This is a genomic window from Paenibacillus hemerocallicola, from assembly GCF_006265175.1.
Classification (GTDB): Bacteria; Bacillota; Bacilli; order Paenibacillales; family NBRC-103111; genus Paenibacillus_AB; species Paenibacillus_AB hemerocallicola.
Window position 1 is genome coordinate 1 of record NZ_VDCQ01000033.1, and the last position, 96,025, is coordinate 96,025.

The 96,025-nt window shown below is 55.5% G+C and carries 80 protein-coding genes, 1 other RNA gene and 1 pseudogene; 72 read left to right on the forward strand and 10 right to left on the reverse strand.

From position 1 onward, the window contains the following. Window positions 1-422: 422 nt before the first annotated feature. The 13 genes from FE784_RS21725 (at window position 423) to FE784_RS21780 (ending at window position 18,473) form a co-directional block, all read left to right on the forward strand. Complete coding sequence (locus FE784_RS21725) at window positions 423-1,790, forward strand: hypothetical protein (protein WP_139604339.1); 1,368 nt, start codon at window positions 423-425, stop codon at window positions 1,788-1,790. Then, the gene (locus FE784_RS41045; protein ID WP_176706417.1) at window positions 1,787-1,927 is read left to right on the forward strand and encodes a hypothetical protein; all 141 of its coding nucleotides are present in this window, start codon (window positions 1,787-1,789) and stop codon (window positions 1,925-1,927) included. The genes FE784_RS21725 and FE784_RS41045 overlap by 4 nt, the downstream gene beginning before the upstream one ends. A 324-nt stretch (window positions 1,928-2,251) precedes the next feature. Then, a complete protein-coding gene (locus FE784_RS21730; RefSeq protein ID WP_139604340.1) occupies window positions 2,252-4,321 on the forward strand; it encodes a bifunctional aldolase/short-chain dehydrogenase in 2,070 nt (689 codons plus the stop codon). A gap of 16 nt (window positions 4,322-4,337) precedes the next feature. Continuing rightward, window positions 4,338-4,709 carry a sensory rhodopsin transducer gene (locus FE784_RS21735; RefSeq protein WP_139604341.1) on the forward strand — a complete coding sequence of 124 codons (372 nt, stop codon included), beginning with the start codon at window positions 4,338-4,340 and terminating at the stop codon, window positions 4,707-4,709. Between the two features lie 49 nt (window positions 4,710-4,758). Then, window positions 4,759-6,021: an L-rhamnose isomerase gene (gene rhaA, locus FE784_RS21740; RefSeq protein WP_139604342.1), complete on the forward strand. Its 1,263-nt coding sequence runs from the start codon at window positions 4,759-4,761 to the stop codon at window positions 6,019-6,021. 26 nt (window positions 6,022-6,047) lie between these two features. Beyond that, complete coding sequence (locus tag FE784_RS21745; protein ID WP_139604343.1) at window positions 6,048-7,520, forward strand: rhamnulokinase; 1,473 nt, start codon at window positions 6,048-6,050, stop codon at window positions 7,518-7,520. A 23-nt stretch (window positions 7,521-7,543) separates the two neighbouring features. Next, a complete protein-coding gene (locus tag FE784_RS21750) occupies window positions 7,544-8,302 on the forward strand; it encodes a DeoR/GlpR family DNA-binding transcription regulator (protein ID WP_139604344.1) in 759 nt (252 codons plus the stop codon). A gap of 200 nt (window positions 8,303-8,502) precedes the next feature. Beyond that, window positions 8,503-9,894: an MFS transporter gene (locus tag FE784_RS21755; protein WP_139604345.1), complete on the forward strand. Its 1,392-nt coding sequence runs from the start codon at window positions 8,503-8,505 to the stop codon at window positions 9,892-9,894. 938 nt (window positions 9,895-10,832) lie between these two features. Beyond that, a complete protein-coding gene (locus tag FE784_RS21760; RefSeq protein WP_139604346.1) occupies window positions 10,833-11,810 on the forward strand; it encodes an ABC transporter permease in 978 nt (325 codons plus the stop codon). A gap of 1 nt (window position 11,811) precedes the next feature. After that, window positions 11,812-12,684, forward strand: coding sequence for a carbohydrate ABC transporter permease (locus FE784_RS21765; RefSeq protein ID WP_139604347.1), 873 nt, complete (start codon window positions 11,812-11,814; stop codon window positions 12,682-12,684). A gap of 89 nt (window positions 12,685-12,773) precedes the next feature. Beyond that, on the forward strand, window positions 12,774-14,360 hold the full coding sequence (locus FE784_RS21770) for an extracellular solute-binding protein (protein WP_139604348.1): 1,587 nt from the start codon (window positions 12,774-12,776) through the stop codon (window positions 14,358-14,360). A 30-nt stretch (window positions 14,361-14,390) separates the two neighbouring features. Continuing rightward, window positions 14,391-16,739: a helix-turn-helix domain-containing protein gene (locus FE784_RS21775; protein WP_139604349.1), complete on the forward strand. Its 2,349-nt coding sequence runs from the start codon at window positions 14,391-14,393 to the stop codon at window positions 16,737-16,739. A 39-nt stretch (window positions 16,740-16,778) separates the two neighbouring features. Next, on the forward strand, window positions 16,779-18,473 hold the full coding sequence (locus tag FE784_RS21780) for a hypothetical protein (RefSeq protein WP_139604350.1): 1,695 nt from the start codon (window positions 16,779-16,781) through the stop codon (window positions 18,471-18,473). 89 nt (window positions 18,474-18,562) lie between these two features. Here FE784_RS21780 and FE784_RS21785 read toward each other — a convergent pair whose 3' ends face one another. Further along, window positions 18,563-19,609 carry a YheC/YheD family protein gene (locus tag FE784_RS21785; RefSeq protein ID WP_139604351.1) on the reverse strand — a complete coding sequence of 349 codons (1,047 nt, stop codon included), beginning with the start codon at window positions 19,607-19,609 and terminating at the stop codon, window positions 18,563-18,565. 242 nt (window positions 19,610-19,851) lie between these two features. Here FE784_RS21785 and FE784_RS21790 point away from each other — a divergent pair, with 242 nt between their 5' ends. The 4 genes and pseudogenes from FE784_RS21790 (at window position 19,852) to cls (ending at window position 26,233) form a co-directional block, all read left to right on the forward strand. Beyond that, window positions 19,852-21,309 carry a DHA2 family efflux MFS transporter permease subunit gene (locus FE784_RS21790; RefSeq protein WP_246132121.1) on the forward strand — a complete coding sequence of 486 codons (1,458 nt, stop codon included), beginning with the start codon at window positions 19,852-19,854 and terminating at the stop codon, window positions 21,307-21,309. Window positions 21,310-21,732: 423 nt separating this feature from the next. Beyond that, window positions 21,733-23,121 (forward strand): annotated as a pseudogene (locus FE784_RS21795) (FMN-binding glutamate synthase family protein); the annotation flags it as partial. A gap of 494 nt (window positions 23,122-23,615) precedes the next feature. After that, complete coding sequence (locus tag FE784_RS21800) at window positions 23,616-24,713, forward strand: AI-2E family transporter (RefSeq protein WP_176706418.1); 1,098 nt, start codon at window positions 23,616-23,618, stop codon at window positions 24,711-24,713. 80 nt (window positions 24,714-24,793) lie between these two features. Then, window positions 24,794-26,233, forward strand: a complete 1,440-nt coding sequence (gene cls / locus FE784_RS21805) for a cardiolipin synthase (RefSeq protein WP_139604354.1) — start codon at window positions 24,794-24,796, stop codon at window positions 26,231-26,233. A 97-nt stretch (window positions 26,234-26,330) separates the two neighbouring features. Here cls and FE784_RS21810 read toward each other — a convergent pair whose 3' ends face one another. Together FE784_RS21810 and FE784_RS21815 are read right to left on the reverse strand one after the other, a co-directional pair. After that, window positions 26,331-26,918 carry a guanylate kinase gene (locus tag FE784_RS21810; protein WP_139604355.1) on the reverse strand — a complete coding sequence of 196 codons (588 nt, stop codon included), beginning with the start codon at window positions 26,916-26,918 and terminating at the stop codon, window positions 26,331-26,333. 124 nt (window positions 26,919-27,042) lie between these two features. Next, a complete protein-coding gene (locus FE784_RS21815; RefSeq protein ID WP_139604356.1) occupies window positions 27,043-27,261 on the reverse strand; it encodes a hypothetical protein in 219 nt (72 codons plus the stop codon). Window positions 27,262-27,447: 186 nt separating this feature from the next. Here FE784_RS21815 and prmA point away from each other — a divergent pair, with 186 nt between their 5' ends. The 6 genes from prmA to deoC all read left to right on the forward strand — a co-directional run bounded on the left by prmA (window position 27,448) and on the right by deoC (window position 32,621). Further along, window positions 27,448-28,467, forward strand: coding sequence for a 50S ribosomal protein L11 methyltransferase (gene prmA / locus FE784_RS21820; protein WP_139604357.1), 1,020 nt, complete (start codon window positions 27,448-27,450; stop codon window positions 28,465-28,467). A 12-nt stretch (window positions 28,468-28,479) separates the two neighbouring features. Next, a complete protein-coding gene (locus FE784_RS21825) occupies window positions 28,480-29,154 on the forward strand; it encodes a site-2 protease family protein (protein ID WP_139604358.1) in 675 nt (224 codons plus the stop codon). A 132-nt stretch (window positions 29,155-29,286) separates the two neighbouring features. Next, on the forward strand, window positions 29,287-30,048 hold the full coding sequence (locus tag FE784_RS21830; protein WP_139604359.1) for a 16S rRNA (uracil(1498)-N(3))-methyltransferase: 762 nt from the start codon (window positions 29,287-29,289) through the stop codon (window positions 30,046-30,048). Window positions 30,049-30,053: 5 nt separating this feature from the next. After that, window positions 30,054-31,403, forward strand: a complete 1,350-nt coding sequence (gene mtaB / locus FE784_RS21835) for a tRNA (N(6)-L-threonylcarbamoyladenosine(37)-C(2))-methylthiotransferase MtaB (RefSeq protein ID WP_139604360.1) — start codon at window positions 30,054-30,056, stop codon at window positions 31,401-31,403. A gap of 97 nt (window positions 31,404-31,500) precedes the next feature. After that, a complete protein-coding gene (locus FE784_RS21840; protein WP_139604361.1) occupies window positions 31,501-31,932 on the forward strand; it encodes an NUDIX hydrolase in 432 nt (143 codons plus the stop codon). Then, the gene (gene deoC / locus FE784_RS21845) at window positions 31,929-32,621 is read left to right on the forward strand and encodes a deoxyribose-phosphate aldolase (protein ID WP_139604362.1); all 693 of its coding nucleotides are present in this window, start codon (window positions 31,929-31,931) and stop codon (window positions 32,619-32,621) included. The genes FE784_RS21840 and deoC overlap by 4 nt, the downstream gene beginning before the upstream one ends. A gap of 32 nt (window positions 32,622-32,653) precedes the next feature. Here the strand turns inward: deoC and FE784_RS21850 are convergent, their stop codons facing one another. After that, complete coding sequence (locus FE784_RS21850; protein ID WP_139604363.1) at window positions 32,654-33,628, reverse strand: Na/Pi cotransporter family protein; 975 nt, start codon at window positions 33,626-33,628, stop codon at window positions 32,654-32,656. 129 nt (window positions 33,629-33,757) lie between these two features. On the opposite strand from FE784_RS21850, the gene FE784_RS21855 reads away from it, so the two are divergent. The 7 genes from FE784_RS21855 (at window position 33,758) to FE784_RS21885 (ending at window position 41,185) form a co-directional block, all read left to right on the forward strand. Further along, a complete protein-coding gene (locus FE784_RS21855; protein WP_139604364.1) occupies window positions 33,758-35,125 on the forward strand; it encodes a class I SAM-dependent rRNA methyltransferase in 1,368 nt (455 codons plus the stop codon). Window positions 35,126-35,184: 59 nt separating this feature from the next. Beyond that, window positions 35,185-35,532: a YojF family protein gene (locus FE784_RS21860; RefSeq protein ID WP_139604365.1), complete on the forward strand. Its 348-nt coding sequence runs from the start codon at window positions 35,185-35,187 to the stop codon at window positions 35,530-35,532. Between the two features lie 34 nt (window positions 35,533-35,566). Next, a complete protein-coding gene (gene bshB2, locus FE784_RS21865; protein WP_139604366.1) occupies window positions 35,567-36,220 on the forward strand; it encodes a bacillithiol biosynthesis deacetylase BshB2 in 654 nt (217 codons plus the stop codon). Window positions 36,221-36,538: 318 nt separating this feature from the next. Beyond that, complete coding sequence (locus FE784_RS21870; RefSeq protein WP_139604367.1) at window positions 36,539-37,549, forward strand: LacI family DNA-binding transcriptional regulator; 1,011 nt, start codon at window positions 36,539-36,541, stop codon at window positions 37,547-37,549. Between the two features lie 229 nt (window positions 37,550-37,778). Then, entirely contained in the window at window positions 37,779-38,828 is a 1,050-nt protein-coding gene (locus tag FE784_RS21875) for a DUF4432 family protein (protein WP_139604368.1), read from the forward strand. Between the two features lie 219 nt (window positions 38,829-39,047). Further along, complete coding sequence (locus tag FE784_RS21880; protein WP_139604369.1) at window positions 39,048-39,497, forward strand: MarR family winged helix-turn-helix transcriptional regulator; 450 nt, start codon at window positions 39,048-39,050, stop codon at window positions 39,495-39,497. A gap of 50 nt (window positions 39,498-39,547) precedes the next feature. Further along, window positions 39,548-41,185 (forward strand): MDR family MFS transporter, encoded by a 1,638-nt coding sequence (locus tag FE784_RS21885; protein ID WP_139604370.1) that lies wholly within the window; start codon window positions 39,548-39,550, stop codon window positions 41,183-41,185. Window positions 41,186-41,282: 97 nt separating this feature from the next. On the opposite strand, the gene FE784_RS21890 is transcribed toward FE784_RS21885, so the two are convergent. Next, window positions 41,283-41,747 (reverse strand): YdeI/OmpD-associated family protein, encoded by a 465-nt coding sequence (locus FE784_RS21890; RefSeq protein ID WP_139604371.1) that lies wholly within the window; start codon window positions 41,745-41,747, stop codon window positions 41,283-41,285. A 179-nt stretch (window positions 41,748-41,926) separates the two neighbouring features. On the opposite strand from FE784_RS21890, the gene addB reads away from it, so the two are divergent. Then, a complete protein-coding gene (gene addB, locus FE784_RS21895; protein ID WP_139604372.1) occupies window positions 41,927-45,487 on the forward strand; it encodes a helicase-exonuclease AddAB subunit AddB in 3,561 nt (1,186 codons plus the stop codon). A gap of 32 nt (window positions 45,488-45,519) precedes the next feature. Continuing rightward, a complete protein-coding gene (gene addA / locus FE784_RS21900) occupies window positions 45,520-49,518 on the forward strand; it encodes a helicase-exonuclease AddAB subunit AddA (protein WP_139604413.1) in 3,999 nt (1,332 codons plus the stop codon). Between the two features lie 92 nt (window positions 49,519-49,610). Here addA and FE784_RS21905 read toward each other — a convergent pair whose 3' ends face one another. The 3 genes from FE784_RS21905 to FE784_RS21915 all read right to left on the reverse strand — a co-directional run bounded on the left by FE784_RS21905 (window position 49,611) and on the right by FE784_RS21915 (window position 54,646). Then, window positions 49,611-51,416, reverse strand: a complete 1,806-nt coding sequence (locus tag FE784_RS21905) for a putative bifunctional diguanylate cyclase/phosphodiesterase (protein WP_139604373.1) — start codon at window positions 51,414-51,416, stop codon at window positions 49,611-49,613. 301 nt (window positions 51,417-51,717) lie between these two features. Beyond that, entirely contained in the window at window positions 51,718-53,640 is a 1,923-nt protein-coding gene (locus FE784_RS21910; RefSeq protein ID WP_139604374.1) for an FAD-dependent oxidoreductase, read from the reverse strand. Between the two features lie 106 nt (window positions 53,641-53,746). Then, entirely contained in the window at window positions 53,747-54,646 is a 900-nt protein-coding gene (locus FE784_RS21915) for a helix-turn-helix domain-containing protein (RefSeq protein WP_139604375.1), read from the reverse strand. 171 nt (window positions 54,647-54,817) lie between these two features. Between FE784_RS21915 and FE784_RS21920 the strand changes: the two genes are divergently transcribed. The 29 genes from FE784_RS21920 to rnpB all read left to right on the forward strand — a co-directional run bounded on the left by FE784_RS21920 (window position 54,818) and on the right by rnpB (window position 81,739). Beyond that, complete coding sequence (locus FE784_RS21920) at window positions 54,818-56,587, forward strand: glycoside hydrolase family 35 protein (RefSeq protein ID WP_139604376.1); 1,770 nt, start codon at window positions 54,818-54,820, stop codon at window positions 56,585-56,587. 279 nt (window positions 56,588-56,866) lie between these two features. After that, window positions 56,867-57,640, forward strand: coding sequence for a class I SAM-dependent methyltransferase (locus tag FE784_RS21925; RefSeq protein ID WP_139604377.1), 774 nt, complete (start codon window positions 56,867-56,869; stop codon window positions 57,638-57,640). 106 nt (window positions 57,641-57,746) lie between these two features. Beyond that, complete coding sequence (locus tag FE784_RS21930; RefSeq protein WP_176706419.1) at window positions 57,747-58,841, forward strand: M24 family metallopeptidase; 1,095 nt, start codon at window positions 57,747-57,749, stop codon at window positions 58,839-58,841. 122 nt (window positions 58,842-58,963) lie between these two features. Beyond that, window positions 58,964-59,731, forward strand: a complete 768-nt coding sequence (locus FE784_RS21935; protein ID WP_139604379.1) for a hypothetical protein — start codon at window positions 58,964-58,966, stop codon at window positions 59,729-59,731. 22 nt (window positions 59,732-59,753) lie between these two features. Beyond that, the gene (locus FE784_RS21940; protein WP_139604380.1) at window positions 59,754-60,101 is read left to right on the forward strand and encodes a histidine triad nucleotide-binding protein; all 348 of its coding nucleotides are present in this window, start codon (window positions 59,754-59,756) and stop codon (window positions 60,099-60,101) included. Between the two features lie 119 nt (window positions 60,102-60,220). Continuing rightward, window positions 60,221-60,394: a 30S ribosomal protein S21 gene (rpsU, locus tag FE784_RS21945; protein ID WP_010491812.1), complete on the forward strand. Its 174-nt coding sequence runs from the start codon at window positions 60,221-60,223 to the stop codon at window positions 60,392-60,394. Window positions 60,395-60,409: 15 nt separating this feature from the next. Beyond that, window positions 60,410-60,853 carry a GatB/YqeY domain-containing protein gene (locus FE784_RS21950; RefSeq protein WP_139604381.1) on the forward strand — a complete coding sequence of 148 codons (444 nt, stop codon included), beginning with the start codon at window positions 60,410-60,412 and terminating at the stop codon, window positions 60,851-60,853. Window positions 60,854-61,040: 187 nt separating this feature from the next. Beyond that, window positions 61,041-62,411 (forward strand): NfeD family protein, encoded by a 1,371-nt coding sequence (locus tag FE784_RS21955; protein ID WP_246132122.1) that lies wholly within the window; start codon window positions 61,041-61,043, stop codon window positions 62,409-62,411. Window positions 62,412-62,461: 50 nt separating this feature from the next. Continuing rightward, complete coding sequence (gene floA, locus FE784_RS21960) at window positions 62,462-63,457, forward strand: flotillin-like protein FloA (RefSeq protein ID WP_139604414.1); 996 nt, start codon at window positions 62,462-62,464, stop codon at window positions 63,455-63,457. A 36-nt stretch (window positions 63,458-63,493) separates the two neighbouring features. Continuing rightward, window positions 63,494-63,964 carry a hypothetical protein gene (locus FE784_RS21965; protein ID WP_139604383.1) on the forward strand — a complete coding sequence of 157 codons (471 nt, stop codon included), beginning with the start codon at window positions 63,494-63,496 and terminating at the stop codon, window positions 63,962-63,964. A gap of 13 nt (window positions 63,965-63,977) precedes the next feature. Then, window positions 63,978-65,141, forward strand: coding sequence for a PQQ-dependent sugar dehydrogenase (locus FE784_RS21970; RefSeq protein WP_139604384.1), 1,164 nt, complete (start codon window positions 63,978-63,980; stop codon window positions 65,139-65,141). Window positions 65,142-65,256: 115 nt separating this feature from the next. Beyond that, window positions 65,257-65,538 (forward strand): sporulation protein YqfC, encoded by a 282-nt coding sequence (yqfC, locus tag FE784_RS21975; protein WP_139604385.1) that lies wholly within the window; start codon window positions 65,257-65,259, stop codon window positions 65,536-65,538. A gap of 43 nt (window positions 65,539-65,581) precedes the next feature. Beyond that, the gene (gene yqfD, locus FE784_RS21980) at window positions 65,582-66,766 is read left to right on the forward strand and encodes a sporulation protein YqfD (RefSeq protein WP_139604386.1); all 1,185 of its coding nucleotides are present in this window, start codon (window positions 65,582-65,584) and stop codon (window positions 66,764-66,766) included. A 65-nt stretch (window positions 66,767-66,831) separates the two neighbouring features. Continuing rightward, window positions 66,832-67,800 carry a PhoH family protein gene (locus FE784_RS21985; RefSeq protein ID WP_139604387.1) on the forward strand — a complete coding sequence of 323 codons (969 nt, stop codon included), beginning with the start codon at window positions 66,832-66,834 and terminating at the stop codon, window positions 67,798-67,800. Window positions 67,801-67,834: 34 nt separating this feature from the next. Then, a complete protein-coding gene (locus FE784_RS21990; RefSeq protein WP_139604388.1) occupies window positions 67,835-70,078 on the forward strand; it encodes an HD family phosphohydrolase in 2,244 nt (747 codons plus the stop codon). Window positions 70,079-70,092: 14 nt separating this feature from the next. Next, window positions 70,093-70,656 (forward strand): rRNA maturation RNase YbeY, encoded by a 564-nt coding sequence (gene ybeY / locus FE784_RS21995; protein ID WP_139604389.1) that lies wholly within the window; start codon window positions 70,093-70,095, stop codon window positions 70,654-70,656. Next, on the forward strand, window positions 70,653-71,351 hold the full coding sequence (locus FE784_RS22000) for a diacylglycerol kinase family protein (protein ID WP_139604390.1): 699 nt from the start codon (window positions 70,653-70,655) through the stop codon (window positions 71,349-71,351). Before ybeY ends, FE784_RS22000 begins: the two co-directional genes overlap by 4 nt. A 14-nt stretch (window positions 71,352-71,365) precedes the next feature. Continuing rightward, window positions 71,366-71,788 (forward strand): cytidine deaminase, encoded by a 423-nt coding sequence (locus FE784_RS22005; RefSeq protein WP_425465557.1) that lies wholly within the window; start codon window positions 71,366-71,368, stop codon window positions 71,786-71,788. Window positions 71,789-71,816: 28 nt separating this feature from the next. Then, the gene (gene era, locus FE784_RS22010; protein WP_139604391.1) at window positions 71,817-72,710 is read left to right on the forward strand and encodes a GTPase Era; all 894 of its coding nucleotides are present in this window, start codon (window positions 71,817-71,819) and stop codon (window positions 72,708-72,710) included. A 134-nt stretch (window positions 72,711-72,844) separates the two neighbouring features. Beyond that, entirely contained in the window at window positions 72,845-72,988 is a 144-nt protein-coding gene (locus FE784_RS22015) for a YqzL family protein (RefSeq protein WP_139604392.1), read from the forward strand. A gap of 53 nt (window positions 72,989-73,041) precedes the next feature. Continuing rightward, window positions 73,042-73,788, forward strand: coding sequence for a DNA repair protein RecO (gene recO, locus FE784_RS22020; protein ID WP_139604393.1), 747 nt, complete (start codon window positions 73,042-73,044; stop codon window positions 73,786-73,788). 115 nt (window positions 73,789-73,903) lie between these two features. Further along, entirely contained in the window at window positions 73,904-74,716 is an 813-nt protein-coding gene (locus tag FE784_RS22025) for a pyruvate, water dikinase regulatory protein (RefSeq protein ID WP_139604394.1), read from the forward strand. A gap of 93 nt (window positions 74,717-74,809) precedes the next feature. Beyond that, on the forward strand, window positions 74,810-75,271 hold the full coding sequence (locus FE784_RS22030; protein ID WP_139604416.1) for a YaiI/YqxD family protein: 462 nt from the start codon (window positions 74,810-74,812) through the stop codon (window positions 75,269-75,271). Window positions 75,272-75,309: 38 nt separating this feature from the next. After that, the gene (gene dnaG, locus FE784_RS22035; RefSeq protein WP_139604395.1) at window positions 75,310-77,148 is read left to right on the forward strand and encodes a DNA primase; all 1,839 of its coding nucleotides are present in this window, start codon (window positions 75,310-75,312) and stop codon (window positions 77,146-77,148) included. Window positions 77,149-77,242: 94 nt separating this feature from the next. Next, window positions 77,243-78,358: an RNA polymerase sigma factor RpoD gene (gene rpoD / locus FE784_RS22040; RefSeq protein WP_139604396.1), complete on the forward strand. Its 1,116-nt coding sequence runs from the start codon at window positions 77,243-77,245 to the stop codon at window positions 78,356-78,358. 179 nt (window positions 78,359-78,537) lie between these two features. Further along, window positions 78,538-79,362 (forward strand): hypothetical protein, encoded by an 825-nt coding sequence (locus FE784_RS22045; protein WP_139604397.1) that lies wholly within the window; start codon window positions 78,538-78,540, stop codon window positions 79,360-79,362. 1 nt (window position 79,363) lies between these two features. Beyond that, window positions 79,364-80,125: a tRNA (adenine(22)-N(1))-methyltransferase gene (locus FE784_RS22050; RefSeq protein ID WP_139604398.1), complete on the forward strand. Its 762-nt coding sequence runs from the start codon at window positions 79,364-79,366 to the stop codon at window positions 80,123-80,125. Further along, window positions 80,101-81,216, forward strand: coding sequence for a Nif3-like dinuclear metal center hexameric protein (locus FE784_RS22055; protein WP_139604399.1), 1,116 nt, complete (start codon window positions 80,101-80,103; stop codon window positions 81,214-81,216). Before FE784_RS22050 ends, FE784_RS22055 begins: the two co-directional genes overlap by 25 nt. 110 nt (window positions 81,217-81,326) lie before the next feature. Beyond that, window positions 81,327-81,739, forward strand: an RNA gene (rnpB, locus tag FE784_RS22060) — RNase P RNA component class A. 173 nt (window positions 81,740-81,912) lie between these two features. Here the strand turns inward: rnpB and FE784_RS22065 are convergent. Next, the gene (locus tag FE784_RS22065; protein ID WP_139604400.1) at window positions 81,913-83,739 is read right to left on the reverse strand and encodes a S8 family peptidase; all 1,827 of its coding nucleotides are present in this window, start codon (window positions 83,737-83,739) and stop codon (window positions 81,913-81,915) included. A 283-nt stretch (window positions 83,740-84,022) separates the two neighbouring features. On the opposite strand from FE784_RS22065, the gene FE784_RS22070 reads away from it, so the two are divergent. The 3 genes from FE784_RS22070 to FE784_RS22080 all read left to right on the forward strand — a co-directional run bounded on the left by FE784_RS22070 (window position 84,023) and on the right by FE784_RS22080 (window position 85,335). Continuing rightward, a complete protein-coding gene (locus FE784_RS22070; protein ID WP_139604401.1) occupies window positions 84,023-84,523 on the forward strand; it encodes a YpuI family protein in 501 nt (166 codons plus the stop codon). 156 nt (window positions 84,524-84,679) lie between these two features. Continuing rightward, on the forward strand, window positions 84,680-84,892 hold the full coding sequence (locus tag FE784_RS22075) for a DUF1540 domain-containing protein (RefSeq protein ID WP_139604402.1): 213 nt from the start codon (window positions 84,680-84,682) through the stop codon (window positions 84,890-84,892). A gap of 41 nt (window positions 84,893-84,933) precedes the next feature. Beyond that, window positions 84,934-85,335 (forward strand): hypothetical protein, encoded by a 402-nt coding sequence (locus tag FE784_RS22080; protein WP_139604403.1) that lies wholly within the window; start codon window positions 84,934-84,936, stop codon window positions 85,333-85,335. Window positions 85,336-85,431: 96 nt separating this feature from the next. Here FE784_RS22080 and FE784_RS22085 read toward each other — a convergent pair whose 3' ends face one another. Continuing rightward, window positions 85,432-85,629 carry a hypothetical protein gene (locus FE784_RS22085; RefSeq protein ID WP_139604404.1) on the reverse strand — a complete coding sequence of 66 codons (198 nt, stop codon included), beginning with the start codon at window positions 85,627-85,629 and terminating at the stop codon, window positions 85,432-85,434. Window positions 85,630-85,806: 177 nt separating this feature from the next. On the opposite strand from FE784_RS22085, the gene FE784_RS22090 reads away from it, so the two are divergent. The 8 genes from FE784_RS22090 to FE784_RS41050 all read left to right on the forward strand — a co-directional run bounded on the left by FE784_RS22090 (window position 85,807) and on the right by FE784_RS41050 (window position 95,920). Then, window positions 85,807-86,490 (forward strand): lytic transglycosylase domain-containing protein, encoded by a 684-nt coding sequence (locus FE784_RS22090; protein ID WP_139604405.1) that lies wholly within the window; start codon window positions 85,807-85,809, stop codon window positions 86,488-86,490. Window positions 86,491-86,657: 167 nt separating this feature from the next. Continuing rightward, window positions 86,658-87,803: a cysteine desulfurase family protein gene (locus FE784_RS22095; protein ID WP_139604406.1), complete on the forward strand. Its 1,146-nt coding sequence runs from the start codon at window positions 86,658-86,660 to the stop codon at window positions 87,801-87,803. Continuing rightward, a complete protein-coding gene (thiI, locus tag FE784_RS22100; protein ID WP_139604407.1) occupies window positions 87,800-89,008 on the forward strand; it encodes a tRNA uracil 4-sulfurtransferase ThiI in 1,209 nt (402 codons plus the stop codon). Before FE784_RS22095 ends, thiI begins: the two co-directional genes overlap by 4 nt. 173 nt (window positions 89,009-89,181) lie before the next feature. Further along, the gene (locus tag FE784_RS22105; protein WP_139604408.1) at window positions 89,182-89,853 is read left to right on the forward strand and encodes a TerC family protein; all 672 of its coding nucleotides are present in this window, start codon (window positions 89,182-89,184) and stop codon (window positions 89,851-89,853) included. 111 nt (window positions 89,854-89,964) lie between these two features. Further along, complete coding sequence (locus FE784_RS22110; protein WP_139604409.1) at window positions 89,965-92,400, forward strand: DUF7408 domain-containing protein; 2,436 nt, start codon at window positions 89,965-89,967, stop codon at window positions 92,398-92,400. Continuing rightward, the gene (locus FE784_RS22115; RefSeq protein WP_139604410.1) at window positions 92,397-93,323 is read left to right on the forward strand and encodes an ABC transporter ATP-binding protein; all 927 of its coding nucleotides are present in this window, start codon (window positions 92,397-92,399) and stop codon (window positions 93,321-93,323) included. The genes FE784_RS22110 and FE784_RS22115 overlap by 4 nt, the downstream gene beginning before the upstream one ends. After that, a complete protein-coding gene (locus FE784_RS22120) occupies window positions 93,320-94,150 on the forward strand; it encodes an ABC transporter permease (RefSeq protein WP_139604411.1) in 831 nt (276 codons plus the stop codon). The genes FE784_RS22115 and FE784_RS22120 overlap by 4 nt, the downstream gene beginning before the upstream one ends. Window positions 94,151-94,195: 45 nt before the next feature. Beyond that, a complete protein-coding gene (locus FE784_RS41050; RefSeq protein ID WP_176706420.1) occupies window positions 94,196-95,920 on the forward strand; it encodes a phage tail tape measure protein in 1,725 nt (574 codons plus the stop codon). Window positions 95,921-96,025 lie beyond the last annotated feature (105 nt).

Below are 96,025 nucleotides of genomic sequence, written 5' to 3' on the forward strand. Positions count from 1 at the left end.
CATTGGGCTACTCTTAGTTGGTTCTTTAGTTCATCTTATATGAGTTCATTTAATAGTGATCCGCATTGCACCAATTTGCCGATTTTAAGAGGAATTGAGTCTATAGTAACCGTTGGGTTCACTAATCGGATTTTCGATCGGGAGACGAGCACTTCAAGGGCCGTATGAGCGAAAGAGCGCCGAAGGAGCAATTAAAAAGTACGGCAATAATACCGGAGCCGGCACCAGGTGCGTCGTCTACAACTTTTCCCGGCTTAGCGGAGTCTAATTAATGAAGCTTCTGACCGAAGTTTTTTCGATAGTCCGACAATCGTAATGATGGGCCCGATTTACTTGACCGCACATTTCACATTATTGCATCGTTCCAAGCACGGCCAGCCATATAGCCATCAGGGGAAACCCGCATAGGGAGAGTCATGTCCATGAGACGCACGCTTATCGTGCTTGTGCTTAGCGGCCTTGTATACGGATCCGGCTGCGGCGGGAAGATGAACCCGCCGGTTGCCGGGAGCGTCTCCGCAACTGACACGGGGAGCGCTTCCGCTACAGCAACGGAGCAGCTACATATTCCGCAAAATGACGAGCGGGACTGGCCGACAGCTTACGCCGCCGCAAATGATCCGCTAAATCGTCCGCATGGAAGCTTGTCGGTCGCCGGATTGCTGGGCGAAATCAAATGGACGCTCGGCATTGAGCAGTCCCCGATCGGGGGACCTTCCGGTAAACCGAATGACATTTCAGCCTGGTTGAACAGCCTTGCGGCAGTATACGATTCGAAGCGGGAACCGATCGACGTCACACGGTTTGAGCTGACGGATGACGCCGGCGGAATTCTGGTATGGTCTGCCGTATTATTCGTCGAGGAGGCGCGAACGGAAGTAGCTTCAAACAATAACAGTTATACGATCCGTCGTCCGGTGAGCATCACGATAACGAAAGCGGGTGATGCATACCTGCTGAATTCGGCCGAGCTGCCCGAAGACGCGACGGGGATCCCGCGCGTGGAGGCGGTGGGGGACTTGGACGGAGACGGGGCGAAAGAAATCGTATGGCGGTGGGGGACGATTGGCGCGCATACGACCGCTTTCAGCTACTCGGTCTCCAAATGGAACGAAGAAGGATGGACTTCCGTGCCGGGTACGATTACGATGCCGTCCGTAAGTTCCTTTACGCTCGAGGACAGCGCTATCGTGCTGAGTGGCGGATTGATCGGTTCCGCCGGGGCCGGGCCTTGGCAGCGGGAATCGACGGATAGGTACAAATATGTGGATGGGGGGATGAAGCTGGTCGACTCCACGATGGCCGACGCCACGACGGCTTATCACCGTCTGAATGAGGCTGCGGTCGGCGAAGCTTTGGGATATTGGGATCGTGCTGCAGAGCAATATGCGGAAGCTGCCCGCCAAACCGATGCTACTTATGAAGGACTGCTGTTTCAATTCGAACAGCAAATCGTCGAGGGAGGCCGGCAGCCGGAGCTGGAGAAGCGTTTCGGGGAGGCGGTTCAAGCGCTCGCCAGGCTGAGGCTCGGTCTGTTGGAGCTGGACGGTAATTTGAGCGGCGCATATAGCTCGAAGCTCGCTCCGGACGCAGGGGCTTTCGCCGGTTTATCCACGGCGCTACACGAGGCGAATAATCGGAGAGAGGGCGCCAAAGCCGCGAAGCGCTGGGCGGAAGACAACCCGGAATGGCTGGAGCTGTTGAATGCGCCGTTCGGCTACGCGAACAGAAGATGGGATGCTGAATCGGTGAGCGCGAACGTCATCGGTATAAAGGAGTTGGGCGAATGATAAGCGGAATTTTGGCGAAATCGGGAAAATGGATCGGAATCGCTGTGGCCGGTACGGTCATGGTGCTGTTCGCTCTTCTCTGCGTGCTGCAGCTTGTACTCGTTGTAGGCATTTGGTACAAGGAAAGCTTTATGTAAGAGAGGAGTATGTCTGATGAACCATAGAAGCATCGGGCCGAGGGAGCGCTTCGCAATATTTTCGGGATAACGGCCGATTATCCGAATGCGCTGGCTTATTTCGAGCGATGATGCCGAGCGGAGTGAGCTCGTGAACAGCAGCAGTCCGGACCCTATCGCGCGGTTCGGGCTTTTTTACTGATCGCCCAATCCCCGAGCATGCCCGAATGTGCCGATTTTCACAAGCGAACTATCTTTGTTTTCTTTTGAAAAAAGTATATTCAAAAATAAACAAAGATGATATAGTGGGATCAAACGAAAACAAAAACAAACGGAGGAGACATCATGGTACAAAGCTTGTGGGACAGCACGAAGGCGTCGCAGCTGCAAGGGGGGCTTGACGAGCTCGTTTACCGCTCGAATCTGATAGGCACGGACCGGCGCGTATGCAATTGGGGCGGCGGCAATACATCCAGCAAGGTGGTCATGCAAGATTTTCGCGGCCGCGATGTGGAAGTGATGTTCGTAAAAGGCAGCGGCTCGGACTTGGCGACGATGAAGGCCGGCAATTTCACCGGCTTGAGGATGGACGACATTCGTCCGTTGTTCGAGCGCGCCGAGATGAGCGACGAGGAGATGGTCGCCTATTTGGCTCATTGCATGATCGATGCCAAACATCCCCGTGCCTCGATCGAGACGCTGCTGCATGCGTTTTTACCGTTCAAGCACGTCGACCATACGCATCCGGATGCGATCATCAGCCTGTGCTGCGCGGATAACGGGAAAGCGGTGGCGAGGGAAATTTTCGGCGACCGTTTCGTATGGGTCCCTTATGTGCGGCCGGGCTTTACCTTGTCCAAAATGATTGCCGAAGGCGTACTGGCCAATCCGAAGGCGGAGCTTGTGCTGATGGAGAAGCACGGCCTCGTCACATGGGGAGAAACGTCCGAGGAAAGCTATGCGAAGACGATCGCGATCATCAACGAAGCGGAAGCTTACATCGAAGCTCGCGTCGATGAGGCGAAGCTGTTCGGCGGCACCGAGCATGAGGCGCTCCCGGCCGAAGTGCGGCGGGCTATCGCGTCCAGCGTGATGCCGACGATCCGCGGCGCGGTCAGCGATGCGAAGAAGATGATCCTTTCGTTCGACGACGAGGCCGATGTGCTGCAGTTCGTAGGGGGACGCGACTCCGCCGGGCTATCCCAGATCGGCGCCGCTTGTCCGGATCATCTGGTGCATACGAAGGTTGTACCGCTGTTCGTCGATTGGACACCCGACGCCGACGACGTCGAAGCGTTAAAAGCGAAGCTGAAGGAAGCCATAGCCGCCTACAAGGAGCAGTACAAAGCCTATTTCGAGCGCAACAAGAATGCTGGAGATATCATGTTCGAAGCGGCGCCGCGCGTCATTCTGATCCCGGGAGTCGGCATGGTCAACACCGGCAAGAGCTGGGCGATGTCGAAAGTAAGCGGGGCGCTCTACCATCGCGCGATTGCCGTCATGAGAGGGGCTACGGCGCTAGGACAGTTCGTCTCGCTGACGGAGAACGAGTCCTATAATGTTGAATATTGGCCGCTCGAGCTGTACAAATTGACCCTGGCGCCCGCCGAGGCCGAATTTTCCCGCAAAGTGGCGTTCATTACCGGCGGAGCGGGCGGCATCGGCAGCGAAACGGCTCGCAGACTCGCTTCGGAAGGCGCTCATCTCGTGCTTGCCGATCTCAATCTGGAAGGCGCGCAGAAGGTAGCCGGAGAAATCAATGAAAAGTACGGCGAGAACCGGGCGATTGCGGTTAAAATGGACGTAACGGACGAAGAAGCCGTACTCGCCGCTTATGCCGAGACGGCACTGGCGTACGGCGGTGTCGATATTATCGTCAATAACGCGGGACTGGCCACCTCCAGTCCGTTCGGCGAAACGTCGCTGAAGGAATGGAACTTGAACATGAACGTGCTTGGAACCGGCTACTTTCTCGTCGCCCGCGAAGCGTTCAAGCTGATGAAGGAGCAGAGCGTCGGAGGCAACATGGTGTTTATCGCCTCCAAAAACGCCGTCTATGCCGGCAAGAACGCTTCCGCCTACAGCGCGGCCAAAGCGCTGGAAGCCCATCTGGCGCGCTGCATCGCGGCCGAAGGCGGCGAATTCGGCATTCGCGTCAACACGATATTGCCGGATGCGATTTTGCAAGGCTCCGCGATCTGGAACTCCAACTGGCGCAACGAACGCGCGGCCGCTTACGGAATCGAGCCCGACCAGCTGGAGGAGTATTACCGGAAACGGACGACGCTGCTCGTCAACATTTTTCCGAAGGACATTGCCGAAGGGATCGCCTTCTTCGCTTCTTCCAAATCGGACAAAACGACCGGCTGCATGCTGACGATCGACGGCGGCGTACCGGCGGCATTTACACGATAATAACGAGGTGAACCGTATGCACAAAGGAACGGGAGCAACACATTGGATCATTCCGGACGGCTACATTCCGGAGAAAAGCAGCGGAGAGCTGACCAGCCACGAGTCGATTTGCGTGCTGAACTGCTCGTCCGAGGACGCGCAGCTGATCATTACGATCTTTTTCGAAGACCGGGAGCCGATGGAAGACATATTCGTCATCGTGCCCGCCAGACGCACGAATCATATCCGCACGAGCTCGCTGGCGAAGGACGGGGTGCCGATTCCGGTCGGCGTCCCGTACGCGATCGAAGTGCGGAGCGACATCCCGGTCATCGTCCAGTACAGCAGGCTGGATGCGACGCAGCCGGCCAATGCGCTCATGTCTGTCGTAGCATACCCGGTCTCGTAACTTATATCGTCGAACGAACAATACGGGCTTGTCCGGAAGGAGTAAGCGGATGCAATCATCTGTCCAAAGAAGCTATGAGGATGCCAAACAGCTATATGCGAAGCACGGGATCGACGTCGATGCGGTGCTCGAAAGCTTGGCGAACATCAAAATCTCCATGCATTGCTGGCAGGGGGACGACGTGCGCGGATTTTTGAACCGCGATCAAGATTTGACCGGGGGCATTTCGGTAACCGGCAACTATCCGGGGGCGGCCCGGACGCCGGAGGAATTGCGCGCCGACCTGGAGAAAGCGTTCTCCTTGATCCCGGGTAAGCATAAAGTGAACCTTCACGCCATCTATGCGGACACGGAGGAGAAGGTCGAGCTGGACCGGCTCGAGCCGAAGCATTTCGAGAAATGGGTCGCCTGGGCCAAGGAGCAGGGGCTCGGTCTCGATTTCAACCCGACCTGCTTCTCGCACGAGCTGTCGAAGGACGGATTCACGCTCAGTCACCCGGACCCGAAAATCCGGCGGTTCTGGATCGACCACTGCAAAGCTTCGCGGAAAATCGGGGCCTATTTCGGGGAGCAATTGGGGCAAACGTGCGTGACGAACGTCTGGGTACCGGACGGCTTCAAGGACGTTCCGGCGGACCGGCTCGCTCCGAGGCAACGGCTCAAAAGCGCGCTGGACGAAGTGTTCGCGGAAGAGCTGAACCCTGCCCACAATCTCGACGCGGTCGAGAGCAAGCTGTTCGGACTCGGCTCGGAGGCGTACGTCGTCGGCTCGCACGAATTTTATATGGGCTACGGGCTGCAAAACAACAAGCTGATTTGTCTGGACGCGGGCCATTTCCATCCGACGGAGACGATTTCGGGCAAGCTGTCTTCGTTGTCGCTGTTCACGGACGGCATTCTGCTGCATGTAAGCCGCCCGATGCGTTGGGACAGCGATCATGTCGTCACGATGGACGACGAGCTGCTCGATATCGCCAAAGAGCTGGTGCAGGGCGATTTGCTCGGCAAAACGCATATCGGTCTCGATTTCTTCGACGCGAGCATCAACCGGGTCGCCGCTTGGGTCATCGGCACCCGCAATACGATCAAAGCGCTGATGCGCGCGATGCTCGTACCGGCGGATGCTTTGAAACGAGCGGAGCTGGAGGGCGATTACACGACGCGCCTCGCTTTGACCGAAGAGTTCAAAATGTATCCGTTCGGGGCGGTATGGGACTACTATTGCGAGAAATCCGGCGTTCCGGTCCGCGAAGAATGGCTTGCCGAAGTGAAAGCGTACGAGCGGGAAGTATTGTCCGAGCGCGGCGAATAAGATCAAACAAAAGGTGATGATGCCAGGTGGCGAGCATTCTCGCATATGATCTGGGCGCAAGCAGCGGCAGGGCGCTGCTCGGCCGGCTGACCGACCGCAAAATCGTAACGGAGGAGCTTCATCGGTTCCCGAACGATCCGGTGCAGGCCGGCGGACGTCTGCATTGGGACATTCTCCGGCTGCTGCACGAGATGAAGCAGGCGCTCCTAAAAGCTAAGCATCAAGGGGTGGCGCTGAAAAGCTTGGCCATCGACTCGTGGGCGGTCGACTTCGGTCTCCTCGGCAAAAACGGGGAGCTGCTCGGCAATCCGTACCATTACCGGGATTCCCATACGGACGGGATGATGGAGCGGCTGTTCGCCGACATGCCGGAGAGCTATATTTTCGAGAGAACCGGCATTCAGTTTCTGCCTTTCAATACGATCTACCAGCTGGCCGCGATGAAGCGGGCGGGCAGTCCGCTTTTGCGCGAGGCCGATCGGTTTCTGATGATTCCGGATTTGCTCCGTTACTTTTTGACCGGCGAAAAGCTGAACGAATTTTCCAACGCGACGACGACGCAATTGTTCAATCCGTCGAAGGGAAATTGGGATGCGGACCTGCTGGCGCAAATCGGCATAGCTCCGGGGCTGTTCGGCCGCGTCGTGCAGCCGGGTACGAGAGTCGGGCAGCTGCTGCCGTCGGTCGCCTCGGAGCTCGGCACAGGCTCCATTCCGGTTATAGCCGTCGCGGAGCATGACACGGGCTCGGCCGTGGCGGCCGTTCCGGCAACGGAGCGATCGTTTGCCTATTTAAGCTGCGGCACATGGTCGCTCATGGGGACGGAAGTGGAGCGGCCGGTCATGAACGAGCTGGCGCTCAAGCTGAACTTTACGAATGAAGGCGGCGTGGAAGGGACGTACCGGCTGCTGAAAAACATAATGGGCTTGTGGATATTGCAGGAAACGAAGCGGGAGTGGGAGCGGGAGGGCACCTCTTACTCGTTCCCGGAGCTGATCGCCTTGGCCGAGCGGGCTCCGGCCTTCGCGTCTTGGTTCGATCCAGACGACCAGCGCTTTCTGCATCCCGGCGAGATGAGGGAGCGAATTTCGCAATATTGCCGGGAAACCGGCCAGAAGCCTCCCGAGCAGCCGGGTGCGGTCGTACGTTGTATTTTGGAAAGTTTGGCGTTAAAATACCGCTATGTGCTTGAATTGACCGAGCGGCTGTCGGGCAACCGTTTTAACGGCCTTCATATGGTCGGGGGCGGCATACAGAACACGTTGCTGTGCCAGTGGGCCGCGAACGCCATCGGCAAGCCCGTATGGGCGGGGCCCGCGGAAGGAAGCGCGATCGGCAATCTTGCCGTCCAATGGATCGCCCAAGGCGAATTCGCGAATATCCGCGAAGCGCGCGCGGTTATCCGGGAATCGTTCCCGGTTACGATCTACGAGCCAACGGAGCGCGAGGCTTGGGAAGAAGCTTACGGACGGTTCCGGGCGATAGCCGGACTTAACTAACTACGATTGGAAAGAGGGAGCGCATGCTGGTCGCGGAACGGTACGAGAAAATTGTGCAGCTGGTGGGCGAGAGAGGCAGCATCCGGGTGTCCGAGCTGAGCGAATTGTGCAACGTCACCGAAGAAACGATCCGGCGCGATCTGGACCGGTTGGAGCAGGCCGGACGGCTGCGCCGCTCGCATGGCGGAGCGGTGAGCGTCAAGGAGCAGCAGCCGGAAATCCCTTATTTCGAACGGGAAGTGACCTATGCGGAGGAGAAGCGAAGGATCGCCCGGGAGGCGGTCCAGCTCATCTCGCCGAACGACCGCATTTTGCTGGACGCCAGCTCCACGGCTTGGTATATGGCCGCGAATGTGCCCGATATCCCGCTGACCGTGCTTACGAACTCGATCAAGGTGGCGACCGAACTGGCCGGCAAGGAGAAAATCGAGGTCATTTCCACGGGAGGCATACTCGCTTCCCGTTCGTTGTCCTACGTCGGACCATTGGCGGAGCGTTCGCTCGACGCGTATCATGTGGACAAAGCGTTTCTTTCCTGTAAAGGCGTTCATCTCGATCGGGGGATCAGCGAATCGAACGAGCTGCAAGCCCGCATCAAGCAAAAAATGATCGGCATGGCCGACCGCGTCGTCCTGCTCGCCGATTCGAGCAAATTCGGCATCCAAGCGTTCACGCAAGTAGCCGCTCTTGACGAGGTGGATGCGATCGTAACGGATCGGCGGCTGGAGCGGGATATGCTCGAGCAGCTCGAGGCGCGCGGCATCTCGGTGACGACAGTGTAAAATAGGTAGCGTATGAGCCTCCAAAACCACGCGAAGTGGGATGGAGGTTCTTTTTTATCCGGATCGCAAATCGTTCGAATCGGCCATGCGATTGCGATTGACAATTGCGGAAAGATTGACCATACTATTATTTATACATAAATATATACTAAGTATATAATATTGCAAAATAAAGCAGCCGCGGAAAGAAGGTTATCAGGATGGAAAAGTCTTTGCCCCCGCGCGAGCAGCAGGCCAACAAGCTGCTTCGCGTACTCGTGTTTACGTTGATCATTTCCGTCATGAACGCTTCGATGTTCAATGTGGCGCTGCCGGTAATCCGGGCGGAGTTCGATCTGACGCCGTCTCAAGTGAGCTGGATGCTGACCGGCTATATGATCGTATACGCGATCGGTTCGGTCACGTTCGGCAAGCTGGCCGACAAATACAAGCTGAAGGATCTGCTCACTTACGGCTTGATCGCCTTTGCGCTCGGATCGATCATCGGATTGTCCGCGTCCGAGTTTTGGATGGTTATCGCCGGACGGCTGTTCCAGGCTGCCGGAGCATCCGTCATACCGGCTACGGCGATGATCGTGCCGGTCCGTTATTTCGCTCCGGAGAAGCGGGGCGTGGCGCTCGGAACGACCGCCGTCGGCTTGGCGCTCGGGGCGGCGCTCGGTCCGATCGTGTCGGGTGTCGTCTCGGGGCTCGTCAGCTGGCGTTATTTGTTCGCCTTGTCCATACTGGCGATATTCGTGCTGCCCTTTTTCCGCAAATATTTGGACGACGAGACAGGCACGGCCCGGAATATCGACTACATCGGAGGTCTTACGCTGGCCGGCACGGTCGCATCCCTGTTGCTCGCGATTACGCAAGGAAGCTGGCTGCTTTTCGGGCTGGGAGCCTTGCTGTTCGTACTGTTCCTGATCCGGATCCGCACGGCTGCCGAGCCGTTCGTCCAACCGTCGATTTTCCGGAACAAATCGTATACGCTCGGTCTCGGCATCGCCTTCGTGCTGACCGGACTGAACTTCGGCATTCCGTTCATGGCGCCGCAATTTTTGGCCCAGGTGAACCATTTGTCGCCGCTATCCATCGGTATCGTCCTATTTCCGGCGGCAATATGCGCCGCGCTGCTGGGACGCAGGGGAGGCAAGCTTGCGGACGAGAAAGGCAATCCCCATCTGTTTTCATTGGCGGCCGGTCTCATTTTGCTCAGCTTCATCGCGCTGTCGTCGGTCGTCGGCATGTCGCCGGTATGGATCGGACTTTTCATGATATTCGGGACGGTAGGTCAGTCGTTTATCCAGATCGCGATGTCGAACACGATTTCCCGCACGCTCTCGAAGGAGCAGACCGGCGTAGGCATGGGACTGTTCGCGATGCTCAATTTCATCGCCGGAGCGACGGCGACGACCTTGATCGGCAAAGCGCTGGATGCGGGAACCGCCTCGTTCCGGTTAAATCCGTTCCCGCCGGGAGAAGCGGTTTTGTACAGCAACATTCTCGTGCTGCTCGGCGTATTGATTATCGCCGCCGCCTTCGTCTACTACGCCCAATTCGGCGGTGCCGCGTCCCGGTCGCCCGCACATGGGAAGGCGACGCGGTAACGCGCCATGCAGACCGTGGACCTGTTCCGCTGCCGCTTAAGCTCCGCTCGCATTCCGAAAGCGATCTGCGATGCGAGGATGCGCCCGACTCTCCGGAGCCGGGCTTTTTTCTACTACTGCATCATTCGCGTATAACGCCTGAGCGGCGAACGTCGGCTGCCTTGCCAGCGCCCCGCGGGACGGCAAATCCAACAATTAACGGAACTGGGGTATGCTATTGTCCCGAGCAATCGTGTTGATGGCAAATTAACGGAAAACCGTTCCGCTAATCCCGCTGTTCATAATCAATTTCACCCGGACAAATCGAGATAGCGGAAGCCTGTTCCGTAATTTTCAAGAATGCAACGGAATTCGGGAACATAACGGAATATAGTTCCTCTATTCGCAGGCAATGATCATGTCACGCCCATCAAAACGCCTCCGGATTGGACGCGAATGATACTGCTGTAGTTTTTTGAACCGGTTCGGACAGCTTCCCGCACCGATATCGGACACTTTAGACTGTATTCCTCGCAAATCGCTCATTTCAGAAACTAACGGACGCGCGAGAATCGTTAAACGGGCACGGGAACAGCGTGCGAGTGTCCGTTCGGCGAAATATCGATCCCTCTCTTATCGCCCCATTCATATCCCATAACCTCTCCCAGGCTTCCAAAACCCGCCGCGGACAAAAAAAGAATGGCATCACAAAAAAAGAAGATGGCCCGGAACATAAGTTGCGGCACCGAATAAAAAGTGAAGCTATCCCCGATCCGGCCTCATCTGGTACGTTCGAATCAACGATCCGCCGGGCATCATCCTTTATGACACCGGCCTTTTGGATCCGTTACGCAACATCGTTGCCGGTAGCGTCACGACGAGAAAATCGCGACCCTTCTCAGGCGGGCAATACGTAACGGCTGCTTAGTCAAGCGGATCGTATGCGAAGGAGGGGGGATATGAACCGGATAGCCAAGCACCCGGTCAATCTGCAAGCGGGGGAAGCGGCCCCGAATGCGAGTCCGAACAAAGAAACGGCTTGGCGCAACCGTTGGAGAAGAGATAAAGCGCTTTACTTGCTGCTCGTGCCGGTAGCGATTTATTTCCTTCTGTTCAAGTACGCGCCGTTGTTCGGCGAAGTGATGGCGTTCAAAAACTACCGGCTGGCCGACGGCATATGGAACAGTCCGTGGGTCGGATTCGATCAGTTCCGCAAGCTGTTCACGAGCCGGGACTTTTGGCAAATTTTGCGAAATACGCTGCTGCTCAATCTGTACAACCTCGTGTTCGCTTTTCCGGTACCGATCGTGCTGGCGCTCATGCTGAACGAGCTGCGGAAGGAAGGGTACAAGCGGCTGCTGCAAAATTTGCTGTACCTCCCGCACTTCATGTCCTGGATCGTACTCGGCAGCATCGTCATCGCGATGTTGTCGCCCAGCACCGGTATCGTCAATGCGGGATTGAAGCTGTTCGGGCTGGAGCCGATCTATTTCATGGCGAGTCCGTTCTGGTGGCCGATCGCGTTCGTCGGGTCGAGCATATGGAGGGAAGCGGGGTTCGGCACGATTCTGTACCTCGCGGCGATGTCCTCCATCGATCCTCATCTCTATGAGGCCGCCGCGATCGACGGGGCCAAGAAATGGCGGCAAATCTGGCATGTGACGCTTCCGGGCATCCGGAGCACGGTGGCGATCCTGCTCGTGCTGCAAATGGGCCGGATGATGGACGTCGGCTTCGAGCAAATTTACGCGCTGCAAAACTCCACCGTCGCCAGCGTGTCGGAAGTCATCAGCACCTATGTGTATAAACGCGGGATCGTCGGCCTGCAGTACAGCTATACGACGGCGCTCGGGTTGTTCCAGTCGGTCGTGTCGCTCATCCTGGTCGTAACGGTCAACCGGCTCATCCGGGCGATGGGTGAGAGGGGGCTATGGTAACATGATCCAATCGTCGCGATGGTTCGGCTGGTTAAACGCTATCCTTCTTGCGCTTTTCGCTTGTGCCACACTGCTTCCGTTCATCAACATTTTGGCCGTATCGTTCAGCAGCGGCAGGGCGATCAATGCCGGCGAAGTGTCCGTATGGCCCGTGGATTTCAATCTGGACGCTTATGTCAACCTGATCGCGGACGGACAACTGCTCGTGGCGATGAAAAATACGGTGTTGATCACGGTTGTCGGCACCGCCCTGAATATGCTGTTCACCGTCATAGCGGCTTATCCGTTATCCAAGCGGCGGCTTAAGGGCCGGAACGTCATGCTGATGGGAGTTCTGTTCACGATGCTGTTCGGCGGCGGACTTATTCCGAATTTCCTGCTGATCAACGCGCTGGGCTTGATCGATTCGTATTGGGGGCTTTGGCTGCCTGCCCTCATCAGCGTCTACAACATGTTCGTCATGAAATCGTTTTTCGAAGGATTGCCGGAAGAGCTGGAGGAATCCGCCGCGATCGACGGCGCGAAAGATTTGACGATCCTGTGGAAGATCATCCTTCCGCTGTCGCTGCCGGTCGTCGCCGCACTGACGCTGTTTTACGCCGTAGGCTGGTGGAACTCCTACATGAACGTGCTGATCTACATCAAAAGCACCGACAAGGTGTCGTTGATGGTCAAGCTGTACCAGATGCTCGAGAACGTCAGCTCCCAGATGCTCAACACGACGAACGGGGAAGGCGTCCTGCAGGCGACGATTACGCCGGAGGGCATTCGCTCCGCCTCGATCGTCATCGCGATCGTGCCGATTTTGTGCGTATACCCGTTTTTGCAGAAGCATTTCGTAAAAGGAGTGCTGATGGGCTCGGTCAAAGGATAAAACCGGCTTGTTTTGCCCGGTAGCGGTTTCGAGAGCAATAATATCTGTTATGATAGAATAGCCTGGAATGAGGCTCGGGGAGGAAATGTATGAAAGCGAACGCGAAAAAATGGGCCGTTGCGGCACTGCCGCTCTGTCTCGCGGCGATCGCCGCACTGTCCGGCTGCTCCAAAGATTCGGGACAAGAGTCCGCTGCCGGAGCTTCGGCAAACGGGGATAAATTCGACAAGCTGCCGAAGGAAGTCAGCATCTCCATGTTCGACAGGGGCCAAGTGTCCAGCGACGAAGGGACGTACGAAGAAAACCGCTGGGTGAAATGGATCCGCGAGCAGTCCGGCATCAACCTCAAAGTCGTGCCCGTACCGCGCAATCAGGCGCAGGACAAATTGAACGTGCTGATCGCCTCGAACCAGGCGCCCGATCTCATTTGGGAATACGATCGCAATTATATCGGCAATCTCGTCACGCAAGGCGTCATCCAGCCGATCGACGAGTATATCGAGAAATACAGCACTTCCTACAAAAAATATTTGCAGGAAAATCCGGAATTGAAACCGTATCTTACGTTTGACGGCAAAATGTATGCGGTTACGACGAAACGGGCGGTCAGCGCGGTCGCGAATCACGGCATGTGGATTCGTCAAGATTGGCTCGACAAGCTGAACCTGAAAATGCCGACGACGATCGACGAGCTGATCGCGGTCGCCCAGGCGTTCAAGGATCGGGACCCCGACGGCAACAACAAAGCCGATACGGTGCCGATTATCGGCTATACGACGGGCGACGTATACAACGCCATGCACGGCGTCACCTGGGTCGACTGGTATTTGGAAAACGACAAGATGAAGTACGGGCCGACGATGGACCGCTACGGCGATTCATTGGCAACGGAGAAAAAAATATACGAGCTCGGGCTTGCCGACAAAGAATATTTTACAGACAAGGACAATTCCCGGGCGAAGCAGCTGTGGACGACGGGCAAGGCCGGCATCTGCCTGTGCCAATGGGGCGGAAATACGTCCACCATGGTCAAGGATTTGCTGCTTAACGATCCGAGCGCGAAGGCGGTGCCCCTCGAGCCCGTCTCCACGAAGTACGGCAAATACGGCTTGTATCAGGAAACGCCGGCGAATATTTACGTCACGTTCAACAAAAACATGAAAAATCCGAAAGCGGCCGTCGCCTATTTGGATTGGCTCGTCGACAAAGGCTGGTTTGCGCTGAGCAACGGTCAAGAAGGGGTTCACTACAAGCTGGTGAGCGGCATACCGCAAAAAACGGATGCCGACAAATTCAAGAAGGAAGTGGCTTACGCCGCGGAATACGCCGTATTGAAGCCGCTCGTCGAGAAGCCGGAAGATTTGCCGATCAAAGCGGCGCAGGACGCCCTGTCGCAGCAAATCGTCAAGCTGGAGGTCGAATCCCTGAAGACGGCGCTCAAAAACAAGTTCCGGCGGGACATTCCTTACCAGCCGAACATTATCGAAATCAACGAGCTGAAGGCGTCGTTTCAAAAAACGATCGACGAGATTCGGGCGAAAACGGTTACGCAAAGCAATTATCCGGCCGAGAAAGCGCTTGACGACATCCGCAAGGAATGGAAACGTCTCGGCGGGGACAATGCGGAGAAGCTGGCGCAGGAATGGTACGAGAAAAATAAAGCCGGCTTCAAATAAAGCGCGGCACTGACGGGAGGGGAACGGGGCATGGGCATTTTTCGGTACCGGTCGACCAAAAGAACGGTGTTGGTATTGGTCGCGCTCCTGTTCCTCGTCGTGTCCGTCATCTCCTTCCTGTCGTACCGGGTGACGACGAACCGGCTCAAATTCGAGCTGAACGACACCCATATGGCGCTGCTCGGGCAAATCGAGCACAAAATCGAACTGATGCTGCAAATTATCGACAACGAGACGATTCAGATGCTCGGCACCGATGAAATCAAGACGTTTTTCGATCCCGTTACGAATGAAACGGCGGGCAGGGAGAACGATTACCGGCTGAGCATGTCCTTGAACCGCATCATCAACGGGGGAGAGTACGTATTCTCGATCGACCTGTATTCCTACGTCAGGAAACGGCTGTTCTCGAACAACATGCTGCTCGATTCGGGCATACCGGACGACTATCAATGGATCAGACAGTTCGAGCTGTACGAGGGCTACTCCAATTGGCTGTCGACCCGAAAGCTGTCGATGAACGGCTCTTCGTTCCCGATCTACCGAAATGTGGTCACGCTCGTGCGGACTTATCCGCTCGTCCACTCCCCCGGTTACCGGCGCGGCGCGATCGCGGTCAATATCAAGGAGGAGGCGCTTCACGGGCTGCTCAACGATTCCGGTCACAAGGGCTTGGGAGAGACGTTTATCGTGGACGGACGCGGGACGATCGTGTCCCATGTCGACAAGAACAGGCTCGGGCGGGACATCAGCGAATCCCCCGTCGTGTCGGGCTTGCTGAACGGTTCCGGCGAAGGGCATTTTCGGGCCGAGGCCGACGGTCAGCAAAGCACCGTGTTTTATGTTACTTCGGCTTATACCGGCTGGAAAATCGTCAACGTCGTGCCGGAAATCCAACTGAACAAGCCGCTGATCAACATCCGCAACGTCCTGATCGTCGTCGCCGCTTTATTGTTCGTTGCCGCGGCCCTCTTGGCCGCTCTGGTCGGCTATTGGACGCTGACCCCGTTCAACCGGTTCGCCGCCAGCATGACGAGCAAGCTCGGCGGACATCCGCGCTACTTCGAGGCGGCCGTCAAGCAAGGCAACGAATTCGCCTATTTCGAAACGGTCGTGCAGCATATTTTGTCCGACAGCGAGCAACTGCAGAAGCAGATCAAGGAAACGAAGCCGATCATGAAATGGCGGCTCATGACGGAAATATTGACGCAATATCCGCCCCATAACCGGGATATCCAGCAATACATGGATTTGGTCGGCGTACAGCTGCATCCGAACCATTTCATCGTAATGAGCGCGGAGTTCGACAACAAGACGGAAATCGGCTCGTCCCGCGATCTGCATCTGTACGCCTACGCATTATGCAATGCGGCGGAGGAGCTGATCAACGCGGAGAGCAAGGGCGCGGCCATCGAATGGTCGGACGGCCAGTGCGCGATCATCATCAGCTTCGGGGACGAAGACGCTTCGATGCATACCGTACGGGCGGTCGCGGCGGCGGACGTGCTGAAAAAGTTCGCGGAGCAATATTTCCGCAGGACGATCACGATCGGAATCGGCGGAGAAGTGCATGCGATGCGGGACATCCATCTGTCGCACAAGCAGTCGATGGAGGCGCTCAAATATAAGCTGGTCATGGGCAACAATACGATTATCCCGGCGGACGACATCCAGGATTATCGCGCCGGGGAGTTTCACCGTCTGTTCGCGCAGACGGACAACATGATCGATTCGATCAAGCAGTCGGACGAGGACAAATTGCGCCAGCAAGTGTGGAGCTGGTTCGAGGCGATGGCTTCCACCGGCGTGCCGCCCGATATCATCAAGCAGCTGGTCGTACAGCTGTTCATGAAAGCGGCCGGAGTCGCCGGGGAGATCGATGTGAGCCAGGAGGAGCTCATACCGGCGCAAAGCCTGCAGGAGACGCTGGAGCAGCGCGAAAGTCTGGAGCAAATCCGCGATTTTACGATGCATATGCTGGCCGGCCTGATCGAGCGAATCCGCCTCAAGCGCAGCAGCAAGGAAAAGAACGAGGCGATCGAGAAAATAACGCGGTTCATCCGCGACAATTACATGCACGGCGATTTGTCGCTCAATATGCTGTCCGATCAATTCCGCATGAGCGTTTCCCATCTGAGCAAAATGTTCAAGGACTATACGGGCGGCAACTTTATCGATTATTTGATGGAAATCCGCATCCAAAAATCGAAGGAGCTGCTTGCCGGCGGCACCGGGAAAATCCGCGATATCGCCGAAGCCGTCGGGTATGCGAACGTGAACAGCTTTACGCGCATTTTCAAAAAAATGACCGGCCTTACCCCGAGCGAATACAGGGAGCTGGAATGGGCCAAGCGGGGAGAACGGGACGAATCGTCCTGACGCTTCTCGCCAATTCCGGAGGACAGGAGAGAAGTCCGCATGAACGCGATTTTGCCGATTGACCACGAACGGCTGCTGCTGGAACGGGTGAAGGATTGGGAGGCGCAATACAATCCGGATTTGAAGCTGCTCAGAACGCCCTTCAGCAGTCCCGGATATCACACCACCTTAAAAAATGCCGATTTCGTGCACGGGACATATGTGAATCTGATCTATGCCTTGGCTCTTCTGGACACGGCTTTGCCGGAATACGAGCGGCGCGCGTTCGACATCATCGAAACGATCGTGGAGCTGCAGGATACCGACCGAAGCCGCCATACGTTCGGCATATGGCCCTGGTTTTACGAGGAGCCGCTCGAACGGATGTCGCCGCCGGATTGGAACTGGGCCGACTTCTGCGGCAAGCAGCTGTTGCTGGCGTTATTCCGCCATGGTCCGCGCTTCCCCGCGCCGCTGCGCGAGCGGGTGAAACAGGCGGTATGCCATGCTTGCGACGCCATAATCAAGCGCGACGTAGGCCCGACTTATACGAATATCGCCATAATGGGTGCGCTCGTTACGCTGATCGCCGGGGAGCATCTGGGAATCGGCGCCTATGCGGAATACGGCGAGAACCGGCTCGGGAAGTTCCACGAATTCACGTTCCGTCTGAAAGCATTCCAAGAGTACAATAGTCCGACGTATGCGGTCGTATCGGTACTGGAGCTGTCGCGCATCCGCACGATGACCGTGTCGGAGCGGGCCGAGCGGATGAGCGGGGAGCTGCTCGAGTTGGCGTGGGAAATGATTGCCGCGCATGCTCACGCGCGCACGGGCGAGTGGAGCGGCCCGCATAGCCGTTCGTACCGAACGCTTCTGGGCGCCGAGACCAAGTCCTTCCTGCAAGTATCGACTGGCGGGCAGATCGGATTCGTGCCGCAGGAGAAGCTGCATTATTCCGCCGAATGGTACGGAAGCGGATTGGCTTGCCCGGAACGTTTATTCCAGCGTTTCGTTGAGTCCAGGACGGAGACAGTCCGCCAGCTGTATATGTCCGATCCGCAGCGCGGGCTGGAGAAATGGGCGACGACCTATATGACTCCGCAATACGCGATCGGCACGTTCAGCCAAGAAATATTGTGGAACCAATGCCGCAATCTGGTCGGCTATTTCGATAATGGAGGAAGTCCGGCTTATATCCATTTGCGATTTCTGCACGATGGGTACGACTACAGCTCGGCCGTCTTCTCGAGCGTCCAGAACGGACCGGATATCGCGTTCGGCATCCGGTTCATGACGGACGGAGGCGATACCCACCCGAATCTGGACAAGACGGGCGGGACGATCGAAGCGTCCGACCTCCGTTTGCGGCTGGAAACGGGAGGATGCCTGGAACGGGTCACAGGGAACGCGGAAGGGGAAGCGGCCGAGCTGCAAATCGGGGGCATATCGGTGAAGCTGAAACGTTTGTTCGCCGCTTTCCATGACGGCAAGGAAACTCAGCCGACCCCCGAATGGAGCTTGAAGCAAGAGGACGATCGGTTGTGCCTCGATTTCGTTCTGTACGAAGGAGAGAGGCGGACATTCGATTTCCGGACGATTGAATCGGCGGCGTTTCTGTTTGCCCTTTCCGTCGGAAAGTCGATTCCCGACTATGACGTGGATTTTGGAACGGAATACGCGGCCGTAGGCTTCCCTGGAGACGATGCGTCGCTGCGTCTGGAGCTTCCTTTAAAACCGACCGGGGGCTTGTAATCCAATGGATCAATCGAACCGACGAAGAAACCTCCTTGACCATGTGCACAACGTGGTTTGGGAGGTTTTTATTGTCGAGCGTTTCTTGACTACCGTTTTTTCAGCAAATAGTTGGCATATCGGATCGGATTGGCGTATGTTTCGTAAAACGTATCGGACATGTTCGCCTTCTTGAAGCTGTATCGCTGATCGCGGCAATTCAGCTCGATAAAATACGGCTTGCCGGCCGATGTGACGCCGATATCCAAGCCGACGTCCGCGAGCCGGTCGAGCCGCTTGCCCAAATAACGGGTAATGCTCAAGGACAGCGCTTTGACGGAGCCGGCGACTCTCGACGGATTCATGGCGCCCCCGCCGAATAACGACTCGCACCGTTTCACCGACCCTCCGCGCGCTACATTTGTTACGTGGCTGCCTTTACGGGCGACTTTTCCTACTATGCCGGTCACCTGCCAATGTCCGCCGCTTCCGCGTTGTACGGACACCCGGATATCATAAGGCCTCCCTTTGTATTTGGCGAGCGGAATCGTCTTCTGAATAAGGTAGCGCTTTTTGCGGGCGATGCGATCGACGGCTTGCATGGCCGTTTTCCTTCTGGCCACGATCGTCCCTTTTGGCAGCTGAACCTTCCAGCCGCCGCTACCGGCACGCGACAGCTTCATGATCCCTTTGCCGATGCTGCTGCTTTGCGGCTTGACATAGATGCTGTCGAAACGGTCCATCATGCCGCTCAAATTGGAACTCGAGTAACTCGTGGTGAAGGGAAGATGGGAAGAAAATTTGCCGGCCAGCATCCGGTGTATCGAGTATTTGAGGTACCGGTTTCTCGAGTTGAACACATAGCTTCTTCGTCTCAGCCGCTTCATGCGTGACCGGTCTCGCTCGGAGGTCGGCATTGTCCTGTTGTGGATAACCCGCGGAATCGCGATTTTCCCGTAGCTGTACTTGCTTCCGTTATATTTGTAGCCGAAAGCGTATCCTTCGGACGGATGCAGCCGCTCCAGACATAAGTAGACGGGGGTCAGCCCGTATTTGGCCGCGGCTCTATTGTAATGGCGAATATGCTCGTTGCCGGTTTTGCCGCTCGTGATGTTCCGGAACACTCTGGCATCGACTAGTATTCCAACAATGCTCATCGGTCGTCCCCTTTCGACAAGGTCATACCAACACCATATGTTGCGCCTACATAATCAGCATAGGCGGCAGCGGAATTATCGGGAAAATTAGGCTGTATTTGTTGCTGCGTGAATGTATGTAACAAATACCTGACGCCGCTTGTGCGTGTCGTTGACACCCCCTGCAAAAGGGAGTAAGATAAGGCCTACCGAAATAAATACTTAGATTATATCAGCAAAAACACGGAGTGGAGGATACTTGGGTGAGTGAGGACAAACAGCTGCAAAACGTCCGGTTTTGGCCGGTCATGATCGCCATCTTTTTCGGTTCTTTCATATCGACGCTGGCGACGAGCACGATCAATATCGCGCTGCCGATGCTGCAGCACCATTTCGAGACAAGCCTGAGCACGATCCAGTGGACGATCACCGGCTTCATGCTGGCGATGGGAACGATCGCGCCGATCACGGGCTATCTCGGCGAGAGGTTCAGCTACAAGCGGCTTTACTTATTCGCGCTGCTGGGCTTTACCGTCGCTTCCGGGCTGTGCGCGTTCGCCTGGAATCCGGCATCGCTTATCGTATTCCGCATTCTACAAGGCGCATTCAGCGGTTTGATCGTACCGGCTACGATGACGATCATTTATCAAGTCATCCCCCGCGAGAAGCAGGCGATGGCAGTCGGCTTGTGGGGCGTGTCCGCCATGCTGGCACCGGCTATCGGACCTACATTCGCGGGCTGGCTGCTGGAAAGCTGGAGCTGGAAATGGCTGTTTTGGATCAATTTGCCGGTCGGCGTCCTGTCGCTGCTATGCGTGTTCCGGTTTATTCCTTATTACCGGCTTAATGTGCCGAAGTCGTTCGATTTGGCGGGCTTCTTGACGGTTACCGTCGGCAGCGCCTCTCTGCTCGTTGCGCTTGGCCAAGGCCATGCTTGGGGCTGGGGCTCGACCAAAATCGTAACGCTGTTCATCGTCGGCATCGTATTTCTGCTTTTGTTTATTTGGCGCGAATTGACGGCCGAGACGCCGCTTCTGGATCTTCGCGTTTTGGCCAACGGCCGGTATACGCTGACGCTTATTATCGTCAGTGTGCTGACGATCAGTCTTTATTCCGGGATGCTGCTGATTCCGGTGTTTTTGCAAAACATCCAGCACGTAACGCCGATGGAGACCGGGCTCATCCTGTTGCCGGCGTCCCTCGTCATGGCGCTCATGATGCCGATCGTCGCGAAAATATACGAGAAGACCGGTCCGCGCTGGCTGCTTAGCATCGGCATTTTGCTGCTCGGCGTCGGAACGCTCGCACTCAGCTGGTTGAGCGTAACGGTTTCCCATATGTATATCCTTCTGTGGATGATCGTAAGGAACATGGGTATCGCCATGGTCATGATGCCGGGCAGCAATGCCGGCATGGAGCGGATTCCGCCTCAGCTCGCCGGTCATGCTTCCTCGATGTCGAACTGGACCCGGAACGTGTTCGGCTCGTTCTCGATCGCCATCTTCACCTCGCTGCTCGCTTCGTACACGACGGGGCACGCTACCGATCTGGCGAAGAGCGGCGTGACCGACAAAATGGAAATTCAACTGCTGTCCTTCACGATGAGCGTGAACGACGTCTTCCTTATCGCTACCTTCATCGCGCTCGTAGCGCTGCCGATCAGCTTGACCGTCGGCAAGCTGAAGCCGAAAGTCATTTCGGAAAGCAAAGTGGTGGCCTAGAGCTCCGGATGGAATCTTATATCCTTCATACTGCAGACCTTCCCTTCGGGGAAGGTCTGTGCGGTTGTTGAGAAAGCGTACAAAAAGAGGTAGCCATGAAGGCAAGGGGGTGGGGAATGCACTCCACTTCCGTTAAAATCGTGTTGTCTTCATGAAAAGTAGCGGTTACAACTCGATTATAAAGTCAGACGCTTTGCTTTACGCGCATTTCCCCACCCCCTTTTAGAGGGTTCTATTCTCTTTTTGACTTTCTCAACAACCTGGCAGACCTTCCCTTCGGGGAGGGTCTGTTTTCGTATGCCGCTGCGGGTTTTTCACGAATAGGGCTCGACGATTGATTTTTCGCGGATTAAAGGGAAAGCTATGCTTGGAAAATCGCCCACAATAAGGGCTTGCATTCCAATAACGATCGAGGGGATATGCATGGGTAATCATTGGTTTTGGTTTGCGGCCGGATCTTTTGCCGCCGCGTTTGCGGCCGTCATGCTGGCCGGTTTGATCGCCGTTATATTCGCGAGACCGCTGATCAAGCATGTGCTGGGGAAGTTTATCGCAAGACTGATGTCGGACCGCTATTCGGAAAATATTTGGGAGATGGTTACGGCCATGACCCGCATCAATCCGATCGTAGTCGTGGAAAACAGCTTGCGCGCGGCGACTGGCGCCATTATCGAGAGACCGTTCGGCAGTCCGCGCAAATTTTTGAACTTCGACGGCTTGATGTTTTCGGCCGCCCAGCTGGCCGCGCTTCCGACGCACGAGGGCACGGAGATTGACATATCGGTCAAGATTGGGCCGACCGCCAAGAGACCGCTTAAGCTGGATATTCCGCTAATGGCCGGCGCGATGGGATACGGAATCGGCGTCAGCGAAACGGTCAAGAAGGCGATTGCCCGCGCTACGGCGGCCGTCGGCACGTCCACCAACTCGGGCGAAGGCGGTTTTCTGCCGGAAGAACGGGAGCTGGCCAAACATTTCATATGGCAGTACAGCGCCGGACCGTGGTCGCGCAAGCCGGAGGTGCTGAAGCAGGCCGACGCGATCGAGATTCATCTCGGTCAAGGGGCCACGGCCGGTACCGCAAGCATTATCCCGTCCGAGTTCATTCAAGGCCGGGCCAGCGAAATTATGGGGGTGAAAAACGACGATTTTGTTGTCATTCCCGGCAGACACGAAGAAATCAATCAAGGGGACGACCTGCGCAAGCTGGTCGACCATTTGCGGCTAGTGACCGGAGGCGTCCCGATCGGGGTCAAAATATGCGCCAGCGGACATTTCGAGGAGGATCTCGAAATCGTCATTCAAGCGGGTGTCGATTTTATCAGCATCGACGGCGGACAGGCGGGGACGAAAGGCGGCGCCCCGATCCTCGAGGACGATTTCGGCTTGCCGACCTTATTCGCCCTGTCGCGGGCGATCCGGTATTTGGAGGAGCGCGGCGTCAGGGACCGGATCTCGATTTTGACGGGAGGCGGATATTCTACGCCGGGCCAATGCCTCAAGGCGCTCGCGCTCGGCGCGGATGCCGTCTTCATGGGTACCGCGCTTCTGTGGGCGATGACGCATGATCAGGTGACCAAGACGATTCCGTGGGAGCCTCCTACGGAGCTCGCTTTTTATCCGGGCAAAAGCACGGACCAATTGGACGAGGACAAGTCGGCGGCTTATTTGGAAAACTTTTTCGTCTCCATGGCGGAGGAGATCAAGCTGGGCATTCGCGCACTCGGCAAAAGCAAGCTCTCGGAAGTGAATACCGGCGATTTGATCGCGATGGACGAGTGGACGAGCAAGGTCACCAACATTCGGCTGGCGACGCTGCCTTATGCTCCCGGCAAGGACGGTAGTCCCGAGGCGGCAATCGGCTCCAGAAATCCGGCACGGCCGGAACCCGCCAAAACAGGCGCCGGACAGAGCGTCGGCGGCAATCAGCTGTATAAAAGCGGCAGCGAAGCGAAGAAACAGGCAGGCACCGCGAGCCAAGACGGCGGAATGAAGGCGGGCGACGCAACTAGTCAAACGGACGGAGGCAGCTCAAGCGGAACGGTTCAAACGGACGGAGGCAGCCCAAGCGACAAAGCGGGTCAAGCCGTCGGAGGGGAAACGGGAGCCGATCAGCCGGCCGCCGAAGTCAAGCCTGAAGGCGATACGAAGGCGGAAAAGAAGCCGAAACGCGCGCTGCGCAAGCCGAAAAAGCTGAACGAATGAGACGGTCCGGAGGAGAACGGTGCTGTTATCGCGGCGTTTTACCTGATATAATGAGACCAATGCGGCCTGCGGTCCATATTTTGGGAAACGGTTGGTGTGACATGATGCCTCAAAGCAAATTTTTCCGGATCGGGTACGGCATTCTTCTCGTCTTTCTGATCGTTTGGGTCGGCATGAAAATCAGCTTCGTGTTTTATCCGCTGAAAGTGCTCGTTCAGACGCTGTTCTCGCCCATACTGATATCCGGCGTGTTGTTTTATTTGTTCCGGCCGCTCGTCAATTTGCTGGTCGGCAAGCGGGTGCCGAAGTCGCTGGCGATCTTGATCATTTACTTGGGCTTCGCCTTGCTCGTGACGATCATCGTCATCTTTGTCGCGCCCGTATTGAAAAGGCAGTTTACGGAGCTGATCAACAGCTTGCCGGTGCTGCTGCAGACGGCGGTCAACAAAGGCCAGGAATTTGCCGAGAGCGAGCTGTTCACCCGGTTTATCGACAGCTTCGACGTCGATTTCAACCAATTGTCGGCGAAGGTTTCCGATTATTTGGTCGTCGGGCTGAATTTGCTCAGCTCCAATTTCAAGACGGTCATCGGTTTCGTCGCGAACGTGTTTTTCCTGATCGTGACCGTACCGTTCATTTTATTCTACTTGCTCAGGGACGGGGACAAAATCCGCGACGGCATCCTGAAGCTGCTGCCCAATACGCGCAAGGAAAGCATCAGAGACATTTTGACCAAAATGGATGAGACGGTCAGTCTGTATATTCGCGGTCAAATTATCGTGGCGTTCGTAGTCGGGGTGCTATGTCTGGTCGGCTATTTGATCGTAGGGGTCGATTACGCGTTCCTGCTCGCGCTCGCGGCCATGATTACGAACGTCATCCCGTACGTGGGAGCATTTCTTGCAGCCGTGCCGGCTATCCTCGTCGCCCTTGTCGATTCGCCGTTCATGGTGCTCAAAGTCATCATCGTGGCGGTAATCGCCCAACAAATCGAAGGCAATCTCATCTCGCCGCAAATTATGGGCAAACAGCTGGAAATTCATCCGCTCACGATTTTGCTGCTGCTGCTAGTCGTCGGAAGCCTCGTAGGTCCTCTCGGCATGCTTCTCGCCGTGCCGGTGTATGCGGTCGCGAAAATCATAATCGTACATATTTACGGCCTCATTCAATTGCGGATCAATCCTCCGAGAGACGGTTAAGGAAGCATGGCCGACACCGGAAACGGTTAATGCCGGCTCGGAGACGAATCGTACCTTATACGGAATGAGGAGATGCGCACATGAGTATTACGCAAAATTTGTATTTGCCGCTCTCCTTGATCAATATCCTTCTCGCCGCAACGGTCATTTTTCTGGAACGGCGAAACGTCGGGGCCACGTGGGCTTGGCTTATGGTGCTGTTTTTTTTGCCGGGCGTCGGGTTTATTCTTTATTTGTTTTTGGGGCAAAACCTGAGCCGCCGCAAAATATATAAAATCAAGGAAGAACAGCGCGAATTCGTCCAGCATCTGGTGGAGCGTCAGCAGCGCGACATTCGGCAAATCCATTTCCACGACCCGACGATGATCCATTTTCAGGATATGATCTATATGAACCTGGCCAGCGGGCAAGCGCTGTATACCCAAGACAACGATGTCGAAATTTTTACGGACGGCAACAGCAAGTTCGAATCGCTGCTTCGTGCGATCGGCGAAGCGAAGCATCATATTCATTTGGTCTACTATATCGTCAAAAACGACGGAATCGGCTCCAGACTCGTGGAAGCGCTGGCCGCGAAAGCGAGAGAAGGAGTAAGGGTCCGTTTTCTGTACGATCAGATCGGCAGCTCGGGGCTGACGAGAAGATTTTTCCGTCCTTTGACGGATGCGGGAGGAAAGACCGCCGCCTTTTTTCCTTCGAGGATCCCGTACTTGAACTTCCGTCTGAACTACAGGAATCACCGCAAGCTTGCGATTATTGACGGTACGATCGGTTACATCGGCGGTCTCAATGTCGGCGACGAATATCTCGGACTCGACAAACGGTTCGGGGATTGGCGGGATACGCATCTGAAGGTGCGGGGAGGCGGCGTGTTCCAGATGCAGATGCTGTTCGTGCTCGACTGGAACTTGTCGTCGGACAACAAAATAGGGGACGTGACGCCGTATTTTCCGGCTGCCAGCCATCCGGGCAAGGTAGGGATGCAGATCGTTTCAAGCGGACCGAACAACGATAAGGAGCAGATCAAGAAGGCGTATATCAAGATGATTCATGCCGCGAAGCAGAGCGTCTGGATTCAAACGCCGTATTTCGTGCCCGACGAAAGCTTGATGACCGCCTTGAAGATGGCGGCTTTGTCGGGGGTAGACGTTCGGATGATGCTGCCGGGAAAGCCGGATCACCCCCTGGTTTACTGGGCGTCCACCTCGTACTTGGGCGAATTGCTATCGGTCGGGGTAAAGTGCTATTTGTACGGAAAAGGATTTTTGCATGCCAAAACGATTGTCGTAGACGGACGGGTAGCTTCGGTCGGGACGGCGAATATCGATTTGCGCAGCTTCAAGCTGAATTTCGAAGTCAATGCCGTTTTGTACGATACCGCCACCGCCGCCAAGCTGCAGCATATTTTCGTGGAAGATCAGGAGCACAGCAGGCTCCTGACCGAGGAGGAATATCGGAAGCGTCCGCTGTTCAAACGATTTCTGGAATCGTGCGCCCGGTTGCTTTCTCCGATTTTGTAATGGTTGCGGAAGTCGGTTTTTCAAAAAAAGAGACTGCCCTTCCGGATTTTCCCGGCGGAGCAGTCTCTTTTGGCGTTCGTGGCAGGAGCTGCGGCATTCAATCCAGCTCGAGCAGTCCGCGCTGCAAATAGTTTTCCAGCTCTTTGGCCACGTCATAAATCGTACGGGAGGAATCCAGGTTCTCGTAAGCGTGCTCGCATTCGCCCCTGTACTCCATCTCTTCGTCGTAGTGGGAGACATACCGGTCGATCCGGTCCCGGGAATCGCCCCGCTCCACCAAACGGCTTACGATCGTATCCGGACTGGCGTATATGAAAAACCGTTTCACTTTATCCCCGTACAGCTTCTTTAAAATGTCCGCCCCGTACCGGTTCAATACGAGATAGATGCAGCCGTATTGCCGCAATCCCGCTTCGACGTCGGCGCTTTTGATCCCGTAATGCACGCCGTCGATTTCCACCGTTTCCACGAACTCGTCGTTGCGCATTGCCGATTGGAATTCGTCCGCGCCGATAAAATGATAGTCGCGGCCTTCCGCTTCATTGGCTCTCGGCTCGCGGGTCGTATACGAAATCACCTGCTTCATGGGGATCGTGGCGCCGGCCAGCTCGGCAATCGTTTTGCGCCCCGCTCCGGTCGGTCCGGTAAAGACGAATATCATCTCTTTGTCCTTCAACTCGTACATGCACAGCCTCCTCGGAATGTGATGAAAGTGACGTATGTACAGTATTCGCCATTTCGGCCGACTTCCCTTTATTGTTTGAAAATTCTGTTATCTGCACTTGATACGGAAGCTTGTGCTTCTCGCTTCAGTGCTTCTTCTTCATCTCGAAAAATTCGCACTGCTCCCTCGAATGGTAGGCGAGCTCGCTAACCCCGGATTGGACTACGACGGTCGTGTCGTCGAAACGGATAATAATGCCCCCCGAATCGATCATATGGTCGTCCTTGAACACCCGGATCGCCAGTTCGTTCTCCATCGCTTCCTGCAAATCCTGCTCGGTTATTAAACGTCGGTTGCGGATCATCTGATTGCTCCTTCGGATATACGGATTCGGTAAACCCATTGTACCAGAGAGGACTCGCCGGCGACAGCCGCTCCCGGGCGGGATACATTCCGTTGAACGTTTTACTCCCGGCGCGGGAATGTTGTACAATGAAACAGATTGCACATACGGAACAATCGGGCCGTTGTATACATTAGGGGGAATACGATGCGTTGGCATGAAATAACGATACATACGCGCGAGGAAGTAGCCGAACTGGTCGCGAACGCATTTCACGAGATGGGAGCAGGGGGCGTAACGATCGAGGAGTCAGGTACGCTCGCCAAGGAGCGGGATACGTCGCTCGGCCAGCTGTACGATACGCCGTTGAACGACATTCCGGAAGGGGAAGCGGTCGTACAAGCTTATTTCGCCGATCCCGAGGACGTAGGGGCATTGATCGGTCAGCTCGAGGAGCACGTCCGATTTGTCCGGGACGAGCTGGAATACGATGTAGGCAAGGCTACGATCAAAACGCGCGAGGTCGACGAGGAAGACTGGGCCCATTCTTGGAAGCAGTATTATAAGCCGATGCGCATTTCCGACCGTCTTACAATCAAGCCTACGTGGGAGCGGTACGAGCCGGAAAGCGCGGACGAGATCATACTCGAGCTGGATCCGGGCATGGCTTTCGGCACCGGGACGCATCCGACGACTTCGCTGTGCTTGCAGACGCTGGAAAAAGCGATCGAGCCGGGAACGGACGTCATCGATGTAGGAACCGGCTCGGGCATACTGGCGATTGCCGCCGCGAAGCTCGGCGCGCGCCGCGTGCTGGCGCTGGACCTGGATCCCGTCGCGGTCGAGAGCGCCACGGAAAATGTGCAGTTGAACGGAGTAGGCGGCATTGTCGCGGTCATGGAGAGTGATCTTCTCGGCGTTTTGCGGAGCGCGGGACTTGTAGCCGGCGGGGAGGAAGGAAGCGGTCGGACTCCGGGCGTCGACGTCGGGGCTTTGGGCGTGAAGCTGCCCGTCAAGCTTGTCGTGGCGAACATTTTGGCCGAAATTATATTGTTGTTTATCCAAGACGTATACGATGTGCTGGAATCGGGAGGCACCTACATCACGTCCGGTATATACAAGAACAAGGCGGATGACGTCGAGAAGGGGCTGGTTCAAGCAGGCTTCGCCATCGAACGCAAGGAGCGCGACCAGGATTGGATCGCCTTCGTGGCGAAGAAACCGTAGGAGGGAATCAGGGTGGACGGATTGAACAGCTTTCTGAGGTATCCGTTAGAAGAACTGCCGTTTATTTTTATCGTTCTCGTACTCGCTTTTACGGTGCACGAATTCGCCCACGCCTACGCTGCATACAAGTTCGGGGATCCAACGGCCAAGCAGTTGGGCCGGGTGACGCTGAACCCCAGGGTGCATCTGGACGTGCTCGGCACGATTCTTATTTTCATTGCCGGCTTCGGCTGGGCGAAGCCGGTTCCCGTCAACCGCGGCCGGTTCAAATATCCGAGGCTCATGGGCATTATCGTATCGGCGGTCGGTCCTCTAAGCAACTTGCTGCTCGCCTTTATCGGGGTGCTGATCGTTCATATCATTATGGCCGCCGGACTGTTGGACGGCGCTTCCAAGGGAGTCGCCGATGCGATAGCGCTATTCCTTACCCGGCTGGTCGAGCTTAATCTGGTTTTGTTCATTTTCAACCTGATCCCGCTGCCGCCGCTTGACGGGTATCGGATCATCGAGGATTTGGCGCCGACGCATATTCGGTTGAAAATGGCAAAGAATGAACAATGGGGCATTTTTATTTTCCTCATGCTCATTTTCATTCCGCCGCTTTCACGGGTGACGATCCAGCCTTTGTTTGCTATCGGCAACGATATATTAAGCGGCATGAGCCGGTTTATATCCATTTTTATTTAGCTGCTTTCCTGAATCCAAGGAAAAGATTGCGCGGCCGGGACGGTTCGGGAACGTGTCCGATCAGTAGAAATTCGTCCCGAAACGTTGTATGATGGAAGTTGGTTTCAGGATCCGACAGTAAGAAGGGGTACCATGCAGAGATACTTTATACCGCCTGAGCAAATGACGGAATCGGAAGCGGTCGTGACCGGGGACGATGCTCACCATATCGCGAACGTGATGCGGGCCCGCATCGGCGATTCGATTATCGTAAGCGACGGAGCCAGCCGAGAAGCGCTGGCAGCCATATCCGATATCGGCAAAAACCGCGTCGTCGCCTCCATTGCCGAGATGCTTCCCATGTCGGCGGAGCCGGCCATTCGCGTAACGATCGCCCAAAGCTTGCCGAAAGGCGACAAAATGGAGACGATCATTCAAAAAGGAACCGAAATCGGAGCGGTCCGATTCATCCCGTTCATCTCGGAACGGACCGTCGTCCAGTATGACGCCAAGAAAGAGTCGAAGCGGCTGGAGCGCTGGGCCAAAATCGCCAAGGAGGCGGCGGAGCAGGCGCACCGCAACCGGGTTCCGGCAGTGGAATCCCCGCTGAAGTGGAACGAATTGCTGCAATCGGTCGGGAAGGCCGATGCGGCGTTCTTTTGTTACGAGAAGGAAGCCGGAACGATGCTGAAGCAAGAGCTGCGGCGCGCCATTGCGTCGCGTGGCGGAACGGAAGGAATGAACGTCCTGCTGATTGTCGGTCCGGAAGGCGGTTTTTCCGAGCGGGAGGCGAGTGAGGCGGAAGCGGTCGGGTGCGTGCCGGTGCTGCTCGGTGCGCGGATATTGCGGACGGAAACGGCCGGAATGGTCGGACTGACGTGTATGTTATACGAAGCGGGAGAGATGGGAGGTTGACCCGAATGTCTACAGTGGCGTTTTACACGCTTGGCTGCAAAGTGAATTTCTACGATACGGAAGCGATCTGGCAGCTGTTCAAAAACGAAGGGTACGAGCAGGTGGATTTCGAGCAAACGGCCGACGTATATGTAATCAATACTTGTACCGTAACGAATACGGGCGACAAGAAGAGCCGGCAAATTATACGCCGCGCGGTACGTCGCAATCCGGACGCCATCGTGGCCGTTACCGGGTGCTACGCCCAGACGTCCCCTGCGGAAATCATGGCGATTCCCGGCGTCGATCTGGTTATCGGCACGCAAAGCCGCGACCAAATCATTCCGCTCGTGAAGCAGTTCCATGAGCAGCGTCAGCCGATCAATGCGGTGCGCAATATTATGAAAACGCGCGAGTTCGAGGAGCTGGACGTACCCGATTTTGCCGACCGTACGCGGGCATTTCTGAAAATACAGGAAGGCTGCAACAATTTCTGTACGTTCTGCATCATTCCATGGTCGCGCGGGCTGATGCGCAGCCGTCAGGCGGACAGCGTCATCAAGCAGGCTCACATGCTTGTCGAGGCCGGCTACAAGGAAATCGTTCTGACGGGCATCCATACCGGGGGCTACGGGGAAGACTTCCAAAACTACGATTTGGCCGATTTGCTATGCGATTTGGACAAGGTGGACGGCCTGCAGCGAATCCGGATAAGCTCGATCGAGGCCAGCCAAATTACCGATAAAGTCATCGACGTCCTCAATGCTTCCGATAAAATGTGCCGACATCTGCACGTTCCGCTGCAGGCGGGCGACGATGCCGTATTGGCGCGCATGCGCCGCAAATATACGACGGCCGAGTTTGGCGGCAAAATCGAGAAGCTGCATCGCGCTTTGCCGGGCGTGGCGATTACGACCGATGTTATCGTCGGTTTTCCGGGGGAGACGGAGGAAATGTTCCGGAACGGCTACCGTTTCATGGAGCAAATGCAGTTTGCCGAAATGCATGTATTCCCGTATTCCAAGCGAACCGGCACACCGGCCGCACGCATGGAGGACCAGGTAGACGAGGAAATCAAAAACGAACGCGTCCATGAGCTGATCGATCTGTCCGAGCGGATGCAGCTTGCTTATGCGCAAAAATTCGTCGGGGAAGTGCTCGAGGTCATTCCCGAGCGTACGTACAAAGGAGCGCCCGACAGCGGGCTGCTGATGGGGTATTCGGATAATTACGTCAACCTCGTGTTTCCGGGCACGGAAGACATGCTGGGCCAAATATGCCGCGTGAAGCTTACCGAACCGGGCGTCAACGAAAGCAAGGGCGAGTTTGTCCGCGTATTGGAGCCGGTTATCCGCAAAACGGCGGTCAACAGCTGAATGAGGATGTTGCAATGCGATCGGGGATTTCGCGATCCGGCCTTTGCCGGGTTGCGGAATCTTTCTTGTATAAGCAATGGAGGAGAGGCGGGTTCCCATGAAGGAAATATCGGCCGGCGGTGTCGTATACCGCGTGAGGGAAAGCAAGAAGGAAATTCAGCTGATCATGGATCGTTACGGGAAAATGACGTTGGCGAAGGGCAAAATGGAGCCGGGAGAGACGATCGAACAGACGGCGATCCGCGAAATCCGCGAAGAAACGGGCATCGACGGCACGATCGTTGCTCCGCTGGAACGGATCGGGTACCAATATACGCATGCCGAGTGGGGAGTCGTCGACAAAGAGGTTCATTACTATTTGGTGGAGGCCACCGGCGGCGATTTGCGGGCGCAGGTGGAAGAAATTAGCGGTGTCGAATGGTTCGATCCGTTGGAAGCGTGGAAGCGGCAGCGGCAGTCGGGTTACGCGAACAACGATTCCGTATTGAAAAAAGCGCTTGAAGCTTTGCGGATCGAGGTGGAATCATGAGCGGAATATCCGGTTTTCGGGTGGAAACGTTGCCGTCGTATATCGACCATACGCTTCTGAAAGCGGATGCGACGTCCGAGGCGATTTTGAAGCTGTGCGATGAAGCTCGCAGCTATAATTTCTACAGCGTGTGCGTCAACAGCGGTTGGGTGCCGACCTGCATCCGGGCACTGGATGGAAGCGCGGTGCGAGTCAGTGCCGTAGTCGGTTTTCCGCTGGGCGCCACCCTTAGCGAGGCGAAGGCGTTCGAAGCGGCCAAGGCGGCGGAGTGCGGCGCGACCGATATCGATATGGTTTTGCAGATCGGGGCGCTGCTCGCCGGCGACGAGTCGCTGGTGAGAGAGGATATACGGGCGGTCGTGGAAGCGGTAAAGGGGAAAGCGATCGTAAAGGTCATACTGGAAACCGGCTTTTTGAACGAAGAGCAGAAAAGGACCGCGTGCCGTCTGGCCGAGGAGGCCGGGGCGCATTTCGTCAAAACGTCGACCGGCTTCGGTCCGGGAGGGGCGACCGTTGACGATGTGAAACTGATGCGGGCGGCCGTCTCGCCGGACGTTCAGGTGAAAGCGTCCGGCGGCGTCCGCGATTTGGCGTCCGCACTGGCCATGATCGAGGCGGGGGCGTCGAGACTCGGTACGAGCTCGGGAGTAGCGATCGTAAGCGGCGCCGGCGGAACGGCATCTTACTGATGGCGGGTAATGACCTTTTAGGCCCATGGACTTTATACCGTCTTCGTCCCGATTCTTCTCAATACGGGCAAATAGCAGACAGGCAGCGCTATAATCGAACAGACAACGTTGAATATCGTCTGGGCGTGCGCGATCTGACCGGAAGGATTGGCCGCCAGCAGCGCCGAAGACTCGTGCAGCAGCGGCAGCAGCGGGAGAAATAGCAGCGCGCCGCCTACATTGAGCGCAATGTGCGACCAGGCTACGAATTGGCCGTTTTTGCTGCCGCCGACGGCGGCAAGCAAAGCGGTTGCGCATGTGCCGACGTTCGCGCCCAGCACGATGGCGATGCCGAGCTCGACCGGGATGGCGTCGACTGCGGCAAGTCCCATCGTCATCGCTATCGTGGCGGCGCTGCTGTGGATAATCGCGGTGAGCACCGCTCCCGCGATAACGCCCCACAGGATGCTCCGCTGCGCATGCTCGACGAACCAGCCGAACAATCCGCGGGATTGCAAGGCTGGGACGATCGTCTGCATCACCTCGACGCCGAGCATGACCGAAGCGAAGCCGCTGACGGCGAGCGAAAGGGAACGGATATGGTGCAACATACGATGGAACCTCATCCTGCGCGAAACGATGGGCCAAGGGAACAAGGTAGACAGCCATACGGAGCTTGAGGCGAGCAGCAGCGGAAAGGCCAGCTTGGTCAAATTCAGCCCGATCAATTCGGTCGTAATGCAAGTGCCGATATTCGAGCCGAGAATAATGCCCAGCGTTTTCGGGAACGTCATGATTCGGGCGTTGACCAGTCCGATCGTAATAACCGTTATCGCGCTGCTGCTTTGAAGCGCGGCGGTAACGCCGGTACCGATCAGCATGCCGCGGAGCGGAGTTCGCGTAAACCGTTCTACGAGACCGGTCAAATAGGAGCCGGCCCATTGGTGCAGCGCCAGCTCCATCACTTTCATGCCGGTCAGAAATATGCCGAGCCCGACCAGCATCGGCAATAGGATATGGGTGATCATGCAGGTCTCCTTTTTAACTGGAATCGAACCGTTTGTACCATCTTATGTGTATGGATAGACAAGCATGACAAGCTGCGGATGCGAATAAGCCGTCCAGGCAGCGAAAATGGAGCTGGAGGAAAATAAGTTATGGCATCCGTCATTTTGGACCGCAAAAGGAAAAAGCGGCTGGAGCAAGGGCATCCGTGGATTTACGCCAATGAAATCGCGAGCATGGAAGGAAGCTGCGAGCCGGGAGACCTCGTCTCGGTTATGAGCCATACGGGGCAATATTTGGGATGCGGCTATATGAATCCGAAATCGCAAATCGCCGTCCGGATCGTATCGTACTCGCCTTTGGAGGAGATGGACCGGGAGTTTTTTGCCGACCGCATCCGTCAAGCGATGCAGCTTAGAAGCCGCTTCGTCGGCGAGTCTACCGGTTACCGGCTCGTTTACGGGGAAGCGGATTTTCTGCCCGGCCTGGTCGTCGACCGGTTTGGCGACGTGTTGGTCATCCAGGTGCTGTCGCTCGGCATGGAGCGGCGCAAAAGCGTAATCGTGGAGACGCTCGCGGAGCTGCTCCAGCCGAAGGGCATCTATGAGCGCAGCGATGTGTCGGTGCGCGAGCTTGAAGGGCTCGAGCAGACGAAAGGAACGCTTTACGGCGAATGTCCGCGATTTGTGGACATTTTCGAGAACGGCCTCCGGGTCGAGGTCGATATCGAGCAAGGGCAGAAGACGGGATACTTTTTCGATCAGCGCGAAAACCGCGAGGCCATCGGCAAGCTGATGACCGGGTGGGGGGCGCGAAGCGGGATCCGTCTGTCGGTCGATGAAGACTCGGGCAGGCCGGTTCCCGTCAACGCAAACGGCAAAATTGTCACGTTTCCCTACTGGGACGGCGCGTCCGTGCTGGAGTGCTTCTCCCATACGGGAAGCTTCACGCTGAACGCGTGCCAATCCGGAGCGAAGAGGGTCACCTGTCTCGATATATCCGAGCATGCGATCGAGAATGCGAAACGGAATGTAGAGAAGAACGGCTTTGCCGATCGGGTGGAGTTCGTCGTAGCCGACGCGTTCGATTATTTGCGAGTTCAGGTGAAAGGGCTTGACGAACGGCGAGCGCGGGCCAATGCGGGGCAAGCCGGGGAGAAGGTGGACACCTCCAAGCCGGTCGGGTCGGAAGGCCGGACATGGGACGTGATCATCCTGGATCCTCCGGCGTTCGCCAAAACGAAGAGCGCCGTGGACGGAGCTCTGAGAGGGTACAAGGATATAAACCTGCATGCGATGAAGCTCGTCAACGAGGGCGGTTATCTCGTTACGGCAAGCTGCTCGTATCATGTTCGGCCGGAGGCGTTTCTCGATACGATTTTGGCGGCTGCGGCCGACGCCCGCAAAGTGCTGCGGCTGATCGAATACCGCGGCGCGGGCAAAGACCACCCGCATATACTGGGCGTAGATGAAGGCGATTATTTGAAGTTCGCCATTTTCGAGGTGCGCTCCAGAGCATAGGATTCGGATCCGACTACGGTACTTGTTCTAAAACAGCTTTCCGAAAGGGAGGAGACGGCATGAAGCCGATTGACCCGCATGCGGTACAGCGCGTAATCGATAAGCTGAAAAACCAGGATTTGTTTCTCCATCTCGAAATGACGACGGGCGCCTACGCTTCGCATTTCGACAGCTCGAAATTTACGGCTTCCACTTTTTTGAAGAACGGCGTCGTCCGGTTTGCCGAAGGATCGATTGCCGGCGGCGGCCCCGCATTTCGCGTCGGGCTGAAAACCGATACGGGCTGGGTTTATTCCGAAGGCCTGACCCATTGGGAGGGCGAAGACGAGGACACCCTCCTTATGGCGGGATTTGACGGCGAAGGCAAGCTTGTAGTCGGACTGCAGCTGGGGCGGAAACCGTTTTGAAACGAATTCTCGCATAAGAAAGAGGGGGAAGGCGATGGAACGTCAGCGACACGTTTTGGTGATACTTCCGCATCCGGATGACGAAACCGCGCTATCGGGTACGGTTGCGCTGCATATTCGGCAAGGAACGCCGGTAACCTACGTATGCCTTACTTTGGGCGAAATGGGGCGGAATATGGGGGTGCCGCCGATTGCCAACCGGGTAACCCTTCCAGCCATCCGCAAGCTGGAGCTGGAGGAGTCGTGTCGGGTTATCGGCATTCAAGATTTACGGCAGTGGGGCTTGCACGATAAAACCGTCGAGTTTGAAAACAGGGATGCTTTGATCGGGCGGATCGAAGCTGTCATCGCGGAGCTATCCCCGTCTCTGATTCTCACATTCTACCCTGGCTACAGTGTGCATCCGGACCATGACGCTTGCGGGAGCGCCGTAATCGGCGCGGTGGAGAAAATGCCCGCTTCGGCCAGACCGGAGGTGCACTGCGTCGCTTTCGCCGTAGGCTGCGAGGAAATATTGGGCCAGCCGGATATCGTAAACGATGTAAGCGAGCTGCTCGATCTGAAGCTTCGCTCTCTCGAAGCGCATCAATCCCAGTTCCGGCACATGTCGAGCATTTTATCGTTGGAGGACGAGAAGCTGCGCAGCCGGTGGGGCAAAGAACGATTTTGGACATACCGGTTCGATTGAGAGATCGGGCGTCCGCCGACAAATCCCCGTCCGATCGGGCAGCGCCGAATCGGACGGGGATTTGTTTTGTCCGTCGGATCGAATCGTTCAACCGCCGGTTGGATTCCTGCTTCAAATGATGGCGAAGGCCTTTCCCGGCCTTTTTCGATGAAGGACCATTAGTATCCATATTGTATCAGGATGCATTGAAGCGGACAATCGCAGACGGACCGGGGAAACATTTGCGGAATGACGAAAATATATCCTGCTCGGCCGCAACAAATGATATAATAGAATAAAAAACGACATGACATGGAGTCGGCTGGGAGCGTACGAGTGATGAAAACAACCATTTATGACATCGCAAAAGCGGCGGGCGTATCAATCGCGACCGTCTCCAAGGTCATCAACGGCACGGGCCGGATCAGCACTGAGACTCGTGAGCGCGTAAATGAAATCATGCAGGAGCTCGATTATCAGCCGAGTGTCGTGGCATCGGCGCTGACCGGCAAAAGCACGTTTACGATCGGTTTGCTTATTCCGGATTTGGCGAATCCGCTCTATGCGGAAATTGCCCGGAGCGTGGAGGACCGCGGGCGGGAGCTCGGCTTCAATCTCGTCATGTGCAGCACCGACAACAATCCGCGGAGGGAAGGGGACTATATTACCTTTCTCAAGCAAAAAAGGGTAGACGGCATTATTATCTCTACCGGCGTCAGCAATGAAATAGGCTTGAAAAATTTGGCCAAGCAAAAAATTCCGGTTGCCCTGGTAACGCGGGATATTCCTTCGCTTGGAGCGGACAGCGTCAAGATTGACGACTTCCTCGGCGGCTATCAGGCGGCGTCCCACTTGATCGGCCTCGGCCACAGGCACATCGCGGTCATTACCGAGGATTTGAATCTGAACAGCAGCAAGGAGCGGGTGAGAGGGTACCGGTACGCGCTGGAGGAAGCCGGAATCGACGGCGACAAGCAATTTTGCGTAGAAAGCGTCTCGTCCGTCGAAGAGGGCAAGCGGCATGCTTTGGAGATGCTTCGCTCGGAAGATTCTCCTACGGCCATATTCGCGAGCAACGATTTGCTGGCGATCGGAGCCGTACAAGCCGCCAAGGAGCTGCGGCTGACGATTCCGTGGGACTTGTCGGTCATCGGCTTCGACAATACGTTGTTGGCCGGCATCGTAGATCCTCCGCTGACGACCGTTGCGCAGCCCATCGCGCAAATGGGTCGGCAAGTGATGGATTTGATCATCCAGGAAGTCCGCGGTCAAAAACAGACCAAGCAGCGAATCGTCCTGATGCCTGAGCTGATCGTGCGGCAATCGACCACGTTCCCGCGCAAAGTTTGATCGATTTTCAAGCGGCCGACCTAGACCATGGGTCCCGCGTCCGCAATGAACGGCTGTCCGAGAGGGCAGCTTTTTTAACGGTTAATAATTTATGGATTTCGGGCTCCTCGCAAAGTACCTGGATAAACATCGGAGCAGTAGCCCCGCTTTGCGGGGTTATTTAACGCCGAGGCAAGCCTAGCTTAGCTTCGGCAGCCACGACAAACTGCTGAATAATGGAGGGCCGTCGATGCGGTTATACGGAAAAGAATGGACTCGCCGGGAGCTTGAAGCCCGGGTAGGGAATATGGGTCAAATAGGCGGCATACGGCGATTGAGGCATCAGGAAGGAAAAGAAGCCGGCGTCGAGGTTATCCAGCTGCGCACGGGTGCCGGCCTTGTATTTGAAGTGACGCCCGAGAAAGGGCTCGACGTATCGTTGGCGGAGCTGTTCGGCGCGCCCGTCTCGTGGCAATCCCCCAACGGCAATGTTCATCCCATGCATTACGAGCCGAAAGGGGCGGACTGGCTACGGACCGCTTCCGGAGGACTGTTGATGACGTGCGGTCTCGTTCATGCGGGCTCGCCTAGCGTTGACGATACAGGCAGCTACGGACTTCATGGTAGAGCTCACCATACTCCGGCCAGACTTGTATCGGCTGCGGAGCAATGGGCGGGAGACGAGCTCGAGCTGCGAGTGTCCGGAACCGTCGAAGAGACGTCGATCGCAGGGGATAAGCTAAGGCTTTCGCGCGAGATTTCCGCCAAAATGGGTGAGAACCGCATCGTTATTCGGGACACTGTCGAAAATTTCGGCTTCAAATCGGCCCCGCACCTTATGCTGTATCATTTCAACTTCGGTTTTCCGCTGCTCGGCGAACAAACGACCGTCACCTTCCCTCCGGCCACCTTATCGCCCCGGGATCCTGATTACTCCACCGATCGGCACGAGCATTGGGAGACTCCGGACGGGGAAGCGGTCGAGCGTGTTTATTATCATCGGCTGCTCCGGGACAAGCTCGAAGATTCGGGAATGGCCGAAGTACACATTCGGAATCCGTCTTTTCCGATTGGCGGCCTTTCGCGTCCATTATCCGTCAAGCTGAGGTGGTCGGCACACACTTTGCCGTTGTTGGTGCAGTGGCGTATGCCCGGCGCCGGTGATCATGTTCTCGGGTTGGAGCCATCGAACTGCGTAGTGGGGGGACGAGAGGCAGTGGAGCAAGATCTCGGGAGCTTGCCATGTCTGAAGCCCGGAGAGTCGGTGCATTACATGCTGGAACTGATAATGGAATATTAATCTTTTTGTCTTTAATAGCGGGTACATACGAAAAAGCGAGTATGGTTACTCTAATAGCGACATTTCTTGGCTCATTCGGCGGAATGGGCCTTATTACCGTTTATTTGCCATATTCCCCGGCGTTGACTTGAACATGCGGAATCGTGTAAGCTAACATTTAGTTTAGTACTAAAATATTTATTCATAAACAAATGAGTCGTAAACGAATGGGGGTGCGAAATGCCCGAGATCAGCAGCCAGCTGCTGGAACTTAGTACCATGTTCCGAAGCTTGGTCAAGAAGATGACCAACGAATGGAAACGGCGGATGGGCGACGGATTTTCGATGACGCAATTCCGTACGCTTTACGTGTTAAATTCGCGCGGACCGCAAAAGGCGGCCGATTTGGCCGAAATTTTGTGCGTTACGTCCGGAGCGATTACCGGCCTAGCCGATAAATTGATTTTGAAGCAGCTACTCGAAAGGCAAAGGAGTGAGGATGATCGGAGAGTCGTCTATTTGAGCATTACGGAGCAAGGGAAAGAAATGCTCGACGGCTTGCTGGAGAAGCAGAAGGAGACGATTTCTTTGTTTTTCGAAGGATTGCCGAAGGAAGATATCGATCATCTGAAGCGTATTTTCGAGCTTATGCTCATACGCGTCGATCAGTTGGAACAAGAGAAGGATTAGAGAAGGATTAGAGAAGGATTAGAGAAGGATTAGAGAAGGAGTAGAGAAGCTTGGAGCATTTATCGCATAAGCGCAAAATGACGATTATGGTCGCGATTATCGCCGCCATGTTTTTCGCCGCGATCAACCAAACGATCGTAAGTACGGCGATGCCCCGAATCATCGCAATTCTTGGGGGCATGGATTACTACACCTGGGTCATTACGATCTACATGCTGACCTCGACGATATCGACGGTGCTTGTAGGAAAGCTGTCGGACATTTACGGCCGCAAGCCGTTTATTTTGGCGGGAATCGTGTTTTTCATCATAGGCGCTTTTTTGACCGGATTATCGAAAGATATTTTTCAATTGATCACTTACCGCGGTATTCAAGGGATCGGCGCGGGTATTATTATGGCTTCGGCCTTTACGGCCGTAGGGGACTTGTTCTCGCCGCGCGAGCGCGGGAAATGGACCGGCGTCATGATGGCCGTATTCGGCTTCTCCAGCGTACTCGGCCCGACGCTCGGCGGATGGATCGTCGATCATATGGATTGGGAATGGGTATTCTGGATTTTCCTCCCTGTCGGGATCGTAGCGTTTATTTTGATCATGGCTTTGTTTCCGAAGGTGGATAAGAAGCAGTCGGAATCGATCGACTACTTGGGATCGTTGTTCCTTACTTTAACGATCGTCCCGCTCCTTATCGGCTTTTCTTGGGCAGGCACGAAGTATGCATGGGGATCGACGCAAATTATCGGCTTGTTCGGCGCGGCATTGGTGGCGCTGCTTATCTTTATGTTCGTGGAGACCCGAGTGAAAAGTCCGGTGCTTCCGTTGTCTTTGTTCAAGAACAGCATCGTCACGATCTCGAACTTGACCGGTTTTCTGATGAATGCGGGGATGATGGGCGCCTTGATTTATTTGCCGTTTTTCGTGCAAGGCGTGGAAGGGGTATCGCCTACTTACTCCGGCTACGTAACGATGCCGATGTCGATCAGCATGGTTGTCATCAGCTCCTTTACGGGCAGATGGATAACGAAATCGGGCAAGTACAAGCGTTACGCGCTGCTTGGCATGCCGATCATGATCGTGGGCATGATTATGATGGCGTTTATGAACAGCATTTGGCTGGCCGTGCTCAGCATGATCGTTTTCGGCTTCGGCTTGGGACTCGGCATGCCGGTCTTCTCGCTTACGGTGCAGAACGCCGTCAGGCCGGATCAGCTTGGCGTGGCGACCGCATCCTCGCAGCTGTTCCGCAATATGGGCGGAACGATCGGCATCGCCGTCATGGGAACGATTATGGCGTCCAGCCTGAAAAGCAGCTTGAAGTCCGCGGCCGAATCCGGCCAGGGAGTCGATTTGACGAAGCTGGATCCGAAGGTGGCCGAGCAGCTGGCGGCATTCCATAACCCGGAAATGCTGCTGGACCAGCCCAGACTGGAGCAGCTGCGGCAGACGCTGCCCGAGCAAGTGCAGCCGATTTTCGCCAAGATGATCGATATGCTCCGGGATGCGCTCAGCACCTCTCTGACGACCGTGTTTTTGTCCGGTGCCGCGCTGCTCGTCGTCGCTTTGCTGCTCGTCTTCTTCTTGAAGGAAATTCCGCTGAGGACGTCCAACCGGATGCCGGAGCAAGCGGGCGATCCATCGAAGGGCGAGAAGGAAGACGGCCTGTCCGGCACGGTCGCGAAGCAGGTTTGATTTTTGGATGAAAAAGGTTGAAGCGAAAGAGTCGTCGAGCTGGAATCGGCGGCTCTTTATGTTTGTATAAGCTTTCAATACGAAACACAAATCGGACTTACTTCGCTTTCTTCCCCTGAACGAGCATTTCGATCGCCTGTCCGATCCGCTTCGCGCGGGTTTCTGCTTTTTTGGCGGACAAAATCCATTGGATATATTCTTTGCGGTGGGAATAGGACAGCTTCCCGAAAAAAACGGCCGCTTCTTCGTTCCGGTCCAAGGCCGCCTGAAAATCTTCCGGAACGTCCAAGGTTCGTTCCTCCGTGTCCGGTTCGATCGACACCCGGACGATATCGCCGGTCGTTACGCCGGCTTCGTTTCGGACGGATTGGTTGATCACCAAGTAATGGGTACCGTCTCCGTTCGGCATAAGGGAACCGCGGATCGGCGCTTCGTTGACCGTACCTTTTACTTTCAATTGTCCCCGGACTCCGTATGCTTCGTGCACGCCGAACGGAATTTGCACGTATGTCCATGTACCGGTGCCGGAAGGACGGATAAGAGGCGCTTCGAAATGTTGCATGGTCGACTCTCCTTTCGGATGCTGCGAGTTGCTGCGGATACGGTTAGTATAGCACAGACAACCGCGAATGGCGGCCGCAGGAGGGCGTGCCAATCTGCCCCAGTCGGCGGACAACCGCGCAAAAATATGCTAGAATACTAGAATAGATAAGAACATTTGTTTTCGTACAGGAGGCCCATATGGCGATCCGATACATACTCGGCCGGGCGGGCAGCGGCAAGACGGAGCGCTGTCTCGATGAAATAAGAAGCATTTTGCGGCGTGAGCCGGAAGGTCCGCCTCTCGTTCTGCTGGTACCCGAGCAGGCCACATTTCAGGCGGAGCATGCGCTCGTATCCACGCCCGGGCTTGGCGGGACGATTCGCGCACAAGTGCTCAGCTTCCGGCGCCTTGCCTTCCGGATCATGCAGGAGGCGGGCGGAACGGCCCGAATCCATATCGACGACAGCGGCAAGAAAATGCTGCTGTACGAGCTGCTGCACAAGCATGGCGAGGAGCTCCGGCAATTTCGCGCATCCTCCGAGCAGTCCGGCTTCATCGACAACTTGAACCGGATGTACGGCGAATTCCGCCGGTACTGCATAACGCCGGACCGACTGGAGCAGTTCGTCCTCCAAGCGGAACGGAGGCAAGAACCGGGAGGCGCGTTCGGCTTGCCCACGGACAAGCTGCACGACCTGCTGTTCGTCTATAAACGATTCGAGGAACAGTTGTCCAAACATTATATCGACTCCGAGCATTTGCTGACCAAGATGGCGGAGATGATGCCGGAATCGGCTTATATCCGGGACGCCCTCGTCTGGATTGACGGTTTTTTCGGCTTTACCCCTCAAGAGCTGCAGGCGGTCGGCGAGTTGATGAGCTGCAGCCGTCAGGTGACCGTCAGCCTGTGCGTTGACCGCGATTACGGCTCCGGGGATGCGCCGGACGAATTGAATTTGTTTCATCCGACGGCTCGGACGCTCGTCCGCCTGAAGCAGGTTGCGGAAGAGCGGCAAGCCGGACAGGAGAGCGTCATCATGCTCGAAGGAAGCCCATCCCGTTTCGAGCGCAGTCCGAAGCTCGCTCATTTGGAGCGGTCGTTCGAATACAGGAGCGGCAGACCGTTCGCGGGAGGAGCGGCGGGGGGGAACGATCGCGAGATCGTCTTGGCGTCCGCCTCGAACCGTCGCGCGGAAGCGGAAGGAGCGGCCCGAGAAATCGTCAGGCTCGTGCGGGACGAAGGCTGCCGCTGGCGGGACGTTGCGGTTATGGTGCGCAATCCGGATAGCTACGGGGAGCTGCTGTCCGTCACGTTCACGGATTACGGCATACCGTATTTTCTCGATCAGAAGCGTTCGGTGCTCCATCATCCGGTCGTCGAGCTGATCCGCTCCGGTCTCGAGGTTGCAGCAGGTCGCTGGCGCAACGATGCGGTTTTTCGCTGCGTCAAAACGGACCTGCTGTTTCCGGCCGGTGAAGAAGACGGGGCGGAGGAGGCCAACCGTCTGAGGGACGCGATGTGCCGGCTGGAAAATTATGTGCTGGCGGCGGGCATCCAAGGCTCCCGCTGGACGGAAAAGCGGAAATGGTCGTATCGGGCGGGCTCGATGCTCGATGACGTTCAGGAAGGAGCGGCGCGCGGTCCGGACGAGACGTTTTTTCTGGAAATGGACCGGCTTCGGCAAATGATCGTCAAGCCGCTGGCGGAGCTGGAGACGGGCCTTCGTCAAGCGGACACGGTACGGGGGATGGCGGAATCGCTGTTCCGGTTTCTCGAGGCGATAAAAGTACCGGAAAGGCTGGAACGCTGGAGTCGGGAACGTCTGGATGCCGGGGAGCCGGAGAAAGCTCGCGAGCATATGCAAGTATGGGGGAGTATCGTCGACCTGCTCGACCAGATCGTGGAGATGCTGGGCGACGAGAAAATGGCGCTCGACCGTTTTGCCGGTATTATCGAGGCGGGATTGGAAACGGTCCGGCTCGGGCTCGTACCGCCTTCGCTGGATCAGGTGCTGATCGGTACGATGGACCGTACGCGCTCCGGCGCCGTTCGCCATTGCTTCGTGCTCGGGGCGAACGACGGCGTTATTCCGGCCAAGCCCGACGAGGCCGGCGTTTTGTCGGAGCCCGAGCGGGAACGGCTGATCGAGGCCGGACTCGAGCTTGCGGACGGGAGCCGGCGCAAGCTGCTGGACGAATCGTTTTTGATCTACATAGCGCTTGTTACGCCCGCCGAATCGCTTTGGGTCAGCTATCCTCTCGCCGACGAGGAAGGCAAGTCGCTTCTTCCTTCGGAAATCGTCAAAAGGCTGAAAACGATGTTTCCGGCAATACGGGAAAAGCAGCTGCTTACGGATCCTCCGGCCGGGGAAGCGAATCCGGACGGCGATCCTTATGAATACGCGGTCAATCCGGCCAAGGCGCTTTCCCATCTCGCGGTGCAGCTGCGCGGCTGGATGCGGGGCGTTCCTATCGCCGAGGCTTGGTGGGAAGTCTACAACTGGCTTTGCTCGCGGCCGGAATGGAGAGAACGGCTGCGTCTCACGCTCCGGTCCTTATTTTATACGAATATGGAGCCGCCCTTGCCCCAATCGATCAGCCGCGAGCTGTACGGCGATATGCTGCGGGCCAGCGTGTCGCGGATGGAACGGTTCGTGTCGTGCCCGTTCTCGCAGTTTGCGTCGCATGGGCTGAGGCTGGCCGAGAGACACATATACCGTCTCGACGCTCCGGATATCGGTCAGCTGTTCCATGCCGCTCTTAGCCGGATTGCGCAGGAGCTTCAGCGCGAGGGAGCGGATTGGGGCTCCTTGTCAGCCGAGCAATGCTTCGACCGCGCGGCGAAAGCCGTCGACGAGCTGGCGCCCCGTCTCCAGGGGGAGATTTTGCTCAGCTCGAAAAGATACGGCTACATCGCCCGCAAATTGAAACAAATTATCGGCCGGGCTTCCGTTGTGCTCGGGGTGCACGCACGGAGCGGTCAATTCGTGCCGATCGGGCTGGAGGTCGGGTTCGGACCGGGACAGCCGCTGCCTCCGCTCGAGTTCAAGCTGGATAACGGCTGCCGGATGGAAATCGTCGGAAGAATCGACAGGGTGGACAGGGCGAATAGCGACAAGGGAGTACTGCTGCGCGTGATCGACTACAAGTCGAGCGATACGTCATTGCGGATGGCCGACGTTTATTACGGAATGTCGCTGCAAATGCTCACGTATTTGGATGTTGTCATCACCTACGCGGAGCACTGGATCGGTACTCCGACCTTGCCTGCCGGCGTACTGTACTTTCATGTCCACAATCCGATGCTCGTACGCAAAAATTCGCTATCGCCCGAAGAAGCTGAAGCCCAGCTGCTGAAACGGTTCAAAATGAAGGGACTCGTTCTCGAAGACGAGGAAACGGTCAAGATGATGGACGGTTCGTTCCGCGAACGGAACGGCCATTCGCAGCTTATTCCGGTCGCGCTCAAGGCGGACGGAAGCTTTTACAAAAATTCTTCGGTCGTTTCGGAAGGGCAGTGGGACTCGCTGCGCGGGTACGTCCGGGGAATGATTATGCGCATCGGACAGAACATAACGGACGGACACGTCGATATCCGTCCATCCAGGATGGGGCCGAAGCTGGCTTGCACGTATTGTCCGTACAAGCCGGTGTGCCAATTCGAGCCTATGTTCGAGGGGAACGACTACAACAGGCTGCATCGTATCGATAAGGAACAGGCATGGCAGGCGATGGAGCGCGGGGCCGAGCATTCGTGAGTAACGGAAACGCCGAGGGGGACAAGGATCGCATGACGAACGAAGCGGGAACAGCAGGGGGGCGTCAGGCAAGGGCGGCCAAGCCGGCAGGGAGCACATGGACGGACGAGCAATGGGAGGCGGTCCGCTTGCGCGGATCCGATATTCTCGTAGCTGCGGCGGCGGGCTCCGGCAAAACGGCCGTTCTTGTAGAGAGAATCATACGGCGCATTACGGATGAGCGGGAACCGGTGGACGTGGACCGTCTGCTTGTAGCGACGTTCACGAACGCCGCAGCCGGCGAGATGCGGCAGCGCATTCGCGAGGCGATCGAGAAGCGGCTCGCGGAGCATCCCGAATCCGAGCATTTGCGGCGTCAAATCGCGCTTATTCATCGCGCATCGATTACGACTCTGCACTCGTTTTGCCTTGACGTTATTCGCCGCCACCATCAGCGGATCCGGTTGGATCCGGCTTTTCGCATCGCCAACGAGACGGAAGCGGAGCTGATGCGGCAAGATATTTTAAGCGATCTGCTGGAGGAGCAATACGGGCAAAGCGAAGACGACAGCGCGTTTTGGCGGCTCGCCGACGCCTTCGGAGGCGAACGCGGCGACGATGCCTTGTTTCGGCTCGTCCAGCGTCTATACGACTATTCGAGAAGCCATCCGTGGCCGGATTTTTGGCTGCTGGACACCGCCGGCAAGTTCGAGCCGTCGTCTGACGAAGCGGGGGAGACTTCGGGCGAGTCCGATCCATGGCGTAAGGCATTGATTGCCGATGTCAAGCTGGAGCTGCAAGGCATGGCCAGTCTGTTGGAGGAAGCGCTGCGACTGTGCAGCCAGCCGGGAGGTCCGATGCCGTACACGGACAACATGAAGGACGATCTTGTCCAGATCGAAGGGGCGATTGCCGCTGCGGAACGTTCGTGGGACGGCTTATTCGCCGCGATTCGGGATACGGCTTTCGGCAAGCTGAACGCCTGTCGCGGAAAAGAGTACGACAAAGCGCTGCAGGAACGGGTAAAGCAGCTTCGCGACCGGGCCAAGAAGCAGTTTGCCGATATCCGGGAGGAGCTGTTCGAGCGGACGCCGGAGCAATATGCCGCGGAAATGGCCGAGATGGCACCTGTCGTGCGCAAGCTGGCTGAGCTTGTCATCGAATTCGGAGAACGGTATCGCTTGAAGAAGGCGGAGAAGGGACTGGTCGATTTCTCCGATCTCGAGCATTACAGTCTGGACATTTTGCGGCACCCGGATTCCTCTCCGGGACGTCTGATTCCGTCGGATGCGGCCGAGCAATACCGCGACCAGTTCGTAGAAATTTTGCTGGACGAATATCAGGATACGAACACGGTGCAGGAGGCGATCGTCAGCCTGATCTCCCGGCCGGCGCCCGGCAACAGGTTCATGGTAGGCGACGTTAAGCAGAGCATCTACCGTTTCCGGTTAGCCGAACCGGGCTTGTTTATGGACAAATACAGATCGTTCGAGCCGTCCGGGGAGGATAATCCGTCCGGGGGCCGGAAAATCGACCTTGCGCGCAACTTCCGCAGCCGCACGGAAATCGTCGATGGGGTCAACTATATATTCAAGCAGATCATGACGGAGCGGGTCGGCGAAATGGACTACGACGAAGCGGCAAGACTCGTATGCGGTGCCGTCTACCCGGGTAGTCCGAACGATTTGGCGGTCGAAATGGCCGTGATGGATCGCGGCGGTGCCGCATCCGAGGAAGATGCGGCAGAAGGGAACGGAATCGAAAGCGACGATACGGACGATTCGGACGATATCTCGGATATTGCTGCTGCGGGGACGACTTTGGAGCAGGAAGAGAAGCAGGCCGAAACGGCGCAGCTGGAGGCTCGATATATCGTATCGCGCATACGCCGCATGATGGGGCAGGACGGTCATACGCCGTTTCAGGTACACGACCGCGGCACCGGCGGATTGAGGCCGATCGTATTCCGGGATATCGTCATCCTGCTGCGTGCCACGTCGCAATGGGCTCCCGTATTTATGGACGAGCTGCGTGCGGCTGGAATACCGGGTTATGCCGATTTGAACACCGGTTATTTCACCGCTACCGAAGTCGAGACGATGCTATCGCTGCTGCAAATCATCGATAACCCGTACCAGGACATTCCCGTCGCGGCGGTGCTCCGCTCGCCCATGTTCGGACTGAATGCCGCGGAGCTTGCGCAGATACGTATTCTAGGCAGAAACAAGCCTTACTACGAGGCCGTACTATCGTATGCGGCGGGCGACGCCGAAATGCCGGACGGCACAAACGCCGTACATAACGAAGACGAATACGTTGCCGAGCTCCGATCCAAGCTTTCGCATTTCATCGCCAAGCTGCAAAGCTGGCGGGACGAGGCCCGTCAAGGGTCGCTGTCGCAATTGATTTGGAACGTATACCGGGAAACCGGCTATTACGATTTTGTCGGAGGGATGCCCGGAGGGGGACAGCGTCAAGCGAATCTGCGTGCGCTCTACGACCGGGCCAGACAATATGAAGCGACGTCTCTTCGAGGCTTGTTCCGATTTTTGCGGTTCGTGGAGCGCATGCGGGACAGCGGGGCGGACCTGGGAGCCGCTCGCGCGCTCGGGGAGCAGGAGGACGTCGTCCGGATCATGTCGATCCATAAAAGCAAAGGACTCGAATTTCCCGTCGTATTCGTCGCCGGACTCGGCAAATCGTTCAATCAGACCGATCTGGGCGCTTCCTTTCTGCTGCACAAGGAGCTCGGTTTCGGTCCGATGTTCACGGACCCGGTTCTGCGCGTCGCATGCCCGACTTTGCCGATGCTGGCTATACGCCGACGGATGAAAATGGAGATGATAGCCGAAGAGTTCCGCGTCCTCTATGTGGCGTTGACCCGGCCGAAGGAAAAGATGGTGCTCGTCGGCACGGTCAAATCGGCCGACAAAGCCGCGCAGAAATGGACCCGCATGCAGGATGAAGCCGATTGGCAGCTTCCCGCCCACGAAATGGCCCGAGCCCGGTCTTATCTCGATTGGCTCGGTCCGGCGCTCATCCGCCATCCGGACGCCGGGGTATTCCGCGACCGGGGCGAAAGCGGCGAGTCTTATTTCGTCCCGGCCATTATGACGGCCGAACCGTCCAGGTGGAGTGCGGGAATCGTTTCCTCGCTCGGTTATGCCCAAGCTGCGGCCGCCGTCGAGGTCCGGTTCGCCGACGACCGGATGGAGTCGGTCGCGCAGCTCGAGCCGGTGACCGGTCGGGAAGAGCGGGAGGAAGCGGACATAAGGCTCGACCAACGATTCGATTGGACGTACGGCTACGGACAGGCGACCGAATTTTTCTCCAAAACGTCCGTCTCCGAGTTAAAGCGCCTTAAAGATCGTTCGTTCGGGCGGGAAGACCCGGAAGCGGCGGATTGGGCGGAGCTGCCGCTCGAACCGGATGAAACGGCGGCCGGTAGACAGAACGTTCCCGGAAGCCGCTCCGCCCTGCAGTCGTTGGCGAGAAGGCCCGCCTTTCTTGGGAAACGGGAGATGACGGCAGCGGAGCGGGGGACGATCTATCATGCGGTCATGCAGCACATCCCTCTGGAGAACGGAATTTCGGCGGAGGACGTCCGGATCACGATTGACCGGATGGTTTCGCGCCAATTGCTTGCCCCGGAGCATAGGGATGCGGTGGATGCGGAAGTCGTCGCCTCCTTTTTCCGGGAGGAGATCGGTCGCCGATTGCTGGCCGCCGATAAGGTGTATAGGGAAGTGCCTTTCAGCTACGGCTTGCCCGCCGAGGAGGCATATCCCGGAGCGGAGCAGTCGGTACGGGGCGAAACGGTGCTCGTGCAAGGGATTATCGATTGTTTGTTCGAGGAGAACGGGGGACTGGTGCTGCTCGATTATAAAACGGATGCCGTATACGGCGACCGACTGGATATGCTGAAGGAGCGATATGCGGTCCAGCTCGGGCTGTACGCCAAAGCGATCGAGCATATATGGCGCCGGCCCGTGAAGGAAAAAGTGCTGTATTTTTTTGACGGCCCTCATTTCGTTCGACTCGGTGAAAGGTAAATCCGGGGCTGCGTTGACAAAAAAAATCCCCGCCGGGCCGATGCCCGTGCGGGGATTGTTGTAATGGCGCCGTTTCGCGCACAGTCTATTCCTCAATATTCCGGAGACAGGATCAAGTCCTTCTCCGTCATGTTCAGCTTATACCATTCCTCGAACGTTTCCGGCGGCATCGGCTTGCCGAACAGGTAGCCTTGCGCTTCGTCGCATTTGTGCTGCTGCAGGTAAATGTATTGCTCTTCCGTCTCCACGCCTTCGGCCGTAACTTTCAGCTTCAGCGTCTTGGCCAGCACGATAATGGCGTTAACGATCGCGGCGTCGTCCGGATCCTCGTGAATGCCGCTGATGAACGAACGGTCGACCTTGAGCGCGTCGATCGGGAACTTTTTCAAATAACTAAGGGAAGAATAACCGGTACCGAAGTCGTCGATCGATATTTTGACGCCCATTTCCTTCAGCTCCCGAAGCATGAGAATGTTCCGGTTGACGTTCTGCATCGCCGCGCTTTCCGTTATTTCCAGCTCCAAATATTGAGGCAGCAGTCCGGCCTGGCGCAAAATGCGGCCGATTACTCCCGGCAGATGCTGCTGGCGGAACTGGAGCGGCGACAGGTTGACGCTGACGGACAAGTCCTCCATGCCGGCATCCTGCCATTGTTTGATTTGAACGCACGCTTTGCGCAGCACCTGCTCGCCCAGCTGGACGATCAACCCGGTCTCCTCGGCGAGCGGGATGAAATCTTTCGGCGGGATGACGCCGAGACTCGGATGCTGCCAGCGCACCAGCGCTTCGACGCAGACGACCCGTTCCGATTTGGTGTTGATGCGGGGCTGGTAATAGACGAGCAGCTCGTCCTTTTCCAGCGCTTTGCGCAGCATCGCCTCCATGGCGAAACGTTCGATTTGCGCTTCCGTCTTCTCGGGAGCCAAATAGTACTGAAAGTTGTTGCGGCCTTGCTGCTTGGCCCGGTACATGGCAGCCTCGGCGTTTTTCATCAGCATTTCCGGAGTCGTTCCATGGGTCGGATACAGCGCGATGCCGATACTCGTCGTCGTATATATTTCATGGGGCCCGAGAAGGATGCCTTCCTTCAAGCATTCGAAAACGGCGCTGCATACTTGATTGGCATCGTCCGCATTGGAGACGTTCTGGACGAGCAGGGCAAATTCGTCGCCTCCCAGCCGCGCAAGCATGACGTCTTTATCGATATTCGAGCGGATTCTTTCTGCAACCGTTTTCAGTAATAAATCTCCGGTCTCGTGCCCCATCGTATCGTTAACGTGCTTGAATTGGTCGAGATCGAGAAACAGGACGGCGAGCCCTTTGTTTCTTATGCTCCTCTTATTGAGAGACGACGTTAGTCGATCTTTAAACATTTCCCGGTTCGGCATCCCGGTCAGCGAATCGTAATAGGCCATTTTCACCAGGTTGTCCGACGTGCGTCCGACCAACACGATCATGACGATCATGCCGAGCAAATTCATTACCGTATTGAGCGAAAAAAAATAACCGCCCTGAACGATCGTGAGCAAAAGGATTTCGCCGACGGCCAAGGCGCATATGACCAGTGCGGTCCGCCTCCCCAGCTCGGATGCATACAGCGGAAGCAGGAACAAAAGCAGCCATGTCGGGCTGACCCCGGGGTGCCAATCCGGCAGCACATATACCATCGTAATCATCGCCATGTCGACGAATACGATAACGGCCAAGCTCGGCATGCGCAGAAGCTGGCTCAGATCCCCGACGATATGGGCTCTATGGACGAGAAAGACGGTGAAAGCCAGCGATAAAACGGCGAGCGCAAGCAGCACATACTGCTTTTGGCTTATGAAGAGAAGCAGCAGCACGATAGGGAAAATGAAATGTCCGAGAGCAAACACTTTTGCGTTTTTTTGGTTCATGCTACTTGCTGCACCCCTCGTGAAGGTTGGATTACGTACTCCGGTTCGTACGAAATTATTGGAAAAATGTTCTTTGTCGAATCTTCATTCAGTATACATGATTTCTTTGGGGGATTCTATGAAAATTCGTCTAAATTTGTCGGATTTAAGAGAATGGTCGGAGGGGAAGTGCTGATTTACCCGGTTGGAGCGTTGCTAGAGCGACTCTTTCATTTTCCAGATATGGGATGCAGGGGCTTATGCCTTCACGAGAGAAAAAAACCGTGCCTAGCGATTGGACGCTGCGACACGGGCCGAGAGGTCATACGAATGCAGGTTGCGGAGCTTCTTTCAAAATATGTTTGGCAACGTTCCGTGCACTGGAGAAAGCCCGCTCGGCGAGCTCCCCTTTGCCGGTACAGCCGTCGCCGCAAAAATAAAACGGAACGTTTTCCAGTCGGTTCGGCAGCAGCGAGTTGGAGGCGATATTTTTCACGCTTGCCACCATGGCCTTCTTGGACACCCGTTTGACGGCTATGGCGTCTTTCCAGCCGGGGTAGTGACGGTCGAACAGCTGCTCCATTTGCCCGGTCCGCTGCTCCAAATATTGCTTGCGCTGCTCCTCATTCGCGAAATCGTCGTGCAGGTAGGCAATGCCCTGCAGCAATTGACCGCCTTCCGGAACGAGCGTGTAGTCGGTAGCCGAGACGTCGCTTATGAACAGCTTGTTGTTCATATCGCTGATGTAGGAGAAAGGTCGGGCAACTACGCGGCTTAACCCGACATCGTACACCATCACCTCTGTCGCCGTATTCCCCTCGTAAGGGGCAAGGAACGGCTCCCAAGCCGTTCCTTTGAGCAGCTTGATCACCTGCTGAACCGGCATGGCGAAGACGACGCGGTCAAAGGATAGCTCCCGGCTTTTCGATTTGAGCACAAACTTGCGGTCCTCGTAGCGGATGCCCTCGATCCCTTCCTGCAGAGCGATTTCCCATTGTCCCGACATCTCGATCTTTTCTTTCAGCTGGTTCGTAATGACCGCCCAGCTTCCGAGCACATAATTGACGGGTCGCGAGGAAAGGAACAGATTATGGTAGTAATCGGCGATAACGGTGCCGGGCACCCGGCGCGCGTCCTCGGGAGTGATGAAGAAATTGGAGCAGACCAGATGCTCCCAAAGTTCCTTTACATCCTCGTCCGCATTCGAATCCGCCAAAAAGTCGCCCAACGTCCGGTAATTTTTTATTTGATGAATGTTGGCCATGATGGCCGTAATTTCGCCTACGAATCGGACCTTCTGCATCGTGCTGAGCAGCTCGGTTTTCATCAGATTGACGAAGTCGAGCGGAGCGGGGGTAACTTGGTCGTGCTTCTCGTACATGACTTTGCGTTTGTCGACCTGCTTGCTGCTGAACGATAAGCCAAGCTCCTTCTCGAGCGTCGTCAGCTTGTGCCGATCGATGCCATAGACGGCATGGGCTCCATAGTTCAACGTAAAGCCCGCTTTCTCATAGGTGAATGCGCGGCCTCCCAATTGGGGGCTTCTTTCGAACAGGACGCCTTCGATACCGGGCTCCTCCGATAAATAGGCGGCTGCAGTCAACCCGGCTAATCCGCCTCCGATGACGGCTACTTTCATAGGGGGGTCCTCCTTCTGTTTCGGCGTGACCGAGAGCGGTCCCGCCGGTTCGTTCGTACGCAATCCCGCCCACAGCATGGAAAATTCGGTACGTATCGATTGCTCCAGATCGCCGTCTCCATCTTCGTTCAAGCACCACTTCAAAACGATGCCGTTGTAAACGCTGATCAGAAGCTCCGCCTTGTGCCGATTGGGCAGCCATCGCTGCAGGGCATAGAGAAGGTAATCCGATAAATCGCGCTGCTTCCGGTTCAGTTTGTCGTTTTGCAGGCAAAGCGCATTAAAGCTGCGGATGAGCCGGGGATAGGTGCTTAAATTAGACGCCAAGTCCAAAAACAGTCGGTTGATATGGCTTTCTAGCGATTGCACGTGCGTGGGGGAACGTTTGCTCCACTGCTCGATGATGGCGCGCTGCCGATCGCCGACTTCTGCTACGATGTCTTCTTTGCTTTTGAAATAGTGGTAAAATGTACCCTTCGAAGTGTGCGTAGCTGCGATAATATCGTCTACGGATACGCTTTCGTACCCTTTGTGCATAAACAGGCTCAATGCCGTTTCGATGACCAGATCCCGTTTCTTGCGGGTGGAGGGACGCATCAGATTCATGGACAATCAGCCTCCCGGACCGATTATGGTGATATTGTAACGCATATTAGACCGGTAGTCTATCCGAAAATAGACTACCGGTCTAATTGTTTGTGGATTATCAAGCTTATTCGTGTTTGGGGCGGTATTGAAGAGGGGATACGCCAGTCCAGCGCCGGAATTGGCGGGAGAAATGACTGAGCGAACGAAACCCGAGCTCGAGCGCGATGTCTTCGATAGACATGCTGGTCGTCACAAGCATAAATTTGGCGCGTCCCGCGATCAGGCGGCTGACGTAACGGCGTGGCGAGACGCCGTATACTTTGGTGAACGTCTTCGTGCATTGGCTGCGGCTGATATGCAGCTGCCGGGCGATACCCGCAATCGTTTCCTCGGCGGGCGACAGCGCCATAAGCTGAAGGCGCTCCTCCACCGCATGGGCGAGGTCGGTCTCCAGCGTGGAGATTACCGGCAGCGACGCGTTGGTTGCAAGAGATGTTCGGATGGAGGCGCTGTCGGCTATTTCCTTTACGATAAGAAGAACATATGCTTGCAGTTCGATTTTCGGTCCGGGGCCGATCCGATCCAGCGGAATCGGGTTCGCTGTGCCGTATGTAGACGACATCAGGCTTTCCGTCAAAATACGCTCGATATGCTTCATATAGGACGGGAGGCGCGTTTTTTCGGCGTCGGCGCGCGGCAGCAGGCCGTAGTCGGAGGCGCTTAGCCTTTTGCGGAGCTCGGGGTCGTCGACGTCGAAATGGATATTGAAGAACGAATAGGGAGAGTCGGACCGGTTGTCGGTGCCATGCTTGACCCCCGATTTGACCAGGAGCCAGTCTCCTTCGCGAACGCAAACCGTATTTCCGTTCACGTGCTGGCGCGCCTCGCCGCTGAAGCCGTACGCGAGCTCGAACAGATGGTGATGGTGTATCGGATAAGACCAGCCCGGCGGCTTGACGTTAAAGCCGCAGCCGGTTATTTGCAGCGTGCTGGTCATGTTCGGGAAATATACTTCGATCTCCATGGTTGCCTCATCCGTAACAGTTGTCCAATCTTTCGTTCATTATAAGCGGGAGGCCGATCCGGCGCAAATGGTCAAAAAAACGGACGCTATGAGCATGGTGCCGAAATGTTCGCTTGATTATGATGGAGTCGAGGAATGATAATTGCGTACAGAAAGGTCGGGAAACAAACTATGCGGCTACTGGAAACAAGAGAAGGACAATTTTACTATCAGGATAAACCGTTCCGGATTGTATCCGGCGCGATGCACTACTTCCGCACAGTGCCCGAATATTGGCGCGACCGGTTGTTGAAGCTGAAAGCGTGCGGCTTCAATACGGTTGAAACTTATGTGGCTTGGAACTTGCACGAGCCGAAGCCGGGCGCCTTTTGCTTCGAAGGATTGGCGGATCTCGAGCGATTCATCCGGACCGCCGGCGAGCTCGGCTTGTTCGTGATCGTGCGGCCCAGCCCGTACATTTGCGCGGAATGGGAGTTCGGCGGACTGCCCGCTTGGCTGCTGGCCGATTCGGATATGCGGCTTCGCTGCTTCCACAAGCCTTTTCTGGACCGGGTCGAGGCCTATTACGATGTGCTTATGCCGAAGCTGAAGCCGCTCTTGTCCACGAACGGGGGACCGGTTATCGCCGTACAGATCGAGAACGAGTACGGCAGCTACGGCAACGATAAACGGTATTTGACCTTTTTGCGGCAGGCGATGGCGGACCGCGGCATCGATGTGCTCCTGTTTACCTCGGACGGTCCGACGGATGCGATGCTGCAGGGAGGCACGCTGCCGGGAGTGCTGGCAACGGTCAACTTCGGTTCGCGGGCCGGGGAGGCGTTCGCGAAGCTGCGCGAGTATCAGGCCGACGGGCCGGTGATGTGCATGGAGTTTTGGAACGGCTGGTTCGATCATTGGGGGGAGCACCATCATACTAGAGGCGCAGCCGACGCAGTTGGCGTATTGGAAGACATGCTGAGCGACAACGGATCGGTTAACTTTTACATGTTCCATGGCGGAACGAACTTCGGTTTTTACAACGGCGCCAATTGCCCGGCTCCGAATCGTTATCAGCCGACGATCACGAGCTATGACTACGATGTGCTGCTCTCCGAGGCTGGGGACCCTACGGACAAGTTTTATGCCGTCCGGGAAGTGCTGTCCCGGTACGCCGATGTGCCGGATATCCGGCTGCCGGAGCCATCGCGCAAGCAAGCGTACGGTCGCGTTCGCATGACCGGCCAGGCGAATTTGTTTTCCAATTTCGACGGTTTATCGAAGACGATCGAATCGGTATGTCCCGAGCCGATGGAGAAGCTCGGTCAAAACTACGGGTTTATTTGGTACGAAACGCACATTGCGGGTCCGAGGCCTGCTCACGAGCTGAACATTCAAGACGTGGCGGACAGGGCGCTCATATTTGTGGACGGACGGTATGTCGGCGTTATCGAGCGTTGGAGCCCGGAAGCGAAGGTAAGCTTCGAGGTGCCGAAGGAAGGCGTCAAGCTCGGAATTCTCGTAGAGAATATGGGAAGAATCAATTATGGGTCCTATATGAAGGATCGAAAGGGCATAACGGAAGGAGTCCGTTTCGGGTATCAGTTTCTATTCGATTGGACGATACGCACGCTGCCCCTCGAGCATTTATCGGATTTGAAGTTTGAAGGGCTTTGCCCGCAGGAAACGCCATGCTTTTACAAGGCGGAGCTGCAAATCGAGCAGCCGGCGGATACGTTTCTTTATTTGGACGGATGGACGAAAGGGGTCGTCTGGATCAACGGCTTCAATTTGGGACGGTATTGGAACATCGGACCGCAGAAAAGCTTGTACGTTCCGGCTCCGCTCCTTCGTCCAGGCGGCAACGAGATCGTCATTTTCGAGCTGCATGGCGCGGAATCTGCGGAAGTCGTATTTAAAGCCGAACCTGATTTGGGCGACACGACGCCGCGGCAAAGCTGATTTGCACAATGAAATCGTTGAAGGAGGGGCTGATGCCCCTTCTTTTTTTACATACGAGAATAATTATTTGCCTCACTGCACTAAAGCGAAAGGAGTTACTCTTACTTCGGGTATCTCGCCCTTAGTCTTGATTCGTCTCTTCCGAACGATGCAACGCCATGCTTTCACAGGGGTTATTGTGGATTTACAGAGAACCGTCTTGAACTGTATACTGTTCTTATATTCATCTAACAAAACTCGGTTTTATTAGATGAAACCAAAAGAGCGGGAGTGAAGGGAATGCCAATCGATTTTCATTCCGAACAAAACCGAAATTCGTATACGAGCCGCAATGTCCATGACAGCTGGACTAATAGGGTTAACCGTTTTACGACGGTCAGAGGGAGTCGTGTCGCGGACATCGGGTGCGGCGGCGGGATCTATACGAAGAAGCTTGCGGAAATGGATGCGGCGGAAGTAGTGGGAGTAGACAGCTCGGCAAAGATGCTCGAGGCGGCTCAAGAATCGTGCAGCGGTTATCGTAATGTCAGGTTCGAGACGGGCGACGCAAACGGGACTTCTCTTGCAAGCGGCTACTATGATCTGGTGATCGAGCGGGCGCTCATCCATCATCTTACCGATTTGCGCTCTTGCTTTGACGAGGCGTACCGGGTAATCCGAGAGGGAGGGAAGCTGCTGATACAAGACCGGACGCCGGAAGATTGCCTGCTTCCGGGCGGCGCGGGGCATATCCGGGGAACCTTTTTCGAAATGTATCCTCATCTGGCGGCGATCGAGACGGCACGCAGACATGCGGCGGAAGATGTCATCCGCGCCGTGGAGGAAGCCGGTTTTGCGTTTTCTCGGGAGGATAAGCTGTGGGAAATCCGCAAAACGTATGAAACGTTCGATGAGCTTGCCGAGGAGCTGAAGAGACGGCGAGGCCGTTCGATTCTCCACGAATTGTCCGACGGGGAAATAGACGAATTGATCGCCCGTCTGCGTACGATTGTTCCGGAAGGTCCCATTGTCGAGAAGGATAGATGGACCGTTTGGGTTGCCGTTAAAAAATGAAAGGTGTAATTGCCATCCGACATCGCTTAAAATGAAGGAAAGACCTCTCGGTCAAGCGAATAGTTTTGGTCTGGCGAAAGTCCTTAACAGGAACAGGAGGATTAGGATGAGCGCAAACCGGTATAAGGAGCGGATCACGAAGCTGCAACGGCTTTTGGAGCAAACGGACGTTGAGGCGGTGATCGTCGCATCGGCGGCAAACTTGTTTTATTTCACCGGCGTTTGGATAGAGGCGCATGAGAGACTGCTTGCATTGGCGGTTAGGCGGAACGGGGCGGTGCTGCTGGTCGCTCCCGATCTGCATCGCGGGGAGCTTGATCCGGTGGGGCTGCCGATCGTTTATTGGCGCGATGGGGACGATGCCGCCAAGCTGCTGGGAGATGCGCTCCCCGAGTCGGGAGCCGTTGGCGTGGATGAAGCGTGGCCTAGCGGGCATCTGCTCGGGCTAATGAAATACCGGACCGACGTATCGTGGACGGGCGGCGCCGATTTGCTCGGAAAGCTTCGCAGGGTGAAAGACCGAGACGAATTGGACCTGCTCCGGGAATCGGCGTCCGCGCTCAATCGGGTGATGCAATCATTTGTTCCGCTCATTCGCGAAGGTCGGAGCGAAGCGGAGCTGCTGGAAGAGCTTCAACAGCTGTGGAAGCGGGAAGGGATCCGCGAGCTGTCGTTTGCTCCGACCGTGGCAACCGGACCGAATGGAGCGAACCCGCACCATACTCCGGGGGATGCGGTCGTGCGAAAGGGAGATTTGATCATTATCGACACGGGTGGGAAACTGGACCATTACTGCTCCGATATGACCCGTACGTTCAGCGTGGGAGAGCCTTCCGAGGAGCAGCGGACCGTTTACGAGCTCGTCAAGAAGGCGCACTTGGAAGGCATTCGCGCGGTCCGTCCGGGAGCCGCTTTTTCGGATATAGACCGCATTGTCCGTGGAGTTATCGAGGAGGGCGGGTACGGTCCATATTTCACGCACCGGACGGGACACGGTATCGGCATCGACGTGCACGAGGAACCTGCTGTCCAGGACGGCAACGGACTCGCGATCGAGCCGGGGATGGTATTCAGCATCGAACCGGGCGTTTATTTGCCGGGCAAGTTCGGGGTGCGAATCGAGGATATCGTCATCGTGACGGAGGACGGCTGCGAATCCGTGAACGACGTTGTTAGCAAGGAGTTGAGGGTGCTCGGTTGAACGGCATGATTTCCGGATCGTAATCCCGATCGGCTGGAAGTAAGGAACATTATGCGCCGCAACTGTTTTTCTGTTATCATAGAAGCAGTCTATTAATTCATCGGAGGGAGTTCCCACTTCTCATGTCAATCGTTAAGTATAGTGGTTTGCAAGACCTTGGAGCCGTGGTCGCATTTTTTATGGAGAATGACGAACATTTGATCGGAAACCCCGTCTTCGCGGATATAGCGAACGTTGATATTTTAAACCACAGTCTCTTCAAAATGCTGGACCAAGTGAAGCAAGAAAAAGACTTTCACGATCTGCTTAATTACAAAAATTTGCTGTACAACCAACTGGTTCATTATTGCGACTCGATAGAAAGCATCGAGGGGCTGAAGGACGATTTTCACGAAATCGTCGTTCACCGGATTTATACCGGCACGGAGATCAAAATTTTAAGCTGGATTTATAAGGATCTGTACGGGGACGAGCCGGATTTGAGCAATCCCGAAGCCAATTCCCCCCAAGGGTTTTTGCGTTACCTGAAATTGAACTGCAAGCCGGAAGTAACCGCTCATTTCATCGGGCTGGCCTTGCAGCAATACGTAAGCAGCCAATATCCGGAGGAGGAGTTCTACAAGAACGAATCCATCTTCTCCGGCAGCTACAATTATTTGGCCGAATTTGTCCTGGAAACGGAAGAAATCGAGCAAGTCGTAAAAACGATTCAGGGGCAACAGGAGGAGCTTGTCTGGCTGCGCGACCAACTCATCGCATCCGAAGAAAAGCTGCAAATCACGCCTGATGACGAGGAGACCCAGCAGCAACAGCAAAAGCTGATTGTCGATTTTATGACCGAACGGCTCGAGATGGAATTTCTGTCCCAAGTCATCATCCGTCTATTCTAAAAACTGACAAGGAGCATCGCCGATGGATTGCATTTTTTGCAAAATCGTCAAAGGGGAAATCCCGTCCAAAAAAGTGTTCGAAAACGACAACGTATTGGCTTTTCACGATATTCAGCCCCTTGCCCCCTCGCATGTGCTCGTGATCCCGAAGAAGCATATCGCTTCCATGAATGAAGCGGAAGAGGAAGACAAGGAGCTTCTCGGAGAGGTGCTGTTGACCGCGAAGAAGGTGGCGAACGAGCTTGGCATCGCCGACGGCGGATACCGGTTGATCAACAACGTCGGATCGGACGGCGGACAGGTCGTATACCATATCCACGTTCACGTGATTGGCGGCGAGAAGCTGGGAGGCTTGAACGTCAAGGGATAAGCGGTCGAACAACCGGGCACTCTAGGGCAGGTTGACACCCCCTTTCTGTTTCATTTATAATGTAGTTTGATAAACCGTGTTTTCGTCTTGGACGGTCTGTTCGGAGGGAGGGAAAACTAGTGTCCGAAACTCGAGTTCGCAAAAATGAAACCATTGATGCTGCACTTCGTCGCTTCAAGCGTTCCATCGCCAAAGACGGCGTCTTGGCGGAGGTCAAAAAGCGCAAACACTATGAGAAGCCTAGCGTTAAGCGCAAGAAGAAGTCGGAGGCTGCTCGGAAGAGAAAGTTCTAGGAGGATTTTGTTTTCATGAGCTTAAGCGAACGGTTGAACGATGATATGAAGCAAGCGATGAAGAATCAGGACAAGTTCAAACTCTCCGTCATCCGAATGATTCGATCGGCGATTAAAAACGTTGAGATAGATCAAAAGAAGACGCTGGACGACAACGAAGTGCTGGATATTCTGAATCGTGAGATCAAACAACGCAAAGACTCCCTCCAGGAATTTGAAAAAGCTGATCGGGACGATCTTGCCGAATCGGTCAGGAAAGAAATAGAAGTCATTGCCGTATACATGCCGCAGCAATTAACCGAGGAAGAAATTCATGCTATCGTACAGCAGACCATCCAAGAAACCGGTGCATCTTCCAAAGCGGAAATAGGCAAATTGATGAGCGCGTTGATGCCGAAGGTAAAGGGCCGCGCCGATGGCAGGCTGGTCAACCAACTCGTGCAGCAGCTTCTTTCTTGAGTATCGGACGAGCAAGTCTCATATGGTCGCAAAAACAACACTCCCAAAGGGGTGTTTTTTTGTTTTGAAACATTCGTACCTTCTCTACGTAGAACAACATATGAACTTATACAACAAGGACGGCGGTATCCGTTAGGCCCGGAGCCGCTGTAAAGGAGGAGCCATGCATAACGGAGGTTCAAGGCATATGCTGCGCCTCAAGCTGATCGCGTTCGGCATGCTGGCGCTTGTGCTGGCGGGAGGCGTGCTGCTCGGTATCGGCGTACAGGCGGCTTCTACGACAAGTCCGAAGGCAGGCGCCGAAACGGTATCGCCGGGAAAGCTGGTGTACGTCATTCCGGTTCATCAGACGGTCGAGAGCGGGTTGTACAGCTTCTTGGAACGCGCTTTCGCCGATGCGGAACAAGCGGATGCGGCCGCAATCGTGCTGGACGTCGATACGCTTGGCGGCAGGCTGGATTCCGCGGAAATAATCGGGAAGCTGATCCGCAACAGTCCGGTACCGACAACCGCTTTCGTTCATGGACGAGCCGTCTCCGCCGGCAGCTATATTGCGCTCAATGCCGGCAAAATCGTGATGGAGCCCGGAAGCACGATAGGCTCGGCTTCGGTTGTCGATAGTTCCGGCGATGAAGTGGAGAGCGCCAAGGTCGTGTCGCATTGGTCGAGCGAGATGCGGTCCGCAGCCGAGCTGCGGGGGCGCAACCCCGACATCGCCGAAGGGATGGTAGACAAAAATGCGGTCGTCGATATGCCGCAAATCGGGAGGAAATCGGGACCGGGCGAAATCGTATCTCTGACGGCCGAGGAAGCGATTAAAGTCGGTTATGCCGAAAAAATCGCTTCGACATTGGACGAGATGATTGCCTTTATCGGGCTGAAAGGCGCCACGATTATCCATTTCGAGCCGTCCTTCGCGGAGAAATTGGCGCGTTTTCTCGTCGACCCGGTCATTATGACCGTCTTGCTTATCGTCGGGATCGCCGGCGTCGCGATCGAGCTGCTTGTACCCGGCTTCGGCTTGCCCGGCATATTGGGCGTGATCGGCTTCGGCCTGTACTTTTTCGGACATTACATTGCCGGATTCGCGGGGGTAGAGGATGTCGTACTATTCGTAGCGGGGATCGTTCTGCTCATTGCCGAGATGTTCGTTCCAAGCTTCGGAATATTGGGCATACTTGGTATTGCAGCCATTATTAGCGGTGTCGTGATGGCTGCATTCGATACGGAGAACGCTCTCATATCGCTAGGTATTTCGTTCGTACTGGCCGTGATCGTCGTAGCGGTCGTCGCCAAAGTATTCAAACGCAGAGGCGTTTGGAACAAGTTTATACTGCGTGACTCGCTGAACGACGAGAGCGGATACGTGTCGCACGATTCGAAGGAGCATTTGTTCGGCGCCGTCGGTACGGCGGTGACGCCGCTGCGGCCCGCGGGTACGGCCGAATTTTGGGATGAGAAGATCGACGTCGTGACGGAAGGCGATTTCATCGAGGCCAACTGTCCCGTAAAAGTCGTGAAAGTGGAAGGAAATCGGGTTATCGTCAAACGGATTTAAGTGACATGCCGGCAGTAACGCAAGCCAAATCAAAGGAGGAATGACCCATGATGGAGTCTTCGCTTATTTTCGTTTTGCTGATCGCGGCGCTCGCGATTATCGTATTATCCGTATTTTTCAGCTTTGTGCCGGTTATGCTGTGGATTTCCGCGCTCGCCTCCGGAATCCGGGTCGGCATCTTTACGCTTGTCGCGATGCGGCTGCGCCGCGTTATTCCGAGCCGGATCGTCAATCCGCTGATCAAAGCGCATAAAGCCGGTTTGCCGATTACGGTCAACCAGTTGGAGAGCCATTACTTGGCGGGCGGAAACGTAGACCGTGTTGTCAACGCTCTGATTGCCGCTCAAAGAGCCCAAATTCCTTTATCGTTCGAGAGGGCCGCCGCTATCGATTTGGCCGGGAGAGACGTACTGCAGGCGGTACAGATGAGCGTAAATCCGAAGGTGATCGAAACGCCGATGGTATCGGCGGTGGCGAAGGACGGCATTGAAGTGAAGGTTCGTGCGAGAGTTACGGTGCGCGCGGACATCGACAGGCTGGTAGGGGGTGCGGGAGAGGAAACGGTTATCGCCCGGATCGGGGAAGGAATCGTTACATCGGTCGGCTCCAGCGATACGCATAAGCAAGTATTGGAAAATCCGGACATGATTTCCCGTACGGTACTCGGCAAAGGGCTTGATGCCGGAACGGCGTTTCAAATTTTATCGATCGATATAGCCGATGTCGATATCGGCAAAAATATCGGGGCCCATTTGCAGACGGAGCAGGCGGAGGCGGACAAGCGGATCGCCCAGGCGAAGGCGGAGGAGCGCCGCGCGATGGCCGTAGCGCAGGAACAGGAAATGAAAGCGCGCGTAGTCGAGATGCGGGCGAGAGTGGTCGAATCCGAGTCGCAGGTGCCGCTTGCGATGTCCGAAGCGCTTCGCGAGGGCAAGCTCGGGGTAATGGATTATATGAATATGCGCAACATCGATGCGGATACGCAGATGCGCTCCACGTTCGGGAAGATGGGGCAGCCGGACAAAAATGACAAGGATTCCGAATGAGAAAGCCGGATGTGAGCGGCTACTGGAGGGATCGGCATGAATGAAATCTTCGAATTTTTGATGCGCAATGTGGGTCTGTTCATCGTCATCGGAGGGTTCGTGCTCACTTTTTTGGCCAAGAGGCGTCAGGCAAAAGGAGGCGGGCCGGGAAACACCCAGGGAGGAAAGCCGAATCCGATGATGCCCCCGTTCGGTGGCGGCGTTCCGCGGAATCGCCGGCAAACGTCGCAAAGCTCTTCGCGCGAAGCGGAAGAGCGGCGGGGAGACGAGGGAAATGCCTACCATCCGGGCGAGCCGCGTACCGAGAAGGCTTCCGTTCAGGCCGACCGATATACGCCCCCCGCCCCCGATACTTCCGCTGTGAAAGCAACGACGGTCGGTTCGGCGGCAGATACTAACGATCGGGAAATGATCGTATACGAGAACGATGCGATCCGGGGTATGATCTGGGCGGAAATTATGGGAGCGCCACGCTCCAAGAAGCCGTATAGGCCAAGAAACCGGTAGGGAGGAAGCGGATATGAACCTTTTCGGAGCGATTACAGGGAGCATCGTTGCTGCGGCCGTCGTTTTCGCTATTGCCGCGTGCGAACCGAAACCATCCGCACCGAGCGCCCCGGCGCAATCCGAGGCGACAGACTCGATCCCATATGCCGCCCCCGAAGTGGTGGCGGAACGGCTTAACGTGCCGTGGGATATTGCGTTCGCATCGGACGGCCGTCTATTTTTTACCGAACGGCCCGGAGCGATCCGGGTCATCGAATCGGGCAAGCTGCTCGCGGAGCCGATCTTCGCCTTCACGGACGCCCCCGTCGTAAGCCGCGGGGAGAGCGGCTTGCTCGGTCTTGCGCTGGACCCCGATTTCTCCAAAAACAAATATATGTATACGTACCATACATACGAAGAAAAGGGCTCCATGAAAAATCGGGTTCTCCGCCTTGTTGTCGAAGGCAACAAAGCCAAGCTGGATCGTGTTCTCATTGCCGATCTGCCGGGACAGCAAACCCACGACGGCGGACGAATCCGGTTCGGACCGGACGGTATGCTGTACGTGACGGTCGGAGATGCCCAAATACGGGAACAATCGCAAAATCCGAACAGCCTGGCCGGAAAAATATTGCGTATCCGCCCTGACGGCACGATACCGAACGATAATCCGGATCCGAAATCGCCGGTTTACAGCTCGGGGCACCGCAATCCGCAAGGGCTCGCGTGGCAGCCGGGCACAGGCAAACTGTTCAGCTCGGAGCACGGACAGTCGTCGAAGGACGAAATCAACGTAATCGAGAAAGGGGCCAACTACGGCTGGCCCCTGATCGAGGGCGATCAGACCGAACCGAAGCAGGCCGTGCCGTCCGGTACCGTGCTGCGGAAGCCGCTCATCCATTCCGGAGACAATACGACCTGGGCGCCGTCCGGCATGACTTTCGTTACAAGAGGGCCGTGGAACGGGCAGCTTCTAGTAGCCAACTTGCGCGGCACCCAAGTATTGAAGCTGACTTTATCCGGACAACAGGAAACTAAGGTCGAGAAAATCGAACCGCTGTGGAAAAATGAGTACGGCCGAATCCGCAATGTGACGGAAGGTCCAGACGGCTCCCTTTATTTGTTGACGAACAATAGGGACGGCCGCGGCGATCCGAAGGCGAACGACGACGTCATATTGCGATTCAAGCCGAAGTGAAACTCCGATTGAAAAGACCCGCCTGCGCCAGTCGCGCCAGGCGGGTCTTTTTTGCCCTTTTCCCGCATATGGTGGTAAAAGCTACGGTTATTTCGGCAAGGAGGAAAAGCAGAACATGCGGCAATGGAACCGGCGCTTGAGCAAATTAACGGCCAAACTGCTCGATCTCCCTCAGGACGTCGTGCTGGATCTTCCTCGCTTCACGATGATCGGCAACCGCCAGCTTTATATCGAAAACCATCGCGGCGTGCTCCATTTCTCGAGCGATACGCTCAAGCTCGGCTTGTCGCAGGGGAAGCTGGAAATTCACGGCAAGGAACTGGTCATTCGCGCCATTTTGCCGGAAGAAGTATTTATCGAAGGGGTTATTTCGGATATCCGCTATTCCGACAAATAGGAATGATGCTTGAGCCGAATGGCTTATTAAAGGAGGCTCCACCGTGAAAACGACGATCTTCAACCGGCTGCGCGGCTTCGTCCGCATCGAGCTGCGCGGCCGAAATATGGAAAAGCTGTTGAATGCGCTCATTACGGGCCGGTTTGTCGTCTGGGACATCCGACGCTCCCACGATGAAGCGGTGGAGCTTCATATCCTCATCCGCGATTTTTTCAAGCTGCGCCCGCTTTTGAGAGAGACGGGCTCCAAGCTTCGCGTGCGGGGAAGGTACGGTTTCCCGTTCGTGCTGGACAAGCTCGGACGCCGTAAAATGTTTATTGCCGGCATCGTTTGTTTTTTCGCCGCGATTTACATGCTTTCCATGCTCGTTTGGCAAATCGACGTGGAAGGCAACGAGAAAATTGCCAGAAGCGACGTGCTGCAGGCGGCACGGGAACAGGGCATATATCGCTTCCAATGGAAATTCCGCATGCAAGATTCGGACATGCTGTCCCGGGAGCTCCAAAATAAACTGCCCGGCTCGGCCTGGATAGGCGTGGACGTCCAAGGAACGCGTATTCTGATCAAGATCGTGGAGTCCGCCCGGCCCGATGACAGGCAATTGATGAACCCGCGGCATCTCGTCGCGTCCAAAAACGCGCTCGTAACGCAAATTTTGGCGGAGAAGGGCAAACCCCTCGTAAAGCCCAACGCGAACGTCAGCAAAGGCGATATATTGATTTCGGGCTACATCGGGGACGAGGCGAACCGTCAGACAGTCGTAGCCCAAGGGAAAGTCCGCGGCATCGTATGGGAGGAAGCCACCGTGGAAATTCCGTTGATTCTAAGGCAGAAAGTATATACGGGCGAAACGAAGTCGCGTTCTTTCCTCGTGATCGGAAGCCGGGGACTCCAAGTGGCCGGATACGGGGAGACGCCTTTCGTCCAGTACGAGACCGTGTCCAGGCTGCAAACCGTTCACTGGCGGAAATGGTCGCTTCCCTTCGGCTGGCTGAGCGAGAAGCAGCTCGAGTCGCGCATGGAGGAAATTCCTCTCGATCCCGAAGAAGCGAAAAAGATCGCGCTGGAGCAGGCGAGAGCGGAGCTTGTGGCGGCGGCCGGCCCCGATGCGGTATGGCGCGGCGAAAAGATTATTTTGCATGAAAAGTCGGACAATGGTAAAGTTTATATGAAAGTACTTTTCGAAATCGAACAACCTATCGCCGTCGAGCAGCCGATCATCCCATAACAACTAGCATTCACCGGCGAACGACCGAAGCAACCGACTAAGACGACAAAGGGACTGAGGCTTTTTTGAACAAAACGAACCAGTTGAAAATCAGCTTGAACAACGTAGCGGAAGGCTTGGCGCTATTCGGGCCGCAAGATAAATTTTTGCATTTGATCGAAAGCGCGACCGAAGCGAAAATCAATACGAGAGAAGCGGAGCTGTCGATCCATGGGACGGATGCCGAGCTCCAATGGCTGGAGCAGCTGTTCGACGTGCTCCTGCAGCTCGTCCGCAACCAATATCCGCTGACCGAGCGGGACATTTTATACGCCATGGAGCTGGCCAAGGAAATGAAGGCCGACCAGCTGCTCGACCTGTACAAGGGCGAAATCGCCTCGACGTACCGCGGCAAGCCGATTCGGGCCAAGACGATCGGACAGCGTCATTACATCTCCACGATTCGCAAAAAAGATATCGTGCTCGGCATCGGTCCGGCCGGTACGGGGAAAACGTATTTGGCCGTCGTCTTGGCCGTCGTCGCCCTGAAGGAAGGCAAAGTAAAGCGGATCGTACTGACCCGCCCGGCCGTAGAGGCCGGAGAAAGCCTCGGCTTCTTGCCCGGCGACCTGCAGGAAAAAGTTGACCCCTATTTGCGTCCGTTGTATGATGCACTTAACGATGTGCTCGGACCGGAGCAGGTGGCCAAATCGCTGGAGCGCGGATTGATCGAAATCGCGCCGCTTGCCTATATGCGCGGCCGTACGCTGGACGATTCGTTCATCATACTGGATGAAGCGCAAAATACGACCCCGGAGCAGATGAAAATGTTTTTGACCCGTCTAGGCTTCGGCTCGAAAATGGTCATTACCGGGGACAAAACGCAAATCGATCTCCCGCGCGGCACCCGCTCCGGGCTCGTCGAAGCGGAGCGCATATTAAAGCCGATTACGGAAATCGGCATCGTTCATTTCGCCGAGCAGGATGTCGTCCGGCACTCGCTCGTCCAAAAAATTATTGTCGCATACCAACAAGAAAATGAAAACAAGGGCTGATCGACTTTCGTCCGGATGAAAGCGAGGACTGATCGTGGACCAAAACCAGCGGATTTCCATCGACGGAAAACATTCGTACCGGCTGGGCGGCTGGAAAACAAGCCTCGGGATCCGCTTGCTGTTGTTCGCATTGCTGGGACTTCTGTTTTACTTTGCATTGGCCGGCAGGTTAATCCCCCAAACGTACGATATCGAGCCGGGAGCGGTGAGCGAGAAAACGATCTACGCGACGAAGCAGATCGAGAACGCGATCGAAACTCAAAAAGCGAAGGAAGAAGCGGCCAGGCGGGTTCAGCCCGTCTATTCCATTTTGCCGATGAAAAACGAAAGTCTGATCGAGACGATTTTCGAGAAATTAAGGCAAATCAACGCCGACGAACAGCTTAGCACCAATGATAAAGTCAATGTATTCCGCAATGTCTTCCCGACGATGTACAGCGATTACACGGGGAATCTATATACTTCGATCAGAGCGAGCGACCCGGCGAACGACGGTCTTCTGAACGAGGTCAAAACGGCATTGACGGAACAGCAGTACCGTATCCCGGAAGAAGTGTATTTCAAGTTTCCCAGGCTGACCAAGGAAGATCTGGATGCGATGGAGCCCGTGGCCAAAGACGTCGTCAGCCGTTTGATGAACGACCAGCTTCCGAACGCGCAGTCGGCGCGGACAAGGGTGGCCGAGCTCGTCAACACATCGCCACTGACCAAGAACACGTCCAGGGAAATGGTTCAGGAGCTGGCCAGATTCGTCATTACGCCGAACAAGTTCGCCAACCAGAAGGCGACGGATCAGGAGCGGGCGGAGGCTCGCGAGGGCACGAAGCCGGTCTACATCAACAAAGGCGACATTCTCGTGCATAAAGGCGAAATGGTGTCGGATGAAACGTACGAGCGGCTGAAAACGATGGATTTGCTGAAGGAAAAGGTAAACTATTGGCCGCAGCTGGGGCTGACGCTGCTAAGCGGACTGTTCGTACTCGGGTTGTACATGTTCGTCCGCCAAAGCGAGCATTCGATCCGCAGCAATAACGTACAGCTGCTTATGCTCGTTCTCATTTATGTCTTGAATATTACCGGAATGAAAATAGTTGCGCTCGGACAAAACATGGATTACGCGAATATCGGCTATTTGGCCCCGGTGGCCATGGGAACGATGCTGATCGCGATCCTGATCGGAATGCCGATCGCTTTCGTGTCGTCCATCCTGTTCGCGCTTCTTTCCAGCATTATTTATAACATCAAGGGCGAAGTGCTGTTCGATTTCCGATACGGACTGCTGGCGCTCGTCGTCTGCATTACGTCGGTATTCGCCATCCAGCGGGCGAATCAGCGCGCTTCGATTTTGAGATCGGGCATCATGATCTCTTTGACCGGAGCTGTCGCGATTTTGGCGGTTACCTTTCTCGATAATGTATATACGCGTACGGAGATTATGATGTCATTCGGCTTTACGGTTGCGTCCGGGCTGCTGACGGCTGTTCTGGTCATCGGTCTTATGCCGTTTTTTGAAGTATCGTTCGGCATTTTATCGCCGTTGAAGCTGGTGGAGCTGTCGAACCCGAACCACCCTTTGCTGCGCAAGCTGCTTACGGAGACGCCTGGCACGTACCATCATAGCGTCATGGTCGGCAACTTGTCCGAAGCGGCCGCCGAATCGGTCGGCGCCAACGGGCTGTTGTGCCGGGTCGGATCGTATTACCATGATATCGGCAAGACGAAACGGCCGAGCTACTTTATCGAGAACCAGATGAGCATGGGAAACCCTCACGACCATATCGAGCCGGCTTTGAGCAAATCGATTATCGTGGCCCACGCCCGGGACGGCGTCGAGATGCTCAAGGAACATAACATGCCGAAACCGATTCGCGATATTGCCGAGCAGCACCACGGTACGACCTTATTGAAATTTTTTTACTTCAAAGCGAAAAAGCTGCAGCCGGAAGGCGCGGAGCCGATACCGGAGGAGGAATACCGGTATCCGGGTCCGAATGCTCAATCGAAGGAAGCCGCTATCGTCGGCATAGCGGATGGAGTAGAGGCGGCGGTGCGTTCTTTGCGGAATCCGTCCATCGAGCAAATCGACACGATGGTTCGCAAAATCATTAAGGACCGGCTGGACGACGGCCAGTTCAACGAGTGCGACTTGACGCTTCGCGAGCTGGATACGATTGCCAAAACTTTGAACGAGACGCTGCTCGGCATATTCCATTCCCGGATCGAATATCCTGCCGATACGGCGGCCAAAAGCGACGGCAAGGAAGCCAAACAAGCGTAAGGAGACGGTAACGGATGACCTTGAGTTTAGAATGGAACGACGAACAGGACGCTCTCGATATCGGGGAACCGTTAATTGGTTTGCTGGATACTTTGCTCAAGCTGGCGGCCGAGTCGGAAGGGATCGAATCCGGCGAGGTGGTGGTCAGCTTCGTGAACGACGAGGCGATTCGCGTTTTGAACCGCGATTACCGGAATATCGACAAAGCCACGGATGTCTTGTCCTTCTCGATGCTGGAAAGCGTGGAGGGCGAGCCGGAAATCGTATACGAGGACGAGGAAGAGCTCGATGACGGCTTGTCGGACGAGGAATTCGACGGCGACGAGCGGAACGAAAACGGGGTAGACGACGATGAAGGCGAGGAATATCCGGAGCCGCTCGGAGATATCGTCATTTCCGTAGAGCGAGCCTTGGAGCAAGCGCAAGAATACGGTCATTCCGTCGAACGGGAAATCGGCTTTTTGTTCGTGCACGGGTTTCTCCATTTGATCGGCTACGACCATGGGGACGAGGAAGCGGAGCGGATCATGTTCGAGAAACAGGAAGCGGTGCTGCAAAAGGCGGGACTGCGGCGGTGAGAGACGTCAAAAAGTTTCGCAGAAGCTTTCGCTATGCGTACGAAGGGCTCAAATACGCCCTATCGACTCAGCAAAACATGCAGTTCCATTTTTCGGTAGCCCTGCTTGCCCTTATTATGGCGATAGGGTTCAAGCTCCCGAAAGCGGAAATTTTGTTTATCCTGTCGGCGGTCACGCTTGTAATCGTCTGCGAGCTGATCAATACCGCCGTGGAAAAAGCGGTCGATCTGGCCATGCCCGACCGGCATCCGCTGGCCAAGATCGCCAAAGACGTAGCCGCAGCCGCCGTTCTCGTATCGGCGGTTTTTGCCGCTATCGTCGGTATGGTCGTTTTTTACGAGCCGCTCGATCTGCTGATCCGCCAAGCGGGTACTACCGAAAGCGTTTTGACGCCGGGACTGATCTTGACGCTCGTAGCGCTTGTCGCATTGATCGTCATCGTGGCCCAAACGCGTTTTTCCGATAAACGGTTTCGGTTGAGGCCAAGCTTGCTGACGGCCGTTTCGTTCGCCATTTCGACCTGGATCGCGCTGCTGACGGCCAATTCGCTCATTGCGCTGTTGGGCTACGGTCTGTCGATTCAGCTGACGTTCGTTCTGTACGACAAACGGAGCCGGCAGCTGCCCGCTTTGGTGGCAGGGGCGGTCATCGGCTCGGCTATGACCGCTTTGGCATTTTATTTGATATTGGCTTGAGGGAGGTTAAATGGATGGACAAGGACCGGATCGACGCGGCGGAGCTTATCCACCACGCGATTGCCGCGAGGGAACGCGCTTACGCGCCTTATTCCCGATTTCGCGTAGGAAGCGCCCTGCTGGATGAGCAGGGTCATGTCCACTATGGCTGCAACGTGGAGAATGCGGCCTACGGACCGACCAATTGCGCCGAACGAACGGCGCTGTTTCGTGCCATTGCGGACGGACGCAAGCAGGGGAGCTTTACGGCTATGGCCGTCGTAGGCGATACGGACGGACCGATTTCCCCGTGCGGCATATGCCGTCAAGTCATGGTCGAGCTGTGTCCGCCGGACATGCCGGTATATTTGGCCAACCTGAAGGGCGATATTACAAAGACGACGGTATCGAGGCTGCTGCCCGGAGCGTTCGGTCCAGCAGATCTCGCATCGAAATGATTGAAGGACATGGGGGTATACGAATTACATGACCAAACATAAATCAGGCTTTGTCGCCATCATCGGACGGCCCAATGTCGGCAAGTCGACCTTGCTGAACCAAGTGATCGGCCAAAAGATCGCCATCATGTCGGACAAGCCGCAAACGACGCGCAATAAAATTCACGGGGTTTACACGAAGGAAGGCATGCAGATCGTCTTTCTCGACACGCCCGGCATTCACAAGCCGAAATCGAAGCTCGGCAATTATATGATGAAAGTGGCGGAGAACACGTTCCACGAAGTAGACGCGATTCTATTTCTCGTCGACGTGGCGGAAGGGATCGGCGGCGGCGACCGTTTTATTATCGAGCAGTTGAAAAACGTGAACACCCCCGTCTTGCTCGTTCTAAACAAAATCGATCAAGTCCATCCGGAGGCGCTGCTGCCGATTATCGTGGCCTACAAGGACTTGTACGATTTCGCGGAAATCGTGCCGATCTCGGCGCTTCAGGGCAACAACGTCAATACGCTGCTCGAACAGATCGGCAAGTACTTGCCGGAAGGACCGCAATATTATCCGGCCGACCAAGTAACCGATTATCCGGAACAATTTATTTGCGCGGAGCTGATCCGGGAAAAAATATTGCATATGACCCGCGAGGAAATCCCCCATTCGATCGCGGTGGCGATCGAGAGCATGAAGGTGGAGGAAAACGGCTTGGTCAACATCGGAGCCGTCATTTTCGTCGAGCGCGATTCGCAGAAAGGTATCGTTATCGGCAAACAAGGGGCGATGCTGAAAGAAATCGGCAAACAGGCGCGCCGCGATATCGAGACGCTGCTCGGCTCGAAAATTTTTCTCGAGCTTTGGGTCAAAGTAAAGAAAGATTGGCGCAATCGCGAGCATGTGTTGAAAGACTTGGGTTTCCGGCACGATTGACGGCTTCGAAATCGGATGCGGCATGGAAGTCCGGTCTTCGTATTGTGGGGATATTTACATTGGATACTCCGTGTTCCGTTCGCTCATCCTATGAAGTATCGATCAGATATTTCCTCATTGAAAGGATGAACCGCATGCGCGACTTTTCGTGGAAGTATTTTACGATGACGGGTGATGTGGAATCGTACTTGCTTTTTAAAGAAATCGATCATCAGGCGAGCGTGGAGCCGGAGGAGGAAGAAGATCTTATTCCGGACGATATGGAATTGACGAACTGATCCGAAGAAGAAGATCTCACGCGGAACATTTGTCATGGGGAGAAGGAATTGGCATGCTGGTTCGGGTCGAAGGCATCGTGATTCGCAGCATCGATTATGGGGAAGGCGATAAAATACTCACTTTATTTTCCAAGGAAGCGGGAAAAATAAGTGTCATGGCCCGGGGTGCGAAGAAGCTGAAAAGCCGGTACTCCGCGATCGCGCAGCTGTTTACGTACGGGGAATTCAACTGCTACAAACCGGGCTCCATGGGTACGCTCAATGCCGGCGAAATTTGGAATTCCTACCACCGGCTGAAGGAAGACATTCATAAGACGGCTTACGCTTCTTACTTGATGGAGCTTACCGACCGGATGATCGGCGAGAACGAACGAAACGCCCCGTTGTTCGAGCAGCTGAAAGCGGCTCTCGATGCGATGGACGAAGAGAAGGATCCGCAAATCGTTACGCATATTTATGAGATGAAAATGCTCGCCATTGCCGGCTATATGCCGGAATTGAACGAATGCGTTTCGTGCGGAACCAAGGAAGGAACGATGGCGCTCAGCGTTTCTTTGGGCGGAACGGTATGCAGCCGTTGCCGGCATTCCGATCCGGGAGCACTGGCCGTTTCGGATGGGACGCTTAAGCTGCTCCGGCTTTTTTTGCATATGGACATTAGACGTCTTGGCAAGACGGAAGTTAAGGAAGCGACGAAAAACCAGCTGAAGCAGTGCATCCGGCAATTTCTGGACGCGCATGTCGATGTGAAATGGAAATCGCGAAATTTCATCGATCAAATGGACAAGTATGGAATATGAAGGTTGTTTGCAAACCGGACCTGAATTTGGTATTATTTTCGAAACATCCGAACCCGTTTCCGCGGCCAACTAGAACCCGGAGGCGGGATTTTTGTATACTGGCGGTGATTGTACCATGAATCGAATTATTCCGAAACCGATCGTATACGTCGTGTCCGATTCGGCCGGCGATACGGCGGAGTCCGTGCTGAAGGCAGCGGCCATCCAATTTCATCCCAATATCGTAGAAGTGCGCAGGGCTCCTTATGTTACCGGACGGGAAGGGGTCGAGCTGATCGTGGCGGAGGCGGCCAAGTCGCAGGCGATCGTCCTGTTTACGCTCGTCGTGCCCGAGCTGCGGGATTATTTGATCGCACAGGCGCGTAAGCGGAAAGTCATTTCGATCGATTTGCTCGGACCGATTATTTCGACACTGGAGAAGGCATTCAATCGGGAGCCGCTTCATCAGCCCGGATTGATTCATCAATTGGACGAGGATTATTTCAAAAAAGTGGAGGCGGTCGAATTCGCCGTCAAATATGACGACGGTCGGGACGCGACGGGCGTACTTCTCGCCGATATCGTGCTGGTCGGAGTTTCGAGAACTTCCAAGACGCCTCTGTCGATGTATTTGGCGCACCGGATGCTCAAAGTGGCCAACGTACCGCTCGTTCCGGAGCTTCAGCCTCCCGAGCAGTTGTTCTCGGTGTCGCCCGACAAAGTGATCGGGCTTGTCATCGATCCGGAGAAGCTGAACATGATCCGCAAGGAACGGCTCAAAAGCTTGGGGTTGGCAGACAACGCTTTATACGCCCAAATCGAACGGATCAAAAAAGAGCTGGAGCATGCCCACAAAATTATGTCGCGGGTCGGCTGCAAAGTTATCGACGTATCCAATAAAGCGGTGGAGGAAACCGCAGGCGTTATTTTAAATTTATTCCGGCGTTAGAGCTTTTCTGTAATTTGAAAATGAAAGCAGGATTTTTTATTTTTTCCTCGTATATAATATAACGGAAAGCTGCAAAGGAAATTGGTGGTAATCATCGGGGTCAAAATCATTGTGGATGCGGACGCTTGTCCGGTTAAAAACGAAATTGCGGATGCCGCTAAACGATTCGGCGTCCCCGTTGTCATGGTTGCGTCTTACGATCACCGGCTCGAAGCCCGGGAAGGCGTCTCGATCGTTCAAGTGGACCGGTCCGACCAGTCCGTCGATTTGTACATTGCCAACCGCATTTCTTCTGGCGACATTCTGGTCACGCAGGACTTCGGCCTCGCTACGATCGGATTGGCCAAAAAAGCGATCGCCTTATCGAACCGGGGTCAGACGTATACGGACCGTACGATCGATTTTTTGCTCGAAAACCGGCACGAAAGCGCCAAGCAGCGTAGGGGAGGCAAGTACGGAAAAGGTCCGAAGCCTTTTACCGAACAGGATCGGCAGTCGTTTCTACAAACTTTGACAAAACTTTTGACTCGTTTGCAGGAAAATGGGACGATTTAGCGAATAGTATACGTGTACTTTTGCAAAGGGTGATTAGGATGAGTAGCGGACTGATTCCGGAACACATCATCGAGGCAGTCCTAAAGCACCACGACATTGTCGAAGTGATCGGCAAATACGTCCATTTGTCAAAGCTCGGCCGAAACATGAAAGGGCTCTGTCCGTTTCACTCGGAGAAGTCGCCTTCCTTCAACGTCAACCCGGAGAAGCAAATTTACAAATGCTTCGGATGCGGCGTAGGCGGCCATGTGATTCGCTTTATCCAAGAGATCGAGGGCTATACGTTCGGGGAAGCGGTACGGCACTTGGCGGAGGAAGCGAATATCGCGTTTGCCTGGGAGCAGCAATCCCCGGAGCAGGCGGAACGGCAGCAGGAGAAGGAACAAATCGTGGGCGGCCACGAATTCGCCGCGAAGCTGTATCATTACATTCTGAACAACTCGGCCGAAGGCAAGCCGGCGCTCGATTATTTGCGGTCCAGAGGGTTCACCGACTCTTTGATCGAGACGTTTCAAATCGGGTTCGCGCCGCCGCACTGGGATACACTGGTCCAGTATTTCGTGAAGCGCGAGTTTTCGTTGCCCTTAATGGAGAAAGGGGCGCTTATCGCGGCCAAATCGTCCGGCGGTTACGTCGACAAGTTCCGCAACCGGATCATGTTTCCGATCCGCGATGCGAGAGGCAGCGTGATCGCTTTCGCAGGCCGTACGCTCGGCAACGAGCAGCCGAAGTATTTGAACAGTCCGGAAACGGCGTTGTTCCGCAAAAGCCGGGTTTTGTACAACATGCATGCGGCCAGAGCCGAAGTCAAACGGACGAATCAAATCGTAGTGTTCGAAGGATACGCCGATGTTATCAAAGCTTGGTCGGCCGGCGTCCACAACTCCGTCGCGACGATGGGAACGGCTCTTACGGAAGAGCACGCCTTGCTGATGAGACGTTCGGCGGAGCGGATCGTACTCTGCTATGACGGGGACGATGCGGGACAATCGGCTGCGTACAAAAACTTGGGATTGCTCGAGAAAGCGGGTTTGGATATCAAAATAGCGATGCTGCCGAACAAGCTCGATGCCGACGACTACGTCGAAACGTTCGGAGCGGACCGTTTCCGCAAGGAAATTATCGAAGGGGCCGTACCTACAGAAAAATTCAGGCTGTTGCATTTGCGTCGCAACTTCAACATGCAGGACAACGAAGCCAAGCTGCGCTACGTGAGAACCGCCATTCGCGAAGTCATTGCCGGGATCGAATCGCCAACCGGAAGGGAACATTACCTGAAGGAGCTGTCCTCGGAGTTCAGCGCCATATCGTCGTTTGAGACGATGAAGCAGGAAACGAACGAGATTCGCGAGCAAGAGCAAAAAAAGCGCCGTAATGGGGATAATAACGAATTTTCGTGGAATACTGTAAGGAATGACGGGACCGATTCCTCCCCACTGCCGAAACTAAAACCGGCTTATGACAAAGCCGAGCGGCATTTGCTATACGTTATGCTGCAAGATAAAGATGTGACAGCCCTCGTTCAGGAACGGCTGGGGGATGCTTTTAACGATGAAGCTCACGCAGCATTGGCTGCTTATTTATATGCCTTCTACGCGCAAGGATTCGAGCCGGATGCTAGCCGATACATGGCAACGCTTCAGGATGACGGGCTGGAGCGTCTCGCCAGCTCGATTCTGATGACGGAGTCCGATCAAGGCATCAACGATCAGGTCATCGAAGACTACTTGAGGCAGATTCACAAGCATCGGCAGCAGCAAGCGATTGAGCGTTTGGTAGAAGAACGGATTGCACGGGAAAAATCCGGCGACATTATCGGCGCCGCACGAATCGAATTGGAAATCCTTGCACTGAACGGCAAGCTGCAAAAGAGATAATAGCCCTAAACAATAATCAATCCACTGAAAGCGATGCTTTTCGACGCCGCGAGAGTTGAGACGTTGATATTTTTAGGGAGGAGGGAGCTTGGATATGGCGAACGATCAACATACCGAACTGGAGACGGAACTTACGCTCGAACAGGTTAAAGATCAACTGATCGAAATAGGGAAAAAGCGGTCTTCTTTAACATATAAAGATATAATGGAGAAACTGGCTCCATTCGATCAGGATCCCGAGCAAATGGATGAGTTTTTCGAGCACCTGTCCGAACTAGGCATCGATGTGAACAACGAGACGGAAGACGACATGGTAATGGGGCAAGAAGACGAGCATGACGAATTTCATCTCGACGACGATTTATCGCTGCCTCCCGGCATAAAGATCAACGACCCGGTACGGATGTATTTAAAGGAAATCGGACGCGTTCCGCTGCTTTCCGCCGACGATGAAGTCGATTTGGCGAAACGGATCGAGAATGGGGACGAGGAGGCGAAGCGGCGGCTCGCGGAAGCGAATCTCCGTCTCGTTGTAAGCATTGCCAAACGTTACGTGGGGCGCGGCATGCTGTTCCTCGATCTCATACAGGAAGGCAACATGGGCTTGATCAAGGCGGTTGAGAAATTCGACCATACGAAAGGCTACAAGTTCAGTACCTATGCGACATGGTGGATTCGTCAAGCGATTACCCGGGCTATCGCCGACCAAGCCCGTACGATCCGGATCCCGGTGCATATGGTGGAAACGATCAATAAGCTTATCCGCGTATCCCGGCAGCTTCTGCAAGAGCTCGGCAGAGAGCCGATGCCCGAAGAAATCGCCAAGGAAATGGATCTGAGCACCGAGAAAGTGCGGGAAATCATGAAGATCGCCCAGGAGCCCGTCTCGCTGGAAACGCCGATCGGCGAAGAGGACGACTCGCATCTGGGTGATTTTATCGAAGATCAGGAAGCGCTCGCTCCTGCTGATGCGGCAGCTTACGAGCTGCTGAAGGAGCAGTTGGAGGACGTACTCGATACGTTGACCGAAAGGGAAGAAAACGTATTGCGTCTCCGCTTCGGATTGGATGACGGACGGACGAGGACGCTGGAGGAAGTAGGGAAAGTGTTCGGCGTAACTCGCGAGAGAATCCGCCAAATCGAAGCCAAGGCGCTTCGCAAGCTTAGACATCCGAGCCGAAGCAAACGGCTGAAAGACTTTTTGGAATAAGGTTTGCATAGAATCACGCCCATTTGGTATGCCGGAGACCTTACTGTAATGTACGACTACAGCAAGGTCTTCCTAATTTCACCCCAAAAAGCGATGTTCCTACTTGATGCGGCTTGCCTGACTTTTCGGGGATAGGAGTATAATAAAGGAAAACAAACGTGAGAGGTAGTTTCCCCCGAATGGAACAGGACAAACGAAAAATTATCGTCTATGAAATCGAGCAATGGCGAAGAAGCAAGCTGCTCCCCGAGCATTATTGCGACTTCTTGTTGAACTTGTATGACGCCGATCCGGCCGAACGGGACTCCCGCGTGTTGGGGGTGTCCAAAAATTCGATAAAGAACAGCAATTGGAGAAATTGGTTTTTTGGATTTGGTGTTACCGCCCTCATCGCTTATATCGTTCTTCATTTTAACTCTTTTCGTTTTCCATTGCAAATTATGTCAGCCTTGGTTATTATCGGTGGGTGTTATATGTCCGGGCTGCTGGTTGCTCGCAAAAATCCGGTTGTCGGGTATGGTCTTGTCGGGGCAGGCTCTATCGCGTTGCTTGGAGCCGGGTTTTACTTGCTGCGTTACTACGGATTGGACGAGCCGCCGCTTATGCTCGCTTATGTTGCACTATGCAGCTTCGTCTGGATTATTATCGGATTGTCGGCCCGAATGGGATTGTTTCATTATTGCGGCTGGATCGGACTGATATTGATCTATGCCTGGATTTTGCACGATCGGGTCGAGTTGGACTGGATTGGCGCTCAAATTAGCTGGCTGCCGCTGTGCGTATTGTTCGGTTGGCTCGGTTGGCTGCTTCATAAGGCCAGCAAATCGACGGGTGCGGTTTTGCTGCTCGTCTGCTTCACGCTTTGGTGGATGCCGGAAGCGTACGGTTTCTATACCGGGGAGGTCGAGGGAGCGCTGCTGCAGCTGCTGCTGTTAGGCAAGCTGGTTATTGCCGGCTCCGTCATGTTCGGACTACGAAAAAAATGGATCGAGTGGGTTTTCTGACATGGTAAAATTATCGAAACGATTGCAAACGATTGCCGGTTACGTTCCTGCGGGCGCCCGACTTGCGGATATCGGGTCTGATCACGCGCTGCTGCCGGTGTACCTTGCCGAACGGGGGCGCGTTTCGTTCGCGGTGGCGGGCGAAATCAACGCGGGACCGAGAGAGGCCGCGGAGAAACAAGTAAAGGAAGCCGGACTGGCCGCTGTCGTATCCGTCCGACAAGGAGACGGCTTGGCCGTTATAGCCCCGAACGAAATCGACGTCGTGACGATCGCCGGCATGGGAGGCAGCTTGATCTCGCACATTTTGGAGGAAGGCAAGGGTAAGCTGGCCGGCGTAAGCAGGCTCGTCTTGCAGCCCAATGTAGCCGAGGATCAAGTGCGCCGCTGGCTATTGGCGGGCGATTGGGTGCTGGAGGACGAGTCGGTGCTCGAAGAGGACGGCATGTTCTATGAGGTGCTGTGCGCAGGGCGTCGGTCCGATTCGGCGGAAAGGAACAAATTATTGTACGCCAGGAAGACGCTGGATGATAGCTTGGCGCTTGAATCGGAGGAATTGATCCGATTCGGCCCGATTCTGATCGACCGGGCCGATGAAGTGTTATTCCGGAAATGGGAATCGGAGCTGGAGAAGCTGGACAAAATTATGGACGGCATGTCCCAGGGCGGTACCGAGGCCGCGTTCCAGCGTCGTACTGAGCTTATGGCCCATCGAAACCGGATCAAGGAGGTAATGAATTGTTTGCAAAAGGTCAAACGGTAATCCAGCTGGTAGAACGGTTGGCGCCCAAGCATATTGCGGTGCCTGACGACAAAATCGGATTGCAGCTCGGAACGCTGCGTAAAGAAATTCGCAAGGTTCTGGTTGCTCTTGACGTTACGGACGAAGTAGTAGAAGAAGCGATCCGTGTGAACGCCGAGCTTATCGTAGCCCATCACGCGATCATTTATCGTCCTCTATCGCATCTGCAGACGGATACGCCGGCAGGTAGATTGTATGAGAAGCTGATCAAGCATGAAATTGCGGTTTATATTGCCCATACGAATTTGGACGTCGCGGAAGGCGGCGTCAACGATATGATGGCGAATGCGCTTAAGCTGGAAGTATCCGGCCATCTGGAGGACATTCACACCGACAAGCTGAAGAAGCTGGTCGTCTTCGTACCGGATACGCACCAAAATCAAGTTCGCGAAGCGATGTTCGGAGCGGGCGCGGGCTGGATCGGGAAATACAGCCACTGCAGCTTCAACATCGCCGGAACGGGAACTTTTGTGCCGCAGGAAGGCACGAATCCGTTTATCGGCAAGCCGGGGAAATTGGAGCGGGCATCCGAGATTCGGATCGAAACGATCGTGCCGGAGAGTGTGGAGAAAAAAGTGGTTCAAGCGATGCTGAAGGCTCATCCGTACGAGGAAGTTGCTTACGACTTGTACCCGATGGACCTGAACGGTCGGACGTTCGGCCTCGGTCGGGTGGGCAAGCTGAAGGAGACCGTCAAGCTGGAGTCGTTCGCCCGTCAAGTCAAGCAAGCGTTTGACGTTCCTTTCGTGCGGGTCGTAGGCGATCTGGACCGTGACATCAAAAAGGTCGCGGTACTGGGCGGGTCGGGAAGCCGATACGTCCGGCATGCCATTTTCGCCGGTGCGGATGTGCTCGTGACTGGCGACATCGATTATCATACGGCCCAGGATGCGATCGCGGCGGGAATCGCAATCGTGGATCCGGGTCATAATGCCGAGAAAATATTGAAGAACCATGTCGCCGATTGGCTGAATGAGCGTTTGATAGAGCAGAAGGCGGACACTCGTGCTGTAGCGTCCGAAGTCGATACCGAAACGTTCAAGCTGCTGTAAATGGTTGCGCCTGAAGGCGATTGGACGAATCGTTGCAAAAATACCCTGCTTTGACAACCAATTGGGGTTGCGGAGGACGGCTGCGTCCGGTATACTAGAACAAGTTTCGGAAAGTTTGACAGACAATCGCCGGTGCTTACGCACGGGAGGAAAGTCCGGGCTCCATAGGGCAGGGTGCTGGATAACGTCCAGTCAGCGCGAGTTGAAGGATAGTGCCACAGAAACGGACCGCCGATGGCGCCGCGAGGCGAACAGGCAAGGGTGGAACCGTGGTGTAAGAGACCACGAGGGGATGGGGTGACTTATTCCCTGGTAAACCCCACTTGGAGCAAGACCGAAGAGAACGTGGCGGACGGCTTATGCCGATTCTGCAGCCTTTGCCCGAGGCGCGTTCGGGTTGGTCGCTGGAGTCCGTCAGCAATGGCGGGCCTAGATAGATGATTGTCACTTCAATGGTGGGAGGGTTGTGGTGCCCGTTATGACCACCGGAAGGACAGAACCCGGCTTACGGCAAGCTTTCCGACAGCCACATTAGATTGCAAAAGAACGAAGGCGGCCATTAGGCCGCCTTTTTTTTCTTCCTCGAAGCGAATCGAGGTGTGATTGGAAAGCAAGGGTTCAACGGAGTGCGGAAGCCGTTGCTTTCCTGGAACCTAATGCGGCCGTTCATTTGTCTTTCTCATTTCACGATTTCGCTTACTCCTCCTTATATTTGCGCGCCAATCGTTCCACTTCCCGCTCGAACCATTCCGGCCACATCGCAAGCGATTCGCGGGTTCCCGCAGCCTGGGAAACGGCTTTGACAATATCGATTTGGCCATAGCCGTAATATTTGTCCTTGCCCCGATCGCCCAGGTCGATTGCCGTTTGGCGCATGATGTCCATCACCTCGGTGTTTTTCAACAGCGGATTGGCGGAACGGATGAGCGCCGCCAGAGCCGTAACATGCGGACTGGCCATCGAAGTGCCGGAAAGCGCGGCATAGTGGTTATCGGGATACGTGCTTGCGATATTGACGCCGGGCGCGGCCACGTCTATATAGTCGCCGTAGTTGGAGAACGATGCTTTTTGCTGCTTGGAGTCTGTCGCGGCGACGGCAAATACTTCGGGATAGGCAGCCGGGTAACCGGGACGTTCCGTGTTGTCATTGCCGCTCGCGGCGATCAGGACGACATCCTTGTCATAGGCATAGCGGATCGCATCGTGCAAAAACTGGGCGTCGGCATAATTGCCCAGGCTCATATTGATGACTTTGGCACCGTGGTCGGCCGCCCAAATAATGCCTTGGGCAACGGAGTACGTGGTGCCGGCTCCGGTTTCGTCCAACACTTTGACGGGCATTATTTTGTTATACCACGAAATGCCCGCAACGCCTTCCCGGTTGTTGACGAGCGCCGAGATGATACCGGCTACGTGAGTGCCGTGACCGACGTCGTCCAGCGGCTTGCTTTGCTGGCTTACGATGTTGATGCCTTCGATAGTACGCCCTTCCAAGTCCGGGTGGTTCATATCGACACCCGTATCGATAACGGCGACGACCACATCTTCGCTGCCGCGCGTGACGTCCCAGCCGGGTACCGTCTCGATTGCCGGCAAATTCCATTGGTATTTGGCATACAGCAAATCGTTCGGTTCGACCGATTCGTTGGTCATGTACAGAAAATGAGGCTCGGCGAAAGCTACGTCCCATTTTTGAAAATAGCTCATCAATTGCTTGGCCTCAATGGTTTTCGATTCGAATACATAAGTATAGCCAAGCTTGCGAACATCGGTTGCCCCGATTTCAGAGCGGATTTGGGCCAATTCGGCTTCGGTGGGCTCCTTGCGGAATTTTACGACGATTTGATTGACATGGTAATGGCTCGTTCCTTCATTATCTTCGGGATGGTCGACCTTGACGTCCTTCAACGTATTGGAATCGACCGATTCGATTTTCCATCGCTTGTCGCTCGGATAAGGGACGATGCGCAAGTTTTTGCGTTGATCGATGGCAACCTTATGCAAAATATCTTGGTGAATGACCCCGACGAGCGACGAATGACCGTCATCGGACGGCTCTCCCATCACGATATACTGCTGTTCGCCTTCGCCGATTTTTGGGGATTGATAAGCATGTCCCGAGCGGACGGCTTCACGCGCTTCGTTTAGCAGTTGATCGTTTTTTTCGCGAACGGGTGCCGGAACTTCTCCGGAGGAAGCTTGTGCCTTGGCGTTGTCGGCACCGTGCCATTCCACATAGGCCATATGATCGTGCTGCTTGCGCAATTCATCGAGTGCGGACTTGACATCGCCCGGTGTTCCGGGGTTTAATTGATGAAGTGCCTGCTTGAAATCCAATGAACATTGAGACCGGCATAACTGTTCCGTCATCGCGACGTCCTGCTCGAGCATCGATTGCTTGATATTCAGCTCTTGCTGAGGAGGCGGGTTGACGGATTTCGGAGCCTTCGTCCGATAAACCGATGAAAACAAAAACATGGCACATACGGCAATCAAACTGGCGGATGCAATTTTTTTCCACATCGTTTGGGGCGTCCTCCTTCATGGTATGGCTCCAAAAACCGCAGGACTTGTCGTGTCCGAAGGCTGAAGAGTATCCGGCCCCGGATATCGGTTGCGGGCTTTTTGTATCTTAAGGTTAGGAAGAAGCTGACGATTTATTCATGAGCGGCTTGGCGGTAATTTGGATAAGCGGTTGTCTTTGTCTTACTTTTCAATGCGAATTATGATACGATGAAAGTAAACTGTGGCGAGAACAAAACGGGTCCCCCCGCGAGCCGTTCAGACATATGAGGAGGTCAACGATATGACAACGGGCCAAGTGAAAAATTTATGTGAAACGACCCGGACGAAGTTAAAAGTAGCAATCGCCAAAATGGAGCTTTTCTTGAACCATTACAGCTTGCCGCAGCTGCTGACGGAAAACGATCCGGCAATGGACGAATTTTATCGCGGGTACTTATCCGATACGCGTCACCTGCTCGTATTTTGCGAAGTTTCGTACGAGAAATTGGGGGTTAGCTTGCGCCGACCGAATTTTAACGAAGACTTTGCCGAGCGTACGTTGTACGACATTTACCATAACTGCGTCAACGGTTTCTTCTATCCGCAAAACGAATGCTACTCGGAGGACGGCCGTTATGCCTATACCGGTCAGGACGCGATCCGCTTCCGCAAGAAGCCGACCCGCGAAGCGCGCAACTTGACGATCGAGCTGTCCAAAATATTCGAAGAGCTGCGCGAAGATTTGTCTTACTACGAGACAGACTACATTACCCAGAAAAGAATGCAAGGCGATCGGGTATAATACGAAACGGAAACGAACGAAAGATGCGGACTTGACCGCATCTTTTTTCTTTTGAGCAAACTTATGGCCGAATGGCGCCAGATGCGGAGATTGTCAAACACCTCCTCGGATAGGCGGAGCGACGATCGGGAACCTTGAAGTTGGAGGTGATGATCGATGGCAAAGCCATTGGTGAAATGCAGCGTATCGAACTGCGCGTTCTGGGGCGAAAACAACAATTGCCACGCCGACGCTATTATGATCGAGATCGATAGCCATGCGAAGGCGAAGTTCGACGAAGAATTTGCGGGAGAAAGCTTCGATTCCGATCATCAAGACCATGCTCCAACCGCTTCGGCTACTTGTTGTCATACGTTCAAGCAGAAATAATCAAAGGTACGGCAAACCCGTACAAGGGAGGTAATGCTCCGGTGGATCGATTTGACGAATATTACGACAAAGACGACGAGAAAAAGGAAAAGCGGCACCCGGACAAGAACGATGAGTTGTTCGAGGAGGAATTCGCTACCGAGGCGGCTCCCGGTCCGATGTTTGCGAACCAAATGCCGGATCGTCCGGAAGAACGGGATGTCGAAGCATATCGCTCCGAGGAAGGAGCGACCGCCCGTACCGGAGGACAAACCGTCGGGTGGATCGGTCTGGTGCTGGCGATTGCGTCTCTGTTTATTTACCCGGTACTGATGGGGCTTGGCGCCATTGTTCTCGGCATAATTGCTTTTGTACAGGGAAGCCGTTCCCTCGGCACATGGTCTGCCGTTATCGGAGGTATCGCCCTTCTTTCTTATTACGTATTGGTTCCTTATTACACTTGAAGCCGATTTTTATAAGAAAAACGTCGAGGTCCGAAAATTTAATTGTATAACGTTAAAAAACGTCTTTCCGCCTTGTGCGGAGAGACGTTTTTCTGATCATTCGTCCGCTTTCCCCCGATTCATACGGGAAACGGTTTGTATAACGGCAATTATGCCGGTATCGACCAAAGCGGCCAAAATCGCCAGCATGATCCAATTGGAATTGCCCAGAGAGTAGTACAGGACGGCATGAGCAGCCGCCAACAACGCGAAAGCCCACAACAAATGGATACGGTTAATCCAAGCGAAGAACATGGCGTGTCACCCTTTGCTGGTCATTATGCAACCATTATGCGCCAATTGGTCGGGCAATATTCGCAAGTACCGGGCTGCTGAAGCCATTGTGTGCAACGATTGGAAGATCGGACTGTTCGTCCGGCACAAAAGGGTGTACAATAAGCATGAACCTATTGTTGAAGCGAGGCTTTATTGATGAGCATAGATCCGAGATTGATTACTCAACTGCTACGGCTGCAATTCCAAACGTCATCAGATCCGTTGTCTCTGCGCAATCCATCCACAGACAGTGCGGGGGATTTTTCCGCGCTTCTCGAGTCTCTGATCGGGAAAACGGTTGCCGAAGGAACCGCGGCCGGCAATCGTGCGGCGTCGGGACTCGGCGGATACTCGCTGCCGGTTTCGGCCTATACTTCCAATGCCGCTCTCCAGAGCATGCAGCGTTCGGCGTTAGGCCCGGCCAGACCGAGCCTGTACGATCCTCTTGTCGAGGAGGCCTCCGATAGGCATAACGTCGAAGCGTCTTTGGTCAAAGCGGTCATTCACTCCGAATCATCGTTCAATCCTTATGCGGTATCCTCCTCCGGCGCCAAAGGACTCATGCAGCTTATGGACGGAACGGGAGAAGGGATGGGTGTGACCGATCCGTTCGATCCGGCTCAAAATATCGAGGGGGGTACCCGTTATTTGGCGGGCCTGCTCCGCAAATATAACGGCAATGAAGGCGTTGCGTTAGCTGCTTACAACGCCGGCCCCGGGCGGGTAGATCGTCTCGGAATCCGAACCGATGCCGATTTGAAGGAGAAGCTGCATCTGCTTCCTTTGGAAACGCGGCAATATGTGGATAAAGTGCTGTCACGGAAGCAGCAGTACGGTTAGTCCTTCCCGTACAGTCCGGACGGCCGACAAACGATGGACGGATCGGCGCATGCCAGCCGCCGGCACCAATACGATCAATGCCTTTTACGTTATCGGCATTGATCGTCTTTTTTGCCGTTTATCCCGCTTCGCGTATCAGTTGAGAAGGTTAAAGGAGTCCTTACATCATGCTGTACTTCGATCATTGTGCAACAACGCCGCCATACGCCGAGGTTATCGACGCGGTCGGCGAAGTGATGGGCGGCCATTTCGGCAATCCGTCCTCGATCCATCGGATAGGAAGCGACGCCGAAAAATTGCTGAGGAAGGCACGGGAAAATGTCGCGAAGCTGCTGAGGTCGTCTCCGGAAGAAATCGTATTTACTTCGGGCGGCACGGAGAGCAACAACCTGGCGATTCTCGGTACCGCGCTGAAATACGCCACCCGCGGCAAGCACGTCGTAACAACCGCCATCGAGCATGCCTCAGTATACGAATGTTTCCGATATTTGGAGAGTATCGGCTATGAGGTCACGTTCATCCGACCGGACAGCACGGGAAAAGTTCACGCGGACGTTGTGCTCGATGCGGTGCGCGACGATACGATTCTCGTGAGCGTCATGCATGTCAATAACGAAGTCGGCACGATTCAGCCGGTCCAACAAATCGGACGGGCGCTCCGGGAGCATCGGCGGGTTCTGTTTCATGTCGATGCCGTTCAAAGCATTGGCGTAATTCCGCTTTATCCTGCCGAATGGGGGATCGACTTGCTTTCCGCGTCGGCTCATAAAATTCGCGGTCCGAAAGGTGCAGGGTTGTTGTACCGGAGGAGAGGCGTCGAACTGCAGCCTATGCTGATCGGCGGAGGACAAGAGAACGGGCTGCGGTCCGGTACGGAAAACGTACCTTGTATCGTAGGTTTTGCCAAAGCATTCCGGATGACGGCGGATAGCCGGGAAGAGGCGGCAAGGCGAATGACGGGGCTGCGCAGTCGGTTTTTGACCCATGCCAAACGTATTCCGGGGTTAATTTATAACGGGTCCGACATTCAAAGAGAGATGGCTCCGCATATCGTTCATTTCTCCGCTCCGGGAATCAAATCCGAAGTGTTCGTCCATGCTTTGGAGGAGCACGATATTTATATTTCGACCAAATCCGCCTGCTCGTCCGGCGAAGATCGCCCGAGCCGCGTCCTGCTTGCCCTTGGCGCGGATCATGCTCGGGCGGTCAGCGGGCTGCGGATCAGCTTCTCCGCCGAGCATACGCCGGAGCAAATCGACAAGCTGGCGAATGCGATGGAGAGCGCGATGCATCAATTAAGGAGGTTCAGGTGAGAACTGACGTTATTTTGCTTCGCTTTGGCGAGTTCATGTTAAAAGGAAGAAACCGGATCCGGTTCGAAAACCAGATCGTACAGCAAATCAAACGGGTTTTGAAGCCTCTGACGAAAGCGGCGCTTCAAAAGGAATCTTACGGAAGAATGTATGTGGAGCTGAACGGCGAGTCTTATTCCGAGGCGGCGAAGCTGCTCGGCAAAGTATTCGGACTGCTTTCGTTCAGTCCCGCGATCAAAACCGTCCCAGAAATGGCGGCTCTGGAAGAGGCTGCGCTGCTCGCGATGACGCGGCTGCAGAAACGGCCCGATACGTTCAAGGTCAGCGTCCGACGCGTGAACAAGCAGTTTCCGCATGAAACGTTCGAGCTGCAGCGCATGCTCGGCGGGCATGTGCTGAAGCATTTCGACGGACTGAAGGTGGATGTCCATAATCCGGAAGTGGATCTCCGCGTGGAAGTGCGACATCAGGAATCGTTCGTCTATTCGGAATCGGTTCCCGGCCCGGGAGGCTTCCCGCTTGGCAGCAATGGCAGGGCGATGCTGATGCTCTCCGGTGGAATCGATAGCCCGGTGGCAGGCTGGTTCGCGATGAAGCGCGGCTTGCGGGTCGAAGCGGTTCATTTTCACAGCTACCCGTATACGAGCGAACGGGCCAAGCAGAAGGTGATCGATTTGACGAGGGTGCTGGCCGATTATGCCGGCTCGATCCACCTGCACCTCGTGCCGTTTACGGATATTCAAACCAGGCTGAAGGAATCGTGCCGCGAAAATTTGATCATTACGCTGATGAGACGCGCAATGTACCGGATTACCGAGCAATTGGCCGACAAGAGAGAGGCGCTAGCGATCGTGACGGGCGAGAGCTTGGGTCAGGTCGCAAGCCAGACGCTGGCGAATATGAACGTAATCGGACGCGTTGCGACGCTCCCCGTCATTCGGCCGCTCGTTACGATGGATAAGCTGGAAATCATACCGATCGCCGAGAAAATCAACACATTTCCGATTTCCATATTGCCATACGAGGATTGCTGTACGCTGTTCGTACCGAAGTCGCCGTCCACGAATCCGAGCCTGAAAGTAGTCGAGAGGCAGGAGCAATGGATGGAGGAATGGCTTCCGGAGGCGATACGCGCAGCGGTCGCGGGAACGGAAACGATGCTCGTCAAGCCCGACGACAAATCGGAAGAAGACCGGTTGTTTTAAGGGTATCGGAAATTATAAGGCTTCCAATTTGTGCGGCGATTTATAAATATTCCGTATGGATATGGACAGCTTCCAATAATCTAATAGTAGGGAGCCCGTGTCGGCTGCGATACATCCGGCGCGGAAGCGGAGCGATATCCGTACATATCAGCGATAAGGCAGGAGGATTACTTATGTTGGATTGGTTTTTACTGTTTCTGCAAATTATGTTGATCAATATCGTGCTTAGCGGCGACAATGCCGTCGTCATCGCGCTGGCAAGTAAAAACTTGCCGATCCACCAGCGGAAGCAGGCTATATGGTGGGGGGCGTTCGGCGCGATCGGACTCCGTCTCGTATTGACCGTCGTAGCCGTCTATTTACTTACCGTTCCTTATATTCAAGCGGCCGGATCGCTGCTGCTGCTCTGGATCGCAGTCAAGCTGCTGGCGGACGACGACAGTCATGCCAATGTCAAGCAAGCGTCCTCACTAGGCAAGGCGATCTGGACGATCATCGTCGCCGATCTCGTCATGAGTCTAGACAACGTGCTTGCGATCGCGGCGAAAGCGCAAGGCGATATATCGGTCATTATTCTCGGGATCGGGCTGAGCATTCCGATCATTATATGGGGCAGCACGCTTGTCATGAACCTGCTGCACAAGTTTCCGATTCTCGTATACGCGGGCGCTGGCATATTGGGCTATACCGCGGGAGAAATGTTCGTAAGCGACGAGAAAATGCAGGATTACGTGCTTCATCATAACGGCACCGCGCATTGGAGCATTCCGGTCATTACGACCGTAATCGTTATCGCCGCGGGCTTCTTATGGAAAAGAGCGCAGACGACCGGCAAGCCGGCATAACGGCATTGCTAAAATGGATCAACCATCAACCTCCGCTTACGGCAGGTTGATTTTTTTTGTATGGGCCGGGCGAGGCTCCTATGTAACCTTTTAAGATGGAGTTCGTCTATAATGAGGGAGATCTGTTACGTAACGGAAAGGGGAACGGTTGTGGACATTCGGGACAAAAAACGGGCGAAGTGGGCCCGCTGGATCGGAATTTTGCTGATTATCGCCGTGATGGGGTCGGGATTGTCCCTGTTCGGCGGCAAAAAGGCGGATGCGGCGAAACTGCCGCTCGAGATCGCCATCGAACACGGAATTGACGGAAAGATGAAAGACGGACGGTGGTTCCCGGTCAAAATGACGATTACGAATCCGGGGGACGACGTGTCCGGCGATTTGACCGTACGCATGGCGGGCGACGGCGGGAGAACCGTCGTTTACGCCAAGCATGTGGATTTGCCGAAGCAGAGTACGAAAATCGTCTGGTTTACGCTGCCGGGCAAAGCGCTGAACGCGAACAACAATATCGTCGAGTTTTATGATCAATCGGTGGACAAGGGTGACTTGATACCGTTCGTACAGGGCAAGGTGACGATCGATACGAGACCGGTTTCGCCGGATACGCTATTGGTCGGCGTATTGGCCCGCGATCCGGATACGCTCAACTTCTTGTCGCTGTTGAACCAAAGAGGCTACCCGGTGCAGCTCGCACCGCTCGCGATCGGCGATTTCCCTTGGGATTCGGCGATGCTCGACGCTCTGGACGTCATTGCGTTCAACGATGCCCCAACCGATGCATTAAAGCCGGAACAGGTCAAAGAAATCCAAGCCTGGGTCGAGCGGGGCGGCAAGCTCGTATTGGGAGGAGGAGCGGGCTATGCGAAAACGGCTTCCGCGTTCGGCGCGATATCGCCGGTGACGGTTGCCGGCACCGCGACCGTATCGGCGTTGACCGAATTCGTGCAATCGACCGGCAAGGAGCTGGCGCTGACCGCTCCGTTTACGGTGTCCAAGGGAGCCGTTAAATCGGGCGAAACGCTTTTCTCCGAAAATGGCATTCCGCTCGTCGTGGCGTCGCCTCAGGGGCAAGGCGCGGTAACGTATGTCGCGTATGATCTCGCTCTCCAGCCGCTCGCGTCATGGAGCGGCAACGCCGCGATATGGGAAAGGATCTTGTTCGGATCCGTTTCCCCTTCGGCCGGCGGCATCCGGGTAGGTCAGCAGGACGGCCAGTGGGAGCTGAATAACGCGTTGGAAGTATTTCCACAGCTGATCCCGCCGGCATACGGCATATTGACGCTGTTGTTTCTCGCTTACGCGATTTTGGTCGCTCCGGCGATGTATGTCGTGTTGAAGAAAATGGACAGGCGCGAATGGGCTTGGTTTGCCATACCGTCCGTAGCCATCGTGACGAGCTTGATCATCTACGGAATCGGCGCCTCCGGACGGGGCTCCACGCTGGCCCAAACGCTAAGCGTCAACGAGCTGTCGGGAACGGGAACCGCTTCGCGGATGTCCGCATCTTCCGTGTTCGTCCCGAGCGGCGGAAGCTATGAACTGGAATGGAACGGCAAACGGAACATTTCGCCGATCATGATCAATGACGGCCGCCAGCTTCAAGCCGGGGATGCGGAGATGATTATCCGCTCCGAGCCGGACAAGACGGTAGCCTCGTTCGAGCACGTGCCTTTCTGGTCTGTCCGCAAAGCGTTCGCAGCCCAGGAAGCTTTGAACGACGTCGGCAAATTCGATTACACGATCAATTTTGACGCTTCCGGCGCCAAAGGCGAGGTCGTCAACAATACGAACAATGAGCTGTACGAGGCGGGCGTAGTATTCGGGGGGCAATGGTACCGTCTCGGAGATATGAAGCCGGGCGAGAAGAAGCAGTTCCAGGCGTCATTGGGCGGCTCGGTCGGAATGAAGGACCCGCAATGGGGCAATCTCATATTCCCGTATTCCGGAAACCAGGACATGATGCAGCGCGAACGATCGCTGCTGAACAGCTTTTCGAGGAGCAACTGGAACGGACAAATCAACGGCCAGCGTTTGGAGCCGTATATACTCGGCTTTTCCAAATCGAGCGGAAATTTGTTTAAAATCGACGGCAAGGACGTGCAGTCCGAGCGGATCGACTTGTTCGTCCAGCAGATGAAGCCGGATTACGCCCAGGACGGCCGCGTATTCGTTCCGGCAGGCGTCATCGTACCGTATACGGAATCGTCCAATGTGACGCATATGAGCTCCTATTATAATGGAGGCGTCGAAATGGGAAGCGGGGATATGACGCTCGTATATAGGCTGCCCGATCGCGCGGATTGGCAATATTCGAAGGTGGCGCTGGCGATGGCCGTCCAGCAGCAGTTCAAGATCGAGCTGTGGAACGAGAAGTCGCAGTCCTGGGGAGCTTTGCAGGGGGCGCAGGCCGAATTGAACGCCGATCAAGTCAAGGAAGCGCTGACGGGCGGAAACGGTATCCGATTGAAAGTAACGAACAGTCAAAACAACGGGCGGTTTACTTATCCGGCTCTGAGTGCGGAAGGGGCTGTAAAGAAGCAATGATCGAAATACGCGGACTAACGAAAACATACGGCCAATTTACGGCGCTGGACAGACTCGATCTGTCGATTTCGAAAGGCACCGTGTTCGGATTCGTAGGACCGAACGGGGCGGGCAAGTCGACAACGATGTCCATTTTGGCTACGCTGCTTCTTCCGACATCCGGCACGGCGAAGGTCGGCGGATACGAGGTGACCGAGCATCCGAAGGAGGTGCGCCGGCTGATCGGCTACATGCCGGACTTTTTCGGAGTATACGACAATTTTAAAACGACCGAGTATTTGGATTTTTACGGGGCCAGCTACGGCATTCCGCGGTCCGAACGGCTCAAGCTGATCCCGCAGCTGCTCGAGCTGGTCAATTTGAGCGACAAAACCGATTTTTACGTCGATTCGTTGTCGCGCGGGATGAAGCAGCGGCTTTGCCTCGCCCGGAGTCTCGTTCACGACCCCGAACTGCTTATATTGGACGAACCTGCGTCCGGACTCGACCCCCGCGCGCGGATCGAAATGCGGGAAATATTGAAGGAACTGAAGTCGATGGGCAAGACCATTATCATTTCCTCGCACATATTGCCTGAGCTGGCCGAAATGGTGGACGAAATCGGCGTCATCGAGAACGGCGTGCTGCTCGCGCAAGGCAAAGTCAATGATATTCAGCAGCGGATGCGGGCCAACCGTGTACTGCACCTGCGGTTGATGGAACGGGAGGCGGAGGCGGTCGCCTTTTTGAAGGAGCTGCCGCTCATCTCGCTCGTCCTGCACGACGAGCTCGGCATTCATATCCATTTCGGCGGACGGGACGAAGAGCAATGGGAGCTGCTGAAGCTGCTCGTATCCGGAGGTTATAAAGTGTTGACGTTCAACGAGGCGCAGACCGATCTGGAAGACGTCTTCCTGGAGATTACGAAAGGGGTGCGGACATGAACTGGAGGCAAAAATGGATCAATCCGGTTCTGGAGAAAGAATTTCGCCTGCGCATGCGCACGATTCGTTCTCCACTGGCGCTGCTTGCGTATTTGGTCGTCATCGGCCTGCTCGCCCTCGGCTACATCTATATGGAGATGCACAACAGGGGCAGCCGCGGGTTTACTCCCGAGTCCAGCCGCATGCTGTTTTACTTTTTGAGCGGAGCGCAGCTCGTGCTCGTCTGTTTCATGGCTCCGGGCTTAACCGCGGGCGTCATAAGCGGAGAGCGAGAAAAGCAGACGCTGAATATTTTGCTCACTACGCAGCAAAGCTCGACGACGATTATTATGAGCAAGCTGTTCTCGGCGCTGAGCTTCATGTTTTTGATCGTATTCGCTACGTTGCCCGTTTACAGCATCGTATTTTTGTTCGGAGGTATTTCGCCGGGTCAATTGGTCGCCGTGTTCGGGTTTTATGTGCTCGTCATGATCGCGCTGGGCTCGCTTGGCGTGCTGTTCTCGACGCTGCTGAAGAAAACGGTCGTCTCGCTTATAGTTACCTATGGGGTCGGGCTGTTCTTGTACGTTTTCACCGGACTGGCCGCCATATTCATCATGTCGGTGACGAATAATTCAGCCCGGGAGCTATCGGGATTTTTAATCGCCATTAATCCGCTTGCGGCGATGATCAGCATATTCGAGCCGAACTTCTCGCAGGAGTTTTTCCGGGGGACATGGAGCGCTCTCGAGCTGTGGCATTTGTTCATTCCGGTTCACGTGATCTTGTCCGTAGTGTCCGTACTGTTGGCCATCCGTTTTCTGAGACCGAGGCTGAAAAGACGGTAAGGGATAACAAATTGGGGATTTCACCCGCGAAAGGAGTGTCTTTCCATGCAGAAGGAAGGATTGCAGCGTCATATCGGGACCGTCCGGAAACGGCTGATCTGGCTGCGTTCGGTGCGTCTCGCGCTGTCGGGGCTGCTCGGCGGCGGCGCTGCGGCACTCCTGCTGGCCGTGCTCGGGCGCTTTGTCCCGATCCCGTATTACCGCTATACGGCGCTCGGTCTCGTGGCGGCCGGAATGGCGCTCGGCCTTTTGTGGGCGGCATTCCGGAAGCCGGATGACAAAGAAACGGCGCAGGAAATGGATCGCGCAGGCGGCTTGGAAGAACGGGTCGGCACGGCGCTTGCGCACCGGGAGGCGGATAGCCCGATCGCCAGGCTGCAGCGGGACGAGGCTGTCCGATTCGCGGAGACGTTTGCGCGGGATGCGAGGAAGTTGCTGCCTCAGCCGAAATACCCGAAACGGCTCGGCATGCTGGCCGGCTTGCTGGCGGCTTTGACCGCTTTGCTCATTTGGCCGAATCCGATGGACGGCGTGATCGAGAAGCGGCAGGCGGCGGACAAATGGATTGCCGAGCAAACCGGCAAAGCGGAGCAAATGAAGGAAGAACTGAAAGCCAAACAGTTGCCTCCCATCGAGCTGCAAAAGCTTGAGCAAGAGCTGGATAAGCTGGAGGAAGGGCTTCGCGACAGCGATACGGCCAAGGAAGCGCTGGATGAGCTGGAGCGGTCGATGAAACGGCTGAAGGAGCAAGAGGAGCAGTGGAATAAAGAACAGAAGCAGGCCGAGCAATGGGTGAAGCAAATGGAGGCGAGTCCGGCTTTGAAGGACTTGGCGCGAAGCTTGGCCGAGCAAAATCGCCAAGGGATGGACTCGGCGTTGGAGGGCTTGCAGCAGCAAGTCGCCCGAATGACGCCGGAGCAGAAGCGGCAGCTTGCCGAGGCGCTGGAGAAGCTGGCCGAAACGGCGAATTCGTCTGACGAGGAAGCCGAGAAGAAGCTGAAGGAGGCGTTAGCCGGGGCTGCCGACGAAGCCAAGGACACGGCCGGCGGCTTGAGCGATGAAGCGGCGCAGGCGCTCCGCGACGCGCTGGCCGGGGCGATGGACGCGCAGGCGGGGCAGATGATGGCGGCGATGCAAGCGGGGCAGCTGGGCGGGCAAATCGCCCAAGCCGGCTTGCAGGCGGCCCAGCAGATGATGGCGCAGGGCGGTGCGGTGTCGCCCGCGTGGGGCGCGAACGGCATGGCCGCGGGCATGGCGTCCGCGGCAGCCGCAGCCGGCCAGGCGGGCGGCCAAGCGTCGCCCGGCAGCGGCGGACAGCCGCCCGGGAGCGGCGCGGCGCCAGGGCAAGGCGTGGGAGCGGGCGCCGGGAGCGGAGCTGGCAGCGGAGCCGGCAGTGGTGCCGGTTCAGGCGCGGGCAGCGGCTCCGGTGCAGGTGCGGGAAGCGGAACAGGCTCTGGCTCCGGCTCTGGCTCCGGTGCGGGCGGCTTGGCCGGGGGCACCGGGAACGGCTCCCGCGGCTTGGTCAACACGCCGCGCACGCCGACAGGCGGGGGCAACCCCGAATCCGATGCCGGGCCCGCCGGGAGCGGCGGAGGCGACATCCTCCAAGGAGGTTCCGCTCCCGCAATGGACGGCGCATCGCGGCCGTATGAGGACGTGTACAGCCAATATGAGGCGGAGGCGACACGTTCGCTTGACCGTTCGCAGCTTCCGCAGACGATGCAGCAGCTCGTACGCGACTATTTTACCGAAATTCAGCCTAACCGATAACGGTTGGGGGAAAAGTGAAGCCGACGGTAAATGGAGGTTCGGTGGCAAAGAGTAGATCAGAATCGCACAATAGTGTTGATTTGAACCTTATAGCGCCGCCGAACC

Excerpts from the sequence above, each read along its gene's own strand:
- FE784_RS21725 (WP_139604339.1), top strand. The coding sequence starts at position 423 with ATGAGACGCACGCTTATCGTGCTTGTGCTTAGCGGCCTTGTATACGGA.
- FE784_RS41045 (WP_176706417.1), top strand. The coding sequence starts at position 1,787 with ATGATAAGCGGAATTTTGGCGAAATCGGGAAAATGGATCGGAATCGCT.
- FE784_RS21730 (WP_139604340.1), top strand. The coding sequence starts at position 2,252 with ATGGTACAAAGCTTGTGGGACAGCACGAAGGCGTCGCAGCTGCAAGGG.
- FE784_RS21735 (WP_139604341.1), top strand. The coding sequence starts at position 4,338 with ATGCACAAAGGAACGGGAGCAACACATTGGATCATTCCGGACGGCTAC.
- rhaA (WP_139604342.1), top strand. The coding sequence starts at position 4,759 with ATGCAATCATCTGTCCAAAGAAGCTATGAGGATGCCAAACAGCTATAT.
- FE784_RS21750 (WP_139604344.1), top strand. The coding sequence starts at position 7,544 with ATGCTGGTCGCGGAACGGTACGAGAAAATTGTGCAGCTGGTGGGCGAG.
- FE784_RS21755 (WP_139604345.1), top strand. The coding sequence starts at position 8,503 with ATGGAAAAGTCTTTGCCCCCGCGCGAGCAGCAGGCCAACAAGCTGCTT.
- FE784_RS21760 (WP_139604346.1), top strand. The coding sequence starts at position 10,833 with ATGAACCGGATAGCCAAGCACCCGGTCAATCTGCAAGCGGGGGAAGCG.
- FE784_RS21765 (WP_139604347.1), top strand. The coding sequence starts at position 11,812 with ATGATCCAATCGTCGCGATGGTTCGGCTGGTTAAACGCTATCCTTCTT.
- FE784_RS21770 (WP_139604348.1), top strand. The coding sequence starts at position 12,774 with ATGAAAGCGAACGCGAAAAAATGGGCCGTTGCGGCACTGCCGCTCTGT.
- FE784_RS21775 (WP_139604349.1), top strand. The coding sequence starts at position 14,391 with ATGGGCATTTTTCGGTACCGGTCGACCAAAAGAACGGTGTTGGTATTG.
- FE784_RS21780 (WP_139604350.1), top strand. The coding sequence starts at position 16,779 with ATGAACGCGATTTTGCCGATTGACCACGAACGGCTGCTGCTGGAACGG.
- FE784_RS21785 (WP_139604351.1), bottom strand. The coding sequence starts at position 19,609 with ATGAGCATTGTTGGAATACTAGTCGATGCCAGAGTGTTCCGGAACATC.
- FE784_RS21800 (WP_176706418.1), top strand. The coding sequence starts at position 23,616 with ATGATGCCTCAAAGCAAATTTTTCCGGATCGGGTACGGCATTCTTCTC.
- cls (WP_139604354.1), top strand. The coding sequence starts at position 24,794 with ATGAGTATTACGCAAAATTTGTATTTGCCGCTCTCCTTGATCAATATC.
- FE784_RS21810 (WP_139604355.1), bottom strand. The coding sequence starts at position 26,918 with ATGTACGAGTTGAAGGACAAAGAGATGATATTCGTCTTTACCGGACCG.
- FE784_RS21815 (WP_139604356.1), bottom strand. The coding sequence starts at position 27,261 with ATGATCCGCAACCGACGTTTAATAACCGAGCAGGATTTGCAGGAAGCG.
- prmA (WP_139604357.1), top strand. The coding sequence starts at position 27,448 with ATGCGTTGGCATGAAATAACGATACATACGCGCGAGGAAGTAGCCGAA.
- FE784_RS21830 (WP_139604359.1), top strand. The coding sequence starts at position 29,287 with ATGCAGAGATACTTTATACCGCCTGAGCAAATGACGGAATCGGAAGCG.
- mtaB (WP_139604360.1), top strand. The coding sequence starts at position 30,054 with ATGTCTACAGTGGCGTTTTACACGCTTGGCTGCAAAGTGAATTTCTAC.
- FE784_RS21840 (WP_139604361.1), top strand. The coding sequence starts at position 31,501 with ATGAAGGAAATATCGGCCGGCGGTGTCGTATACCGCGTGAGGGAAAGC.
- deoC (WP_139604362.1), top strand. The coding sequence starts at position 31,929 with ATGAGCGGAATATCCGGTTTTCGGGTGGAAACGTTGCCGTCGTATATC.
- FE784_RS21850 (WP_139604363.1), bottom strand. The coding sequence starts at position 33,628 with ATGATCACCCATATCCTATTGCCGATGCTGGTCGGGCTCGGCATATTT.
- FE784_RS21855 (WP_139604364.1), top strand. The coding sequence starts at position 33,758 with ATGGCATCCGTCATTTTGGACCGCAAAAGGAAAAAGCGGCTGGAGCAA.
- FE784_RS21860 (WP_139604365.1), top strand. The coding sequence starts at position 35,185 with ATGAAGCCGATTGACCCGCATGCGGTACAGCGCGTAATCGATAAGCTG.
- bshB2 (WP_139604366.1), top strand. The coding sequence starts at position 35,567 with ATGGAACGTCAGCGACACGTTTTGGTGATACTTCCGCATCCGGATGAC.
- FE784_RS21870 (WP_139604367.1), top strand. The coding sequence starts at position 36,539 with ATGAAAACAACCATTTATGACATCGCAAAAGCGGCGGGCGTATCAATC.
- FE784_RS21875 (WP_139604368.1), top strand. The coding sequence starts at position 37,779 with ATGCGGTTATACGGAAAAGAATGGACTCGCCGGGAGCTTGAAGCCCGG.
- FE784_RS21880 (WP_139604369.1), top strand. The coding sequence starts at position 39,048 with ATGCCCGAGATCAGCAGCCAGCTGCTGGAACTTAGTACCATGTTCCGA.
- FE784_RS21890 (WP_139604371.1), bottom strand. The coding sequence starts at position 41,747 with ATGCAACATTTCGAAGCGCCTCTTATCCGTCCTTCCGGCACCGGTACA.
- addB (WP_139604372.1), top strand. The coding sequence starts at position 41,927 with ATGGCGATCCGATACATACTCGGCCGGGCGGGCAGCGGCAAGACGGAG.
- addA (WP_139604413.1), top strand. The coding sequence starts at position 45,520 with ATGACGAACGAAGCGGGAACAGCAGGGGGGCGTCAGGCAAGGGCGGCC.
- FE784_RS21905 (WP_139604373.1), bottom strand. The coding sequence starts at position 51,416 with ATGAACCAAAAAAACGCAAAAGTGTTTGCTCTCGGACATTTCATTTTC.
- FE784_RS21910 (WP_139604374.1), bottom strand. The coding sequence starts at position 53,640 with ATGAATCTGATGCGTCCCTCCACCCGCAAGAAACGGGATCTGGTCATC.
- FE784_RS21915 (WP_139604375.1), bottom strand. The coding sequence starts at position 54,646 with ATGGAGATCGAAGTATATTTCCCGAACATGACCAGCACGCTGCAAATA.
- FE784_RS21920 (WP_139604376.1), top strand. The coding sequence starts at position 54,818 with ATGCGGCTACTGGAAACAAGAGAAGGACAATTTTACTATCAGGATAAA.
- FE784_RS21925 (WP_139604377.1), top strand. The coding sequence starts at position 56,867 with ATGCCAATCGATTTTCATTCCGAACAAAACCGAAATTCGTATACGAGC.
- FE784_RS21930 (WP_176706419.1), top strand. The coding sequence starts at position 57,747 with ATGAGCGCAAACCGGTATAAGGAGCGGATCACGAAGCTGCAACGGCTT.
- FE784_RS21935 (WP_139604379.1), top strand. The coding sequence starts at position 58,964 with ATGTCAATCGTTAAGTATAGTGGTTTGCAAGACCTTGGAGCCGTGGTC.
- FE784_RS21940 (WP_139604380.1), top strand. The coding sequence starts at position 59,754 with ATGGATTGCATTTTTTGCAAAATCGTCAAAGGGGAAATCCCGTCCAAA.
- FE784_RS21950 (WP_139604381.1), top strand. The coding sequence starts at position 60,410 with ATGAGCTTAAGCGAACGGTTGAACGATGATATGAAGCAAGCGATGAAG.
- FE784_RS21955 (WP_246132122.1), top strand. The coding sequence starts at position 61,041 with ATGCTGCGCCTCAAGCTGATCGCGTTCGGCATGCTGGCGCTTGTGCTG.
- floA (WP_139604414.1), top strand. The coding sequence starts at position 62,462 with ATGGAGTCTTCGCTTATTTTCGTTTTGCTGATCGCGGCGCTCGCGATT.
- FE784_RS21965 (WP_139604383.1), top strand. The coding sequence starts at position 63,494 with ATGAATGAAATCTTCGAATTTTTGATGCGCAATGTGGGTCTGTTCATC.
- FE784_RS21970 (WP_139604384.1), top strand. The coding sequence starts at position 63,978 with ATGAACCTTTTCGGAGCGATTACAGGGAGCATCGTTGCTGCGGCCGTC.
- yqfC (WP_139604385.1), top strand. The coding sequence starts at position 65,257 with ATGCGGCAATGGAACCGGCGCTTGAGCAAATTAACGGCCAAACTGCTC.
- ybeY (WP_139604389.1), top strand. The coding sequence starts at position 70,093 with ATGACCTTGAGTTTAGAATGGAACGACGAACAGGACGCTCTCGATATC.
- FE784_RS22005 (WP_425465557.1), top strand. The coding sequence starts at position 71,366 with ATGGACAAGGACCGGATCGACGCGGCGGAGCTTATCCACCACGCGATT.
- era (WP_139604391.1), top strand. The coding sequence starts at position 71,817 with ATGACCAAACATAAATCAGGCTTTGTCGCCATCATCGGACGGCCCAAT.
- FE784_RS22015 (WP_139604392.1), top strand. The coding sequence starts at position 72,845 with ATGCGCGACTTTTCGTGGAAGTATTTTACGATGACGGGTGATGTGGAA.
- recO (WP_139604393.1), top strand. The coding sequence starts at position 73,042 with ATGCTGGTTCGGGTCGAAGGCATCGTGATTCGCAGCATCGATTATGGG.
- FE784_RS22025 (WP_139604394.1), top strand. The coding sequence starts at position 73,904 with ATGAATCGAATTATTCCGAAACCGATCGTATACGTCGTGTCCGATTCG.
- dnaG (WP_139604395.1), top strand. The coding sequence starts at position 75,310 with ATGAGTAGCGGACTGATTCCGGAACACATCATCGAGGCAGTCCTAAAG.
- rpoD (WP_139604396.1), top strand. The coding sequence starts at position 77,243 with ATGGCGAACGATCAACATACCGAACTGGAGACGGAACTTACGCTCGAA.
- FE784_RS22045 (WP_139604397.1), top strand. The coding sequence starts at position 78,538 with ATGGAACAGGACAAACGAAAAATTATCGTCTATGAAATCGAGCAATGG.
- FE784_RS22050 (WP_139604398.1), top strand. The coding sequence starts at position 79,364 with ATGGTAAAATTATCGAAACGATTGCAAACGATTGCCGGTTACGTTCCT.
- FE784_RS22065 (WP_139604400.1), bottom strand. The coding sequence starts at position 83,739 with ATGTGGAAAAAAATTGCATCCGCCAGTTTGATTGCCGTATGTGCCATG.
- FE784_RS22070 (WP_139604401.1), top strand. The coding sequence starts at position 84,023 with ATGACAACGGGCCAAGTGAAAAATTTATGTGAAACGACCCGGACGAAG.
- FE784_RS22075 (WP_139604402.1), top strand. The coding sequence starts at position 84,680 with ATGGCAAAGCCATTGGTGAAATGCAGCGTATCGAACTGCGCGTTCTGG.
- FE784_RS22085 (WP_139604404.1), bottom strand. The coding sequence starts at position 85,629 with ATGTTCTTCGCTTGGATTAACCGTATCCATTTGTTGTGGGCTTTCGCG.
- FE784_RS22090 (WP_139604405.1), top strand. The coding sequence starts at position 85,807 with ATGAGCATAGATCCGAGATTGATTACTCAACTGCTACGGCTGCAATTC.
- FE784_RS22095 (WP_139604406.1), top strand. The coding sequence starts at position 86,658 with ATGCTGTACTTCGATCATTGTGCAACAACGCCGCCATACGCCGAGGTT.
- FE784_RS22105 (WP_139604408.1), top strand. The coding sequence starts at position 89,182 with ATGTTGGATTGGTTTTTACTGTTTCTGCAAATTATGTTGATCAATATC.
- FE784_RS22110 (WP_139604409.1), top strand. The coding sequence starts at position 89,965 with ATGAGGGAGATCTGTTACGTAACGGAAAGGGGAACGGTTGTGGACATT.
- FE784_RS22115 (WP_139604410.1), top strand. The coding sequence starts at position 92,397 with ATGATCGAAATACGCGGACTAACGAAAACATACGGCCAATTTACGGCG.
- FE784_RS22120 (WP_139604411.1), top strand. The coding sequence starts at position 93,320 with ATGAACTGGAGGCAAAAATGGATCAATCCGGTTCTGGAGAAAGAATTT.
- FE784_RS41050 (WP_176706420.1), top strand. The coding sequence starts at position 94,196 with ATGCAGAAGGAAGGATTGCAGCGTCATATCGGGACCGTCCGGAAACGG.